The 87,563-nt window shown below is 73.7% G+C and carries 74 protein-coding genes, 1 pseudogene and 1 riboswitch (1 of these 76 only partly in view); of the genes and pseudogenes, 35 read left to right on the top strand and 40 right to left on the bottom strand.

The genetic code is table 11. The features are described 5' to 3' along the window. From ACLQ22_RS17115 to ACLQ22_RS17100, 4 genes are all read right to left on the bottom strand, one after another. Nucleotides 1-1,888, bottom strand: a 1,888-nt coding sequence (locus ACLQ22_RS17115; protein WP_425693166.1) for a non-ribosomal peptide synthetase, incomplete at its 3' end; no start/stop codon positions are given. Nucleotides 1,889-2,056: 168 nt separating this feature from the next. Further along, entirely contained in the window at nucleotides 2,057-2,659 is a 603-nt protein-coding gene (locus ACLQ22_RS17110; protein WP_425693165.1) for a cysteine hydrolase, read from the bottom strand. Nucleotides 2,660-2,670: 11 nt separating this feature from the next. After that, the gene (locus ACLQ22_RS17105; RefSeq protein WP_425693164.1) at nucleotides 2,671-4,752 is read right to left on the bottom strand and encodes a glycogen debranching N-terminal domain-containing protein; all 2,082 of its coding nucleotides are present in this window, start codon (nucleotides 4,750-4,752) and stop codon (nucleotides 2,671-2,673) included. Next, complete coding sequence (locus tag ACLQ22_RS17100; protein WP_425693163.1) at nucleotides 4,745-5,116, bottom strand: SCP2 sterol-binding domain-containing protein; 372 nt, start codon at nucleotides 5,114-5,116, stop codon at nucleotides 4,745-4,747. Before ACLQ22_RS17100 ends, ACLQ22_RS17105 begins: the two co-directional genes overlap by 8 nt. A 202-nt stretch (nucleotides 5,117-5,318) precedes the next feature. Between ACLQ22_RS17100 and ACLQ22_RS17095 the strand changes: the two genes are divergently transcribed. Continuing rightward, complete coding sequence (locus tag ACLQ22_RS17095; RefSeq protein WP_425693162.1) at nucleotides 5,319-6,080, top strand: sulfite exporter TauE/SafE family protein; 762 nt, start codon at nucleotides 5,319-5,321, stop codon at nucleotides 6,078-6,080. 94 nt (nucleotides 6,081-6,174) lie between these two features. On the opposite strand, the gene ACLQ22_RS17090 is transcribed toward ACLQ22_RS17095, so the two are convergent. Further along, complete coding sequence (locus ACLQ22_RS17090; protein WP_425693161.1) at nucleotides 6,175-8,871, bottom strand: PIG-L family deacetylase; 2,697 nt, start codon at nucleotides 8,869-8,871, stop codon at nucleotides 6,175-6,177. Between the two features lie 414 nt (nucleotides 8,872-9,285). Here ACLQ22_RS17090 and ACLQ22_RS17085 point away from each other — a divergent pair, with 414 nt between their 5' ends. From ACLQ22_RS17085 to ACLQ22_RS17030, 12 genes are all read left to right on the top strand, one after another. Further along, entirely contained in the window at nucleotides 9,286-10,449 is a 1,164-nt protein-coding gene (locus ACLQ22_RS17085) for an ROK family protein (protein WP_358091915.1), read from the top strand. Nucleotides 10,450-10,499: 50 nt separating this feature from the next. Next, complete coding sequence (locus tag ACLQ22_RS17080) at nucleotides 10,500-11,555, top strand: extracellular solute-binding protein (protein ID WP_425693160.1); 1,056 nt, start codon at nucleotides 10,500-10,502, stop codon at nucleotides 11,553-11,555. 92 nt (nucleotides 11,556-11,647) lie between these two features. After that, nucleotides 11,648-12,721, top strand: coding sequence for an ABC transporter ATP-binding protein (locus ACLQ22_RS17075; RefSeq protein WP_425693159.1), 1,074 nt, complete (start codon nucleotides 11,648-11,650; stop codon nucleotides 12,719-12,721). Then, the gene (locus ACLQ22_RS17070; protein WP_233599916.1) at nucleotides 12,718-14,511 is read left to right on the top strand and encodes an ABC transporter permease; all 1,794 of its coding nucleotides are present in this window, start codon (nucleotides 12,718-12,720) and stop codon (nucleotides 14,509-14,511) included. The genes ACLQ22_RS17075 and ACLQ22_RS17070 overlap by 4 nt, the downstream gene beginning before the upstream one ends. After that, nucleotides 14,499-15,431 carry a creatininase family protein gene (locus tag ACLQ22_RS17065; protein WP_425693158.1) on the top strand — a complete coding sequence of 311 codons (933 nt, stop codon included), beginning with the start codon at nucleotides 14,499-14,501 and terminating at the stop codon, nucleotides 15,429-15,431. The genes ACLQ22_RS17070 and ACLQ22_RS17065 overlap by 13 nt, the downstream gene beginning before the upstream one ends. Next, nucleotides 15,428-16,381, top strand: a complete 954-nt coding sequence (locus ACLQ22_RS17060) for an amidohydrolase family protein (protein ID WP_425693157.1) — start codon at nucleotides 15,428-15,430, stop codon at nucleotides 16,379-16,381. Before ACLQ22_RS17065 ends, ACLQ22_RS17060 begins: the two co-directional genes overlap by 4 nt. A 63-nt stretch (nucleotides 16,382-16,444) precedes the next feature. After that, complete coding sequence (locus tag ACLQ22_RS17055) at nucleotides 16,445-17,902, top strand: argininosuccinate lyase (protein WP_425693156.1); 1,458 nt, start codon at nucleotides 16,445-16,447, stop codon at nucleotides 17,900-17,902. Nucleotides 17,903-17,942: 40 nt separating this feature from the next. After that, complete coding sequence (locus ACLQ22_RS17050) at nucleotides 17,943-18,872, top strand: ROK family protein (protein WP_425693155.1); 930 nt, start codon at nucleotides 17,943-17,945, stop codon at nucleotides 18,870-18,872. 272 nt (nucleotides 18,873-19,144) lie between these two features. Then, a complete protein-coding gene (locus ACLQ22_RS17045) occupies nucleotides 19,145-21,565 on the top strand; it encodes a carbohydrate-binding module family 20 domain-containing protein (RefSeq protein WP_425693154.1) in 2,421 nt (806 codons plus the stop codon). An 82-nt stretch (nucleotides 21,566-21,647) separates the two neighbouring features. Further along, the gene (locus ACLQ22_RS17040) at nucleotides 21,648-22,301 is read left to right on the top strand and encodes a hypothetical protein (RefSeq protein WP_425693153.1); all 654 of its coding nucleotides are present in this window, start codon (nucleotides 21,648-21,650) and stop codon (nucleotides 22,299-22,301) included. Nucleotides 22,302-22,410: 109 nt separating this feature from the next. Beyond that, on the top strand, nucleotides 22,411-23,055 hold the full coding sequence (locus ACLQ22_RS17035; protein ID WP_425693152.1) for a dihydrofolate reductase family protein: 645 nt from the start codon (nucleotides 22,411-22,413) through the stop codon (nucleotides 23,053-23,055). 139 nt (nucleotides 23,056-23,194) lie between these two features. Continuing rightward, nucleotides 23,195-24,082, top strand: coding sequence for an SDR family oxidoreductase (locus ACLQ22_RS17030; RefSeq protein ID WP_425693151.1), 888 nt, complete (start codon nucleotides 23,195-23,197; stop codon nucleotides 24,080-24,082). A gap of 101 nt (nucleotides 24,083-24,183) precedes the next feature. Here the strand turns inward: ACLQ22_RS17030 and ACLQ22_RS17025 are convergent, their stop codons facing one another. After that, nucleotides 24,184-24,516, bottom strand: a complete 333-nt coding sequence (locus tag ACLQ22_RS17025) for a hypothetical protein (protein ID WP_425693150.1) — start codon at nucleotides 24,514-24,516, stop codon at nucleotides 24,184-24,186. 149 nt (nucleotides 24,517-24,665) lie between these two features. Then, a complete protein-coding gene (locus ACLQ22_RS17020) occupies nucleotides 24,666-25,145 on the bottom strand; it encodes a hypothetical protein (RefSeq protein ID WP_425693149.1) in 480 nt (159 codons plus the stop codon). Between the two features lie 380 nt (nucleotides 25,146-25,525). Between ACLQ22_RS17020 and ACLQ22_RS17015 the strand changes: the two genes are divergently transcribed. Beyond that, nucleotides 25,526-27,130: a Na+/H+ antiporter gene (locus tag ACLQ22_RS17015; protein ID WP_425693148.1), complete on the top strand. Its 1,605-nt coding sequence runs from the start codon at nucleotides 25,526-25,528 to the stop codon at nucleotides 27,128-27,130. 84 nt (nucleotides 27,131-27,214) lie between these two features. Here ACLQ22_RS17015 and dinB read toward each other — a convergent pair whose 3' ends face one another. The 4 genes from dinB to ACLQ22_RS16995 form a co-directional block, all read right to left on the bottom strand. Further along, on the bottom strand, nucleotides 27,215-28,402 hold the full coding sequence (gene dinB, locus ACLQ22_RS17010; RefSeq protein WP_425693147.1) for a DNA polymerase IV: 1,188 nt from the start codon (nucleotides 28,400-28,402) through the stop codon (nucleotides 27,215-27,217). Nucleotides 28,403-28,542: 140 nt separating this feature from the next. After that, nucleotides 28,543-29,067 (bottom strand): GNAT family N-acetyltransferase, encoded by a 525-nt coding sequence (locus ACLQ22_RS17005; protein ID WP_425693146.1) that lies wholly within the window; start codon nucleotides 29,065-29,067, stop codon nucleotides 28,543-28,545. A gap of 192 nt (nucleotides 29,068-29,259) precedes the next feature. Beyond that, complete coding sequence (locus tag ACLQ22_RS17000; protein WP_425693145.1) at nucleotides 29,260-30,177, bottom strand: hypothetical protein; 918 nt, start codon at nucleotides 30,175-30,177, stop codon at nucleotides 29,260-29,262. 10 nt (nucleotides 30,178-30,187) lie between these two features. Next, complete coding sequence (locus ACLQ22_RS16995; RefSeq protein WP_425693144.1) at nucleotides 30,188-30,580, bottom strand: peptidase inhibitor family I36 protein; 393 nt, start codon at nucleotides 30,578-30,580, stop codon at nucleotides 30,188-30,190. A gap of 207 nt (nucleotides 30,581-30,787) precedes the next feature. On the opposite strand from ACLQ22_RS16995, the gene ACLQ22_RS16990 reads away from it, so the two are divergent. Then, complete coding sequence (locus ACLQ22_RS16990; protein WP_425693143.1) at nucleotides 30,788-33,649, top strand: AfsR/SARP family transcriptional regulator; 2,862 nt, start codon at nucleotides 30,788-30,790, stop codon at nucleotides 33,647-33,649. A gap of 118 nt (nucleotides 33,650-33,767) precedes the next feature. Here ACLQ22_RS16990 and ACLQ22_RS16985 read toward each other — a convergent pair whose 3' ends face one another. From ACLQ22_RS16985 to ACLQ22_RS16965, 5 genes are all read right to left on the bottom strand, one after another. Further along, nucleotides 33,768-35,342 (bottom strand): FMN-binding glutamate synthase family protein, encoded by a 1,575-nt coding sequence (locus ACLQ22_RS16985; protein WP_425693142.1) that lies wholly within the window; start codon nucleotides 35,340-35,342, stop codon nucleotides 33,768-33,770. A gap of 120 nt (nucleotides 35,343-35,462) precedes the next feature. Further along, complete coding sequence (locus ACLQ22_RS16980; protein ID WP_425693141.1) at nucleotides 35,463-36,683, bottom strand: PP2C family protein-serine/threonine phosphatase; 1,221 nt, start codon at nucleotides 36,681-36,683, stop codon at nucleotides 35,463-35,465. Nucleotides 36,684-36,749: 66 nt separating this feature from the next. Next, nucleotides 36,750-38,897 (bottom strand): glycogen debranching N-terminal domain-containing protein, encoded by a 2,148-nt coding sequence (locus tag ACLQ22_RS16975; RefSeq protein WP_425693140.1) that lies wholly within the window; start codon nucleotides 38,895-38,897, stop codon nucleotides 36,750-36,752. 187 nt (nucleotides 38,898-39,084) lie between these two features. Beyond that, nucleotides 39,085-39,498 carry a VOC family protein gene (locus ACLQ22_RS16970; protein WP_425693139.1) on the bottom strand — a complete coding sequence of 138 codons (414 nt, stop codon included), beginning with the start codon at nucleotides 39,496-39,498 and terminating at the stop codon, nucleotides 39,085-39,087. A 119-nt stretch (nucleotides 39,499-39,617) separates the two neighbouring features. Beyond that, on the bottom strand, nucleotides 39,618-40,727 hold the full coding sequence (locus tag ACLQ22_RS16965) for a peptidoglycan recognition protein family protein (protein WP_425693138.1): 1,110 nt from the start codon (nucleotides 40,725-40,727) through the stop codon (nucleotides 39,618-39,620). A gap of 154 nt (nucleotides 40,728-40,881) precedes the next feature. Between ACLQ22_RS16965 and ACLQ22_RS16960 the strand changes: the two genes are divergently transcribed. Beyond that, entirely contained in the window at nucleotides 40,882-41,583 is a 702-nt protein-coding gene (locus ACLQ22_RS16960) for a phosphotransferase family protein (protein WP_425693137.1), read from the top strand. Between the two features lie 47 nt (nucleotides 41,584-41,630). Here the strand turns inward: ACLQ22_RS16960 and ACLQ22_RS16955 are convergent, their stop codons facing one another. From ACLQ22_RS16955 to ACLQ22_RS16940, 4 genes are all read right to left on the bottom strand, one after another. Then, on the bottom strand, nucleotides 41,631-42,368 hold the full coding sequence (locus ACLQ22_RS16955; RefSeq protein WP_425693312.1) for an amino acid ABC transporter ATP-binding protein: 738 nt from the start codon (nucleotides 42,366-42,368) through the stop codon (nucleotides 41,631-41,633). Nucleotides 42,369-42,370: 2 nt separating this feature from the next. Then, complete coding sequence (locus ACLQ22_RS16950) at nucleotides 42,371-43,150, bottom strand: amino acid ABC transporter permease (protein ID WP_121398474.1); 780 nt, start codon at nucleotides 43,148-43,150, stop codon at nucleotides 42,371-42,373. A 40-nt stretch (nucleotides 43,151-43,190) separates the two neighbouring features. Next, nucleotides 43,191-44,045, bottom strand: a complete 855-nt coding sequence (locus tag ACLQ22_RS16945) for an ABC transporter substrate-binding protein (RefSeq protein WP_425693136.1) — start codon at nucleotides 44,043-44,045, stop codon at nucleotides 43,191-43,193. 272 nt (nucleotides 44,046-44,317) lie between these two features. Beyond that, nucleotides 44,318-44,429: riboswitch (SAM riboswitch) on the bottom strand. 81 nt (nucleotides 44,430-44,510) lie between these two features. After that, nucleotides 44,511-45,203, bottom strand: a complete 693-nt coding sequence (locus ACLQ22_RS16940; protein ID WP_425693135.1) for an RraA family protein — start codon at nucleotides 45,201-45,203, stop codon at nucleotides 44,511-44,513. 288 nt (nucleotides 45,204-45,491) lie between these two features. Between ACLQ22_RS16940 and ACLQ22_RS16935 the strand changes: the two genes are divergently transcribed. Together ACLQ22_RS16935 and ACLQ22_RS16930 are read left to right on the top strand one after the other, a co-directional pair. Further along, entirely contained in the window at nucleotides 45,492-46,727 is a 1,236-nt protein-coding gene (locus tag ACLQ22_RS16935; RefSeq protein ID WP_425693134.1) for an MFS transporter, read from the top strand. 93 nt (nucleotides 46,728-46,820) lie between these two features. Then, nucleotides 46,821-47,675, top strand: a complete 855-nt coding sequence (locus tag ACLQ22_RS16930) for an SPFH domain-containing protein (RefSeq protein WP_425693133.1) — start codon at nucleotides 46,821-46,823, stop codon at nucleotides 47,673-47,675. 22 nt (nucleotides 47,676-47,697) lie between these two features. Here ACLQ22_RS16930 and ACLQ22_RS16925 read toward each other — a convergent pair whose 3' ends face one another. After that, complete coding sequence (locus ACLQ22_RS16925) at nucleotides 47,698-49,257, bottom strand: sensor histidine kinase (protein WP_425693132.1); 1,560 nt, start codon at nucleotides 49,255-49,257, stop codon at nucleotides 47,698-47,700. Between the two features lie 271 nt (nucleotides 49,258-49,528). Here ACLQ22_RS16925 and ACLQ22_RS16920 point away from each other — a divergent pair, with 271 nt between their 5' ends. From ACLQ22_RS16920 to ACLQ22_RS16905, 4 genes and pseudogenes are all read left to right on the top strand, one after another. Continuing rightward, nucleotides 49,529-51,160 carry a serine/threonine-protein kinase gene (locus ACLQ22_RS16920; protein ID WP_425693131.1) on the top strand — a complete coding sequence of 544 codons (1,632 nt, stop codon included), beginning with the start codon at nucleotides 49,529-49,531 and terminating at the stop codon, nucleotides 51,158-51,160. A 46-nt stretch (nucleotides 51,161-51,206) separates the two neighbouring features. Beyond that, on the top strand, nucleotides 51,207-52,244 hold the full coding sequence (locus tag ACLQ22_RS16915; RefSeq protein WP_425693130.1) for a hypothetical protein: 1,038 nt from the start codon (nucleotides 51,207-51,209) through the stop codon (nucleotides 52,242-52,244). Between the two features lie 52 nt (nucleotides 52,245-52,296). After that, nucleotides 52,297-53,343 carry a mechanosensitive ion channel family protein gene (locus ACLQ22_RS16910; RefSeq protein ID WP_425693129.1) on the top strand — a complete coding sequence of 349 codons (1,047 nt, stop codon included), beginning with the start codon at nucleotides 52,297-52,299 and terminating at the stop codon, nucleotides 53,341-53,343. Nucleotides 53,344-53,569: 226 nt separating this feature from the next. Continuing rightward, nucleotides 53,570-54,961, top strand: a pseudogene (locus ACLQ22_RS16905) (MFS transporter); the annotation flags it as partial. A gap of 158 nt (nucleotides 54,962-55,119) precedes the next feature. Here ACLQ22_RS16905 and ACLQ22_RS16900 read toward each other — a convergent pair. Beyond that, the gene (locus ACLQ22_RS16900; RefSeq protein ID WP_311413518.1) at nucleotides 55,120-55,881 is read right to left on the bottom strand and encodes a FadR/GntR family transcriptional regulator; all 762 of its coding nucleotides are present in this window, start codon (nucleotides 55,879-55,881) and stop codon (nucleotides 55,120-55,122) included. A 139-nt stretch (nucleotides 55,882-56,020) separates the two neighbouring features. On the opposite strand from ACLQ22_RS16900, the gene ACLQ22_RS16895 reads away from it, so the two are divergent. The 8 genes from ACLQ22_RS16895 (at nucleotide 56,021) to ACLQ22_RS16860 (ending at nucleotide 63,702) form a co-directional block, all read left to right on the top strand. Further along, on the top strand, nucleotides 56,021-57,316 hold the full coding sequence (locus ACLQ22_RS16895; RefSeq protein WP_425693128.1) for an ABC transporter substrate-binding protein: 1,296 nt from the start codon (nucleotides 56,021-56,023) through the stop codon (nucleotides 57,314-57,316). A gap of 77 nt (nucleotides 57,317-57,393) precedes the next feature. After that, a complete protein-coding gene (locus ACLQ22_RS16890; protein ID WP_416609474.1) occupies nucleotides 57,394-58,344 on the top strand; it encodes a carbohydrate ABC transporter permease in 951 nt (316 codons plus the stop codon). Further along, nucleotides 58,341-59,156 carry a carbohydrate ABC transporter permease gene (locus ACLQ22_RS16885; protein WP_121398463.1) on the top strand — a complete coding sequence of 272 codons (816 nt, stop codon included), beginning with the start codon at nucleotides 58,341-58,343 and terminating at the stop codon, nucleotides 59,154-59,156. The genes ACLQ22_RS16890 and ACLQ22_RS16885 overlap by 4 nt, the downstream gene beginning before the upstream one ends. Before the next feature lie 7 nt (nucleotides 59,157-59,163). After that, on the top strand, nucleotides 59,164-60,312 hold the full coding sequence (gene dgoD / locus ACLQ22_RS16880) for a galactonate dehydratase (RefSeq protein WP_425693127.1): 1,149 nt from the start codon (nucleotides 59,164-59,166) through the stop codon (nucleotides 60,310-60,312). A gap of 4 nt (nucleotides 60,313-60,316) precedes the next feature. Further along, on the top strand, nucleotides 60,317-60,955 hold the full coding sequence (locus ACLQ22_RS16875) for a bifunctional 4-hydroxy-2-oxoglutarate aldolase/2-dehydro-3-deoxy-phosphogluconate aldolase (RefSeq protein ID WP_425693126.1): 639 nt from the start codon (nucleotides 60,317-60,319) through the stop codon (nucleotides 60,953-60,955). Further along, nucleotides 60,952-61,905, top strand: coding sequence for a sugar kinase (locus tag ACLQ22_RS16870; protein ID WP_425693125.1), 954 nt, complete (start codon nucleotides 60,952-60,954; stop codon nucleotides 61,903-61,905). Before ACLQ22_RS16875 ends, ACLQ22_RS16870 begins: the two co-directional genes overlap by 4 nt. Next, a complete protein-coding gene (gene manD, locus ACLQ22_RS16865) occupies nucleotides 61,833-63,167 on the top strand; it encodes a D-mannonate dehydratase ManD (RefSeq protein ID WP_425693311.1) in 1,335 nt (444 codons plus the stop codon). The genes ACLQ22_RS16870 and manD overlap by 73 nt, the downstream gene beginning before the upstream one ends. Then, the gene (locus ACLQ22_RS16860; protein ID WP_425693124.1) at nucleotides 63,157-63,702 is read left to right on the top strand and encodes a gluconokinase; all 546 of its coding nucleotides are present in this window, start codon (nucleotides 63,157-63,159) and stop codon (nucleotides 63,700-63,702) included. The genes manD and ACLQ22_RS16860 overlap by 11 nt, the downstream gene beginning before the upstream one ends. Nucleotides 63,703-63,742: 40 nt before the next feature. On the opposite strand, the gene ACLQ22_RS16855 is transcribed toward ACLQ22_RS16860, so the two are convergent. The 18 genes from ACLQ22_RS16855 to ACLQ22_RS16770 all read right to left on the bottom strand — a co-directional run bounded on the left by ACLQ22_RS16855 (nucleotide 63,743) and on the right by ACLQ22_RS16770 (nucleotide 84,227). Then, on the bottom strand, nucleotides 63,743-64,159 hold the full coding sequence (locus ACLQ22_RS16855) for a YchJ family protein (RefSeq protein WP_366644129.1): 417 nt from the start codon (nucleotides 64,157-64,159) through the stop codon (nucleotides 63,743-63,745). Nucleotides 64,160-64,320: 161 nt separating this feature from the next. Then, on the bottom strand, nucleotides 64,321-64,692 hold the full coding sequence (locus ACLQ22_RS16850; RefSeq protein WP_425693123.1) for a hypothetical protein: 372 nt from the start codon (nucleotides 64,690-64,692) through the stop codon (nucleotides 64,321-64,323). Nucleotides 64,693-64,801: 109 nt separating this feature from the next. After that, nucleotides 64,802-65,833 (bottom strand): methyltransferase, encoded by a 1,032-nt coding sequence (locus ACLQ22_RS16845; protein WP_425693122.1) that lies wholly within the window; start codon nucleotides 65,831-65,833, stop codon nucleotides 64,802-64,804. Beyond that, nucleotides 65,830-67,008, bottom strand: coding sequence for an aminotransferase class V-fold PLP-dependent enzyme (locus ACLQ22_RS16840; protein ID WP_425693121.1), 1,179 nt, complete (start codon nucleotides 67,006-67,008; stop codon nucleotides 65,830-65,832). The genes ACLQ22_RS16845 and ACLQ22_RS16840 overlap by 4 nt, the downstream gene beginning before the upstream one ends. After that, on the bottom strand, nucleotides 67,005-68,309 hold the full coding sequence (locus tag ACLQ22_RS16835) for a tryptophan 2,3-dioxygenase family protein (RefSeq protein WP_425693120.1): 1,305 nt from the start codon (nucleotides 68,307-68,309) through the stop codon (nucleotides 67,005-67,007). The genes ACLQ22_RS16840 and ACLQ22_RS16835 overlap by 4 nt, the downstream gene beginning before the upstream one ends. Nucleotides 68,310-68,408: 99 nt before the next feature. Beyond that, entirely contained in the window at nucleotides 68,409-69,083 is a 675-nt protein-coding gene (locus ACLQ22_RS16830; RefSeq protein ID WP_425693119.1) for a tryptophan 2,3-dioxygenase family protein, read from the bottom strand. Nucleotides 69,084-69,357: 274 nt separating this feature from the next. Then, a complete protein-coding gene (locus ACLQ22_RS16825) occupies nucleotides 69,358-71,403 on the bottom strand; it encodes a glycosyl hydrolase family 28-related protein (RefSeq protein WP_425693118.1) in 2,046 nt (681 codons plus the stop codon). Between the two features lie 57 nt (nucleotides 71,404-71,460). Then, nucleotides 71,461-73,845, bottom strand: a complete 2,385-nt coding sequence (locus ACLQ22_RS16820) for a discoidin domain-containing protein (RefSeq protein WP_425693117.1) — start codon at nucleotides 73,843-73,845, stop codon at nucleotides 71,461-71,463. A gap of 173 nt (nucleotides 73,846-74,018) precedes the next feature. Continuing rightward, nucleotides 74,019-75,017, bottom strand: coding sequence for an LLM class flavin-dependent oxidoreductase (locus ACLQ22_RS16815; RefSeq protein ID WP_199729348.1), 999 nt, complete (start codon nucleotides 75,015-75,017; stop codon nucleotides 74,019-74,021). Beyond that, nucleotides 75,014-75,340, bottom strand: a complete 327-nt coding sequence (locus tag ACLQ22_RS16810) for a TIGR04076 family protein (protein ID WP_121398449.1) — start codon at nucleotides 75,338-75,340, stop codon at nucleotides 75,014-75,016. The genes ACLQ22_RS16815 and ACLQ22_RS16810 overlap by 4 nt, the downstream gene beginning before the upstream one ends. Continuing rightward, complete coding sequence (locus ACLQ22_RS16805) at nucleotides 75,337-75,714, bottom strand: nuclear transport factor 2 family protein (RefSeq protein ID WP_425693116.1); 378 nt, start codon at nucleotides 75,712-75,714, stop codon at nucleotides 75,337-75,339. Before ACLQ22_RS16805 ends, ACLQ22_RS16810 begins: the two co-directional genes overlap by 4 nt. 42 nt (nucleotides 75,715-75,756) lie before the next feature. Beyond that, on the bottom strand, nucleotides 75,757-77,403 hold the full coding sequence (locus ACLQ22_RS16800) for a DUF885 domain-containing protein (protein WP_425693115.1): 1,647 nt from the start codon (nucleotides 77,401-77,403) through the stop codon (nucleotides 75,757-75,759). Then, on the bottom strand, nucleotides 77,400-78,638 hold the full coding sequence (locus tag ACLQ22_RS16795) for an amidohydrolase family protein (protein ID WP_425693114.1): 1,239 nt from the start codon (nucleotides 78,636-78,638) through the stop codon (nucleotides 77,400-77,402). The genes ACLQ22_RS16800 and ACLQ22_RS16795 overlap by 4 nt, the downstream gene beginning before the upstream one ends. Nucleotides 78,639-78,648: 10 nt before the next feature. Further along, entirely contained in the window at nucleotides 78,649-79,632 is a 984-nt protein-coding gene (locus ACLQ22_RS16790; RefSeq protein ID WP_425693113.1) for an ABC transporter ATP-binding protein, read from the bottom strand. Beyond that, the gene (locus ACLQ22_RS16785) at nucleotides 79,629-80,606 is read right to left on the bottom strand and encodes an ABC transporter ATP-binding protein (protein WP_425693112.1); all 978 of its coding nucleotides are present in this window, start codon (nucleotides 80,604-80,606) and stop codon (nucleotides 79,629-79,631) included. Before ACLQ22_RS16785 ends, ACLQ22_RS16790 begins: the two co-directional genes overlap by 4 nt. Nucleotides 80,607-80,609: 3 nt before the next feature. Beyond that, entirely contained in the window at nucleotides 80,610-81,527 is a 918-nt protein-coding gene (locus tag ACLQ22_RS16780) for an ABC transporter permease (RefSeq protein ID WP_425693111.1), read from the bottom strand. Then, a complete protein-coding gene (locus ACLQ22_RS16775) occupies nucleotides 81,524-82,612 on the bottom strand; it encodes an ABC transporter permease (RefSeq protein WP_425693110.1) in 1,089 nt (362 codons plus the stop codon). The genes ACLQ22_RS16780 and ACLQ22_RS16775 overlap by 4 nt, the downstream gene beginning before the upstream one ends. 7 nt (nucleotides 82,613-82,619) lie before the next feature. Next, nucleotides 82,620-84,227 (bottom strand): ABC transporter substrate-binding protein, encoded by a 1,608-nt coding sequence (locus tag ACLQ22_RS16770; protein WP_366644113.1) that lies wholly within the window; start codon nucleotides 84,225-84,227, stop codon nucleotides 82,620-82,622. 300 nt (nucleotides 84,228-84,527) lie between these two features. Here ACLQ22_RS16770 and ACLQ22_RS16765 point away from each other — a divergent pair, with 300 nt between their 5' ends. The 5 genes from ACLQ22_RS16765 to ACLQ22_RS16745 form a co-directional block, all read left to right on the top strand. Further along, complete coding sequence (locus ACLQ22_RS16765; RefSeq protein ID WP_089000224.1) at nucleotides 84,528-85,064, top strand: helix-turn-helix domain-containing protein; 537 nt, start codon at nucleotides 84,528-84,530, stop codon at nucleotides 85,062-85,064. A gap of 72 nt (nucleotides 85,065-85,136) precedes the next feature. Then, on the top strand, nucleotides 85,137-86,057 hold the full coding sequence (locus ACLQ22_RS16760) for a dihydrodipicolinate synthase family protein (RefSeq protein ID WP_425693109.1): 921 nt from the start codon (nucleotides 85,137-85,139) through the stop codon (nucleotides 86,055-86,057). After that, a complete protein-coding gene (locus ACLQ22_RS16755; protein ID WP_425693108.1) occupies nucleotides 86,054-87,241 on the top strand; it encodes an NAD(P)/FAD-dependent oxidoreductase in 1,188 nt (395 codons plus the stop codon). Before ACLQ22_RS16760 ends, ACLQ22_RS16755 begins: the two co-directional genes overlap by 4 nt. Before the next feature lie 43 nt (nucleotides 87,242-87,284). Continuing rightward, on the top strand, nucleotides 87,285-87,545 hold the full coding sequence (locus ACLQ22_RS16750; protein ID WP_121398439.1) for a (2Fe-2S)-binding protein: 261 nt from the start codon (nucleotides 87,285-87,287) through the stop codon (nucleotides 87,543-87,545). Then, nucleotides 87,542-87,563: the start of an NAD(P)/FAD-dependent oxidoreductase gene (locus tag ACLQ22_RS16745; protein ID WP_425693107.1), read on the top strand. It continues 1,445 nt past the right edge of the window; 22 of the gene's 1,467 nt are visible here — the first part of the coding sequence; it begins with the start codon at nucleotides 87,542-87,544; the stop codon falls past the right edge of the window. Before ACLQ22_RS16750 ends, ACLQ22_RS16745 begins: the two co-directional genes overlap by 4 nt.

Here is an 87,563-nt window from a genome sequence, read left to right as displayed (position 1 = left end):
GGCGTTGTTGGGCGAACGACAACACCCGACCCGACGACGCCACACCGGCCGGTAGGGCCGGGACCGGATCCGGCTCGGCCCGGACGCGCTCCTGCCCGGCCGCCATCTCGGCCCGGAGCCGGTCGGCCATCGCGGCCACGGTCTGCGCCTCGAACACGATCGCGGCGGAGAGCGGCAGCCCGAAGCGGTCGCGCAACCGCACGGCGACCATCGTGGCCCGCAGCGAGTGCCCGCCCAGGGAGAAGAAGTTGTCGTCCCGGCCCGGCGACTGGCCGAGCACCTCCGCCCACACCTGCGCCACCTGCCGCTCCAGGTCGTCGCGGGGCGGCTCGCTGACCCGCTCCGCCGGTGCGGGCAGCGCGGCCCGGTCCAGCTTGCCGTGCGGGGTGAGCGGTAGGCCGGCGAGACGGACCCACGCGGCGGGAACCATGGTCGCGGGCAGGTACCGCGCCGCGTGCTCGGCCAGCGTCGCGTCGTCCGGACCGATCTCGGGCACGACGTACCCGACGAGCCGGGGACCGGCCGTGCCCTCGTGCAGACGGACCGCGGCGGCCCGCACGCCCGGATGACGCAGCAGCACGCTCTCGATCTCGCCCAGCTCGATCCGGTGGCCGTGCAGCTTCACCTGGTCGTCGACCCGGCCGGCGAAGTGGTAGGTGCCGTCGGGTAGCTGGCGCGCCAAGTCGCCGGTGCGGTAGAGGCGGCTGCCGGGCGGCCCGTACGGGTCGGGCGGGAAGCGCTCGGCGGTCAGGGCGGGACGGTCGTGGTACCCCCGGGCCACGCCCGGCCCGCCGATGAACACCTCGCCGAGGCTGCCGGCGGGCACCGGGCGCAGGTCGTCGGTGAGCAGCCGGATGGCGGCGCCCGCGGCCGGATGCCCGAGCGACGGCGGGCCGTCGCCCTCGACCGCCACCTCCCCGCTCATGGCCAGCACGGTGGCCTCCGTGGGCCCGTACAGGTTGACGGTGGTGAACGTGTGCTCGGGGCGGGGTCGGGCCAGCAGCTGCTGACCCCCCGCGCCGAGGATGCGCAGTGCCCCGGCGGGCGGCGTCGGCCGGGTCAGCACGGCCTCGGCGAGCGGGGTGGGCAGCGTCGCCGAGGTGATCGCGTGCGCGGCGAGCCAGTCCACCAGCCGGTCGGGGTCGACCCGGGTCTCGTCGTCGGGCATCCAGAGGCTGGCGCCGGCCACCAGCGGCGCCCAGATGTCCCACACGGACGCGTCGAAGCCGGGGGAGAACAGGTGCAGGCAGCGGTCGTCGGGACCGAGACGCTCCGCGTCGGCGCGCCACCGGGCCAGCCCGCGCAGCGAGCCGTGCTCGACCATGACCCCCTTCGGGAGGCCGGTGGACCCGGAGGTGTAGATCACGTAGGCGAGGTCGCCCGGGCCGATCGGCACGGCCGGCGGGCGGTCGGGGTACGCGGCGATCGCGGCCCGGTCGTCGTCGAGCAGGACGACCGGGGTGCCGGGCGGCACCAGGTCGGCCCGGACCAGCGACCGTACGGTGACGAGCACCCGCGCCCGGGAGTCGGTGAGCATGTGCCGGACCCGCTGCGGAGGGTAACCGGCGTCGATGGGCAGGTACGCGGCGCCGGCGGTGAGCGCCGCCAGCACGCTGACGATCCCGTCGACACCGCGCGGCAGCAGGACGGCGACGAGGTTACCTCGGCGTACCCCGGTGGCCCGCAGGTGCCGGGCCAGCCGGTTGCTGCGTGCGCGCAGCTCCCCGTAGGTGACGAGGGCGTCGTCCGTACCCAACGCCAACGCGTCGGCGGGATGCCGGACGACCGCCTCATGGACGAGGTCCGCGTGGTGTGGTTCGCCCCCGGCGGGCTCGCCGGGCGACCGGGCGGGGACGGGGTGCGCTGACCAACCGCTTTCCTTGATCATGATGCGCCGGATGCTGCCAGCGCGGCACGCCCGTCGTCAATGGAAACGGGCCGGGCTAGGGGCTCTCCGGGCCGGTTGTCGGGGCTGGCCGGCCGCCCGCCGGGCCGGCGCCCGGAGCGGCCCGGTCGCGGGGCGACGGTCGGGCGGCGGTTCGCCCGGCCCGGTGGCTCACCTCGACAGGCGGTCGACGGCCTCGGCGGTGGTGACGACCTCGCCGAGCTGCCCCAGCGTCTCCAGGCTCGCCCGGTGCGCCTCGTCGGTCGCGGCGGTGCACGCGTCGGATACCACCACCGGCCGGTAGCCGTGGTTGACCGCCTCGAACGCGGTGCCGGTGACGGAGAGGTTGGTGGCGACGCCGGTGAACAGGACGGTGTCCACGCCCCGGCGACGCAGCACCGTGTCGAGTTCGGTGCCGAAGAAGCCGGTGAGCCGGACGTGGGTGATGACGACGTCGCCGGCCTCCGGCGCGAGCTCGTCGACGATCCGGGCCTTCGGGGCGCCTTCGAGGAAGGCCTGCCGCTCCCGGACCATGGCGAAGCTGGGCGTGTTGGGGATGAGGTCCGGATATCCGGGCCGGTACGCGACCCGCGTGTAGACGACGAGGCCGCCACTGGCGCGCACCGCCGCGGCGACCTGCGCCGCGTACGAGGCGACGCGGTGCCGCAGGACCTGCTCGGCGAAGAACGGACCGAACACCCCGTCGGGACTGACGACCTCGTGCTGCCAGTGGACGCCGACGACGGCGGTCCGCATCGGGTCGAGTTCTCGCATCGTCCCTCCCATCACGGGGCGGAGAGTTGCTGTGGCGCCGGCTGGTAGCCCTGGCCGCCCGCGCTTGCCGGCCCTCTGCCGTACGCGTCGAGGCGCCCCCACCGCCCCGGAATGTCGAGCAGCGCCACGAAGTCGAGACTAGCGGGCAGAGCGGGCCTGATCACGAGGTCTTCGCCGACCGGTTGCAGCCCGAGCATCGTGCGCAACAGCAACAGGGTGGCCCCGGCGGACCACGCCTGCGGGCTGCACGCGGTGGGATAGTTGACCGGATACTTGGTCTCGGCCCGGCTGTAGCCGGCGAACGCCTCGGGCAGCCGGCCGTCGTAGAAGACCGCCGCGTCCAGGATCCCGGCGGCGATCCGGGCCGCCTCGTCGCCGTACCCGTAACGGCGCAGGCCCCAGGCGATGAACGAGTTGTCGAACGGCCAGATCGTCCCGACGTGGTACCCGATCGGGTTGTAGCGGCCCGCGGTCTCGGCCAGCGTGCGCACCCCCCAGCCGCTGAACAGCGGGGGCGACATCAGGTGCCGCGCCAGGGCGGCCGCCTTCGACTCGTCGACGATGCCGCTCCACAGCAGGTGGCCGATGTTGGACGACAGGGCGTCCACCTGGCGGCCGTCACCGTCGAGCGCGAGGGCCATGTACTCGCCGTCGGCGACCCAGAAGTCGCGGTTGAAGCGTTGCTTGAGGTCGGCGGCCTGCCGTTCCAGCCGGTCCGCGTACTCCGGGTCGTTCCAGATCGCGCGGGCGAGCCGGGCGGTGCGCATCTTGGCGTCGTACGCGTACCCCTGCAACTCACAGGTCGCCCGGGGGAAGCCGGGCAGCCGCCCGTTCTGGTACGAGATGCCGTCCCAGGAGTCCTTCCAGCACTGGTTCTCCAGGCCGTTGCGGGTGTTGCGCCGCTCGTAGGAGATGTAGCCGCTGCCCGTCAGGTCGGCGTAGTCGTCGATCCAGTCGATCGCCGCCCGCGCCTCCTGCTCGACCGAGCGGACGAGCGCGGCGTCGCCGGTCCAGCGTTCGTACTCGTCGAGCAGCACCAGGAACAGGGGGGTGGCGTCGGCGCTGCCGAAGTAGGGCGTGTGCGGGGTCTCCTCGAACACGCTCATCTCCCCGTACCGCATCTCGTGCAGGATCCGGCCGGGCTCCTCCTCCCGGAAGTCGTCGACCCGGCTGCCCTGCCGGAAGGCGAGCACCCTGAGGGTGGTGGCGGCGAGATCGGGCGCGAACGGCAGCGCCTGGAGGCTGGTGAGGATGCTGTCCCGGCCGAACAGGCTCATGAACCAGGGCAGGCCGGCGGCCGGCACGCTCCGGTCCTCGGCGAGGAAGGGGCTGAACCGCAGCGCGGCCAGGTCGATGAGGCTGCGCCGGTACGCGCCGCGCAGGGGCTCGAATCCGGATTCCAGCCGGGGCGCCTCCGCCAGCCAGTCCTTGAGCCGACGCTCCTTGTCCCGGCCGCGCGCCCGTCCCGGGATCGTGAGCCGCTCCAGCCCTCGCGGCATCGGGAGGTCCGGCTCGGCGGTCAGCCTGGTCCGCCACGTGCCGTGCGGTTCGAGGTGGACCGTGAACGTCAGCCCGTCCTCGTCCAGTTCCACCGGCGTCGTCGCGGAGACGATCGTCTCCCGCCTGAACCGCTCCCGCTCGTAGCCGAGGACGAGGCGTCCGTCGTCGACGCGCCGGTAGTGCCGGCCCTTCTTGCGCGCCGTCGCGTCTTTGACCTCGAAGACGTCCGCGAAGTCGGCGTCCACCTCGACCCGGACGGTCAGGTCGACCGGCCGGCCGTCGTGGTTGATGATGCTCAGCTCCTCGTGCAGGCCGGCGTCGAGCGTGTGCACCCGCCGCACCGAGAGCGTGCTGTTGACGTAGACGTCCTGGTGGCCGGGGACCAGGTAGAAGCGGTTCTCGAAGTAGTGGATGTCGTCGATGGCGAGGGTGCTCAACCGCTCCCCGCCGATAGTCAGCACCCACTTCGACAGCAGGCGCGTGTCGTGGGCGAACAGGCCGAGCGGGGTGTCGGGCGACGGCAGGATGTCGCCGGCCCGGTCACAGACCATGAAGGTCGTGCCGTCCAGGATGCCCACCTGGTCGTCACCCATGATCGCCTCCCCGGCGTCGTGTCCCCTCGGACGAGGGCGGCGGCGGAAACAGCCTCCGGACCGTCGCGAAAAGCCGGGGGCTGCCCGCCACGGACGCCTCGCCGCGCAGCACGGTGGTCAAGAAGTACGCCTCCCCGCTGGCGATCCGGTCGAACACCGCCCGGTCCGCCTCGACGACCGCGTCCCCGCCGGTCGCCTCCTCGGTGACCCTGATGTCGCCCTTGTCGATGGAGACCAGCCAGTGGTCGGTCCGGCCTTCGCGGCTGATGTCGAAGCGCACGCTGCCCTCGTCGATCGCCCTCAGCCGGCGGTCGTGCCCACGGCGCGCCAGGCCGTGGAAGAAATCCTGGGTGGCATCCGCCATCGCGACCCCTCCTCACCGGCCACCATTCCCCCGAACGGCCGCCGTCGCCTCACCCCGAAGAGGTGAACTTCGCCGACTCCGCCGACCGTCGGGGGCCGTCCCGACCGCCGGGCCGGTCCGGATCGGCCCTCGCCGTGCCGTGCCGGGCGGCCCCGGCGGACACTGACCCGGCCGCCCGGCATCGCCACTAGCCTGGGACTCGATGGATCCCATCCAGGCAACGCTGCTCGTCGCCGCCGGTGTCGCCACGGGCGCCTTCAACGCGGTCGCGGGCGGCGGTTCCCTGATCGCCTTCTCGGCGCTGATCGCCGCCGGCATACCGCCGCTCACCGCCAAGCTGACCAGCACCGTCGCCGTCTTCCCCGGCAACGTGGCGAGCGTCGCGGGAGGATACCGGGACCTGCCGCCCCGCAGGGAGATCCGGCGCATCCTGCCTGCGGCGGTCGTCGGCGGCGTCGTCGGGTCGGTGTTGCTGCTGGTGACGCCCAGCCACGTCTTCGACGCGATCGTGCCGTTCCTGGTGCTCGCCGCGTCGGCCGTCCTCGGTCTGCGGGGCCGGCTGGACGGCCTGGCCCGGCGCTCCGTCCTGCGGCACGGGCGGGAACACCCGGCGGCCCTTCAGGTGTCCGTCGCCCTGAGCGGCGTCTACGGCGGCTACATCGGCGCGGGGTTCGGCATCGTCCTGATCGCCGGCCTGGCGCTCCTGCAGCGCGAACCGCTCACCCGGACGGTCGCCTTCAAGAACCTGCTGTCGGCCGTCATCTCGTTGACGGCGGTGGTGCTCTTCGTCCTCTTCGGCACCGTCAACTGGGCGGGGGTGGCGATCCTCGCCCCGGCCACCGTCGTCGGCGGCTACGTCGGTGCCCGGCTGCTCCGCAGACTCCCCGGCGGCCCGCTCAGGGCGGTGGTCGTCGCGTTCGGGGTGGCCTTCGGGCTGTTCCTGCTGTGGCGCAACGTCCTGTAGGCCGCGCCGCCGCGCGCCCGACCGACACTCGGCCCCGACGACGGGACGGGCCCCCGCCATCCGCGCGGATGACAGGGGCCCGTCTCCGCACCGGTCAGGTCAGCGGGACCTGGCGGGCGAGCGCGGCACCGCCGGCCTCGAAGGCGGCCAGGACCGAGGTGGGCGTGCCACCGGTCGCCGGCACCAGGACGGTCACCGGGCGGCCGGAGCGCACCTGCACCGAACGCTCACCGAGCGACCGGTCGCCGTCGGCGGTGTACAGGTACACCGTGCCGGCGCGGTCGGCCCGGACGGTCACCTGCACGCCGCCGGCCACCTGCCGCTGGCCGGTCAGCCGCAGCGCCCGCTCGGGCAGGCGGGCGACGGCGGCCGGAGCCACGCCGTCCACCGCCGACTGCGCGATGGTCTGCGGGCTGTGCACGCTGCGGGCGGCGGTGTCCGGGAAGACCGGGGCGCTGGGCTGCCGCTGGGCCGGGGTCAGGCCGGGCAGGGTGACCAGGCCGTACCGGTACGGGTCGGCCCGGACGCCGGTGAAGGTGGACCAGCCCAGCCGCGACTGGGAGCTGAGGTCCTGGGTGTCCGAGTCGTACACCAGCACGTTGAAGCCCATCCGCGCCGGGTCGATCGCGTCGGGCAGCACCGCGAACGGGATGCGCGCCTCGATGGTGTAGCCGGCGTACGGCGCGGTGACCTTGCTGACGACGGTCATCCCCGGGGCGGTCGTGGCGCCCGGTCCCTGCCGGTTGTCGGCGTCGCGCTGCCAGCACGGCGGGTCGCCGTTGGCGGGGTCGTCGGTGACCGGGAAGATGCCCGCCTTGAACACGGTGGAGGTGTCCGTCGAGTTCCCCTTCGGGTCGACGATGATCTCCACGCTGTCGGTGCGCCGCTGCCGCTTGCAGTCCTGCGGCACCACCTTCTTGCCGAGCACGTCGTCGGTGACCCGCACGAACACGACGAGCGCGTCCTCGGTGAAGGCGATCCGGCCGGTGGCCGAGGCGTCCTGCCCGGTGGTGGCCTGCCCCTCCCAGATGCGGGACAGGTCCAGCTCCTCGCCGGGGTACTCGCCGGGGGAGGCCACCCCGTCGACGGCGTGGTCGTGCCCGGCGTGCGGCACCTCGCTGGTCGGCACGATCTCCAGGGCGCCGGTCTCCACGGTGCTGCCGGCGGCGCTGGTGGTGGTGATGGTGATCCCGTAGTCGCCGCCGTCGCCACCTTCGTTGGCGGTCGGCAGGCTGGCGTCGCTGTTGGTGACGGTGAAGGTGACCGCCCCGGTCGCGCCCGGCGCCAGGGCGGCGTAGTTCTTCGTCGCCGCGTCGGCGGTGAAGCCGGTCGGCAGGCCGAGGGCGACCGTGCCGCTCTGGGCGGTCTCGCCGTGGTTGCGCAGGTCGACCCGGACCGTCCGGCTCTTGCCGGAGCCGATGGTCAGCACCGGCTTGATCAGGGTGTCCAGCTGCGGGTAGCCGCTGTCGCCGGCCCAGCTGCGGAACAGCCCCACCTCGGGCAGCGGCTCCAGGGTGCCGCGCACGTCGGCGACCACCCGGACCGCGCGGTCCGTACGGCCGGTGCCCTGCCCGGTGGTCAGGGACGCGCCGATGAGGTGCTGCTCGTTGGTGTCGGCGCCGGCGGGAACGGTCACGGTGAAGGTGACGGTCCGCTCCTTGCCGGCCGGTACGGCGCCGCGCACCGCACCGGAACCGCTGGCGGTCCAGCCCTGCGGCAGCCGCAGGGAGACCCGGGGCGAGGTGAGTGCCCGGTTGCCCGGCGCCCGCACGTGCGCGGTGACCTCGACGCTCTGCCCGGGGGCGAGGTCGAACCGGTCGGCGGTCAGGTAGAGCTCGGTGCCGCCGGGCAGCCCGCCGGCTGCCGGGGGCAGCACCGAGCCGCGCAGGATCGCCTCGGGGGAGGTGTCCGCCGGGTCGTACGGGACGCGGCTGTCGACCAGGGTGTAGAAGTCGCAGCGGATCTTCGCGGGGTCCGTGGGGGCGGCTGCGGTGTTGGCCCAGCCCTGGGTCACGTAGTCCCGGCGGGCGTCGACCTCGACCTCGGCCCAGGTCTTGCCGCCGGCGCTGCGGGCGCCCTCCCAGACGCCGAACACCTGGTCGGTCGGGACGGCCGGCACGAAGCCGGTGGCGCACTGCGGCCCGGTCGACGAGCTGCCGGTGCCGCCGCTACGCAGGAACTTCGCCGCCCGGAACGGCTTGAGCCCCTCCTTGGTGACCTGCTCGGGGAAGGCCTTCGGGTCGGCGGCGGCGTGGAACGCCTCGGCGGCGAAGCGGGCGGCCTGCTGGTGGTTGCCGTGGTTGCCGGGCGTGGGCGACGGGTTCATCGTCATGACGATCTCGGGCCGGGTCTGCCGGATCACCCGGACGATCTGGGCCAGGGTGTCGTCGTGCCCCCAGATCTGCTCCGACAGGGGCGCGGACGCGGTGTACCAGAAGTCGACGCGGTCGAGGTTGTACAGGTTCTCCACCCCGGCGCGGCCGATCGCGGTGCGCTCCTCGCGCTCGCGGATGATGCCCAGCGGCGGGCCCTCCTCCAAGCCGACGGCGTTGCCGCCGCCCTCGCCGCGGGTGATGGTGACGACGCCGGCCTTCGCGCCGTGCTTCTCCTTCCACTGGCCGAGGGTGGCGAGGCTGCCGGCCTCGTCGTCGGGGTGTGCGCTGACGAAGAGGACGTCCAGGTCGACGGCGTCGGTCGGCCGGGCGTCGGAGGGGGCGGCGAGGGCCACGGCCGGTGTCCCGGACAGGGCCAGGGCGAGCGCCGTGGGTAGCAGGAACGCCTTGAGACGCATGCAGATCCTTTCGCGTGACGCGAGGTCCGCGCAGCGGCCGGCGACGTCGGACGCGGGGCGTCGACGTGGGGTCGCGGTCGGACGGTGAGAGGGCGGGGCAGGGGCGCCGGGCAGAGGAAGCGCCGGCGTCACCGGGGTACGCAGCGGCACGGGGATCCGTACACACTGGAAGGCCTTCGCCCGGTGACGCTAGGGACCGGCGGGGTGGCCGTCAATGCTTTGCAAGGTCTTTCTTCATTTGCGAAAGAAACTAACTCCCCGCCAGGCGAGGTGTCGCTGGCGGTGAGCCCGCCCGTCCGGCGGCCTCGGCGAGGCCCGCAGGAAGGGCGTTTCTGCTGCTCACGGAGGAGGCCGCAAGGTAACGAGACGGTTTCGTTACTTGACTCCATAGTTCGTTCGCCGTAGGAAGGAAGTGTGACAGACGTGGTGACGCCACCAACGAGCCCGGTGAGCCGGGAGCGGTCGAAGGAGATCAAGCGGTTGTCCGTGATCTCCACCGCCCGCCAGGTGCGGGTGCTCTCCCGCGCCGAGCTGACCGAGCTCACCGGGCTGAGCCCCGCCACGCTCACCCCGCTCGTGCGCGAGCTGATCGCCGAGGGGTACCTCATCGAGCGCGGCCCCGGGACCTCCCGCACCGGCCGCCCGCGGGCGATGCTGGAGTTCAACCCCCGGGCCGAACTGGTCGCCGCCGTCTCCCTGGAGCCGTCCCGGATCAGCTGCGAGATCGCCGACAGCGACGGCGCCGTCATCGCCCACCGCGCGGTCCGGCTCGCCGGCGACATCGTCGACACCATCTGCCGCTCGGTGCCCGAGCTGGCCGGCGACGGGCTGCCGGCGCTGCGCGGGGTGGCCATCGCCGCGCCCGGCGTCTCCACCGGCGGCGCCGTGCGCCTGGCCCCCTCGGTCGGCCTCGTCGAGGGGCGGCCGGTGGGGGAGTCGGTGCAACGGCGGCTCGGGGTGCCGGTGGTGGTGGACAACGACGTGAACCTGATGGCGGCCGGCGAGCACGCGGTCGGCGCGGGCAGCGACGTCGCCGACCTGCTGCTGCTGCACGTGGCCGACGGCATCGGCGCCGGCCTGGTGCTCGACGGGCAGGTCCGCCGGGGCGCCGGCGGGGCCGCCGGCGAGGTCGGTTTCCTGCCGCTGGACCCGACCGACCGGGGCCACGACGGGATCGGCCCGTTCGAGGCCCGCTGGTCGGAGAACGCCATCGCCGAGCGGATGGTGGCACTGGCTCCCGGGCGGCGGCCGGACTCGCCCGTGGCCGACCTGGTCGCGCTGGCGGCCATCGACGACCGGGCCGCCGCCTACCTGGACGACGTGCTCGCGGCCTGGTCGCGGCTCATCGTCTCGTGCGTCTGCGTCGTCGACCCCGGGCGGGTGCTGCTCAGCGGGGCGGCCGCCCACCTCGACGACGCCGCCGTCGACCGGCTCCAGGCGCTGGTCGCCGCCGCCGCACCGAGCACCACCGAGGTGCGCCGGGCCGTGCTCGGCGACCGGGCGGTGCTGCACGGGGCGGTCAGCTACGCCCTCTCCGCGGCTGCCGCCGGCATGCCCACCCTGCTGCCGACCCCTTGACCACACACCACGCACACCGCAGTTCCCCCCACACCCCTCGGAGGTACCCCATGAGACGTCGACTTCTCCTCGCCGGTGCGCTCGCCACCGTGCTCGCCGCCGGCACCGCCTGTGGCGGCGGCGGCGGTGGTGGCGACGACGCGGCCGGCGGCGCGAGCGCCGAGAAGCTGACCATCTACACGGCCCGCGACAAGAAGGTCTCCACCTACGTCGTGGACCAGTTCACCGCCAAGTACCCCGAGTACAAGGGCAAGGTCGAGATCCTCAACCTGGGCGCCCAGGAGATCCTGGAGCGGGTCCGAGCCGAGAAGGCCAACCCGCAGGCCGACGTCTGGTGGGGTGGCACCCAGCAGGGGCTCTCCGCCGGCGCCGGCGAGGACCTGCTGACCTCCTGGCAGCCGGCGTTCGCCGGCAAGATGGACCCGAAGTACAAGGACGCCGAGGGCCGCTGGTTCGGGGAGATCCTGCTCCCCGAGGTCATCATGTACAACAACAAGGCGCTCACCCCGGAGCAGGCCCCGAAGGACTGGGACGACCTGCTGAAGCCGGAGTGGAAGGACAAGATCATCATCCGGGACGTTGCCGCGTCCGGCACGATGCGGTCGATCTACGCCGCGATGATCATGCGGCAGTCCCCGGACGGCAGCAACCCGCAGCCCGGCTACGACTGGCTCAAGAAGCTCGACGCCAACACCGGCGCGTACGCGGCCAACCCCACCGACCTCTACCTGAAGCTCTCCCGGCAGCAGGGCGTGGTCAGCGCCTGGAACCTCCAGGACGTCCTGCTCCAGGCCAACCAGTCGAACATGCCGTTCGGCTACGTGATGCCCGCCTCCGGCGCCCCGGTGCTGGTCGACGGCATCGCCGCGGTCAAGGGCGGCAACACCACCGGCGCTCAGAAGTTCATGGAGTTCCTCTTCGACGACAAGCTCCGCGCCGACCTGGCCAAGGACTACTACCAGATCCCGGCCGTGGACATCGCCGAGAAGCCGGAGTGGCTGGCCCAGCTCAACCTCAAGCCGTTGGACGTCAACTGGGACGTGATCGGCAAGAACGAGACCGAGTGGATCAACCACTGGAACGGCCAGATCAAGAACAAGGGCTGACCGCCCGGGCGTCTCGGGGGCGGGCCGGTCCCGCCCCCGCGCCCCCACCTGACGACCGTCCAGGTCCGGTACCGCACGAAGGAGAGGACCTCATGATCGATGTCACGCTCGAGTCGGTGAGCAAGCGCTTCGCGCGCGGCGGCGACACCGCGGCCGTGGACGACGTCGACATCACCATCGCCGCCGGGGAGTTCTTCACGCTGCTCGGCCCGAGCGGCTGCGGCAAGACCACCACCCTGCGCATGGTGGCGGGGTTCTACTTCCCCACCTCCGGCCGGATCCGGTTCGGCACCGAGGACGTCACCCGCCGGCCGCCGAACAAGCGCGACACCGGCATGGTGTTCCAGAACTACGCGCTCTTCCCGCACATGAGCGTCGCGCAGAACGTCGCGTACGGACTGAAGATCCGCAAGGTCGGCCGGGTCGAGGCGCGGCGGCGGGTCGAGGAGGCGCTCGGCCAGGTGCACCTCGCCGGCTACGGCGACCGGCGCATCGACGAGCTCTCCGGCGGCCAGCAGCAGCGCGTCGCCCTGGCCCGGGCGCTGGTGATCCGGCCCCGCACCCTGCTGCTCGACGAGCCGCTGTCGAACCTCGACGCCAAGCTGCGCGAGGAGACCCGGGTCGAGATCCGCCGCATCCAGCGCGAGGCCGGCACCACCTCCATCTACGTCACCCACGACCAGGCCGAGGCGATGGCCATGTCGGACCGGATCGCGGTCATGCAGTCCGGCCGGGTGCAGCAGATCGGCGCCCCGCAGGAGATCTACCACCGCCCGGCGACCAGCTTCGTGGCCCGCTTCATCGGCCGCAGCAACGTGCTCAGCCTCCCGGTCGTCGCCGCCGCCGCGCAGACCGTCACCGTGGGGCTGCCCGCCGGCGGCGAGATCACCGCGCCCGCCCCGACGGACCACGGCCTGCGCCAGGGCGACACCGCGCTGGTCTCCGTCCGTCCCGAGCACATCGGGCTGACCTCGGCCACCGAGGCGGGCGCGCTGCCCGGCCGGATCACCGAGGTGGAGTTCACCGGCATGGCCACCAACCTCGTGGTCGACGTGGCCGGCGAGCCGGTGCAGGTCGCCGCGATCGACGTGCCGGCCGGAATCGCCGCCGGCGACCAGGTCGGCCTGCGGCTGAACCGGGAGCGGATGTGGGTGGTGCGCCCGTGAGCACCATCCCCGCCACCCCCAGCCCGGCCACCGTCGCCCCGATCACCGGCGAGCCGACGCCGCCGCGCGGCCCACGCCGCCGCCTCGCCGACCGGTTCGCCGGCGGCACCGGCTCGCGCTGGTTCCCGTACGTCCTGGTCTTCCCGCTCGCCCTGATCCTCTTCGGGTACGTGGTGCAGCCGATGTTCGCCACCTTCGCCGAGAGCGTCGGCGTGGACGGCGTGGAGAACTACGGCAGCTTCGTCACCGGCGGGGGCGTGGCCCGGTCCTCCCTGGTCACCTCGCTGATCATCTCCGCGGCCAGCGTGCTGCTCTGCGGCGTCGTCGGCGTGGCGATGGCCTTCCTGCTCAAGCGCTTCTCGTTTCCCGGCCGCAAGCTGATCGAGGCGATCATCCTGGTGCCGGCGGCGCTGCCGCCGCTGATCGGGGCGATCTCGTTCCAGCTGCTCTACAGCGAGACCGGCATCCTGCCGCGCGGCCTCCAGCAGCTCTTCGGCGCCGAGAACCCCGTGCTGCCGTTCAGCGGCATCGCCGGGGTGCTGGTCGTGCACACCTTCACCATGTACCCGTACTTCTACCTCTCCGCCTCGGCCGCGCTGTCGGGGATGGACCCGTCGGTGGAGGAGGCGGCGTACAACCTGGGCGCCGGCCGGGTCCGCGTGTGGCGCACGGTGCTGCTGCCGATGCTCACCCCGGCGTTGGTCTCCGCCTCGCTGCTGGTGTTCATGACCTCGCTGGCGTCGTACACCGCCCCGCTGCTGTTCGGGGTGGACCAGACGATGACCATGCAGATCTACATCAACCGCACCAACGGCGACCTGCCGATGGCCTCCACGTACGCCTCGGTGCTCGGCGTGGTCTCGGTGCTGTTCCTGCTCGGCATGCGCTGGTACGAGGGGCGGCGCAGCTACCGCTCGCAGTCCAAGGGCGTCGCCGCGCACCGCCGCGAGATCACCAACCCGCTGGGCAAGTGGCTGGCCCTGGCCGCCTCGGTCCTGGCCACCGCGGTCCTGCTCGCGCCGGTGGCGACCATCGCCCTGGTCGCGTTCTCCCAGGACGGCTCCTGGACCACCGAGGTCATCCCGGCGGCGTACACCACGCAGAACTTCGTCACGATCTTCTCGGACCCGGCGGCGTTCCAGCCGATCCTCAACTCGCTGCAGATGAGCCTCATCGCCACCGTCGCCTGCGTCGTCGTCGGCGTGCTCATCGCGTACGCGGTGCGGCGGCTGGACTTCCGCGGCCGGGGCCTGCTGGACGTGGCGGTCATGCTGGCCTGGGCGCTGCCCGGCACGGTGGTGGCGATCAACCTGATCTCGGCGTTCAGCACGGGCAACGCGTTCAGCTTCGGGCAGGTGCTGATCGGGACCTTCTGGATCATGCCGCTGGCGTACTTCGTGCGGTTCCTGCCGCTGGTGTTCCGGTCCAGCTCAGCCACCCTGGCGCAGATCGACCCGTCGCTGGAGGAGGCCGCGCGTAACCTGGGCGCGTCCTGGTGGCGGGCGTTCGGCACGGTCACCCTGCGGCTGATGCTGCCCGGCGTGGTGGCCGGCGCGCTGCTCGCCTTCGTGCACGGCGTCGGCGAGTTCGTCGCCTCGGTGCTGATCTACACCTCCGAGACCGCGCCGATCTCCGTGGAGATCAACAACCGGATGTACTCGTTCGAGGTCGGCACCGCCGCCGCGTACGGCATGCTCCAGGTTGTCCTGATCTTCGTGGTGATGGTGGTCTCCGGCCGGCTGGAAGGCGGCCGGCGCTCCAGTCGGGAGGCGGCCCGGTGGACGGCGTGAGCGCGGCCTGGCCTGCGGGCGGCGGGCTGGTCCCCGCCGCCCGGATCCCCGGCGGGGAACTCGCGGCGGTCGCCGAGGCGGCGGACTTCGCGGTGCTCCCGGTCGGCGCGGTCGAGTGGCACGGCCCGCACCTGCCGCTGGGCACCGACCTGATCCTCGCCGAGGGCTTCGCCGCCGAGAGCGCGATCCCCGGCGACGGCGCGGTGCCGTCCGGCGGCGGCACCCCGGACGGCACCGCGACCACCCCGGCCGGCGATCGCGCGACGGCGGCGGGCCCGCGCGGGGTGCTCTTCCCCGCCGTGCCGTACGCCGCCTGCCCGGGCCAGACCCGGCCGTGGCCCGGCACCGTGGCGATCCGGCCGGAGATCGCGGTCGGCTACCTCGCCGACGTGATCGAGGGGATCGTGGCCGCCGGGTTCCCCCGGCTGCTGATCGTCAACGGACACGACGCGAACATGTCGACGGTCCGGGCCGCCATGGAGTGGGTCTCCGGGCGGCGCACGGCGAGCCTGCTGCTGGTCAACTGGTTCCAGCTGGTCACCCCGGCCGAGACCGCCGAGCTGTACGGGCCGCTGCCGGCGCGCGGGCACGGCGGGGCGTACGAGACCTCCGGCGTGCTCGGCTTCGACCCCGACGCGGTCCGCCTGGACGCGGTCGCCGACCTGCCGCCGAAGCCGAAGCTGCCGGTGACCCACCCGTACGTCCTGGTGGAGTCCCGGCCCGACCCGTGGCAGGGCTGGTCCGGGCACATCTCGCTGGCCGGCGAGGAGGCCGGTCGACGGGTCCGGCAGCTGGCCGGCACCCGGCTGCGCGAGGTCGTCGCCGCCTGGGTGGCCGCCCCGCCGCCCGCCCCGCCCACCGACGCCCCGCTGCCCACCCACGCGACCGCCGGTGGGCCCGAGCCCGAGGAGGCGCCGTGACCGTCGACCGCGGACTGGACGTCGTCGACTTCCACCTGCACTTCCGCATCGGCGCCGACGAGACCATCCGGGCCTGCGAGCACGCCGCCGACATGCACCCCGGCGGCGAGCACGAGCGGGCCGTACGGGCCGCCGGCTCCGCCCCGTACGCGCGGCAGTGGCGGCAGGCGTGGGGCTTCCCCGACCCGGAGCCGCCCGCCGCGCGCTGGCAGGACGAGGCGGACCGCTGGGCCGAGGAACTGCGCGCGGTGAACGTGCGCCGGGCGGTCTTCGTCACCGGCGGCGGCAACGACACCGTCGCCGACGTGGTGGACCGCCACCCCGACCTGCTGCTCGGCTTCGCCCACCACGACCCGTACGGCGCGGACGCCGCCGCCGAGCTGGAACGCGCCGTCACCGAGCGCGGCCTGCGCGGGCTGAAGCTCTTCGCCCCGCTGCTGCGCGGCCCGCTCGACGATGAGGCCCTCGACCCGCTCTGGGGCACCGCCCAGCGCCTCGGCGTGCCGGTGCTGATCCACATCGGTCACTACGGCAGCGCCGGCGGCCTGTCCCACGGCCGGTACGGCGGCCCGGACGAGCTGGCCCGGATGGCCCGCCGCTTTCCCGAGCTGGCCGTGGTGGTGCCGCACTTCGGCGTCCAGCACGTGCAGGACCTGCTCTTCGCCGCGTGGGGCTGCCCGAACATCCACGTCGACACCTCCGGCTCGAACCAGTGGGTGCGCTGGATGCCGTACAAGCTGACGCTGGACGAGCTGTTCCGGCGTTGCTACGAGACCATCGGCCCGCACCGCATCGTGTTCGGCAGCGACTCGTCGTGGTTCCCGCGCGGGTACGTCACCCGCTACCTCGACGACCAGCTGCGGATCTGCCGCGAGCTGGGGCTGCCCGACGACCACCTACGCGCGATCTTCGCCGGGAACGCCGAGCGCCTGCTCGGCCTGGACGACTGACCGGCTGACGCCCGGGCGCGGCGCACGACGCCCCGCCCGGCACGGAAGGAAGTAGAGACCGTCATGAGCACACCCGCGCTGACCACCTATCAGCGGCACCACCTCCGGCCGACCTACGACCACCACGTCGGGTACCTCTTCCCGGCGATGGTGCGGGCGAGTCAGGCCCACGTGGTGATGCTGACCGAGCAGGGGCTCGTCCCCGCCGATCGGGGCGCCCGGCTGCTGCGCGGGCTGGCCGAACTGCGCGCCGACACCGCCGGCGCGCCGGAGTTCGACGGCACGTTCGAGGACACCTACTACCTGATGGAGAAGCGGCTGGCGCAGGCGTGCGGCATCCCCACCTCCGAGCTCGACGTGCAGATGGCCCGCAGCCGCAACGACCTCGACGCCGGGGTGTTCCGGATGCTGCTGCGCGACCAGCTCCTCGGGGTCCTCGACCGGGTGCTCGCCGCCGGCGCGACGGCCCTGGACTCCGCGCACCGCTACGCCGACGTGGTGATCACCGGCTACACCCATCGCCGGCCGGCGCAGCCCACCACCATCGGGCACGCCCTCGCCGGCTACGCCGAGGCCCTCGCCGGTGAGGCCGTCGCCTACGCCGACCTGATCGACCAGCTCAACACCTCGCCGCTGGGCTCCTGCGCCTTCGCGGGCACCGACCTGGACATCGCCCCCGCCCGGGTGGCCGAGCTGCTCGGCTTCGACGGCCTGGTCACCAACTCGTACGAGGCGGTGGCCGGCGCCGACCACCTCGTGCGGGTCGGCACCCTCAACGCCCAGGCCCTCGCGACCGGCGCCCGGCTGGCCCGCACCCTGATGGACTGGCTGAGCTGGCGCTGGGTGACCACGCCCGGCGACTTCACCCAGGGCAGCAGCATCATGCCGCAGAAGCGCAACCCGGTGGTGCTGGAGCACCTCGTCTCGATGGCCGGGGCCACCGCCGCCGACGCCGCCAGCGTGCTCAACAACGTCGGCGCCGCCTGGTGGGAGGACTCCAACAACGCCACCACCGACGTGCAGGTGCGGCTCTGGGAGAGCAACGACCGCACCGACCGGTTCTTCGCCCTGCTCGGCGGCTTCCTCGCCGAGATCGAGCCGCTGGAGCCGCCGTCGGCCGAGGAGATCGTCGCCTCCGGCGCCACCACCACCGCCGCGGCCGACGCGCTGACCCGGCACGGGGTGCCGTTCCGGGCCGCCCACTCGGTGGTCGGCCGGCTGGTCCGGGGCGGGGCCCCGGCCACCTGGACCGCGCAGACCGTCCGGGCGGCGGCGGATCAGATCGCCGACGGGCTCGACGACGCCGCCGTCGCCGACCTGATCGCCGCCGCCGTACGCCCGGAGCTGGTGCTCGACCGCGCCCAGGTCGACGGCCCCGGCGCGGGCGCGGTGCGCGCCCAGGTGGCGGTGCTGCGCGGCACGTTCGACACCGTCGCCGGCCGGCTGGCCGCCGTCCGCGACCGCCTCGCCGCCGCCGACGAGGCGCTGGACGCGGTCGCCGCGCAGGGGGCGGCCCGATGAGCGCGCGGGACGCGGCGGCCAGGGGCGTGGAGGTGGTTCGGTGAGCGTGCGACTGGCCGGCCGGGCCGCCCAGTCCGCGCTGCCGGCCGGCGACGCGGGCGTGCTGCTCGGCATCGACTTCGGCGGGACCAAGATGGCGGTCGGGGTGGCCGACGGCGAGGGCCGGCTGCTGGCCCGCGAGCGGGTGCCGACGTACGCCGAGCGGGGCGCCCCGCAGGCCCTGGACCGGGCGCTGGAGTTGGCTGCGAAGCTGGTGGGGGAGGTCGGCGTGCCGGTCGCGGCGGCCGGCATCGCCTCGCCCGGCGTGGTCCGCTCCGACGGCATCGACCTGGCCCCGAACGTGCCCGGCTGGGACGGGCTGCGCCTGGCCGACGCGGTCCGGGACCGGTTGGCGGTGCCGGCGGTGGCGGTCGACAACGACCTCAACGCCGCCGCCCTGGCCGAGCTGCGGCTCGGCGCGCTGCGCGACGCCGACCCCGGCCTGGTGGTGGGCCTGGGCACCGGCGTGGCGGCGGCGGTCACGGTCCGCGGGTCGGTGCTGGCCGGTCATCACGGGGCGGCCGGCGAGATCGGGTACGCCGTGGCCGGTGGCCCGTGGCCGGGCACGATGCTGGAGCTGGGCTTCTCCGGCCGGGCGCTGGACCGGCTCGCCGAGTCGCTCGGCGTGCCGGGCGGGGCGCGGGGGCTGGCCGCCGCCGCCGAGCGGCCCGGCCCGGCCCGCGACGCGCTGACCGCCCGGGCGGACGAGCTGGCCCGGCACCTGGTCACCTGCTGCCTGCTGCTGGACCCGCAGCGGGTGGTGCTGGTCGGCGGGGTGGCCGGCAACGCGTTGATCCGCGGCCTGCTGGGGGAGCGGATGGCGGCGGTCCTGCCGTACCCGCCGGAGGTGGTGCTGTCGCGCTTCGCCGACGACGCCGCGTTGCTCGGCGCGGTCATCCTCGCCCGCGAGGCGGTGCCGACACCCCGCTGACCGGCCCGGCCGGCGCCGCCGCCGGGCGCGCCGACCCTTGCAAGTATTTGCAGACGCGAAGCCGACGATCCACCATGGATCGTCGGCTTCGCGGCTTATGAGGGTTATGAACGGGCCCTGCCGGGGGGTGTCGACAGTGTTGCCATGAAATTTCGAGAAGTTTGCTGCAAGGTATTGCAGTGCCTGCCGTCTATCGAGCATTGTCTTTGCTACGCGGACGGCCGTCCCCTCTCGTCAGTGCCTCTTCGTCCCCGGAAGAAGGTCCTCCTGTCATGGCACGATCGACACCGCCCCTGCGCGCCCGCATCCCCCGACTGCTCCTCGCCGCCGCCGTCGTCGCGGCCGGCGCCACCCCCGTCGTGGCGACCGCCGCCGCCCCCGCCCGCGCCGCCGTCGCGCTCAACGACAGCGAGGTGACGGCCAACCTGTGGGAGTGGAACTGGAACTCCGTCGCCGCCGCCTGCGCCGACCACCTCGGCCCGGCGGGCTACGGGGCGGTCCAGGTCGCGCCGCCCCAGGAGTCGGTCAGCCTGCCCGCCAGCGCCGACGGGGTGCACCCCTGGTACGAGGTGTACCAGCCGGTGTCCTACAAGCTGGAGAGCCGGTTCGGCAACCGCCAGCAGTTCGCCGCCATGGTCACCGCGTGCCACGCCGCCGGCGTACGCGTCTACGTCGACGCGGTCGTCAACCACATGGCCGGCGTCAACAACCCCGCCGGCACCGTCGGCTACGCCGGCACCACCTTCACCGGCTACGGCTACCCGGCGGTGCCGTACGGCCACGGCGACTTCCACCACCCCGGCGACAACTGCCCGACCTCCGGCGGCATCACCGACTGGAACAACGAGTCGCAGGTGACCAGCTGCGAACTGCTCTCCCTGTCGGACCTGTACACCGAGAAGGAACAGGTCCGCGACAAGATCGCCGCCTACCTCAACGACCTGATCGGGCTGGGCGTGGACGGGTTCCGCGTCGACGCGGTCAAGCACGTCAAGAAGGCCGACTTCGCGGCCATCCTCGGCAGACTCAACAACACGGTCGCGGAGAACAGGCGCCCGTACGTCGCCCAGGAGATCTTCGACGGCGCCTCGAACGACGCGCTCAAGGCCCGCGCCTTCATCGGCAACGGCGACGTGCTCGACTTCGCCTACGCCAAGGGCCTGCGCTCCAGCTTCCAGGGCTCGATCGCGAACCTCGCGAACATCCCGAGCTGGAACCTCGACGCGCCCGGCGCCAACGTCTTCGCCATGGTCACCAACCACGACCTGGAGCGCGACGGGGTGGTGCTGTCCTACAAGAACGGCAGCGACTACACCCTGGCCAACTACTTCGCGCTGGCGTACCCGCACGGCAAGCCCTCGGTCTACGACAGCTTCACCTGGTCGAACCGCAACCAGTCGCCGCCGGCCGCCGGCAGCGGCCACGTGACCGACACCGTCTGCGGCGACAGCTGGACCTGCCTGACCCGGTCCACCGGCATCAAGGGCATGGTCGGCTGGGCCAACACCGCCCGGGCCGTCAAGACCATCTCGGACTTCACGGTCGTCAACAGCAACGTCATCGGCTTCCACCGGGGCGATCGCGGATGGATCGGCATCAACGACTCCGCCGCCGCCAGCACCGCCCAGTTCGTCACCGGCCTCGCCGACGGCGCGTACTGCGACGTCATCTCCGGCGCCGCCACCGCCGCCGGATGCACCGGCGCCACGGTCACCGTGACCGGCGGCCGGGCCACCGTCACCATTCCCGCCAACGGCGCGGTCGCCATCCACGCCAACGCCCGCGGCGGCCCCGCCGCCAAGGTGGCCACCACGTTCACCGCCGCCGCCACGCTGCCCGCCGACCGGACGCTGCACCTCGTGGGCGACACCCCGGCGCTCGGCAACGGCGACCCGGCCGCCTCCGTGCCGCTGACCCGTACCGGCACCGGCGCGTGGACCGCGACGGTGGACCTGCCGGCGGCCACCGCCGTCTCCTACCGGTACGTGGTCAAGAGCGGCACCACGGTGGTCGAGCAGGAGGCCACCAGCCGCACCTTCACCACGCCGGCCGGCGGGACGACGACCCGGACCGACACCTACCTGCCGGGGCCCGTCGGCGACACCGTCGCCACGACCTTCACCGTCACCGCGACCGTGGCCGCCGGCCAGGAGGTCTACGTCGTCGGCAGCGTCCCGGCGCTGGGCAACTGGGCGCCGGCGAACGCGGTACGGCTGCCCGCCGCCGGCGGGGTGTTCCGCGGCGTGGTCGACCTGCCCCGCTCCGCCACCGTGGAGTACAAGTTCATCAAGAAGACCGCGGCCGGGGCCGTGACCTGGGAGTCCGGCGCGAACCGGAGCCTCACCACCCCGGCGGGCGGCAGCCACACCGTCACCGAGACCTTCCGCGGCGACACCGCCGGGCCGGTCGCCACCGCCTTCCACGCCACCGCCACCACCTCCTTCGGCCAGAACGTGTACGTCGTCGGCAACCTCCCCGCCCTCGGCGGCTGGAACCCTGCGAACGCCGTCGCGCTGTCCCCGGCCGACTACCCGGTCTGGCGGGCCACCGTCAGCCTGCCGCCGAACACCGCCGTCGAGTACAAGTACCTGAAGAAGAACCCCGACGGCTCCGTCACCTGGGAGGCCGGCGGCAACCGGAGCTTCACCACCCCGGCGGGCGGCACCCACACCCGCACCGACACCTGGCGTTGACGCAACGGTGGCCGGCCCCCGCCCGGGCCGGCCACCCGGCCGTTGCGTGGCCGTCGCCCCTGCGGTGGCTACCATGCTGCCCGTGGACGAGACCTGGCACGCGCTCCGCGTCACTCCGATCCGTGAAGTGCGCCGGCGCGCCGCGATCGTCAGCGAGCTCACCTTCCACAAGCCGACGGTGGTCGACGCGGCGGAGCGCTTCGCCTGGGACGACAACGGCGGGCAGTCGACCCTCTGGCACTTCCTCGCCGACGGGCGGGCCCTGCTGCTGACGTTCGGTCCCGAGGCGGATCTGAGCGTGGGTTGGGACCAGTACGCCGCGCAGGAGGCGCTCTACGGCGACGTCCCCGAGGACCTGGTCCGCCTGGTGCGCGACCGTCCCGCGAGCAACGCGGCCGGCAACGTCACGGATGTGCCGACCGGCCGGACGATCCACTGGGCCTGCGGCGTGTTCTGGTTCGACGGCGAGCAGTGGCGGGTCGCCGAAGGCCTGCTGGACCACTGCGACCGGACCGGCATCGACCCGATGATCGGGTCCGAGTTCGTCTACTGCCTGGACGTCTACCGTTTCGGCCAGGACTTCGTCACCCCGGAGGCCGTCGTCGCGGACACGGAGCACGGCTGGTACATCGACGCTGACGAGGGCGACGAGTTGACCGCCGTCCAGGAGATCTTCGCGCGCTACGGCGACGCGGGACAGCCACCCGGTCTGGGCGCGTACTGTGATCTATCGTGAGCGGGGAGTGCCGGTGCGGCGCCCCGGCCTGGTGGCGTGAGCAGGGCACCGTGCCGGCGCCCACGGGTCCACCTCCCGACCGAGCCGACCAACTCACCGGGAGCAAGGCATGGGCCTCATCCACATCGAACTGTTCGCGACCCTCGACCTCGTCGGGCAGGCGCCCGGCGGCCCCGACGAGGACCCGGCGGGGTTCCCGTTCGGCGGCTGGCAGGCGCCCCTGCTGGACGAGGTGGCCGGGGCGCAGGTCGGTGCCGCGTACGAGGGCACGGACGCCCTCCTGCTCGGCCGCCGGACGTACGACATCTTCGCCGCCCACTGGCCGCACCAGGAGGGCGGCGAGGACGACGAGATCGCCACGCTCTTCAACAGGGTCCCGAAGTACGTGGCCTCCCGCGGCAGGCCCGACCTCTCGTGGGCCGGGTCCACCCAGCTCGGTCCGGACCTGGCCGGCGCGGTGCGCGAGATCCGTGACCGGCACGAGCACGTGAAGGTCGTCGGGAGCCTGAACCTGGTGCAGACCCTCCTGCGCGAGAAGCTCTTCGACCGGCTCGACCTCTGGGTGCACCCGATCGTGCTCGGCGTCGGCAAGAAGGTGTTCGACGGTGGCGCGGTGCCCACGAACCTCACCCTCCTCGAACCGCCGGTAGCCAATCCGAGGGGCACCGTGTATCTGCGCTACGGGCTTGCCGATGGCACGCCCGAAACGGGGGACATGAGCGCACCCGATCGCGGTGCCGGAATCGACGACTGACGGCGCCCCACACCAGGTGGTCCATGTCACCGGCGGGTGGATCCGCCGGGCACGGCCTCGCCGGGGCTTGCTCTCAAGCCCACTTCAACTTCTACCGTCGACACGTCAGAGCTGATCGAGCGGACAGGACGTGGTCGGTATGAGGGTGCGGCGGACGGTACTGGTGACCGGGGGGACCGGGCGAGTGGGTGGGCAGGTCGTCGCCCGGCTCGTCGGGGCCGGGGACGCGCGCGTGCGCGTGTTGTCCCGCGATCCGGCGAGGGCATCGGTGGTCCTGGGGCCGCAGGTGGAGGTGGTCGGCGGTGATCTCGCCGTGCCCGACGGCCTGAGCGCCGCGCTGGACGGTGTGGATGCGCTGTTCCTCGTCTTCCCGTCGGTCACCGCCGACCGGGCGGCCGGTCGGTTGGTGACGACGCTGGCCGAGCGGGTCGGGCGCATCGTCTATCTGTCCGCCCACGGCGTACCGGACGACCCGGACGGTGCCGCTGAGCCGGACGGGACCATCATGGGCTCCCACGCCCATGTGGAGGCCCTGATCGCAGGGTCGGCCGCCGAGTACGCCTTCCTGCGCTCCAGCGGTTTCGCCGCGAACACCCTGGCGTGGGCGCCACAGATCCGGCAGTCGGACGTACTGCGGTGGTTCGTGCCCCAGGCCAGCCGGGCCCTGGTGCACGAGGCGGACCTCGGGGCGGTGGCAGCGCGGTTGCTGACGGACGGCCGGCCCCACCGTGGGGGCTACCACCTGACCGGCCCCGAGCAGCTGACGCAGGTCGAGCAGCTCGCGGCGATCGGTGCCGCGCTCGGCCGGACGCTGCGTTTCGAGGAGATGGACTCCGCCCAGGCCGCCGCCGAGCTCTTCCCTTCGATGCCGGCGGGCGTGGCCGCCGGCATCATCGCCGGCCACGCGGCGATGGTCGCGCAACCCGAGCCGGTCACCGACACCGTCCGCCATCTGCTGGGCCGGCCCGCCCTGACGTACGCGCAGTGGGCCCGCGACCACGCCGAGGACTTCACCGGTCGACAGTAGGGGCCCGTCCGGTCGCCCACTCCGGCCGGTCGCTGTTCGTGTCGAGGACGGGCGCGCGGCTCCGTCCGCGACCTACGTAGCCCCGATCCACGACCGAAGCACTAGGCCGCCGACGCGGCCCGGGGGTCGCTCGGTCGGGTGCGCTGCGCCAACCCGGCGGCGGACCTGTCCGAGCGGCCCTGGCCGCCAGCCGGCCGCACCGCGTGCGGCGACGACTGCCCGGAGTCGGACCGGGCCATGCGCAGGGCGCGCTGGGCGTTGTTCCAGGCCGGGCAGGGCCAGGCCTGGCCGGCGCAGAGCAGGTTGCGGCACCCGCCGTCCCCGTCCGGTTCGTGGGCGTCGGCCACGTCCAGGGCGAGCTTCCACAGCAACGGGTCGGTCACCTCGGCGGGACGGTCTGCCTGACGGTCGGACCGGTCGGTGGTGTCGGACACGAGTTTGATCCCCCTTGAGCGCAGGTGCGATCTTCACCTTCTCCAGTTTCCACACCGGCGAAACCTCGACGCCCCTTCCATGCTGCGGAGTAGGACCGCGGAGCCCCTCGGCCGGCAGCGGGACGGGCGAGGACAGCGGGGCCCGGTCGTCACCCGGAGGCGTCCGGGCCCCGCCGCGGCCGGCGCATCCGCACCGCAGCGACGGCGGCGACGATCAGCAGGACCGCCAGCGCCGGGCCACCGGCGATGACCATGAGGCCCGCGCCGATGTTGGCGCCGATTCCTCCGGCGGTCAGCACCCGCCAGCCGAGGCCGACGAGGACGCCGGCTCCGACGAGCGGCACCAGCACCCACCACCACCGGGGGTCGAGACGGCGTCGTGCGGTGGCCCGGAGCAACCAGGCGAGCGCGACGACGACGCCGACGCACGCCAGGACGCCGACGATCCGGTCGCCCGCCGGGCCGAGGCTCACCGGCCGGATCGCGTAGTCCAACTCGACGCCCTCTGCGGCGAGTCGTCGGGCCTCGTCGTTGGTCAGGTCGCCGATGAGCCACCAGGAAGCCACCGGTGTGCCGAGCACCAGGGCGAGCGCGGTGATCGGCAACGTCAGTCGGTGCGGCTTGGTCATGTGTGTCGCCTTCTTCCCGCGGGCCGGTCCACGCTGCTCGGGTAAGTATGTGGGCGACCTTCAGGCAGGGCGTGAGCACACCTACTCACCGCCGGCCGCAGTGCGGCTCGCGGGTCCACCGGCGGCGCGGACGGGACATCGACGGAGATCGACATATCACTCGTGCCGCCGAGGCGCTGACGGCCGGGTCGCACACGGGGGTGCGTCGGGGTCCCACCCGGCGCACGCCCGCCGCGTGCCGGTTCCGCCCGGGGTGGCAGGCGCATCCCGCCGCGTGTCGCCCCACCCCGGGCGACGGGAGGCGCACCCCGCCCGCAACCCGCATGATCGGTTACGGTGGTGGCCGGGGGCGGATGCCGACAGCGGGAGGGACCGGCGGGATGGGCGAGCTGGTGGCTCTGGCCCTCGGTGGCCTGGTCGTGGTCGTCCTGGCCAACGCCCTGGCCCGCCGCACCCACCTGCCGGCGTCGGTGCTGCTGGTGCTCGCCGGGATCGGCTACGGCTACCTGCCCGGCCCGAACCTGGAACTCGACCCCGAGGTCGTGCTCTACCTCGTCATCCCCCCGCTGCTCTACGGCGCCGCCCTGCAGTCGAGCCTGACGGCGCTGCGCCGCAACGCCCGGACCGTGATCGGCCTGTCGGTGGCGCTCGTCCTGGTCACGGCGCTCGCCGTGGGTTTCGGGCTCAACGCGGTGGTGGCCGCCGTCCCGCTGAGCTTCGCCATCGCGGTGGGCGCGGCGGTCTCCCCGCCGGACCCGGTGGCGGCGCTGTCGATCGGCCGGCGTGCCGGGATGTCGCCCCGGCTGACCACGCTGGTCGAGGGGGAGGGGCTGCTCAACGACGCGACCGCCCTGACGATCCTCCAGGTGGCCGTGGCGACGGCGATCGGCGGCAGGTTCTCCGTCGGGCACGCCGTGGGCGACTTCCTGTTCGTCGCCGCCGGCGGGCTGGCCGTCGGCATGGCCGTGGCGTGGGTCATCGCGTACCTGCGGAAGATGGCCTCCGATCCACTGACCGACAACGCCCTGTCCCTGGGCACCCCGTTCGCCGCCTACGTGGCGGCCGAGAGCCTGCACGTCTCCGGCGTCCTGGCGGTCGTCGTGGCCGGCCTCTGGTTGGGCCACCGCAGCGCGTCCCTGCAGTCCAGCGGCGCACGGCTGCAGACCCGTTCGGTCTGGCACCTGGTGGAGTACCTCCTCGAGGGCTACGTGTTCCTGCTCATCGGCCAGCAGTTGCCCGCCGTCGTACGCGGGCTGGCCGCCTACGACCTCGGCACCGTCGTCGCGGCGGGGGCCGTCACCGTCGGCATCGTGCTGCTGGTGCGTCCGCTGTGGCTGCTGGCCGCCGCGCACCTGCCCGCCCGGATGCACGCCCGCCTCGGCGGCGACCCCCGTCCCGACAACCCACCGCTGTCGGGTCGGGAGCTGCTCGCGCTGAGCTGGGCGGGAACCCGGGGCGTCATCACCCTCGCGGCGGCGTTCACGCTGCCCGCGAGCACGCCCGCCCGGGACCTGCTGCTGTTCTGCGCGTACCTGGTGGTGCTGGTCACCCTCGTCGGTCAGGGCCTGACCTTCGCCCCGCTGCTGCGCCGGCTGCGGCTGCCGGGCACCGCCGTCAGCCGGGCGTTGACCCGCAACGAGGCCCGCGCCGCGGCGGTGCAGGCCGCCCTCGACCGGCTGACCGCCCTCGCCGAGGCCGACCCGGGCGTACGTGACGTCGCGGCCCCGCTGCGCCGGGCCGCCGAGGGCCGCCACAAGCGCTACACCGAACGGGTGGCACTGCTCTCCCACGTCGAGGACCAGGTGCTGCCGGTGGACGACCGCTACCGCGCGGCCCTGCTGGCCCGCCGGGAGATGATCGCCGCCGAGCGGGACGAGCTGCTCGCCTGGCGGGACGCGGGTCGTCTCGCCGACGCCGACATGCGCATCCTGGAGCGGGAGCTGGACCACGAGGAGAGCGTCCTGCCGTCGCTGCCCCCGTCCTGACCTGTTCCCGCCGCCGTGACGGTCGCTGCTGCGTCGCGCGCCGTCCTGCCGTCGGCGTGGGGCGTCCCGCGCCGGCACGACGGTTCAGTCCGGCAGCAGCGGCATCTCCAGGCCGGGGTCCCGGCCGAGCAGCACCGCCCGGGTGAGCGCCCCGGACCCGAACCGGTCGCGCACCGCGTCCACGGCCGCGTCCAGGTCCGCCCCCGGATCGCGGTCGAACGGCAGCGGCGGCTGGACGGGGGAGTCGTCCAGGTTCCCGACCGACACGCCGAGCAGGGTCACGCCCCGCCGTTCGATCTCGGGCAGCGCGGCCCGCAGCAGCGCCCGCGCTGCGGCGAGCAGCGGGGCCGTGTCGGCGGTCGCCTTGGCCACCGTGCGGGAGCGGGTCGCGCGGGTGTAGTCGCCGAACCGCAGGCGCAGCGTCACCGTCCGGCCGGCCCGCGTCGCCGCCCGCATCCGCCGGGTCACCCGGTCGACCAGGCCGGCGAGGACCGCCTCCAGCTCGGCGGGGGAGTGCGGGACGGGGGCGAGGGCGTGCTGCGCGCCCATCGACCCGCGCCGGCGGCCGACCTGCACCGGCCGGGGGTCGCGGTTGTGCGCCAGGGCGTGCAGGTGCCGACCGGCGCCCGCGCCGAGCAGCGAGACCAGCGTCGCCTCGCCGAGGCGGGCGACCTGCCCGACCGTACGGATGCGTCGCTCGCGCAGCTTCGTCGCGGTCACCGGCCCGACGCCCCACAGCCGCTCCACCGGCAACGGGTGCAGGAACGCCAGCTCCCCGTCCGGCGGGACGACCAGCAGGCCGTCGGGCTTGGCGACGCCGCTGGCCACCTTGGCGAGGAACTTCGTGCGGGCCACGCCCACCGTGATCGGCAGGCCGACGCCCTCGCGTACCGCCCGGCGCAACCGGGCGGCGACGTCGGCGGGCGGGCCGACCAGCCGGCGCAGGCCGCCCACGTCGAGGAACGCCTCGTCGATGGAGAGCCCCTCGACGATCGGGGTGGTCTGCCGGAAGATCTCGAACACCGCGCGGCTCGCCGCCGTGTAGGCCGCCATCCTCGGCGGCACGACGATCGCCTCTGGGCAGAGCCGCCGGGCCTGCCGGCCGCCCATCGCGCTGTGGACGCCCCGGGCCTTCGCCTCGTAGCTGCACGCGAGGACCACGCCCCCGCCGACGATCACCGGCCGGCCGCGCAGGCGCGGATCGTCCCGCTGCTCGACCGACGCGTAGAACGCGTCCAGGTCGGCGTGCAGGATGCTGGCCTCTCGCGACACGAACACATGTTCGCACAGAAACTCGCGACGGCGGCGTTGACCTGCCCGAACACGGCCGGACGGGCATCCCCGGAGGCGCCGGGGCCGCGCGACCGACCGGCGCGGCGGGGGGTGGCAGCGACGGCGAGGGCGGCCAGCGCCTACAGCTCGTCGAACGGGCGGGCGTAGGCGAACGCGCCCCGGATCGACGACCGCCAGGCGCTCAGCGGCCGGGCCATGAAGTGGCGCGGCCCCCACGGCTGAGGCGGGGTGACGCCGAGGTCGACCGCCGGGCGGAACCCGAAGCGCGGGTAGTAGTCGGGATGGCCGAGCAGCACCACCAGGGCTTCCTCGCGCGCGTCGGCGGCGCCGAGCACCGCGTGCATCAGCGCGGAGCCGACCCCGCGCCGCTGCCAGGCCGGCAGCACACCGAGCGGACCCAACCCCAGCGCGACCGGCTCGCCGGCGACCCGGCCCCGGGTGCACACCACGTGCCCGACCACCCGCCCGGCGTCGTCCGCCGCGACGAGGGAGAGGGCCGGCAGCCACCCGTCGTCGGCCCGCAGCGCGTCCACCAACCCCGCCTCGACGGGTACGGCGTCCGGCTTCTGCGGGTCGGCGAAGGCGGCCAGGTGCACCGCCCGGATCGCGTCGACGTCGGCGGGGGTCTCGCGTCTGATCAGCACCGGGCCACGATAGGCGCGGCGGGTTCCCGGTGCGCGCCATTATCGGCTTCGCCGTGGTTGCGCCGTGTCCGTGCGTACTCGTGCGCCGCGTCGGGCACGAGGACCGCCCGTCGTACCGCCGAAGCGACCGCGACGGGCGGGACCGCCGCCCGTCGGGGCCGCCTGCGGCAGGTGCGATCGTGCCTGCCGGTCTCACCGCGAGGTTGCTCCCGGTGACGTCGTGACGCGTCGGAGCACGTCCGCCCGCAGCCACCGGAGTTCACCGAGTTGTCCCTGTCGGGACGCGTCCAGGATCGCGGCCTCCGCGCGCCCCTGGGCCGCGCGGACGACGTCGGCGATGCCGACCTCGTCCTGGCAGCCGGCGTCGGCCGCAGCCGTGGCGAGTTCCTGCCTGACGACCGGCATCAGGTCGGCGCGGTCCTCGGCCGCCTGGTTGAAAGCGGCCTCGATCCGGCCGCGCGCCTCGTCGAACGTCCGGGACGGTTGCCCTGCCCGTGTCATGCATTGCGACCAGGCGGACTGGGCGCCGAGGAACTCCGCATCCTGGTTCACCGCCTCGACCACCCGGTTGGCCAGCACCTGGAACGTGTCGTACAACCGTTGCCAGTCGGCGCCGTAGAGCGCGGCGGTGGCCTGATGGGTGCACCCGTCGCTGTTGTAGAACACCTCGTGGCCCTCCGGCAGTCGGATGGTCACCCGGTGCGATTCGGTGCCGAGCAGCGCCTCATTCCAGGCGGGCGTCGACGTCGACGTCGGGGCCGGCCGGCTCCGGGCCTTCGCCTCCTCCGCCAGGGAACTGGTGATCCGGTATCCGTCCGTGCCGGCCTGTTTCCTGCTGAGCAGCCCGTAGGGATTGATGTCGCGCAGCCGCGCCGCCGGGGAGAGGGGGACGCGCTGGTACGCGAATCCCTTTTCCCTCATGCATCGGGTGACGAGTTGTTCGTGCGCGTCGTGCAGGGCTGAGCTTTCGGCGCTGGTGAAGTACGTCGTACCGTCCAGTGGCCGGGGCAACTCCACCGTGGTGGTGGTGTGGCCGGGTGCGGCAGCGCACCCGACCACCCCCAGCAGGACGGGAAGCAGGACCACCTGCGCCCACCGCTGCGGATTCATCGCACGGCCCTCAGTAGAGGCACCACCTGTTCGAGCCGACGTGGTGGTACAGGTTGCTGCCCAGACGCCGCCACCCGGTTCCCCGGTTCAAGTTGTAGGAGGGCGCCCGGTACCCGGTGTTGTAGTAGACGGTGACGTTGCAGGATGTGCCGTTGTTGTAGAGCGAGGCGGCGTTGGCGAACTTCGAGTACTGCAGCAGGTTGGTGTTGTCGCCGTAGACCGTGCCGGGCGCGCCGCCCCAGTCGTACTGGGTGTACGCGCACAGCGCGCCGCTGGGGCAGGGGTCCGCGCTGGCGGGCGTGGCCGTGAGCGTAGTGCCGAACACGGCGGCGGTCGCGAGCACGGCGAGCGAGGAGCCGACGCGTACGGCTCGTCGTGCCGGTCCTTCGGTCCTTTGTGGCATGGTTCGCTCCCTTTCGGACTTGCACCGAGGCCGCCTTCCGATCGGGCGCGGGTGCGCCCGCGCGGTGCTTCCTGCCCTGGTCGGCGTCGGTGCTGGCTACTGGCCACTCGATGATGTGGCTGGGTCCTGGGCGTCGGGCTTGGTGCGTTCTTGGCGCAGCCTGTGTTGTCATAGAGGCCGGTGGATGCGTTGTCGACGGGGGCGTTGATGGACATTCGGCTGCTCGGGCAGGTGGAGGTCTGGGCCGGCACGCACGGGCTGGACACCGGACCACCGCAGCGACGCGTCACCCTCGCTGCCCTGGCGCTGGACGCGGGCCGTCTGGTGTTGACCGAGACCCTCATCGAGCGCATCTGGGGAGAGCGGCCGCCCGCCCAGCCGCGCGCGGCGATCCACGCCCACATCGCCACGATCCGTCGCCTGCTCGAGGCCGCCCACGCCGCCGATGCGGAACAACCGCCGGTGACCCTGGTGCACCGCGGCAACGGCTACGTATTGCGGGCCGACCTCGAACAGGTGGACCTGCTGCGATTCCGTTCTCTGGTCGGCGCGGCCCGGCGTCGCCCGGACGTCGAGCGGTCGGCGCTGCTCGGGGAGGCCCTGGAGCTGTGGCGGGGCCCTGCCCTGGCGGACCTCGCCGGCGAGTGGCCGGCACGGATGCGGGACGGTTGGGGGCTGGAACGACTGGACGCCGCCGTGGATTGGGCCCGGACCGCCCTCAGACTGGGCGACCACGCTTCGACGATCAGCCGGGTGCGTGCCCTGCTGGACGACTACCCGGTCGCCGAGCCGTTGGCGGCGGTGCTGATGCAGGCACTCGCGCGGGCCGGCCGCCTGTCCGAGGTGTTCGACTGCTACGCGACCCTGCGGCAGCGGCTGGCCGAACAGTTCGGCGTCGACCCCGGCCCCGAACTGCAGCAGCTGTACCAGGCGGCCCTGCGAGGCGACCTCGACGAGGCGATCCCGCACCGCGACCTCGACGAGGCGACTCCGCCCGGCGCCCCCGACCTGGCGGCGCTCGCGGCCGCACCGCGGGAACGAGCGGTGCCCGCCCAACTGCCGGCCGACGTGCGCGGCTTCAGCGGCCGGGACGACGAGATCGACCAGCTCGACCGGATCTTGGACACGGCCGAGCAGCAGGTGACCTCCGTCGTCGTCGCCGTCTCTGGCACCGCGGGGGTCGGCAAGACCGCGCTAGCCGTACGGTGGGCGCACCGCGTCGCCGACCGGTTCCCCGACGGCCAGCTCTTCGTGAACCTGCGGGGATTCGCTTCGGGCGGGCTGTTGGGGCCTGCCGAGGCGGTCCGTGGGTTTCTCGACGCCCTCGGCGTGCTGCCCGACCGGATTCCGCCGGACCTCCACGCCCAGGCCGCTCTCTACCGCACTCTGCTGGCGCAGAAACGGGTCCTGGTCGTGCTGGACAACGCCCGCGACGCCGACCACGTACGGCCCCTGTTGCCCGGCACCGCGACCGCCATGGCCGTGGTCACCAGCCGTAGGCAGCTCACCGGCCTGATCGCCACCGACGGAGCCCACCCACTCACCGTTGACTTGTTGTCCACAAGGGATGCCACCCGGTTGCTGACCCGACGACTCGGGCCGGACCGGATCGCGGCCGAGCCCGCAGCCGCCCAGCGCGTCATCGGCGCCTGCGCGCGGCTGCCGCTCGCCCTGGCCGTCGCCGCCGCCCGCGCTGACGAGACCGGTTTCCCACTCGGGGCCATCGCGGACGAACTCGAGCAGGCCGACCAACGGCTGGACGTCCTCGACACGGGTGACCCGGCGAGCCGTGTCCGAGCCGTCTTCTCCTGGTCGTACAAGGCACTTCCGTCGTCGGCGGCCCGACTCTTCCGGCTGCTCGGGGTGCACCCCGGTCCAGACGTCTCCGCGTCGGCCGCAGCCAGCCTCGCCGCCATCCCCGCACCGCGGGCGCGGATCCTGCTGGCCGACCTGACCCGTGCGCACATGGTCACCGAACACTCCCCGGGCCGGTACGCCCTGCACGACCTGCTGCGCGTCTACGCGTCCGAACAGGCGCACGCTGAGGAGTCGGACACCGAGCGAAGCGCGGCGGAGCACCGGATGCTCGATCACTACCTGTACGCCGCCCATGCCATGGATCAGGCGCTGGATCCGCACCGGGACACCCTGGTCCTCGACCCCTGCCGGCCAGGGGTGACGATCGACGCCCCCGCAGACTCTGCCCGCGCACGTGCCTGGTTCGAGGCGGAGCGACCCGCGATACTCGCCGCCCTCCGGCACGCCGTGGAGGCCGGGGCGCACGCCCGGACCTGGTCGATGGCGTGGGCCCTGGCGACGTTCTTCGACCGCCAAGGCCACTGGCACGACCTGGTCGCGACCCAGCGCGCCGCCCTGCAAGCCGCACGTCGCCTGCCCGACGGGTCTCGGCAGGAGGCGTATGCGCACCGCTACCTGGGCCGGGCGTTCACCCGACTCGGTGACTACGGCCAGGCGGAACGTCACCTCCGAGGCGCCCTCAGCGTGTACGCGGACCTCGGCGACGCGGTGGGCCAGGCCCACACCCACCGCGGGCTGAGCTGGGCGGCCGAGGGAGCGGGACGACTCTCCGACGCGTTGCGCAACTCCGAGCGCGCGCTGGAACTGTTCCGGGACGCCGACCACCGGGCCGGGCAGGCGGACAGCCTCAACGCCGTCGGCTGGTACCGGGGGCTGCTCGGCGACCACCAGGGCACCTTGAGCTGTTGCGGCAAGGCCCTCGCGCTGCTTCGCGAACTTGACGACCGGTACAGCCAGGCGGCGACCCTGGACAGCCTCGGCTACGCCCACCACCATCTCGGGTGCTTCGCCCGGGCCGCGGACTGCTACCAGGCGGCCGTCAACCTGCTGAGGGAGGCCGGCGACCGGCACCACGAGGCCGAGGTGCTCGTCCACCTGGGCGACAGCCGCCTCGCCGGCGGTGCGGCCACCGCCGCTCGTACGGCCTGGCGGGCGGCGCTGAAGATCCTTCTCGACCTCGGGCACCCCGGTGCCGACGACGTGAGCGCCAAGCTGCGGCTCCTGCACGACGGCGCCGAGGCGCGCCGCTAGACGTCCACCGCGACCGGTCGGCGCGCCGCCCGGCACCCACCCGTGCGGCGAAGCCGTCGTCGAGGCGTTCGACGCGGTGGGCGGGGGTGCCGAAGCGTCGCTCGGCGTCGGCCGGAGATCAGGACATCGCGGTCGGCGAGGGTGGGGCGGTGCCGCCCTGGGGGGCCTCCGCCGTCATCAGCCGGATGATCTGCGCCCGGTCGGCGGCGGAGGGCAGCCCCCACTCGGGACGGTAGCCGTACACCTCGTGCAGGGGGTGCGAGGCGGTCCGGCCGTCGAGGACCTCGATCGAGTCGGTGCCGATGAGGCCCGGGTGCTCGACGCCGCAGGCCTCGGCGACCTTGATCAGGTCGCGGCGCAGCGTCCGGACGTAGTTGGCCGCGCGGACGGACTTCGAGCCCGGGTCCACGCCCCGGGCGAGCCACGGGTTCTGGGTGGCGACGCCGGTGGGGCAGGTGTCGGTGTGGCACTTCTGGGCCTGGATGCAGCCGATCGCCAGCATCGCCTCCCGGCCGACGTTGACCATGTCGCAGCCGAGCGCGAACGCCACCACCGCGTTGTCGGGCAGGCCGAGCTTGCCGGCGCCGACGAACACCACCTGCTCGTGCAGGTCGTGCTCGGCGAAGACCTTGTAGACCCGGGCGAAGCCCTGCTGGAACGGCAGCGACACCGAGTCCGTGAAGATCAGCGGCGCGGCGCCGGTGCCGCCCTCGCCACCGTCGACGGTGACGAAGTCGACCCCACGCCCGGTGTCGCGCATCAGGGTGGTCAGCTCCTCCCAGAAGCCGAGGTCGCCCACCGCGGACTTGATGCCGATCGGCAGGCCGGTCTCGGCGGCGAGCAGCTCCACCCAGTCGAGCAGGCTGTCGCAGTCGGAGAACTCGGCGTGCCGCGACGGGCTGACGCAGTCGCGTCCCTGCGGGATGCCCCGGGTCGCCGCGATCTCCGCGGAGACCTTGGCCGCCGGCAGCAGGCCGCCGAGGCTGGGCTTGGCACCCTGGCTGAGCTTGATCTCCAGCGCCCGTACCGGCGCGCCGGCGACCAGGTCCTTGAGCCGGTCGAGGCTGAACCGGCCGCGGTCGTCACGGCAGCCGAAGTATGCGGTGCCGATCTGGAAGACCAGGTCACCGCCCTTGCGGTGGTACGGCGACAGCCCGCCCTCGCCGGTGTTCTGCAGGCAGCCGGCCAGGGCGGCGCCCCGGTTGAGCGCCTCGACGGCGTTGCCGGACAACGAGCCGAAGCTCATCCCGGAGATGTTCACCACCGACTCGGGCCGGAACGCGTGGGCACGTCCCCGCGCGGCGCCGAGCACCTTGGCGCACGGCAGCTGCACGTCGTGTCCGGCGCCGGGCGTCGACGGCGGGACGGCCCGACCGAAGGTGCGGTGCTTGATGATCGGGTATCCGGGCGTGAACTCGATGTCGTTGTCGGTGCCGAAGCCGAAGTAGTTGTTCTGCTGCTTCGCCGACGCGTACACCCAGCGGCGCTGGTCGCGGGTGAACGGCCGCTCCTCGTTGTTGCCCGCGACGATGTACTGGCGCAACTCCGGCCCGATGGACTCCAGCAGGTACCGGGCCCGGCCGAGGACCGGGAAGGTACGCAGCAACGCGTGCTCGCGCTGGATCAGGTCGCGCGCGGCCAGGGCCGCGACGGCGGCGACGGCGGCGGGTACGGCTCGGCTTGCCCACTTCATGCCCGCCACTCTTTCCGCGATCGCCTCCCGCCAAACGGGCCGGCGGTCACGCGGCCGGCGTCGCCGACCCGGACGGCGCTCCCGGGAGCGGCGGACGGCGGCCCCGACGGCCCTGCCGGATCAGCCCGGCGTCAGGAGGCGGTGGACGACCAGCATGGCGATGTCGTCGGTCGGCCGCTCGGCGCCGAGGGCGTCCATGACCGTGGCGCACACCTCCTCGGCCGGAGCCGGGCGGACCACGCCGACGAGCTGCTCGAGACCGACGTCGATGACCTCGTCGCGGCGTTCGACGAGGCCGTCGGTGAAGCAGACGAGCACCGCGCCCGGCGGGAAGCCCACCTCCGCCTGTTGCCGGGGCGGCGGCCGGCGGCCCGTACCGAGCGGGGGGTCGGCGTGGACCGGGACGGGTGCGCCCGGCTGGCCCGGTGCGGCGAGGACGGGGAGCAGGTGCCCGGCGGAGGAGAGCCGGATGCGGGTCCGGTCGGGGGAGACCATGGCGTAGAGGGCCGTGGTGAGGTTCCCGGCCTCGAAGTGGCCGACCTTGCGGTCGAGGAGCGTCAACGCCTCCGCCGGGTCGTCGCAGACCAGCGCGTAGGCGCGCAGCGCGCTGCGGATGCGTCCCATGATCACGGCCGACTGCAGGCCGTGGCCCGACACGTCGCCGATGACCAGGCCCAGCCAGCCCGAGGGCAGGACGAACACGTCGTACCAGTCGCCGCCGATTCCGGCGACGTGCCCGGGCACGTACCGGGCGGCCATGTCCAGGCCCGGCAGGCTGGGCAGCTGGGTGGGCAGCAGGCTGCGTTGCAGGGCGAGGGCGGCGTTGTGGTCGAGGTTGTGGGATCGGGCGAGGCTGGCCAGGCTGGCCCGGTCGGCGACCAGCTCCAGCAGGCGTATGTCGTCGGCGGTGAACCGGCGTCGGCCCAGGGTGCCGACGTGCAGCACGCCGATCAGCTCGCCCCGGGCGAACATCGGCACGCCGAGCAGCGACCGCAGCCCCATCGCCAGCAGGACCGGGTTGACCACGACGTCGGGGGTGACCTCCTCGATGAGCACCGGACGTCGGGTCAGGGCGATCCGGCCGGCGAACCCGCGGCCCACGGAGACGCGGAAGCCCTGCCGGACCTCCTCCTCCAGCCCCTTGGCCGCGGTGGCCACGAGCTGCTGGGAGTGCGTGTCCAGCATGAGGATGGCCGCCGTGTCGACGTCGAGCAGGTCCCGGACGCGGTCGAGGAGCTCGTCGAAGAGGTCGGCCGCGTCGAGGCGGGACAGCGTCGCGTCGGTCACGGCCTCGATGCGGCGCAACCGTTCGTCGTCCTGGATGAGCCCCTGATCGGCCACCACCGGATCCTAGCCCTGACGGCCGCGTCCGCCGCCTTCCGCGCTGCGCCGACCGGGCCCGGGCGGTCAGGACCGGCGGCGGGTCGCCGAGGCCTGGAGCGTGGGCCGGCGGATCACGGCGATCCGGTCGCCCCGGGCGCGCAGCGACGTGCGCCCGCCGCGTCCACGTCGGACGGTCAGGTCGACGGTGCGGCCGCCGACCCGCACGCCCTCCAGCGCGAGGTCCGGCAGCCACTCCGGCAGGTGCGGGTCGACGAAGATCGTCCGCAGCGGCGCGGCCGGGCGCAGCGCCAGCAGCGCCTGGACCAGCGCGACGACCGCGCTGGCGGACCAGGCCTGCGGGGAGCAGGAGTCCGGGTAGACGCCGGGATGCGGGTGGGCGTCGTCGCGGGGCAGTCCGCTGAGCACCTCCGGCAGGCGGTGTTCCGTGAAGAGCGCCGCCGCGGAGAACATCCCCTCCGCGAGCCGGTGCAGGTGCTCCCAGCAGCCGTACCGGGCCAGCCCCAGGCCGATCGTGCCCGCCTCGACGGGCCAGACGCTGCCCCGGTGGTAGCTGAACGGGTCGTACGCCGGGTGCGCCGAGGACAGGGTGCGGACCCCCCAGCCGCTGAACATGTCGGGGGCGAGCAGCCGGTCGGCGACCAGGGACGCGATGCGGGCGGGCACGATCCCGGTGGCCAGCAGGTGGCCGTCGTTGGAGTTGACCGAGCGCACCTGCCGCTTGTCCGGCCCCAGCGCCAACGCGTGGCAGCCCCGGTCCGGCATCCAGTAGGCGCGGTGGAAGCGGCGCCGCAGGGCGGCGGCCCGGCGGACCAGCCCGGCGCCGTACGCGGGATGGCCGGCCGCGGCGAACACCACCCCGGCGTGCCGCAGCGCGGCGTACCAGTACGCCTGCAACTCGCTGGTCGCGATCGGGTTCGGCACCACCTCGCCGTGCTCGTCGACGATGGCGGTGTCCGAGTCCTTCCACCCCTGGTTCTTCAGCCCGGCGGGGGACCGGCGGTGGTATTCGAGGAAGCCGTCGCGGTCGAGGTCGCCGAACCGGTCGATCCAGCCCAGCACCCGCCGCGCGGTCGGCAGCAGGTCCCGCACCGTGTCGAGGTCCCCGGTCCAGGCCAGGTACTGGCCGAGGAAGACCAGGAAGTCCGGCGCGGTCGACCAGTCGCCGTAGTAGCCGGCGAACGGGTCGAGCCCGAGCGCGGACACCGGGCCCCGCCGGGCCTCGTGCAACGGCTTGCCCGGTTCCTCGTCGCGCCAGTCGTCGATGCGCCGCCCGAGATGGTGGGCGTTGAGGCGCAGGCTGTCCGCCAGCATCGTCGGCCCGGCGAGCAGGGACTGCCAGGAGGCGGTCATCGTGTCGCGGCCGAAGATCTCCTGGTAGATCGGCAGGCCGGCCATGGGCGCCGTCGGCCCGTCCGGTTCCCCCAGCGGCAGCACGGACAGGTCGTCGACCGCGCACCGCCAGGCGGCGGTGACGTCGAAGTTGCTGCTGGCGAGTCGCGCGAGTTCGCGGGCCAGGGTGCCGCGGGCGCGCGCGGCCGCGTCGTCCGGCTCGGTGAAGGTCGGCGGGGGCGCGGCGAGGCGCTGCCCGTCGAAGACGGGTTCGACGAGGAGTTCCACCCGGCGGGACCCCCGGGGCGGCACCGCGAGGTCGACCGTCAGGGCGGCGTCGGCGTACCGGACGGGCGTGTCGGCCCGTACGCCGATCGCCACCGCCCGGTCGAGGCCGTCGCACCGGTAGGTCAGGCGAAGCTCCCGGACCCGGTCGTCCCAGCTCGCGTCGACCGTGCCGGACTGCACCCGGCGGCCGGTCTCGGCCTCGCTGGTGTCGGCGAAGTCGGCGGCGAGGTGGATGCGCAGCCGCAGGTCCAGCGGCACGGCCGCGTAGCTGACCACGGTGAGCCGGGTGCGCAGCCCCGCGCCGACGAAGCGCTCCACCAGCAGGTAGGCCGCGCGGGAGGGCAGCGTGTCGCCGCCGCCGAGGGCGGCGTACGAGAGCTGGGCGTGCCCCGCCACGTTGGCCGTGCTGAACGGGACCGGCTCGCGGCCGTCCACGCTGAGGCGCTCGGTGCTGAGCACCCGGGTGTTGCGGGCGAAGAAGCCCTGCGGGTCGGCGCCGGTGATCCGGCCGCGGACGTCGGTCACCAGGGTGCTCCAGCCGCTCGCCACGTAGAGCAGGTCCGGGCGGACGCGCAGGTTCCGGACCCGGGTCATCTCGGCCGGGGCGCGCTCGGGCGGGGGCGGGCGCCCCGGGCGGGCCGGGCGGGGTGCGGCTGCGCAAGCGTCGACAGCATCGGGTGCACCCCTTTGGCCGGCGGCTGCGGGTCGGGGGCACCGGTCAGGTGCCGCCCGGGCCCGTCGGACAGCGGTCCCTACCCGCTCGCGCCGCCGCTACACCTCGTCAGTCCCGCGGCTGGCCGATGTTCACCATCCAGCCGATGCCGAAGCGGTCGACGCACATGCCGAACTCGTCGCCCCACATCTGCTTCTCCAGGGGCACGGTCACCGTGCCGCCCTCGGTGAGCTTCTCCCAGTAGCCGCGCAGGTCGTCGGCGTCGTCACCGCTGAGGCTGACGGAGACGTTGGTGCCGGGGTCGTGCTCCATGCCGGGCGCGGTGTCCGAGCCCATCAGGGTGAAGCCCCGGTCGGTCTCCAGCATCGCGTGCATGATCTTGTCGGCCAGCGCGGGATCCTCGGTGCCCATTGAGCCGAAGGTGTCCATCGACAGCGAACCGCCGAACACGCGGTGGTAGAACTCCATCGCCTCCCGTGCGTTGCCCGGGAAGCTGAAGTACGGGTTGAGTCGAGACGCCACAGCACCCTCCTCCGGTCGTGACGGACTCATCGTCGCAGATCAGGAGCCTGGCGGGGGTGAGGTGGCCGCGTTTCGCCGGCCCGCCGGGGCGGTGCGCCCCCACGGGCCGGCGGCGGTGGTCAGTGGCGGAACGACCGGCGTACGACGCCGCCGACGAGCGCGCACCAGGTGTCGACGTCCAGCTTGCCGTGGGCCGGCAGGCCGTGGCTGCGCTGGACGTCCTTGACGGCCGTCTTGGTCGGGTGGTCGTACTCGCCGGTGACGGTGACCCCCGGGTGGCCCCGGAAGTTCAGCAGGAACTGCACGGCGGTGACCGGGAGGCCGGTGGCGTCCTTGCCCAGCTCCGGCACCAGGGTCTCCCAGGTGGGCGCGGTGAGGGTGGCGTCGACGTCGACCGGGATGCCGTTGCGGTACTGCCAGTCCTGCACCGCGGCGACGGTGGCGGCGTCGAAGACGCTGTTGACCGGCACGGTGTAGCCGCGGTGGGCCAGCAGGTACTGCACCACCCGGACGGAGGGGGAGCCGACGAAGCGCCACAGGTCCGGCCAGCGGCGGGCCGGCACGTCGGCGAGGTCGGTGCCGAGCTCCTCGAAGACCCGGCGGCGCAGGGCGGGGAACTGCCCGTAGAAGGCGGCCCCGGGACACAGCGTGGTGCGGAAGTCCCAGTGGCCGAAGATGTCGTGGGCGTGCAGCCCGTACCGCCGGCAGATGGTCGCGCAGAGCGTGACCAGCGAGTCCAGCAGGGCCTCCGGCGGCGTCTCGGTGACGTACGTGCCCTCGTTCTCGATGCCGATGGCCCGGCCGTTCTCGCCCGGGCAGTGCGCCGAGATCATCTGCCGGTCGCCGGCCCGCAGCCGCTCCAGGCTGCCCCGGCGTCCCTCCATGACGTACCCGCCGCGGCTGATGGTGAAGTGCTGGCCGGTGTCGGACCAGCCGTTGCCGTCCATGTGCAGGTTCTGGCAGTCGCGGGCCAGCTTGACCGCCTGCGCCTCGGAGTAGTCGGTGACGTTCGGGAACGCCATGTGGTGCACGATGATCTTGTTGGTGGGGATGGCGCTGACCGCCAGCGGGTCCGCCGGTGGGCGCGCGCCCCACTCGTCGCAGCTGTAGATCCAGTCCAGATCGGTGCCGGGGTCCGCGTGCGCGGCGGACGGGAGGGCGAGTTGGCTGCCGACGACCGCGACCGTGGCGGCGCCGAGGCCGGCCCGCAGCAGGGTTCGACGGTCCACTGCGGAATTCTCGACGTGCATGGCATCTCCTCTGCGGCCGGAGGTGGGGGCGGGGCGGCCCCATGAAAAGGAACTCCAGGCATCGCGTGTGCAGTGGAGGATATTGCCAAGACTCGGCGGTACGCCAGCCTTCCGCGCCTGGCAGGATGGCGGGATGCGGCAGGGAGCGGTCGGTCACGTCCGGCTGGTGGAGCGCGAGGGGCGCCGCCTGGTCGAGAAGCGGATGACGCAACCCTCCCGCCACGACACGGAGGTGCTCGCCCTGCGGGCGCTCGCCGACACGGGCATGCCGGTTCCCGAGCTCGTCGAGGTCGGGCCGGGCTCGATCCTCATGACGCTCATGCCGGGTGAACGACTGGACAGCGAGAACGCCGACGTGCGACTCGACGGGCTCCGTGCCTCGGCGACACTGCTCCGTCGGCTCCACGGGCTGCCGCCACCTGACGGGCTGCCGGCCGCGCCGGACGATGCGCTGATCGTCCGCCGCTACCGCGACGCCGGCGGCCCCCCGCTTCCGCTCGCCGTTCCACCGGCCGGTCGCCCGGTGTTCTGTCACGGCGACTGGACCGACGGAAACCTCCTCGCCACGAACGGCGACATCACGGCGGTCATCGACTGGGAGGCGGCCCACCTCGGCGACCCGCTGAGAGAACTGTCGCGTGCGGCCTGGGGCGCCGCGCGGAAGGACCCGCGGTCGTTCGACGTCCTCGTCGAGGGCTACGGAGCCGACCCGGCCATGGTCCGGGCCTGGTTGCCGATCCACGCCGCCGAACTCTGGCTGTGGTTCGCCGAGGCCGGGCCGCCCGAGTACCTCGAACAGCTCACCGCGGAACTGCGGAGCCTGCCCACGCCTTGAGGACGAGACCTACGGCGGGTCGGTCCACCGACGTGACCGGCTCGGCGCTAGAGCACCTGGGAGAGGAAGCGGCGCAGCCGGGGGTGCTCGGCCCGCTCGAAGATCGCGGCCGGCTCGCCGGCCTCCAGCACCACCCCGCGATCCATGAACGCCACGGTGTCGGAGACCTCGCGGGCGAAACCCATCTCGTGGGTGACCACCACCATCGTCATGCCGCCGGCGGACAGCTCGGCCATCAGTCCGAGCACGCCCTTGACCAGCTCCGGGTCCAGGGCGGAGGTCGCCTCGTCGAAGAGCATCACCTGCGGGCGCAACGCCAGCGCGCGGGCGATCGCGACCCGCTGCTGCTGCCCGCCGGACAGGTGCGCCGGGCGGGCGTCGGCCTTGGCCGCGAGCCCCACCAGCTCCAGGTGCTCGCGGGCGACGGCCACCGCCTCGTCCTCACCGAGCCTGCGGATCCGGCGCAGCGCGAGGGTGACGTTGCGCAGCACGCTCATGTGCGGGAAGAGGTTGAACTGCTGGAAGACCATGCCGATGCGCTGCCGCAGGGCGTCCGGGTCGTCGCCGAGCACACTGCGTCCGTCGAGCAACACGTCGCCGCGGTCCGGCTCGATGAGCCGGTTGATCGTGCGCAGCAGGGTGGACTTGCCCGACCCGGACGGGCCGATCACGCAGGCCGTCGCCCCGCGTGCCACGTCCAGGTCCACCCCGCGCAGCACCCGGTGCGACCCGAAGGCCAGGTGCACGTCGCGGACGCTCAGGCTCACCGAGGTCGTGGTGTCGATGCTCATCGCTGGTTCCCTCCCGCCGCACCCGGCAGCGCCAGGTCGAGGTCGTCGTCGGCGTCACCCGGCGCGGTGGCCTGCCGGCCGTGCCGCAGCCGCCGGTCGATCCAGTTGACGGCGTGCGTCAGCGGAACCGTCAGGGTCAGGTAGAACAGCCCGGCGAGCAGCAGCGCGGACTGGTTGCCGGTGTTCGCCGCGTAGTCCTGCCCGATCCGGAACAGCTCCCGCTGGCTGGCCAGCAGGCCGAGGAAGTAGACCAGGCTGGAGTCCTTGATGAGCGCGATCAGCTGGTTCACCCAGGCCGGCAGCACCCGCCGGATCCCCTGCGGGACGATCACCAGGCGCATCGCCTCGCCCCAGGACAGGCCCAGCGCCCGGGCCCCCTCCAGCTGCGCGGCCTCCACCGACTGGATGCCGGAGCGGAAGATCTCGCCGATGTAGGCCGCCGCGATCAGCGACAGCGCCAGGATGCCCAGGGGATACGGGTTGGGCCCCCACACCTGCATGCCCAGCGGCGCCAGGCCGACCCCGATGAGCAGGATCGTCGCCGCGGCCGGCAGGCCGCGGAACACGTCGGTGTAGACCCGCGCCGGCCACCGCAACCATCGGGTACGCGAGATGCCCGCGACGGCCAGCGCCATGCCGAGCACCGAGCCGAGCAGGGCGGCGGAGATCGCCAGGATCAGCGTGTTGGGCAGCCCGACCGTCAGCATCTCGGGCAGCGCCTCGCGCATGGAGTCCGCGTCGAAGAAGGTCTCCCACAGGGTGCTCAACGGATCCATCGTCGCTCCCACCGCCCCGCTCGCTCGTCGTCCGTACGTCTCAGGAGGTGGCCGACGCCGACGGCACCGGCACCGTGCCGCTGCCCGGCGTGAAGTCGGCCGGGATCGGGCGGCCCGGGTAGTACTGGGCCTGCAGGCGGCTCCACGTGCCGTCCGCGATCACCTCGTCGAGGCCCTTGTCCAGCGCCTCGCGCAGCTTGTCGTTGCCCTTGGCGAACGCGTACGCCGTGGGGGCCGGGCTGAGCAGCTTGGCCGCCACGGTGATCTTGCCGCCGCTGTCGGCGGCCGACTTGTCGCCGATCTCGGCCGGGGCGATCCAGGCGTCGGCCGTGCCGGCCTTGAGCTGGTTGATCGCGCCGTTGTAGTCGGGCACCCGGACCGGGTCGAGCCCCTCGCCGGTGGCGTAGTCGTCCTGGACGGTGCCCTGCACGACCACGACCCGCTTGCCGGCGAGCTGGTCGAATCCGGTGATCGACGAGCCGGCCGGCACGTCGAGTCCGAAGTGGCCGAAGTCGTAGCCGTTGCCGAAGTCGACGGTCTTCTTCCGCGCCTCGGTGATCGTGATCGAGGAGCTGCCGACGTCGAACTTGCGGTTGTTGACCTGGGAGAGCAGGGCGGAGAAGTCCGTGCCGACGAACTCCACCTTCAGGCCGACCTTCGCGGCGACCGCGGTGAGCAGGTCGTTGTCGAAGCCGGTGAACCTGCCGTCCTTGAGGTAGACGTTCGGCGGGGCGTCGGTGAGCGTGCCGGCGCGCAGCACGCCCGGCTGGAGCAGGCCATACGGGTTGTCGGCCGCGCCGGCCGCGTCGTCGCCGCAGGCGGTCAGGGCGGTGGCGGCGAGGACGGCGGCCACGCCGAGGGCGGCGGCCCGGGTGAGGGAGGAAAGGATTCGCACAGGTGTCTCCGAACGAGATGTTCCGGCGGCGGGCACGGGCGTGCGTCGCCGGCGGTGCGCCCGGTGGGCGTACCGCTGGGATGGGTCCTGGAAAGAAGGGTGGCGCGGCTAGCGCGCGTCGCCGGGGCGACAGGAGGTGGCGCAGACCCGCATCATGTCGATGTGGCGGCGCCGGGTCAGTGCCGGCGACGTCGGGGCCACGGCGGGGACCGCCGGTGGGGCGCAGATGCGGAAGGACATGGCTCTCCTCGGTCGGTGCCGACCTGGGAACCAGGCCGCGCTTGCACCGGAGCCGCTCCGGTGCCTGGTCCTCACCCGGGGCACCCCTGCGCGGACGAGGGTTGCCGGCCAGCGAGCCGGGGCTTGACGCTGGCGCTCATGACCTGCCGACGAGGCTAGCAGCCCGCCCCGGTGGGCCGTCCAGCCGTTATGACCACCCTCACGCGCCCTCCGGCCGGTCCCCGCTCACTCCTCGATCGCCCCGCCGACCTGTCGCAGGTGCTGCCGGAAGGTGTGGGCGGGGTCGGCGGCGCGGCGGGCCAGGTAGTCGGCGAAGGAGGTCTGCTCCCGCAGCGTCTCCCCGGCGCGGATCCGCCGCGCCTGGACCCGCTCGACGGTCCCGATGCGCTCCGCCGCCGCGAACAGCTCGGGGGCGCGCCCGGCGGGCAGGAACAAGACCCCGTCGTCGTCGGCGACGACGAGGTCGTCGGCGGTCACCAGGTGCGGCCCGACCCGGGCGCTGGTGAGCGTCTCCGGCTCCCGCGGGTCGAGGCGGGCCGGGCCCGCCGGGAGGCTGCCGTAGCTGAAGACGGGCAGGCCGATCTCCACCAGCTCCGGCGTGTCCCGGTGCAGGCCCCAGACGACGAGGCCGGCGATCCCGGCCGCGACGCCCTCCAGCACCGCCAGGTCACCGACGCACGCCTCGTCGCTCCGGCCACCGTTGTCGATGACGAGGACGTCACCGGGGGCGGCGTTGCCGTACGCCTCCAGGAACACGTCCACGCTGCCGTGGTGGCGCACCGGCAGCGCCCGGCCCACGAGGCGGTGACCGGGGACGACCGCCCGGATCCCGGCCGGCGCCGCGCGCGGGGGCACGCCGAGGCGTACGCAGGCGTCGGCGATCAGCGGCGTGGACAGGTCGGCGAAGCGCTCCCGCATGACGTCCTCCCGGCGGTGCCCAGGTCGTGGGCCGTCATCGTAGGGAGGCCGGTCGGCACGGTGGCCAGGGCCAATCCGGCGCGGCTGGCCCCCATCGGTGGCGGCGTTCGGGTCTAGACTGTCCATCGTGATCCCGTCGCACGCCGTCGCCGCCGCGCACGGTCTCTGGATCACCCCGGACCTTCCGCTGTACGGCGACGGCCACGACCGCTCCGACTACGTTCCCTGACCGGCCCGGCACTGCGCCGACCCCGGTCCATCTCCGCCACGCCTTGGGAGCGTCCAGTCATGCCCGGACCCGATCACCGTCAACTCGTACCGCCCGCCGATCAGGCGCCCACCGACCCCACCGACACCTCCGCCCTCGCCGTGCTGCGGGCGCCGCAGACCGCCCGGGTCCTGGCGGCCAGCCTGCTCGGCCGGATTCCGCTGGGCGCCGCCCCGCTGGCCCTGCTCGTCTTCGCCCGGGAGACGATGACGCTGACCGTGGCGGGCCTGCTGGTCGGCGCGTTCACCGCCGGCACCGCCGTGGGCCAGCCGATGCTCGCCCGGCTGGCGCAGCGCTGGCGGCAGCCGCCGGTGCTGTGGCTGTCCGTGACGGCGTCGACGATCGGCTTCGCGCTCACCGCCGCACACGTCAACCTGCCGGTGACCGTGTTCGCCGCCGCCCTGGCCGGGGCGGGCGCGCCGCCCTTCGAGTCGTGCCTGCGGGTGCTCTGGCGCGACCTGCTCCCCGCGCACCGGGTGCAGACCGCGTACACCCTGGACATCGCCGTGCAGGAGACGATCTTCATCCTCGGCCCGGTGGTCACGCTCGCCGGCGTGGGCCTGGCCGGCCCGAGCGGCGGTCTGGCCGCCGCCGCGCTCTTCCAGGCCGCCGGCACGGCGTGGTTCGCCACGACCGACGCGGTCCGCCGCTGGCGCGGCGAGCCGGCGGTACGCCACTGGGCCGGGCCGCTGCGCGCCAACCGGCTCCGGCTGGTTCTGGGGGCACTGCTGCTGGTCGGCGCGGCGGTGGGCAGCGTGACCGTCGCCGCGACCGGGTACGCCGAGTCCGCCGGGGCCCGCTCCTGGGCGGGCTGGCTGCTCGCCGCGCAGGCCACCGGGGCGCTGGTCGGCGGCCTGCTCTACGTACGCTTCGGCGGCCTGCGCCGGTACGCCACCCTGCCGCGCGCGGTCGGGGTCTTCGCCGTCGGCTACCTGCCGTTGCTGCTCACCCCGGCCCCGGCCGTGATGCTGGTGCTGATGGCCGTCAGCGGACTCGCGCTTCCGGCACTGCTGACCATCGCCTTCCTCGCGATCGACGACGTGGCGCCCACCGGCACGGTGGCCGAGGCGTTCGCCTGGGCGGCGACGGCGTTCTCGGTCGGCAGCGCGGGCGGCGCGGCGGTGGCCGGCGCCGTGCTGGACGCGACGGGGGAGGTCACCGTCGGCTTCCTCGTCGCCCCGCTGAGCGCCGTCGCGGCGTGCGGGATCGCGCTGGTGGCCGCCCGCAGGATCGACGGCGGCGGGTCGGCGGGCTGATCCGACGGGCCGGCCGGCCACCGGCGGTGCCGGGACTACTTCCCGCCGCAGCGGGAAAGGGGCGGCCGGGGAGCCGTTCGGATCGGGGGTGCTGTGGAAGCGGTCGTGGTCGGCGTGGTGATCGTGGCCGCGCTCCTGGCGCTCGTCGGCGCGCTGAGCGTCCGGCTGGTGCAGCAGTACCAGCGCGGAGTCGTCTTCCGCTTCGGCCGGGTGCTGACGCCGGTCCGGGAGCCCGGCCTGCGGCTGATCGTCCCGGTCGCCGACCGGATGGTCCGGGTCAGCATGCAGACGACCGTCATCGGTGTGCCTCCGCAGGGGGCGATCACCCGGGACAACGTCACCCTCACCGTCGACGCGGTGGTCTACTACCGGGTCGTCGACCCGGTGAAGGCGCTGGTCAACGTCCGCGACTACCCCTCGGCCGTGCTCCAGGTGGCACAGACCGCCCTGCGTTCGGTGATCGGCAAGGCCGACCTGGACACCGTGCTCGGCGACCGGGACCGGGTCAACGCCGAGCTGAAGGCGGTCATCGACGCGCCGACTGAGGGACCGTGGGGGCTGCTGATCGAGCGGGTCGAGGTCAAGGACGTCGCGCTGCCCGAGGGGATGAAACGGTCGATGTCCCGCCAGGCCGAGGCGGAACGCGAACGCCGCGCCCGGGTGATCGCCGCCGACGGCGAGTACCAGGCGTCCCGCCGGCTCGCCGACGCCTCCCGGGCGATGGCGAACACGCCGGGGGCCTACCAGTTGCGGCTGTTGCAGACGGTGGTGGACGTGGCGGCGGAGAAGAACAGCACCCTGGTGATGCCGTTCCCGGTGGAGCTGCTGCGCTTCTTCGACAAGTTCACCCGGGGCGCGGAGCCACCGGCGGCGGAGCGCCCGCCGGTCGGGCGGCCGGAACCCGCCGCGCCGGTGCCCGGTGACGGCCACCGGCGCCCGCAGGCCTGATCCGGGGCGGCGGGCAAGGCTCTCAGACCCCGGCCGCCGACTCCGCGGCCGGCTCGCCAGGCTGCGCGGGTACGACCGCCGTCGACAGCCGCGGCATCGTGAACACGAAGCGGGTCCCGTCGCGGTACCCCTCGTCCAGGCTCAACGTGCCGCCGTGGAACTCGACGACCTTCTTGCACACCGCGAGCCCGATGCCGGTGCCCGGGTACGTGCCCCGGGGGTGCAGGCGTTGGAAGATGACGAAGATCTTCTCGGCGTACCGGGGGTCGATGCCGATGCCGTTGTCCTCGACGGCGAAGGACCAGGCCTCCCCGGTGTCCGTCACCGTCACCCGGATCAGCGGCGCCCGCTCGGGGCTGCGGAACTTGACCGCGTTGCCCAGCAGGTTCTGCCACAGCATGGTCAGCAGGGTCGGGTCGCCCCGCACGGTGGGCAGCGGGTCGCGGGTGATCGTCGCGCCGGACTCGTCCACCGCCCGGGACAGGTTCGCCTCGGCCTGCGCGAACACCTCGGCCAGGTCGACCTCCCGCAGGTCGCCGTAGACCCGGCCGATCCGGGAGAACGTGAGCAGATCGCTGATCAGCTCCTGCATCCGGCTCGCCCCGTCGACGGCGAAGCCGATGTACTGCCGGGCCCGGTCGTCGAGCTGGTCGGCGTAGCGGCGCTCCAGCATCTGGCAGAACGACGCCACCTTGCGCAGCGGCTCCTGCAGGTCGTGCGACGCGACGTACGCGAACTGCTCCAGGTCCTCGTTGGAGCGGCGCAGCTCGGCCGCCTGCTGTTCCAGGGCGTCCCGGTCGTGCTGGCTGCGCTCCCACGCCTCCACCACGGTGCGGCGCATCGTCTCCACGTCGCTGGTCAGCCGGGCGATGTCGGCCGGGCCGTCGGGCCGCAGCCGGTGCCGGAAGTCGCCGCCGGCCACCTGCCGCACCGAGGCGCCCAGCCGGTCCAGCGGCCGCAGCACCCGCGTGCGCACCAGCACGGATCCGACGATCCCGCACAGCAGCAGGGCCGCCAGGATCGCCACGAAGGTCAGGTCCCGCAGCGCCCGGGCGCTGTCGAGGTCGTCCCGGCCGGCGTCGCGGATCCCGTCGAGGCGGCCGACGAGCCCGGTCAGCTCGGCGCGCACCGCCGCGAAGGTCTCCGCGTCCCCGGTCACCAGCGGCACCAGCTCCTCCGGCGTCCCACCGGCCTGCCGGGAGGCGACCAGGCGCTCAGCGAACTCCCTGCGCCAGCGGTCAGCCAGCCGCTGCGCCCGGTCCAGGTCGGCCAGCGCCGCCGGCTCGTCGGCGAGCAGACCGCGCAGCCGGGACATGGTCGCGTGTTCGCTCTCGACGCTCTGCCGGTACGAGTCGAGGAACCGCGGATCGGCCGTGACGACGTGGCCGCGTACGGCCGCCGCCTGGGCGAGCAGGCCGCTGTCGAGCTGGCCGACGGCCGTACGGGCCGGGGCGACCCGGTCGGCGAGGTGGTTGGAGACGGCGGCGGTGTGCCTCAGCGCGGCGGCGCCGGCGCCCCCGCCGAGCAGGACCAGGGCGGTCATCGTCAGCAACAGGACAGTGAGCCACCGACGGGTCGTCATCGGCCGTCGGGTCGCTGCCTCGGGAGTCGCCTCGCTGCCCACGGCCTGCACCTTAGTGCAGTCGGCCGGGCGGGAGGGCGCTGCGCGGCACGCTTGCCGGCGGGTGGTACCAGTGGCGTGTGTCCGTAACCGACCATGCCGCCACCCGCCGGGACGCCCCGGACGTACGGGGGCCGGAAACAGCCGTTGCGCCGATGGCCGCGCCGGCTCACGCGACCACAATGACCACCGGAGGCGGCCCCACCGCCCCCGGGGGCGGGGAGGTGGACGCGTGACCGGCTGGCAGGTCTCCGGCTACCGCCCGGTGCGGCAGCTCGGCGCCGGCGCGTCCGGCCGGGTGGACCTCGCCGTGCACGACGCGACCGGCACACCGGTCGCGATCAAGTACCTCACCGGCGGGATCGGCGACGATCCGGCGTTCCGCACCGCGTTCCGCGCCGAGGCCCGGCTGCTGGCCGCGATCGACGACCCGCACGTCTCCCGCCTCTACGAGTACGTCGAGTCGCCCGGCGGCGCGGCGATCGTCATGGAACTGGTCAACGGCGTGTCGCTGCGGCAGATGCTGCGCGCGCACGGACCGACGACGCCGGAGTCGGCGCTCTGCGTCCTCAAGGGCTCGCTGGCCGGGCTCGGCGCGGCGCACGCCCGGGGCGTCGTGCACCGCGACTACAAGCCGGAGAACGTGCTGGTCACCGCCGAGGGCACCAGCAAGTTGGCCGACTTCGGCATCGCCATGCCGGTGGGCGAGAGCTCCGGGGTCAGCGTCACCGGCACTCCCCGCTACATGGCGCCCGAGCAGTGGACGGGCGCGCCGGCGAGCCCGGCCTGCGACATCTACGCGGCGACCGCCACCTTCTACGAGTGCCTCACCGGCCGGCCGCCCTTCGACGGGCGGGACCTGATCACCCTGCGCCAGCAGCACGCCCGCGCGCCGATCCCCACCGAACCCGCTCCCGTGCCGGTGCACGACCTGTTGCGGCACGGCATGGCCAAGCAACCGGCCGAGCGACCGCAACCCGCCCAGGTCTTCCTCGCCCTGCTGGAGCGGGTGGCGGCCGACGCGTACGGGCAGCGGTGGGAGGAGCGCGGCCTGCGCGAGCTGGCCCGGCGGGCGGCCCTGCTCGCCGCCCTCTTCCCGTTCCCCGACGGCACCGGCGGGGCCACCAGCCTGGCCAGCACCGCGTTCGGCGAGGGGACGGGCCGGTGGACGTGGCGGCGGTCCGGCCGGGCCCGCGCGGCGCTGGTCGGCGGCGGGCTGGCGGCGGCGCTGCTGCTCGGCGGCGCCGGGCTCACCTACGCCGGCCGCGACGAGCCGCTGCCCGCCGCCGGGCCGGCCGCACCCGAGACGCCGACGGAGCCGCCGGAGCCGACGGGCACGCCGTCCGCGTCGGCTGTCGCGCCGCCCACCCCGGCGGCCGGGACGACGCCCACGCCGACCCCTCCCGTCGCACCGGCCGCCACGACGGCGGCACCGGAGCCGGCCGGCACGCCGACCACGTCCGCGCCCGCCTCGCCGAGCGCGCCGCCCAGCACCGGCGCCGCGCCGGCGGACACCGTCGCGCCCTCCGTCGGGCGGGTCGCGGCCGACCCGACCGGACTCGATCCCCGGGGCTGCCCGTACGGGCCCACGTCCAGCACGATCTCCGCGGTCGTCTCCGACGACCGTACGGCGGCCGGGAAGCTGAGGGTGAGCTTCCGGTACACGCTGGACGGCCGCACCACCGAGGTGGCCATGGCGTCCGGTGGGCGCGGGTCGTTCCGGGGCGTCCTCGGCGACCTGCCCCGGCCGGCGACCAGCACCCGGATCCCGGTCCGGGTCGTCGCCGTGGACGAGGCCGGCAACGCCTCGCCCGAGGGCTCGCCGGTCCACGTGACGCTGTACCCGTCCTGCACCCCGGGCTGAGCCCGGACACCCGGATGCCGACCACGACGACGGAGGGCGGGCCGCCGTGACCCAGCCGAACGACCCGACCGAGGCGCTGCCCACCCACCGGCAGCCGGGCGATGACGCGGCGACCGCCCGCCTCGACGTCCGCCGGCCGCAGCGACCGGCCGAGCCGACCGCGCACCTGCCCTCGCGGGACACGACCGTGTACCTGGCCGCCGGGGAGCCGACGTCGCGCCTGGCCCCGGGTGACGCGACCGTGTACCTGGCGGCGGGGCAGCCGACCGTCCACCGCGCGGCCGGGCAGCCCACGGCGCACCCGACCCGCGACGAGGCGACGGTGCACCTGACCCGCGACGAGGCGACCGCGCACCCGGCCCAGGACGAGGCGACCGTGCACCTGGCCTACGGCGAGCCGACGACGCCGCAGCGCGCCCCGGGCGGGTGGGCCGGGCCGTGGCCGGCGGCGCAGCCCGCTGCGGGGCAGCGGAGCACGGGGGCGACGGCCGTGGGAGCCGGGCACGGGACCGCGACCGGGCGTACCACCGGGTCCGGCCCGGGGACGCTCTTCGGCGGACCCACCGGGGCCGCCGGCACCGCGCCCGGCGGGGAGGTGCGGTTCGGGCCGGGCGTGCCGGCCACCCCGCCTCCGGCCCCCGCGTGGCCGGCGCCCGCGCCGCCGCGGCGGCGCCCGGTGTGGCGGACGGTGACCTCGGTGCTGTCGACCCTGCTGACCGTCGCGCTGCTCGCCGCCGTCGGCCTCTACCTCTGGCAGCGGATCAGCCCGCTGGAGGTGACGGGTGTGACGGTGGCGGTGCCCCAGCCGGCGGGCGACCGGTGCGACGTCACCGTCGACGTGGTCGCCACCGTGTCGACCAACGGCCGGGCGGGGGAGATCCGCTACCAGTGGCTGCGTACCGGCAGCGCGGCCGGCACCCTGCTGACCGAGCGGGTCGGGCGCGGCCAGCGCACCGTCGAGCTGACGCTGCGCTGGGCCTTCAGCGGCGTGGGCACCACGACCGAGACGGCCACGGTCAACATCACCTCACCGGCTCCGGCGCAGGCCGAGACCCCGGTGTCCTACGACTGCCGGCGCCGCTGACGGGGCGTTTCCCCGGTCGCCGCCGGGGGTAGGTCGGGCCGGACGAACCCGGATGCCGTGTGGAGGAATTCCGATGAGAGAGAACTTCGGCGACGCGGTGGGGGACGCCCTCCGGTCGGTGATGCTGTTCCTGCCCAAGGCCGTCGCCTTCGTGGCGATCCTGGTGGCCGGCTGGCTGATCGCCAAGGCCGTGCTGAAGATCGTGGACAAGGTGCTGGAGCGGGTGGGCTTCGACCGGGCCGTGGAACGCGGCGGGATCCGGCGGGCCCTGGCCCGCTCCCGGTACGACGCCAGTGACATCGTCGCCAAGCTCGCCTACTACGGGGTGCTGCTGGTGACCCTCCAGCTGGCCTTCGGCATCTGGGGCCCGAACCCGATCTCCGACCTGATCGCGGGCGTGATCGCCTGGCTGCCCCGCGCCTTCGTCGCGATCGTCATCGTCGTGGTCGCCGCGGCCATCGCCAACGCGGTGAAGGACATCATCAGCGGCGCCCTGGGTGGGCTGTCGTACGGCCGGATCCTGGCCACCGTGGCCTCCGTGTTCATCCTCGGCCTGGGCGTCATCGCTGCGCTCAACCAGATCGGCGTGGCCACCGCGGTCACCGCTCCGGTGCTGATCGCGGTGCTGGCCACCGTCGGTGGCATCCTCGTCGTCGGGGTGGGCGGCGGGCTGGTCCGTCCCATGCAGAGCCGCTGGGAGTCGTGGCTGAGCCGGGCCGAGCGGGAGTCGCAGCTGATCGCCGAGCACGCGCGCGCCTACCAGGCCGGACGCCGCGACAGCGAGGCCCACCTCGCCGCGGCGGCCAAGGACGGCGACCCGGATGCCACGCAGGTGGTTGCCGGTCCGCGCCTCGGCACCGACCCGGAGGCCACCCAGGTGGTTTCCGGCCCGCGCGTCGTGGCGGACCCGGACGCCACGCAGGTGGTCTCCGGTCCCCGCGCTGACACCGACCCGACCGTGCCCGTGCCGCGGCAGGGCAAACCGGCCGCCACCCAGGTCACCTCGGGCGACGCGACCGTCCCGTCCCGCCCGGCGGGCGAGGACAGCGAGGCCACCATGGTGATCCCGCCACTGGACGGCGAGCAGCGCCGCCACTGACCGCGTACCGCCGCCGGGGCGGGATCCACATCGGATCCCGCCCCGGCGTGTGTCCGGCGAAGGGCGTGACGACCCGGGCCGGCGCCGCTACCATCGCGGGCATGACGTGGCGATGTTGATGCACTGCTAGGGGCCACTGCCGTGGGCCGCCGCGGTCGCCGTACGTCCGGCGTCCGCTTCGTCCCCACGGGAAGGTCCCATGACTGTCCACCCTCCGCGCGTGTCCGACGCGCGCGTCCGCCGGCTGGCGGCCACCCTCTACGGGTACGCGTTTCTCAGCGAACTCGTCCTGCTCTATCCGCTGTACGCGCTGCTGTTCAGCGACACCGGCCTGTCGGTGTGGCAGATCTCGTCGCTGTTCGTGATCTGGTCGGCCGCCAGCATCCTGCTGGAGGTGCCCTCCGGCGCCTTCGCCGACGCGGTCTCCCGGCGGCTGCTGCTCAGCCTCGCGCCGGTGGTCACCGCCGCCGGCTTCGCCCTCTGGGTGCTCGTGCCCTCGTACCCGGCCTTCGCCGTCGGCTTCGTGCTCTGGGGCGCCGGCGGGGCGCTCGCCTCGGGCGCGCTGGAGGCGCTGGTCTTCACCGAACTCGACCGCCTGGGCGCCGCCGGCCGCTACGCCCGTGTCATCGGCCGGGCGAAGACGGCCGGGACGATCGGCGTGCTCGCCTCGATCCTGCTGGCCGGCCCCGTGTTCGCCGTCGGCGGCTACCCGGCCGTCGGTGTGGCGAGCGTGCTCGCCTGCCTGCTCGCCGCCGCCGTCGCCACCCGCCTCCCGGAACACCGCCCGCCCGCGACCGCCGCCGTCGACGCCGCACCCGGCAACGCCGACGCCTCGGCCGCCAATGTCGACCCGCCCGGCAGTGCCGACGCCCCGACCGCCGCCGTCGGCTCCGCGCCCGCCAGGACCGGCGCCCCGGCCGCCGTCGTCGCGGCCGACGGGGGACCGGACCGGACCGGGCGCGACGGCGGGGCGGACGCGGACGACGACGAGGACCTCGGCTGGTGGGCGAGCCTGCGCGCGGGGCTCGCCGAGGTCCGCGCCGACCGGACGGTGCGCGTGGCGGTGCTGCTGGTCGCGGTCGTCGCGGCGGTCTGGGGCGCCCTCGACGAGTACACCCCGCTGCTGGCCCGGGACACCGGCGTCGGCGAGGCGACCGTGCCGTTGCTGCTCCTGCTCACCTGGCTCGGGGTGGCCGTGGGCGGCCTGCTGGCCCCGGCGGGGGAGCGGCTGACCGCCCGGGGGTACGCCGGTCTGCTGGCGCTGTCGGCCCTGGCCCTGGTCGCGGGGGCGCTGTCCGCCCGGCCGGCCGGTTTCGCGCTGGTCGCGGCGGCGTTCTGCGGCTTCCAGCTCGCCACCGTGCTCGCCGACGCCCGGTTGCAGGCCCGAATCAGCGGGGGCAGCCGCGCCACCGTGACCTCGCTGGCCGGGATGGCCACCGACGTGACGGTCATCGCGGTCTACGGCGGCTACGGCCTGCTGGCCACGGGGGCCGGCAACGGGGTCGCGTTCGCGGTGGCCGCGGTGCCGTACCTGATCGTGGCGCTGCTGCTGGTGACCCGCGTGGGCCGCTCGGCCCGCCGCGGTCCGGCGCGGACGACCGCCGGGCACGCCGGCTGACCACGGCCCGGCGGCGGTCCGTGCGACCGCCGTCGGGCCCGCCGCCCGTCAGCCGGAACGACCACCGGTGGCCGTCGAGGTCCCGGAGTCCGCGCACGCGCAGGCTCGTCGGCGGCGAGCCGCCCGCGCCGGTACGCCGTCAGCCCGGCGGGTCGCGGTCAGGCGCCGGCGGTCTCGCCGGTCTGCTCCCAGATCGAGCTCATCTCGTCGAAGGCCTGCTCCATGAGCTGCACCATGGCCCGCCGGGCGCGCTCGCCGTCGCGCCGCTGGATCGCCTGGGCCACCTCGGCGTGCAGCTGGAGGGCCTGCTCGTGCGGGTGGTGCGGCATCAGGTGGTGCTGGTGCCGGCCGGTGAGCACCTCCGCGATCAGGTCCTGCAACCGGACGAACATCTCGTTGCCGGAGGCGACCAGGATCCGGCGGTGGAATTCTATGTCGAGCTGGAGGAAGCGCTCCTCGTCGCCGGCCTTGCCGGCGGCCCACATCTTCGCCGCGAGCCCGACCAGGTCGCTCGCCTCGTCGTGGCCGACCCGGCTGGCGGCCAGCCAGGCGGCGTGCGGCTCGATGGCGGTCCGCAGCTCGGTGATCGAGCGAAGCTGGACGATGCGGCCGGCCGAGGCGAGCCGCCAGCGGATCACCTGCGGATCGAAGACGTTCCAGTCCTCCGACGGGCGGATCATGACCCCGACGCGGCGACGGGTCTCGATGAACCCGATCGAGGCGAGCACCCGCAGCACCTCGCGGACGACCGAGCGGGACACGGCGTAGCGGTCGACGAGGTCGTCGATGTTGAGCACCGACCCGGGAGCCAGCTCGCCGTCACAGATGGCCGTGCCGAGGCGATCGAGGACGCGTGCGTGCAGGCCAGCCTCGACAGGGGCGAGCTGGGCGGCCACAGCCCCCGAGGAGGACGATTTCACGTCACGGAGCATATCAGTTGGGTCTACCCCTTGTATAAATCTGTTTTTTCGGCCTAGCATCCGGTTGTTAAGCGGATGTAAACCGCGAGGTGGCGGCCCACCCGTCAGGGCGGCGGCCACGGCCACGGCATAAGGAGAGATGGACGTGAGACGTCGATCAGTTATTGGGACTTCCCTGGCGATGGTCGTCGCCCTCGGCCTGTCCGCCTGCGGTGGCGGCGGGGACGACGCCGGCGGCTCGAACACCGTTCGCGTGACGCTGGTCAACCACGTCTGGACGGAGAACATCAAGAAGGCCCTGCCGGAGTTCGAGAAGCAGTCGGGCCTGAAGGTGGAGGTCACCCAGCTCGGTGAGGACCAGCTCTCCGACCAGTACAACGTCAAGCTGAACGCCGGGTCCACCGACCTGGACGTGATGATGTACCGGCCGCTGCAGGAGGGGAAGCTGTTCGCCAAGAACAAGTACCTCGCCGACCTGACCGAGAAGAGCAAGTCGGACAGCGCGTTCGAGATCGCCGACTTCCAGTCCGGCCCGGTGCAGGCCACCACGTACGAGGACAAGGTGGTCGGCGTGCCGATCATCACCGAGCAGGAGGTCCTCTACTACCGCAAGGACCTGCTGGAGAAGTCCGGCTTCACCGCCCCGCCGAAGTCCCTCGACGAGCTCAAGGCGCAGGCGGCGAAGGTCGAGGCGGACAACCCGGGCGTGGCGGGCTTCGTGTCCCGTACCGGCAAGGCCGCCGCCGTCACCCAGTTCTCCAGCTTCCTCTACAGCTTCGGCGGCGACTTCGTCGACGCCAACGGCAAGGCCTCGATCAACAGCGAGCAGGCCAAGCAGGCGTACGCCTACTACGGCGGGCTGCTGCGTGAGCACGGCCCGGAGAACATCAGCACCGACATGAGCTGGTCCGAGGCGATGGCGATCTTCACCCAGGGCAAGGCGGCCTTCTACACCGAGGCCAACTCGCTCTACAAGAACGCCACCGACCCGGCCAAGTCGAAGGTCTCCGAGACCGTCGGGTTCGCGGCCTTCCCGGCCGGCCCGGCCGGCTCGAAGCCGTACAACATCCCGTCCTGGGCGCTCGGCGTCAACGAGGCCTCGAAGAACCAGGACAACGCCTGGAAGTTCATCCAGTGGGCGGCCGGCAAGGAGCAGGCGCTGGCGCAGCAGAAGGCCGGCGTGCCCAGCGCCCGTACCTCCGTCTGGGAGAACCCGGAGGGCGCGGCGACCTACCCGAAGGACCTCGCCGAGGCCACCACGGTCAGCACCGCCAACGGCGTGGGCCACGACCGGCCGCTGGTCGAGAAGGTCGCCCAGGCCCGGGAGATCGTCGGCCAGCCGATCGTCGACGCGATCACCGGCAAGGACGCGGCCGCCTCGGCGGACGCGGCGAACGAGGCGTTCCAGAAGTTCCTCGACGACGAGGCGAAGTAGCCCGAAGCGCAGGTGGCGGAGCCGACCGGCTCCGCCACCCCGCGTCGGGCCGCTGCCCTGACCCACCCGGAGACCTGATGTCAGCCGTCACCACACCAGTCAAAAGATCGCCCGAGGCGCGTCCGGCGTCCCCGGAGACCTCGGCCTGGTCGCGCTGGGCCAACGAGCACCGCAAGTGGCTCTTCGCGGCACCCGCCATGTTGTTCGTCGCCGTGCTGATCGTCTTTCCGGTGGCGTGGACCGGGTACCTCAGCCTGACCGACGCCGAGGGCTCGGTCCGCGCCGAGAGCGAGTTCATCGGCATCCAGAACTACCTCGACGTGCTCGGCGACACCGACCGGTTCTGGCCGGCCGTGTGGCGCACCGCGCTCTTCACCGGCGTCGTGCTCTTCTTCGAGGTCGTCCTCGGCATGGCGATCGCCCTGCTGCTGTGGCGCCCGTTCCGCGGTGAGAAGTGGGTCCGGGTCGCGATCCTCCTGCCGCTGGTGGCCACCCCGGTCGCGGTCGGCATGATGTGGCGGCTGATCTTCGATCCCAACATCGGCATGGCGAACCAGGTGCTCGGCTGGGTCGGCATCGGCCCCCAGCCCTGGCTCTCCGGGCAGAGCTCGGCCCTGCCGACGACGATGTTCATCGACATCTGGCAGTGGACGCCGATGGTCGTGCTGATCCTGCTCGCCGGCCTGACGTCGCTGTCCGACGAGCCGCAGGAGGCGGCGCTGATCGACGGCGCCAGCACCTGGCAGCGGTTCCGGCACGTCACCCTGCCGCTGCTGATGCCCACCGTGATCGTCGCGATCCTGCTGCGCGGCATCGACGCCCTGAAGACCTTCGACATCCTGTACGCCACCAAGGGGCGCGGCGGCGGGTCGTTCCACGAGGTGGAGACCCTGAACGTGTACGCCTACGGGCTCAGCTTCGACTACAACGACTACGGCGTCTCATCGACCGTCCTCATCATCTTCTTCCTGATCATCATCGGGGTGATGTGGGCCCTGACCTACCGCAAGAAGGGCATGGACCGATGAAGCTGCGCAGGCCTTACAAGATCTTCCGGACGGTCGCCCTCGTCCTCGTGGTGCTGGCGCTGATCGCGCCGCTGGTCTGGATGGTCGCCGCGTCGTTGAAGACGAACGTCGACATCTACGACACCGACAAGGCGTTCGTCTTCTCCCCGACGCTGGACAACTACTCCAACGTGCTCCAGCAGGCCAACTACGTCCAGTTCATCGGCAACAGCCTCTGGGTGGCGCTCGCGGCCACCGTGCTGTCGCTGCTGCTCGGCGTGCCCGCCGCGTACTCGATGAGCCGCTTCAACATGAAGAAGTCCGCGCTCGTCGTGCTCATGGCGCGGGTCATCCCCGGCGTGTCGCTGCTGGTGCCCTGGTACTACGTCTTCTCGAACCTGCAGATGGTCGGCGGGTTCACCGTGCTGATCCTCAGCCACATGTTCGTGTCGCTGCCGTTGATCGTCTACATCATGATGGGCTACTTCGACGGCCTGCCGGCCGAACTCGAGGAGGCGGCGCTCGTCGACGGGCTGACCCACATCGGCGCGTTCCGGCGGATCACCCTGCCGCTGTCGGTGCCCGGCATCGCCACCGCCGGCATCCTGTCGTTCATCTTCTCCTGGAACAACTTCATGTTCGCCCTCGTGCTCTCCGGGGCCGACACCAAGACGCTCCCGGTGGCGATCTTCGACTTCGTCGGCTACGCCAGCATCGACTGGGGCGGCCTGATGGCGGCGGCCACGGTGGTCACCCTGCCGATCATGCTGATCGCCCTGTTCGTGCAGAAGTACGTCGTCTCCGGCCTCACCGCCGGCGCCACGAAGGGCTGAGGACACCGTGACCACGATCGAACGGGTGGAGACCTTCCTCGTCGCGCCGCGCTGGCTGTTCGTCCGGATCGAGACGTCCTCCGGGATCGTCGGCTGGGGCGAGGCGACCTGCGAGGGCCGGTCCGAGACCGTCCGCACCGCCGTCGAGCAGCTCAGCGAGCTGCTCGTCGGCCGGGACGCGCTGCGGATCGAGGACCACTGGCAGGTCATGACCAAGGGCTCGTTCTACCGGGGCGGGCCGATCCTGGCCAGCGCCGTCGCCGGGCTCGACCAGGCGCTGTGGGACATCGCCGGCAAGCACTTCGGCGCGCCGGTGCACCAGCTGCTCGGCGGCCCGGTCCGGGACCGGATCCGGGTCTACGGCTGGGTCGGCGGCGACGAGCCGAGCGAGGTACGCGACCAGATCGCCGCCGCCGTCGCCACCGGCCTGACCGCGGTGAAGATGAACGCCTCCGGCCGGATGAGCGCCGTCGCGTCCGTCGCCGAGATCGACGGCGTGGTGCAGCGGGTGGCCGCCGCCCGCGAGGTGCTCGGCGACGAGCGGGACGTGGCGGTCGACTTCCACGGCCGGTTCACCCTCGCCACCGCCCGCCGGGTCGCCCCGCTGCTCGAGCCGTACCGGCCGTTCTTCCTGGAGGAGCCGGTGGTGCCGGAGAACTCGCACCTCATCGGCGAGTTCGTCCGCTCCACCACCACGCCGGTGTCGACGGGGGAGCGGCTCTACAACCGGCAGGAGTTCCTGCCGGTGCTCCAGGCCGGCATCGCGGTGGCCCAGCCGGACCTCTCGCACGCCGGTGGCATCACCGAGGTCCGCAAGATCGCCGCGCTGGCCGAGGTGTACGACGTCCAGCTCGCCCCGCACTGCCCGCTCGGGCCGATCGCGCTCGCCGCCTGCCTCCAGGTCGGCTTCGCCACGCCGAACTACCTGATCCAGGAACAGAGCATCGGCATCCACTACAACCTCGGCGCCGAGGTGCTCGACTACTGCCTCGACAAGACCCCGCTGACGTTCGTCGACGGGTACGTCGAGCGGCTCACGGCACCCGGCCTCGGCATCGAGATCGACGAGGACGCCGTACGGGCGGCGGACAAGCGCGGACACGCGTGGCGCAGCCCCACGTGGCGGCACCGCGACGGCTCCTACGCGGAATGGTGATCACATGACCGTCAACCTCACCGCCGAACTGACCGCGGCGCGCATCCTCGCGATCATCCGCGGCACCGACACCGCCGCCGCGATCGCCGCCGGCACCGCGCTGCTCCAGGAGGGCGTACGCGTCGTCGAGGTGGCCCTCACCACGCCGGACGCCCCGGGCGCGATCAAGGCGCTGCGCGCGGCGGCCCCCGCCGGGTCGCTGGTCGGGGCCGGCACGGTGCTCACCACCGCCGACGTCGCCGACGTGGCCGCCGCGGGCGCGCAGTTCGTGGTGACGCCGGCCGTGGTCGAGTCGATCGCCGAGGCGGCGCGCCGGGGCCTCCCGGTCGCCGCCGGGGCGCTCACCCCGACCGAGGCGTACACCGCGGTGCGGATGGGGGCGTCGGCCGTCAAGCTGTTCCCGGCGTCGGTCGGCGGCCCGGCGTACCTCAGGGCGGTGCGCGACCCCTTCCCGGACATCCCGTTCGTCGCCGTCGGCGGGGTCGGCCTGGACGACGTGCCCGGCTACTTCCGGGCCGGCGCGATCGCCGTCGGCCTCGGCGGCCCGCTGGTCGGCGACGCCGCCTCCGGCGGCGACCTGGACGCGCTGCGGGCGCGGGCGCGCACCTACCTCGCCGCCGTGCGGGAGCCGGCCGCGTCATGACCGCACCGGACCTGCTCACCGTCGGCGAGGCCCTGGTGTCGCTGCGCTCGCCCGGGCCGCTCGCCGCCGGGGGACCGCTGACGATGCACCTGGCCGGCGCCGAGTCCAACGTGGCCGTCGCGGTGGCCCGGCTGGGCCACCGCGCCGCCTGGGTCGGCCGCCTCGGCGCCGACGAGTTCGGCGAGTACGTGCTGCGGCAACTGCGCGCCGAGGGCGTCGCCGTCGACGGCGTGACCCGCGACCCGCACCGGCCGACCGGACTGATGTTCCTGGAGCGGCGCACCGCCGACCTGACCCGGGTGCAGTACCACCGGGCCGGGTCGGCCGGCTCCGCCCTCGGCGTCGACGACCTGCGGGCGCCGCTGGCGGCCGGCGCGCGGATGCTGCACCTGAGCGGCATCACCCCGGCGCTGTCCGACACCGCCCGGGCGGCCACCCGGTGGGCGGCCGAGGCCGCCGTCGCCGCCGGCATCCCGGTCTGCCTCGACCTCAACCACCGCGAGCGCCTCTGGTCCCGCGACACCGCCCGCGACGTGCTCACCCCGCTGGCCGGGTACGCCTCGACCGTCGTCGCCTCCGCCGACGAGCTGGACCTCGTCGGCGACCCCGGCGCCGACGAGCCCACCGTCGTGGCGGACCTGCTGCGCCGCGGCGTGGACACGGTCCTGGTCAAGCTGGGCGCCGACGGCGCCCGCGCGCACACCCGCGACGGGGTGCGGCACGCCGAGGCACTGACCGTGACCGCCGTCGACGCCGTCGGCGCCGGGGACGCGTTCACCGCCGGCTACCTGTCCGGCTGGTTCGACGGGCTCGACCTGGCCGGCCGGCTGCGCCGCGCGGCCACCCTCGGCGCCTTCGCGGTCTCCAGCCCCGGCGACTGGGAAGGGCTGCCACGCCGCGCCGAACTGTCCCTCCTCGACGGCCACGAGGCCGGAGACGTCCTCCGCTAGCCGCCGAGCACCCCGAAGAAGAAAGGCACCCCGTGAAGATCGTCGCCGCTGACGTCATCGTCTCCAGCCCCGACCGCAACTTCGTCACCCTGAAGATCACCACGGAGGACGGCGTCACCGGCCTGGGCGACGGCACCCTCAACGGACGGGAACTCTCGGTCGCCTCGTACCTGCGCGACCACGTCGTCCCGCTGCTGATCGGCCGGGACGCGCACCGCATCGAGGACGCCTGGCAGTTCCTCTACCGCTCGGCGTACTGGCGTCGCGGGCCGGTCACCATGGCCGCCATCGCGGCGGTCGACGTGGCCCTGTGGGACATCAAGGCCAAGGCCGCCGGCATGCCGCTTTACCAGCTGCTGGGCGGGGCGTCGCGCACCGGCATCATGGCGTACGGCCACGCCTCCGGCCGGGACCTGCCGGAGCTGTTCGACTCGATCCGCCGGCACCTCGACCTCGGCTTCCGCTCGATCCGGGTGCAGACCTCGGTGCCGGGCATCAACGCCGTGTACGGCGTCGCCGCGCAGCCCAGCGCCGACGGCAAGCGGTACGACTACGAACCGGCGCAGCGCACCCCGCTGCCGGCCGAGGAGGACTGGGACACCCGCTCCTACCTGCGTCACCTGCCCGGCGTGTTCGAGGCGGTCCGCAACGAGTTCGGCCCGGAGCTGCCGCTGCTGCACGACGGCCACCACCGGATGACCCCGATCCAGGCGGCGAAGCTCGGCAAGGCGCTGGAGCCGTACGACCTGTTCTGGCTGGAGGACTGCACCCCGGCGGAGAACCAGGAGGCGCTGCGGCTGGTGCGCCAGCACACCACCACGCCGCTGGCGATCGGCGAGGTCTTCAACACCGTCTGGGACTACCAGACGCTCATCCGCGAGCAGCTCATCGACTACGTCCGGTCCGCCGTCACGCACACCGGCGGCATCACGGCCATGCGCAAGCTGCTCGACTTCGCCGCGCAGTACCAGATCAAGTCCGGCATCCACGGGCCGACCGACATCTCGCCCGTCGGCATGGCCGCCGCCCTGCACCTGGACCTGGCCATCCACAACTTCGGCATCCAGGAGTACATGCAGCACGGGGCGCTCACCAACGAGGTGTTCCGGCAGTCGTTCACGTTCACCGACGGCTACCTGCACCCCGGGGAGCAGCCCGGGCTCGGCGTCGAGCTGGACGAGGAGGCCGCCGCGAAGTTCCCGTACGTGCCGGCCTACCTGCCGTTCAACCGGCTCCAGGACGGCACCGTCCATGACTGGTGAGGGCGTGTCCCCGACGCGGCACGTCGTCGTGATGGGGGTGTCCGGGGCCGGCAAGACCACCGTGGCCCTGGGCATCGCCGCCGCGACCGGGTTGACCTTCGCCGAGGCGGACGAGTTCCACACGCCGCAGCATGTGGCGCAGATGCGTGCCGGCGTACCGCTGGACGACGCCGCCCGCCTGCCCTGGCTGCGCGAGCTGGCCGGCTGGATGGCCGCCCGCGCCGCCGAGGGCGTGTCGACGGTGCTGGCCTGCTCGGCGCTGCGGCGCTCCTACCGCGACGTGCTGCGCCAGGGGCCGCCGAGCGTCGAGTTCGTCCACCTGGACGGGGCGGCCGAGGTGATCCGGGAGCGGATGGCCGGGCGCGCCGGGCACTACATGCCGGCGAGCCTGCTGGAGTCGCAGCTGGCCACCCTGGAACGGCCCCACCCGGACGAGTCGGTGCTGGTGCTCGACGTGTCGCTGACGCCGGACGCGCTCGTCTCGGCGGCGGTGCGGCGGCTCGGCCTGTCGAAGGGCGTCACCGCGAACGGTTGACCGCGTCCCGGTCGCGGTGCCCCGGCGCCGCGACCGGGGGTCAGTCGGGCAGCGCGTCGAGGTAGACCCAGCGGCCGTCCTCGCGGACGAACCGGCTGCGCTCGGTCTGCGTACCCGGCTGGCCGCCGGCGCGGTGGTGGGCCCGGAACTCGACGGTGCCGGTGGCGTCGAACAGCCCGCCCCGGTCGGTGTCGACGATCTCCAGGCCCGTCCAGCGCTGGCCGGGGTCGAGGTCGAGCCGGCCCGGCCGGGTCGAGGAGTGCCAGCTGCGCAGCAGGTACGCGGTGTCGCCGACGGCGAAGGCGCTGTACCGCGAGCGCATCAGCGCCTCGGCGGTCGCCGCGTCCGCCTCGCCCCGGTGCAGCCGCCCGCAGCATCCGGCGTACGGCTGGCCGGAGCCGCAGGGGCAGGGCCGGTCAGGATCGTCGGCCGCCCGCCGGCGGGGTCGCTTCGCCACCGGCCCATTCTGGCCGACGGCCCGGCGCGGCCGGCGTCCGGACCCCGGCCGGGCGGCCACGCGGGGTCGGGTCCGACGCCGGTGACGGGCGCGCCGCGACTGAGGCGTCTGCCGCTGCCGACGCCGGGCCCGCCGCTCCCGGCGTGCTGCGGCCTTCCGCGTCAGCCGGCGCTCGTCCGGGGCGCCCGTCGGGTGCCGAACGACTCCATGGTCGTCGCCTTGCGGGCCGAGGTCTTCGAGGCCGCGCCGGCGCGGGTCGCCGCGGCCTTCACCGCCTTCTTCGCGGGCGCCTTCTTCGCCGGCGCGGCCGTGGCGGGCGCCTTGCGGGCGCGGGCCGGGGTCGCCGTGGCCGAGGTGTCCTTCTTCCGGGCCACGCGGGCGGTCGTCGGGGTCGGCTTCTCACCCGGAGACTTGGCCGCGGTCGCCCCGGTGGCCCGCTTCGTGGCCGTCGCCACCTTCTTCGCCGCCGCCGCCCGCTTCATCGGGGCCTTGCGCGCCCCGGTGGCCTTCCTGGCCCGTCCTGCGTCCGCCATCGTCGCTCCTCGGGAATCGGCCCTGGGCGCACGGTCTTCCCCCGGCCCCGGCGGTCAAACGCCGGGGCCGCCGCGGCGCGGGAGCCGGCTCGGCCCCCGCGCGGGTGCGTCACCCCCCGGTCCCCGGCTTGTACGCGCAGACCAGCTCCCAGCCGCCGGGCAGCACCGCCACCCGTTCGAAGCCGACCTCCTTGAGTAGGCCGGTGTAGAAGTCGACCTCCCGCAGCCGGCTCACGCAGCTGTCGACCCCGATGAGGAAGTAGCTCCAGAAGAACTGCATCGCCAGCCGGTCCGGGGTGCGGAACTCCTCGCAGATCAGCAGCATCCCGCCCGGCTCCAGGGCCGCGTACGCCTTCTCGACCAGCCGGCGGGCGACCTCGTTCGGCCAGTCGTGCAGCACCCGGACGAACGCCAGCGCGTCGTAGCCCGACGGCAGCGGCTCGGCGAGGAAGTCGCCGCCGACGAACCCCAGCCGGTCCGCGTGCCCCCTGCGGGCCCGGGTGGCCTCCACCAGCGGCGCCACCGCCGGCAGGTTGTACACGTCGACCCGCAGCCCCGGGGCGTCGTCGAGGACGTGCGCGGCGAGCGTGCCGTCCCCGCCGCCGACGTCCAGCAGGCGTCTGCGCCCCGGCCACAGCCGGTCTGCGTTGCGGTGCACCGCCTCGATCACCGGGCCGAGCCCGACGGCCATGCTGCGCTCGAAGTCGGCGGTCTGCTCGTCGGTCTTCGGCGGCCAGGCGAAGTCGTCGTCGCCCATGCTGACCTCGCCGCGCAGGCTCTCGCCCAGCCGGCCGTGCAGCCGCCGCCAGGGATAGCGGTCCCGGTCCCGCTCGATGGCGTCCGGTCCGACCACCGCCGCGACGGCGTCGCGCAGGCCGGGCGCCGCCCGGTACGTGGCCGAGGCGATGTCGTCGCCCGGCTCGCTGCGCGCGACGAAGCCGAGGCTCTCCAGGCAGTCGAGGAACTTGTAGAGCCGCAGGGGCCGTACGCCGAACCGCTCGGCGAGCTCGCCGAGGCGGGCCGGGCCCGGCTCCAGGGCGTCGAGCAGCCCCATGCCGAGCGCGGTCTCCAGCACGTCCATGGCCTTGGGCCCGTTGGCGAGCAGGCTCATCAGTGCCCGCGGTGACAGGGTGACGTTCACCGGCCCAGCTCCTCTTCCAGTGCGTCCATGAACGCGTCGATCTCCTCGATGGTGTTGTAGACGTGCGGTCCGACCCGCAGGTGGCCACGCCAGCTGCAGACCATGTCCCGCGCGGCCAGTCGCCGCTTGACCGCCTCGCCGTCGGCGACGTCGAGGCACACCACGCCGCCACGCCGGTGCGGCTCGGTCGGGCTGACCACGTCGATGCCGGCCGCCGTCGCCCGCTGGATGACCCGGGACGTGCAGGCGAGCGAGTGCCGCCGGATCGCGGCGGCGCCCACCCCGGCCAGCAGGTCCAGGCCGACCTGGGAGACCAGCGAGGTGAGGGGGTACGGCGTCCCGCCGGCGAACCGCCGGGCGCCGGGCGCCCAGCCCGTCGACGGCTGGAAGGTCAGTGCCCGGTCGCCGGCCTGCCAGCCGGTGGCCGCCGGTTCCAGCCGGGTCGCCAGGTCGGGGCGGACGTACAGGAAGGCGGTGGCGACGCCGCACAGCCACTTGTGCGCGCCGCCGAGGACGACGTCGACGCCGAGCGCCGTCACGTCCAGCGGCATGACCCCGACGGTCTGGAAGGCGTCGACGACCACCAGGGCACCGACGTCGTGGGCCCGGCGCACCAGTCGGGGCAGGTCGACGGTGGCGCCGGAGGAGAAGCTGGCGTGCGGGACGCACACCAGCAGCGTCCGCTCGTCGATGCGCGCTTCGAGGGCGTCCTCGTCGAAGCGGGGACCGCCCGACCCGACGACGTCCGGGCGCGCGCCGTAGCGGCGGAACGCGTTGAAGATGAACGGGACGGTCGGGTACTCCAGGTCCGTCATGACGACCCGGTCGCGCGGCGCGCGGTAGTCGAAACAGGACGCGACCCTGGCGAGCAGCGTGCTCAGGTTCGCGTCGGTGACGACGCTGCCCGGGGGCGCGCCGATGAGGGCGGCGACCGAGTCGGCGTACCGGTCGAGGCCGACGTGCCAGTTCTGCCAGACGTCGTCGCGCCAGCCGCGCAGCGTCTCCCAGTAGCCGGTGAGCACGTGCTCCGCGCCCCTCGGCACGGCGCCGGTGGAGTTGTTGTTCAGGTAGACGCACGTGTCGAGCAGCGGAAACTCGGCGCGCAGGGCGGCCTGGGCGGTGGCGTCGAGGCACTCCGGCGTGTCGGGGCCGGGTGCCGGGGCGGGCGGGTTCACTCGGGGGTGCCTCCGGTCGGGTCGGTCCGCGCCGAGGGACCCGGCTCGTGGGCGACGGAGGTGAAGACCGGGATGGACCGGACGGCGGCCAGGTAGGGCGTGCCCTCCGTGTAGCCGGTGCCCGGGCGGGGGCCGAGCATCCGGGTGGCCAGCCGGTGGTGCGTGCGCCGCCACTGGAGCACGGCGTCGGCGAACGCGCGCATCGCCCGCGCCACCAGATCGCCGTCCGCCCCGGTGAGCAGGCCCTCGCGTACGGCCGCGCGGAACGCCTCGTCGACCGACGGCTGCCCGGCGTGCACCCGGTCGCGCACCTCCGGCACCTGCTGGTAGGCGGGCGACTCCAGCCGCGTGCCCTCCGGGGGGCGGCACAGCGACTCCATCAGCTTGTAGGAGCGGGACTGGATGGCGCTGGCCCCCTCGGTGTACTGCCGGAACGTCCGGAACGCCGTCGGCTGCATGGTGGCCAGCAGCGAGAACAGCGGCCCGGCGGCGGTGAGCTGCTCGCCGGCGTACGCCAGCCGGTCGGCCGCCGGCCGGGCGTGACCGGCGCGCAGGGCGGCGATCGTGGCGCGCAGCTCCTCGACGAGGCCCGCGAAGAGGCACTCGTACGCCTGGAGCACCCGGATGAACAGGTACTCGTCGTGCGACACGTAGACCGGCAGCATGCTCAGCCGCAGGGCCGGCTCCCCGGCGGGGTCGTGCTCGGCGGCGAGGGCCCGCAGCACGGCCGCCGGCTCCCGGTCGTGGGCCGCCCCGGCGAGGCCCAGTCGGGCGAGGGCGGGGGACGCGGCACGGACGCCGAGCCGGTGGCGCTTGGCCACCACCTCCGGGCTCGGGCGGTCCTCGGGCAGCAGGTCGGTGGCGCCGGAGGCGGCGGCCAGCTCGAACGCCAGCGCGTCGGCGACGAGGCGCACGAGGAGCTGGTCGCGGTCGCGGCGCGCGCCGTCCGGCTGGGCGACCGACCCGTCGGCGTACCCGTCGTCCTCGCCGTCCGGCCGGTCGTCCACCCCGCAGGGCAGCCGGAGCACGCGCAAGGCCAGGTAGCTGCGGTAGTCGTACCGGCCGTCCCACTTGTCGAGCGCGACGTCGAGGAAGTCGCGCAGCAGCCCGACAGCCGGCGCCGGTCGGCCGGCCGTCGGGGCGCTCACCTGGGCCCGGATCTTGTCGAGCAGAGCGAGGAGCTCCTTTTCGACGAAGTGTTTGCCGACCCGATGGAACTCCGCCAGTACGGGGGAGTAGGGAAAACTGTCGGCGTCGGCGGCACCCGACAGCCAACTCGTCAGTTCACGCACGAACCGCACCTCGATATTCGGCCCGTGTCAAGCGGGGACGGGGAGACAATTGACGAATTAAGGGGTGGGTGGGGATTGTCGGACCGTTCGGCACGGGAACGGTCGCTCTCATGCGGGGACGGACTTCACGCGGGCCTGCCACAGTTCGGGGAAGAACCGGTGCCCGATGAGCTTGGCGAGCATCGTGGCCTCGGCGCCGTCGGGGGCGTGGCCCCCGACGCGCAGGGCGGCCTGGTAGTGCCGCACCCGCCACAGCGACACCCGCTCGTCCCACTCCATCATCGCCTCGGCGAGCAGGTGGGCGGGGTCCGTCGGGTCCGCCCGGCGCAGCTCCGACAGGGCGGTCCCGCGCGCGGCGAGGTGGTCGGCGAACGCCAGGCCGAGCTGTCGGCTCGCGGCCTGGACCCGCCGCCAACCGGGCGACTCGGCGCCGGAGCCCTTGCCCAGGGCCGGTTGCATGGCCTCGAAGTCGGCCGGGGACAGGTGCCGGAACATCTCCAGCTGGTCGGTGATGAGCCGCACCCCGAGCGTCGCCCGGGCCAGCAGCGGCTCGGCCGCCGCCGGCTCGCCGGCGCGGAGGCGGGCGACCGCCTCGGTCAGCTCGGCCCCCGCGAGCTTCAGCCACAGCTCGGTGGACTGGTGCACCACCTGGAAGAGCAACTCGTCTCGGTGGATCATGTCCGCCGGACTCCGTTGCAGGTCGAGCAGCGCGTCCGTGCGCATGTAGCGCGCGTAGTCCGTGGCGCCGTCGCCAGGAAGAACAGGTGAGTGGTCCCGCTTCACGGAATTGTCCCCTTCGGTCAGCGTCGCTGCGTCGGGAACCGTCGGCCCGACAGCGCGTGCGGCGGCCATTATGCAACGACGAAAGGCAATGTGTCACGCCTTCGTTGCGGGCCGTGTCCGACTCCGGAAAGGGGAGGTTTCCGCCATTTTCAGCGATGTGTAAAGGCGGCGGAATAACACATAGATCAACACGGGTCAATAGCGGTGGACGGCTGACATGTCACACGGCCGCCGGCGGCGCGCCCCGATGGGGCACGCCGCCGGCGGCCCGGCCTCACCAGCGCGACGGTGGCGGCGACGGCACGACCGGCGGGCGGTCGTCGCAGGTGATGGTGTTCGGCAGCTGCCACGGGGCCAGCCAGCCGCCGTCGTTGCCGCCGAGATCGGTGAGGGCGAACTCCGAGCCGGTCGCCGGGAAGTTGAACGACCCGCAGTTGTTGACGCCGACGGCGCCGACGTTGCGGGCGTCGACGTTGCGCAACGAGGCCGAGCCCGCCGCGCGGGCGCTCAGCACGGAGGTGCCCGTGCCGTCGACCCGGATGTCCTGGAACCGGACGCCGGTGATCGAGTGGAGGTCCTTCACCGGCCAGTCGCTGACCAGCATGATGGCGTTGTACGTGTTGTCGAGGTAGCTGTCCCCGATCACGTCGACGGTCGCGTCGATGTCGCGGTCGAGCGCGTAGAACCAGATGGCCCCCAGCCCGATCTTCCAGTTCAGCTCGTACGTGCCGGCGCGGGCGGTGGTGTTGCCGGTGATCAGCAGCCGCCCGGTGAAGGGCTCCGCGCCGAAGCGGGACCCGACCTGGATCGCGCTGCCCTCGCGCACCGGATCGGCGACCAGGTTGTGCGACACGGTGAGGTCGGCGCCGCCGTAGAGGGCGATGCCGTTGGCCAGCACCGGCGACTGCACGGTGTTGTGGTCGAACCGGTTGCGGGCGTTGCCGACCTTCTCCGACCACATGGCGAGCCCGTCGTCGCCGGTGTTGCGGACGAAGGTGTGGGCGACCAACGAGTCGGTGACGCCGGTGTGGAAGTTGAGCCCGTCCGCGATCTGGTCCACGATGATCGTGTTGGTGACCCGCACGTTGGTCATCGGCCCGTCGAACCAGATGCCCACCTTCGTGTGGCGCAGGTGCAGCCCGTCGATGGTGGAGTCGCTCATCGCGCCGCCGATCGCGTTGACCTGGTCGGTGTCGATGCGCTCGCGCACGTCGCCCTCGATGGCGAAGCCGGAGAGGTGCACGTTGCGGCTGCCGCCGTCGACGGCGCTCCTGCCGTAGAAGCCGACGCCGGTGTGCACCGAGCCGTCCGGCGCGGGCGTGGGCAGCGCGACCTCGCGCCCCTTGATGATCGTGTACCAGTTGCCGGCGCCCTCGATCGTCACGTCGTCGACGATGATGTGCCGGTTGACCTGGTACGTGCCGGGCGGCAGGTAGACCGGCACGTCCGCCCGCCGGGCGAAGGCGATGGCCCGGTCCAGGGCGGCGGCGGAGTCGCGGCGGCCGGTCGGATCGGCGCCGAAGGCCAGGACGTTCGCGGCGCGCAGCCGGACGCGCGGGGGACCGACGAGTTCGGAGTCGAGCAGGTCGATCACCGTCCACGCCGCGTTGCTGCCCGCCGGGGCGGTGAGCCGGATCCGGTCGCCCGCCCGGTACGTCCGGCCGAGCAGCAGCCGCTGCTCGTCGTAGAAGTGGCTGGGGCGGAACGGGGTGGCGATGCTCGGGTACGGCGTGGTGGCCGCCGGCACGCACGAGCACTCGGTGATCCACCAGTCCGGGTGCAGCAGCCCGGCGGTCGGGTCGTTGGAGAACGGGTACTGGTTGTAGAGCCAGGCGTACTGCGAGGTGAGGGTCATCGTCCGGACCCGCCGGTCGTTGACCGCCACGTCCAGCGGGGCGGTGATGCCGCCGCCCCGCGGGGCGTCGGGGATGCTGTAGCGCACGGTGATCGCGTTGGCGGCGCGGGGTAGGACAAACTCGACGTACCGGCCGGGGGTCAGCCGGACCGCGCTGCGGCCGGAGGCCTCGGCCGGCAGCGTGTAGGCGGTGCGGTCGGGGCCGATGACCTCGCCGTTCGTGGTGGCGTTCTCCGCCTCCTGCTCGACGAAGTCGACGTCGGCGCCGCGTCCCGCGACCAGGTGCGGGTCGAGGCCGGCCCTGGTCACGACCGGCCCGGTACCGGCGGGTGGGGCGGCGGTGGCCGGCCCGGGCGCGCCGGCCAGGACGCCGAGGGCGGTGGCGAGCGCGACGGTGGCGGCGAGCGCCGCCCGGGGCCGTCGCCGCGACGACGGTCCGGGCAGCGAGTATCTGCTCAGGGGCATGAGGGGACTCTTCTCGTGGTGGGACGGGTCCGGCCGCGCGGCCGGCAGTGACCGCCGCTATGCGGCGTACACCTCAAGCTGGGACAGCTGCGCCGCAGGCCAGCCGGTGTTGCCGGTGACGCGGATCCGCACGTACCGGCCGGGCGTCGCCGGGACGGCGAGCGTCATCCGGTTGCCGGTGGCCGGATCGAAGACCCGGCCGGCCGGCGCGACGGGCGTGCTCCAGGCGGTGCCGTCCGGGCTCACCTCGACCGCGATCGTCTGGGTGCGTCGCTGCCAGGCGGCGGCGGGCGGGAGCCGGAGCACGACCTGTCCGACGGAAACGACCGTGCCGAGGTCGACCCGCACCCACTGCGGGAAGGCGTTGCCGGCGCTCTCCCAGTAGCTGTCGGCGTCACCGTCGACGGTGTTGGCGCAGCCGTAGGTCTGGACGTGGCTGCTCTCCGTCACCGGCCGGCCCCGGGCGAGGTCGGTCCCGGGCGCCGGGTCGGTGGTCACCGACACCGCGCTGGACGGCGCCGACAGGGTGCCGCCCCCGTCCACGGCGACGACGGTGAAGGTGTACGCGGTGCGGGGCGTCAGCCCGCCCACGGTGGCGGAGGTGCCCGGGACGGACGCCACGGTCTGCCCGTCGCGGCGCACCTGGTAGCCGGTCACGCCGTTGGGGCCGGTCGACGCCGTCCAGGCCAGCGACACGCTGGTCGACGTCCGGCCGGTCACCGTGAGGCCGCCCGGCGGCGTGGGCGGGGTGGGCGTCCCGGTCGCCGCGTACACCCCGACGCGGGCGAGCTGGGCCGCCGGCCAGGCGGTGTTGGCGGTGACGGTCACCCGCACGTGCCGGGCGGTGGCCGACGGCACGGTGAGGGTCGCGGTGTTGCCGGTGGCCGGGTCGAACCGGACCCCGGCCGGCCCGGCGAGCGTGCGGAAGGTCGCGCCGTCGGTGCTGCCCTGCACCGTCAGCGTCTGGGTGCGCGCCTCCCAGCCGGCCGGCACGGCCAGCACGATCCGGGTCACCGCGTGCGCCGCGCCGAGGTCGACCTGCCACCACTGGGGGAAGGCGCCGTTGGTGGACTCCCAGTAGCTGTTCGGATCGGCGTCGACGGCGTTGCCGGCGGCGAACGAGCCGTTCTGGCTGCTCGCCGACGTCGGCCGGCCGGCGGCGAGGTCGCCCCCGGGCACCGGGCCGCCGCCGACGACGGGCGGCGTCGGCCGTACGGGGGTCAGGGCGAGCTGGCCCTTGAACATCCGGCCGCCGTCGGCGGTGATCCGCAGGTAGTAGTCGGCGGAGCAGGCGACGCCGTCCTCGTCCAACGCGCGGATGCCCGCCCCCGCCGGGGTGGTCGCCTGCGTCTCGCTGGTCTTGGCGATCTGGTTGCCCTCGTTGTACTCGTCGAACATCGACACGTAGAGGCCCTGGGCGCCCAGCCTGGTCATGTTGTATAGGTGCCGCCAGTAGAAGTCGCCGTGGCGGCGGTGCCCGGCCGACAGGTCGCCCGGCATCACGCAGGGCTGGTAGTCGATGCCGTGCGCGGCGCAGTCGGCCAGGTCGGGGACGTTGACGTTGGTGTAAAACCCGTCGAGCCCGTCGAGGGTGCCGGTGCGCCCGACCATCCACGGCGAGAGCATGTGGAACGCGTGGTAGACCTCGGAGAAGCCTGGCCGGGAGTCGTTGACGCCCTGCCGCCAGTACGTCGGCACGCCGCCGATGACGTAGCAGCCCTGGGCCTTGAACCAGTTGACGACGTCGAGGCAGGCGGCGGGGGCGAAGGGGCGGCCGTCGTCGTTGAAGCCGAAGCCCCAGACGCAGACCACCGGCCGCCCGTTCTGTCGGGCGTACGCCGGGGAGGCGGTGTGCGCGGACATCCGGTTCAGCCAGTCCTCCTTGATCTGGGACTGCATCGCCGTCCAGCCGGTGACGTCGTACATGATGTAGAACTTGCGGCCGTGGCGTTCGGCCGCGCCCCGGACCTTGACCGTCATGGCGTCGCGCGTCGGCCCCTCGTCGCCGAACGGGTTGAACCGTTGCAGGGCGGCGGTGTCGCAGCCGTGCTCGCGCATCCAGCGGAAGTGGGTGTCGACGGTCTGCTCGTCGTAGGAGGAGAAGAGCTGCGCCGGCTGGCCGTTGCCGAGCGGCGGGTAGGCGGTGGTGTAGCCGCGGGCGTACTCCCGCATGTCGGGCCAGGAGACGATCGTGGTGTTGGCCGGGGAGGGCGACTGGAACCGGTCGCGGCTCCAGTGCCACCAACCGCCGATGGGCGCGCCGTCACCGGGGCAGCTGAACCAGCCCTGGTAGCCGACCGAGACCTTGCCGACGACGTCGCCCGGCGGGCTGGCCGCGTACGCGGTGCCGCGCAGGGCCGCCACCAGGTCGGTCGGCGCGACGGCGGCGAGGGCCGAGCCCGCGGCGAGTGATCCGATCAGTCTCCGGCGTGACACCGCCATGGTCCTGCTCCCTCCGATACGGAAAGGTATCGATGGGCATGGTGTCAGTACTGGACTTGTCGGCGCAAGAGTTGGATCTCGTGACGAAAGAATTCGACTGCCCATGCAAGCGGGGCGGGGCGGCGGGGCCCGTGGCGGGGGCGGGCCGGTGCACGCCCGCCCCCGCCACGGCGTCATTGCCGCAGCAGCGGCAGCACCCGGCGGCCGAGCAGGTCGACGCCGCCGGCCGGGGTCAACCCGTGCGGGGTGCCGAACTCCACCCGGGTCGCCCCGGCGTCGAACACCGCCGCGGCCTGCGCCGCGACGTGTTCGGGAGTGCCGGAGAAGGCGAACAGGTCGAGCAGGTCCCCGCCGATCAGCGCGCCGGCGAGGTCGTGTTCCTGGCGGGCGACGTGCTGCTGGATGCGCGCCAGCAGCTCCGGATCGATGTCGACGTTCGGGTCGAGGGCGGCGACCACGGCGAGGTACATGGCCACCTCCGTACGGGCCACCCGACGGGCCAGGGCGCCGTCCTCGTCCACCACGGTCACGGCGCCGAGCACCACGCCGACCCGGGCCTCGGGCGCGGCGTCGTCCAGCCAGGCGCGCATCGTCTTGGCCATCGCCGGGTTGGCCGACCCGCCGACCTTGATCTCCGAGGCGAACGCGGCGGCCGTCCGGGCGGTCTGCTGACCCCACGTACCCACCAGGACGGGCACGTCGGCGCGGACCGGGGCGTAGCGCAGCGCCGTGCCGGGCGCCACGGTGAACTCCCGGCCCTGGAAGCCCCGGTCGTCACGGGACAGCAGCAGCCGGACCACGTCGACGGTCTCGGCGATCCGCCGCAGCGGCCGGGCCTGGGGCACCCCGACCTGGTCCAGCCAGGTGCCCCGGGCCAGCCCGAGGTAGGCCCGCCCGTTCGACGCCAGGTCCAGGGCCGCGACCTGTCCGGCGATCTCCACCGGATGCATGGTGAACGGGTTCAGGCAGGCCGAACCGAGGCGGATCCGCCGGGTGTGCCGCGCCGCCACCAGCAGCGGGAAGAACGGCGGCTGGTACATCAGGTCGCCGAAGACCGACAGCACGTCGAAGCCGTGCCCTTCGGCGAGCTCGGCCAGCGCGGCGTACTCGTCGGCACTCTTGTCGGACTGCAGTCCGATGCCGACCAGTCGGCGTCCGTCGTCGGTGCTCACGTCAGTTCTCCAGTCGGGATCTGGCGCCGGCCGGTCCGCTCGATGCGCAGGATGACCCGCTCGTCGGGATCGGGGCAGGCCACGTGGCAGTCCCGGGCCAGCCAGTCCCCCGGCGGCAACGGGCGCTGCTTGGCCGGCAGCAGCGGCAGGCACGCGGCGAGGGCGTAGAGGCAGAAGTGCTTGCCCGTCGGGATGCGGAGCCGGTTCGACTCGGTCAGGTCGATGTGGTCCCCCGGCTGGAGACCGCAGACGGAGCGGCCCTCGATCCGTTCCACCACGACCCGCAGGTCGTACAGGTCGGTGACCGGTTCCTCGGCGCTCATCGCAGGGCCTCCGCGTGGTGGTGCACGATCCGCCAGCCCCGCTCGTCGCGGCGCAGCACGTCCGTCACCCGGAAGCAGTCGTCCGGCTGCCCGGCCGCGTACCGGGCCCGCAGGACGTAGCGGACCAGGCCGGTGTCGTCCCACGACTCGACCCGGAACTGCTCGGGGGCGACCGAGGTCGGCGGCGCGGCCGGTCCCCGGGCCGCCGCCCGGCGGTCCCGCAGGTCGTCGAGGGCGGCCAGACCGTCCAGCAGGTCGGGCGCGTCGGACTCCCAGATCGTCAGTTCGGGGTGCAGCCGGGCGTCGAACGCCGCCCGGTCGCCCAACGACCGGTACATGTCGGTGATGGCGGCGGTGAGATCGTCAACGGTCATCGGGGCTCGCTTCCGGTCGGGGCGGACGGGGGTGTCGATGGGTCAGGAGAGTTCGGCGAGGCGGGCGCGCAGCGGGTCGAGCCCCATCGGGCCGAGCCGCAGGGCGCGGTGGTGGAACCGCTTGCGGTCGAACCCGGCGCCCTCGCGCCGTTCGACCTCCCGGCGGGCCTGCTGCCAGAGCCGCGCCCCGGCCTTGAAGGCCAGCGCCTGCGCCGGCCAGCCCAGGTAGCGGTCGACCTCGAAGCGCGCGGTCGCCGGATCCAGCCCGGCGACGCGGACCAGGAAGTCCACGGCCAGCTCGGGGGTCCACCGGCGCGCGTCGGTGAAACCGGTCCCGGCCGGGATCGGCACGTCCAGGTGCAGGCCGAGGTCGATGACCACCCGGGCAGCCCGCCACATCTGCCCGTCGAGCATCCCGAGCCGCTCGGCGGGACCGGCGTAGAGGCCCAGCTCGTCGGCGAGACGCTCGGCGTAGTGCGCCCAGCCCTCGGCGTACCCGTGCACCTGGCACAGCGAGCGCTGCCACGGGTGCAGCTCGGCGGTGGTGAGGGTGATCGCGTGCTGGAGGTGGTGCCCGGGCAGCCCCTCGTGGCAGAGCGTCCCGACGTGCCGCCACACCGGCACCGTCGACTCGCCGGGGGGCGTCGACCACCAGATCCCACCCGGCCGCGTCAGCCCGGCGTCGGGCGGGGTGTAGTACATGACGCCGGAGGCGGCGGGACTGATCCGGCACACCACGCGGCGGGTGGCGGCCGGGATGTCGAAGTGCGGGCCGTCCAGGGCGTCGGTGAGCCGCTCGGTGCGCTCGCGCAGCCACCGCTCCAGGTCGGGCCCGACCGGCACCCGGCCGGCGGGGTCGGCGTCCAGCGCGGCCCGCGCCCGCGCCACGTCCGGGTGGCCCAGCTCGGCGGCGACCGCGCGCTGCTCGGCGGCGGTGCGGGCCAGCTCCGCCCAGCCGTACGCGTACAGCTCGTCCAGGTCGACGCTCGCGCCCAGGAAGCTGCGGGCGGTGACGGCGTACAGGTCGCGGCCGACGCCGTCGACGTCGGTGGCCCGCGGCGCCAGCTCGGTGCGCAGGAACGCGGCGAAGTCCGCCGTCGCGGCGGCGGCCGACCGCGCCCCGGCGGCCAGCTCCCCGGCCAGCGGCCCGCCCGGGTGGGTGGCGACCAGCCGGCCGTAGAAGTCGTCGGCGGTGACCCAGGCGGTGCACTGGTCGGCGACCGCCAGCACCTGCCGGCGGGCGACCAGGTGTCCCCGCTGTGCCGACCAGCGCAGCGTGTCGGCGTACTGGCCGAGCGCCGCGGGCACCCGGCGGAGGTGCGCGGCGACGACCGCCCAGTCCTCCCCGCTGCGGCGGGGCAGGTTGTCGAAGACCTGCCGGACCAGGTGCACCGGCGTCGCCAGCGGGGCGAGCAGCCGGGTGGTGAAGCCCGCGTCGTACAGGTCGACCTCGCTGGCCAGCCGGTCGGTCAGCGCGCCGGCGAGGGCCCGCTGCGCGGTGCCGTCGGCGTCGGCGCCGGCCGCCGCCGTGGCGGTGCGGCGGGCCAGCTCCGCGCGGGCGGCGAAGCCGTCGGGGGAGAGGTCCGCGAAGTGCGATCCGGGGGTACGACCCGCCGCCTCGGCGGCCTCCGGGTCCAGCTCGGCGAGCGCGTCGAGGTACCCGTCGGCGACCTCGGTGATCGTCGTCATCGGGCGACGCCGAGGCGGCCGTGGTCGTCGCGGTAGGCGACGCCACCCTTGAGCACCGCGTGCAGGGTGCGCAGCGCGGACACCGAGCGGGTGGGATCGTCGCGCAGGACCAGCAGGTCGGCGTGCTTGCCCACCTCGACGCTGCCGAGCGTGTCGGCCTGACCCAGCCACTGCGCGGGGCGGATGGTGGCGGACCTCAGCGCGTCGGCGACGGGCATCCCGGCGTCCACCATGAACTCCAGCTCCCGCACGGTCGCGGTCGTCTCGTCGTAGCCGGCGTGCGGCGGCATGTCGCTGCCCAACGCGATCGGCACCCCGTTGCGGATGGCGTGCTGGAGGCTCTCCCAGTGCCGGGGCCCGGCGCCGAGGGCGCGGTCCATCAGCCAGCCCGGCACGCCGGAGTCGCGGAAGAACTGCTCGCAGCGGCTGACCACGATGGTCGGGACGTACCAGACACCCCGGTCGGCCATCAGCCGGGTCACCTCGTCGGTCAGCTCGTAGCCGTGCTCGACGCAGTCCAGCCCGAGTTCCACGGCGCGGCGCACCGAGTCGGCCGGGCCGGCGTGCGCGGTGACCTTGCGTCCCCAGTCGTGCGCCACCCGGATCACCGCCGCCAGCTCGTCGTCGAGCAGCTGGGGGGTGTCGATCGACTCGAACTCGCCGGCGATGCCGCCGGAGATGCACACCTTGATCAGGTCGGCGCCGGCCCGGATCTGCTGCCGGGTGAGCCGGCGGAACCCGTCCGCCCCGTCGGCCTCCAGGGCGTCGGCCTCCCAGCCGTGCCCCCCGGTGCAGCAGAGGGCGTGCCCGGCGGTGAAGATCCGCGGGCCGTCCACCGCGCCGCGCTCGATCCCCTTGCGCAGGGCGAAGTCGGCGTAGCGGCTCTCGCCGACGAGCCGGGCGGTGGTGACCCCGGAGTGCAGGGTCCGCCGCGCCGAGTCGGCCATCAGCAGCACCAGCTCGGCCAGGTTCGACCGGTGCACCTCGTCGCCGAAGTGGCCGGGCAGCCCGAGCGAGAGGTGCACGTGCATGTTGGTCAGGCCGGGCATGACGTGGTCGCCGTGCAGGTCGACCACCCGGGCGCCGCCGGCCTCGGCGAGGACGTCGTCGACCGGCCCGACCGCGCGGATCGTGCCGTCGGCGCCGATCCAGACGCCGCTGTCGCGCTGGACGTCGTCCCGCACGCCGTCGTAGAGGGCGAGGTTGACCAGGACCTGTTCGGTGGGGATGTGCATGCGGAGTCCTCTACGCGGCGGGCACGGTGGTCGGCGCCACCGTGGGGTCGTTGAGCCAGCAGGCGGCGCTGCGGCCGCCGAGGTCGAGCGTGGGCGGCTGCTGCCCGCATGGCGCGAAGGCGTGCGGGCAGCGCGGCCGGAACCGGCACCCGGTCGGCGCGTGCGCCGGGTCGGGCACCTCGCCGGCGAGCGTTCTGGGCAGCTGCGGGTGCGGGCCGATCTGCGGCACCGCGTCGATCAACGCCCGGCTGTACGGGTGCCGGGGCGAGCGCCACAGCTGACGGGTGGGTGCGGTCTCCACGATCCGGCCCAGGTACATCACCGCCGTGACGTCGGCGATCTCGTGCACCAGGGACAGGTCGTGCGAGATGAACAGCATGCCCATGTCCAGATCCCGGACCAGCCCGACGAGCAGGTTGACCACCTGCGCCTGCGACGAGGCGTCCAGCGCGGTGACCGGCTCGTCCGCGATGATCATCCGGGGCTCCGGCGCGAGCGCCCGCGCGATGGCGAGCCGCTGCCGCTGGCCGCCGGAGAACTGGTGCGGGTACCGCTCCGCGGCCCCGGCCGGCATGCCGACCCGGTCCAGCAGGTCGGCGACCCGCGCCCGGCGGGCGGCGCCGGTGACCGTGTCCGGCACCCCGTCGAGGAGCTGGGCGCCGATGGTGCGCCGGGGGTTCAGCGACGCGTACGGGTTCTGGAAGACCATCTGGAGCCCGACCTGCGGCACGGGCCGGCGGCGCCAGCCGAGCGGGGTGACCGGGCGGCCGGCGAACCGGATCGCCCCGGCGCTCGGCGCGGCCAGCCCGACCGCCACCCGGGCCAGCGACGACTTGCCGCAGCCCGACTCGCCGACCAGGCCGACGATCTGGCCGGGCGCCACCTCGAGGCTCACCCCGGCCACGGCCCGGACCGGCCCCCGGCCGCGCGCCTTGTACTCCACCTCGACGTCGCTGATCTCGAGCAGGTTGCCCGAGCCGACCGGCTCGTTCATGCCGCCACCTCCAGGTGCGGACGGACCACGCAGGCCACCGACCGGTCGGCGCCGGCGGGGGAGAGCGGGGGCGGCGCGGTGCCGCAGGACGGCTCGGCGAACCCGCACCGGGGCTGGAACGGACATCCGGGCGGCGCCTGCCCCGGCGCCGGCGGCCCGCCCGGGATGGGGCGCAGCGTGCCGACGGCCTGGGTGCCGTGCGGGCGGGCGCCGAGCAGCGCCGCCGTGTACGGGTGGCGCGGCGCGGTGAGCAGCGCCCCGGTGGGCCCGGTCTCCACCACCCGCCCGGCGTAGAAGACGTACCCGCGGGTGGTGAGCGCGCTGAGCACCCCGAGGTCGTGGGTGATGAAGGCGACGGCCAGCCCGGTCTCGGCGCGCAGCTGGTCCAGCAGCGCCAGGATGCCGGCCTGCACCGTCACGTCCAGCGCGGTGGTCGGCTCGTCGGCGATCAGCAGCCGGGGGCGGGCGGCGAGGGCGATCGCGATGGCCGCCCGCTGCCGCATGCCGCCGGAGAACTGGTGCGGGTAGGCCCGCACCGCCCGCTGCGGGTCGGGGATGCGGACCTGCTCGAGCAGCTCCACGGCCCGCCGGTCGGCCGCCCGCCGGTCCAGGCCCAGGTGGACCTGCATGTGTTCGGTGAGCTGCCGGCCGATCGTGAGCATCGGGTGCAGCGCGGCGGTGGGGTCCTGGAAGACCATCGCGATGCCGGCGCCGCGCACCTTCTGCCAGCGCCTGGTGTCCAGGCCGAGCAGTTCGGTGCCGGCGAAGCGGGCCGACCCGGTGACCTTGGCGCCGGCGGGCAGCAGCCCGAGCAGGGTCTGCGCGGTGAGGCTCTTGCCGCACCCGCTCTCCCCGGCGATGCCGACCATTTCGCCCTCGTCGACGGTGAACGACACGTCGTGCAGGATCGGCAGCGGCCCCGTGGGGCCGGGCAGGGTGACGGCCAGGGAGTCGACCTCGAGCAGGGGTGCCATTTCTCAACGTCCCTTCGCGTAGCGGGGGTCGATCCGGTCGCGCAGCGCGTCGCCGAGCACGTTGAAGGCCATCACCACGGTGAGGATGGCCAGACCGGGGAAGACGCTGACCCACCACATGGAGAGGTCCTGCGAGCCGAGCGCGACCATCGAGCCCCACTCGGCGGCCGGCGGGCGGGGGCCGAGGCCGAGGAAGGACAGCGCGGAGAGCAGCAGCACGGCGTTGCCCAGCTCCAGGGTGGCCAGCACGATCGCCGGACCCACGCTGTTGGGCAGGACGTCGCGGCGCAGCGCGCGCATCGGCCCGATGCCGAGCAGCCGGGCGGCGCTGAGGTAGTCCTCGCCCCGCATGGTCAGCACGGCGCTGCGGATGACCCGGGCGTAGACCGGCCAGGAGACGATGACCAGCGCGAGGACGGCGTTGCGGGTGCTGGGCCCGAACGCGGCCGTGACCGCCATCGCCAGGATGATCTGCGGGAACGCGAAGACCAGGTCCGTCAGGCGCATCAGCGCCTCGTCGACGAACCGGCCCACGTAGCCGGCGACCAGGCCGAGCAGGCCGCCGATCAGCAGGGCGAGCGAGACGATGGCGAGCGCGAGCGGGATCGACAGGCGGGCGCCGTGGATGACCCGGCTGAACACGTCCCGGCCGAGGGAGTCGGTGCCGAACCAGTGCGTGCCGGACGGCGGCGCGTAGGCGTCGGGGCTCTGCGCCAGCGGGTCGTACGGCGCGACGAGCGGGGCGAACAGCGCCGCCAGCAGCCACCCGCCGAGGATGACCAGGGCTGCCACGGCGATCGGCTGCCGCCAGACGGGCCGCCCGGTCGAGCGACCGCGCAGCCGACCCGGCCACCGGCGCCGGGCCAGCGCGCCGGTCGCCTTCGGGTCGGGCGCCACGGGATCGGGTGCGAGTGTGGTCATGACAGGCGGATCCTCGGGTCGATGAGTCCGTACAGCAGGTCGACGGTGAGGTTGACGAGCGTGTAGACCAGCGCCACGAAGAGGCTGACGCCGAGGATCGCGGGCAGGTCCAGCGCCGTCGCGCTGCGGTACGCGTACTGGCCGAGGCCCGGCCAGCCGAAGATGTTCTCCACCAGCACCGTGCCGGAGAGCAGCGAGGCGAAGGCCAGCCCGGAGACGGTGATGACCGGGACCAGGCCGGCGCGCAGCAGGTGCCGGCGGAACACCACCCGGGCGGGCAGGCCCTTGGCGTACGCGGCCCGGATGTAGTCCTGCTGGAGCACCTCGAGCATGGACGAGCGGACGAACCGGACCAGCATCGCGACCGTCAGGCTGGTCAGCACGAGCACCGGCAGGACCAGGTGCTGGGCGGCGTCCCAGGCGACGTCCCACTGGCCGGCGAGGGCGGCGTCGACCGTGTACATGCCGGTCTTCGTCGGCGGCGGGCTGAAGTCGGTCGAGAGCCGGCCGCCGCTGGGCGCCAGGCCGAGCTGGTAGAAGAAGACGTAGAGCACGACGAGCGACAGCCAGAACGGCGGCGTGGACAGACCGAGCAGCGCGCCGACGCGGATCAGCTGGTCGGTGACCCGACCGTTGCGGACGGCGGCGAGCATGCCGATCCCGGTGCCGATGAGCAGCGCCAGCACCATGGTGGGGATGGCCAGTTCCATGGTCGCCGGCACGTACTGCAACAGGTCGTCGGCCACCGTCCGGCCGGTCTGCTGGGAGATGCCGAGGTCGAACTGGAACAGGTTGCCCAGGTACTGCAGGTACTGCACGTACAGCGGCTGGTCCAGGCCCCACTTCTCGCGGAACGCGGCCACCGTCGCGGGGTCGTTGAGCGCCTGGTCGGAGAGGTTGGCCGTGACCGGGTCGCCGGGCACCACGGTGACCAGGCCGAACGTCACGATCGTGACGCCCAGCAGCAGCCCGGCCGTGATGGCCACCCGCTTGAGCAGGAAGAACAGCAGTGCCCGGTGCGGCCGGGGCCGGGACACGGTCGTGGTGACCGCGCCCGGCTCGGCGTCGTCGACTGTCGTCGTCATGGAGTTACTACCCCCGGCCCACCGCGGCGAGGTCGACCTGCCAACCGGCGGCGGTGTAGTCCGTGCCGGTCAGGTCGCCGCTCGCCACCACGGTGGAGGAGTTGCTGGCCAGGACGACGTACGGCGAGGCGGCGTTCATCGCCCGCTGCCACTGCTGCATGGCGGCGGCCCGGGCGGCCAGGTCGAGGGTCTCGGTGACCTTCTTGCCGGCGGCCACGACGGCCGGGTCGGCCCGCTCCACGGTCCAGCCCGAGCGCAGCGCGGTGGCCTGGCCGGGGGACATGTTGTTGATCAGCGAGTCGGCGACCGGGTAGTTCAGGCTCTGCGGGGTGAAGCCGAGGGCCATCTTGCCCGTACGCATCTCGTCGAGGAAGGTGGTCAGCGGCTGCGGGGTCAGCTCCAGCTTGATGCCGGCCTCGGCGGCGTCGCCCTGCACCTTCGTCGCGACCGTGCCCAGGTCGACCCCCTTGTAGGTGATGGCCGGGTAGTTGAACTTGACCGTGGGGTTGGTCAGCCCCGCCTCGGTGAGCAACGCCTTGGCCTTCGCCACGTCACGCTTCGACTGCTCCTCGGTGGGCAGCGCGCCCGGGAAGGCGGGGGCCACCAGCCCGGCGCCGGGGGCGGCGCCCTTGCCGTACAGCGCGGCGAGGCCCTCGTAGTCCAGGGAGGCGCGCAGCGCCTGGTTGAACTTCGCGTTCGAGGTCACCGGAGAGACGGCCGGGTCGGCGTTGAGGAAGAGGAAGTAGACGGTGTCCTGCACGCCTGAGGTCTTCAGGCTGCCCGGCAGCCCCTCCAGCAGCTTGCCGGAGATGTCCAGCGCGATCTCGGAGCCGCCGGAGCGCTGCATGGTCAGCTTCTGGGTCTGCACGTCCATGTTGCGCAGCACGACGCGGCTGAACTCGGGCTTGGTGCCCCAGTAGTTGGGGTTGGCCTCCAGCACCACCTGCGCCGACGGGTCGTACGACTTGAGCACGTACGGGCCGCTGCCGACGGAGTTCGTGTCGAGGTACTGCTGCGCGGTGTCGCTCTTGGCGGCGTCGGCGGCGTCCGTCGCGCCGTGCTCCTTGGCGACCTTGGAGTTCACGACGCCCGTGGAGGGCATCGCGAGCACCACGGGGATGTTCGGGTCGGCGGTCGCCGAGGTGACCACCACGGTCCGCTCGTCGGTCTTGGCGAACGTGAGGCCGCTGACCATGACGGCCGGGCTGGCCTTGACGTTCTTCAGCCGGTTGAGGGAGAAGACCACGTCGTCGGCGGTCAGCGCGGTGCCGTCGGAGAACTTCACGCCCTCGCGCAGCTTGAAGGTGAAGGTCTTGGCGTCGGGCGACGCCTCGTACGACTCGGCCAGCGCCGGGACCGGCTTGCTCACGTCCGAGCCCTCGAAGGTCAGCAGGGTGTCGTAGAGCGAGTGCACGGCGGTGAGGCCGGTCGCCTCGTAGATCCGGCCGGGGTCGAGGGTCTTGAGGACGAACGAGGTGTTGACGGTGAGGGTCTTGGCCGAACCGCCGTCACCACTTCCTCCGCTGCCGCCCGCGCTGCACGCGGTGCTGGAGGCTATGGCCAGCGCCGCCAGAGCGATCGCTCCGACGCGGAGCCGGCGAGGGGACACCGACATGCTGTTCCTACCTTCGTGTGGGCCGGCCCGCGCGGGACGGGCTCTGGGGCTGTCACACCCGGCGACGTCGGTGACGCCGCGGCCGGGCCGTTGGTGCCAACCGTGGCGGCTTCGCGGGTCTGCGCCGTTGTGCCGTCATGGGGTTGGATGTACCCGGACAGAACTCGTGTCCGGTTCGTGCCTCGACGCCGCTTGTCTAGTAGCGCCAAACACGTTCACCTTGTGTTTGACCACCCTAGACAGTGGCGTATAGTCACGTCAAACATTTCTAGCCACACTGTTTGGAACGAGGAAAGACGCATGCTCGGTGACCAGCTCCGCGACCTGCGCCAGCAGCACTCCCTCACGCTGCGCCAGCTCGCGGCCGCGGCCGACGTGTCGCCCGCCCTGCTCAGCCAGATCGAGAACGGCGCCACGGACCCCAGCCTGGCCACCCTGCGTAAGCTCGCCAAGGTCTTCGACACCTCCATAGCGGCGCTGTTCTCCGAGCCGGACGCCCCGCTGGTGCACATCAGCCGGCCCGGCTCGCGGTCCCGGCTCGCCGCGCCTCCCGGGCAGATCGCCTACGACCGGCTCACGCCGGGGCGGGGCGACCTGGAGGTGCTCGAAGCCGAGCTGGCGCCCGGCGACGCCAGCTCCACCGAGCCGTGGGCGCACCCCTCCACCGAGTGCGCGATCGCCGTCACCGGTGAGGTCGTCGCCGAGATCGGCGGCGAGAAGTACGTGCTGAAGACCGGCGAGGCCATCACCTTCGACTCCCGGCTGCCCCACCTCTACCGCAACGCCAGCGACCAGCGGGCCCGGCTCATCATCGCGGTCACCCCGCCGACCCCCTGACCCACCCGGCACGTCACCCGGCCCGCGTCGCGCACGTGGGCGGTACGACGCCGCCCGTCGAAAGGACCCGCAGTGGACCGTGACAGCGTCGACTGGTTCGGCTATATCCCGGCCGTCACCACCCCGTTCACCGTCACGGGCGAGCTGGACCTCGCCGCCTGGCGCGGGCAACTGGACTGGCTCGCCGCCGAGCGGCTGCACGGGATGATCGTCGGCGGGACCACGGGCGAGTGGTTCAGTCTCAGCGAACACGAACGGGCCGAGCTGTTCCGGACGGCCGCCGAGCGGGTCGGCGACCGGCTCACCGTGCTCGGCGGCTGCAACGCGTACACGCCGGGGGAGGCGATCCGGCACGCCGAGGCCGCCCGGGACGCCGGCCTGCACGGCATCCTGCTCACCCCGCCGCCGTACGTGGTGCCCACCCGGGCCGAGGTCGTGGCCTTCTACCGGGCCGTCTCCGAGGCGGTGGACGTGCCGCTCTGCGTCTACAACTGGCCGCGCGGCACGGGCGTCGACCTGGACGCCGACCTGCTGCTGGAGCTGAGCGCGCTGGACACCGTGGTGGCGGTCAAGAACTCCACCCCGGACTTCGGCGGCTTCGTCCGGAGCCTGGTGGCCCTGCGGCACCGGGTGCGCTACTTCGGCATCCCCACCAACGAGGTGGGCATCGAGCTGATGACCACGATCGGCGGCGACGGGCTGATGGGCGCCGGCGCCGTGCTCGGCGCCGACCACCCCGACTTCTTCCGCGCCCTGCGCGCCGGGGACCTCGACCGCGCCCGGATGCTCGGCGCCCGCGACCGGGTGATCATGGAGGACTGGTTCGGGCCCGACTACGGCGCCCGGTTCGGCAACGCGCAGGCGATCATGAAGTACGCGCTCACGCTGCGCGGCGTGCCGGCCGGCCACGTGCGCGCGCCGCTGCTCCCGCTGACGCCCGCCGAACAGGACCGCGTCCGGGCCACCATGACCCAGCTCGACCTGCTGCCGTGACCGCGTACGACACGGCGGTCGTCGGCGGCGGCCTGCTCGGCTGCGCGACCGCCTGGCACCTGGCCCGCGCCGGCAACCGGGTCCTGCTCGTCGAGAAGGACCAGGTCAACCGGCACGCCTCCGGGCAGAACGCGGGCAGCCTGCACTTCCAGCTGGAGTTCCGGATGGTCGAGCACGGCGACGACGCGGCCCGGGCGGCGGCCCGCGCGCTGCCGCTGCACCTGGACGCCGTGCGGGCCTGGGCGATGATCGAGGACGAGCTCGGCGAGCGTTGCGGGGTGTCCCGCACCGGCGGGCTGATGCTCGCCGAGACCCCGGCGGAGATCGCCGTGCTGGACCGCAAGGCGGCCCTGGAACGCGAGTACGGCCTCGACGTCGCCGTGCTCTCCGGCCCGGAGCTGCGCCGGTTCGCGCCGTACCTGGCGGACACCGTGCTCGCCGCCGGTCACGCGCCCGGCGAGGGCAAGGCCAACCCCCGGCTGGTCACCCCGGCGCTGGCCCGGGCCGCCGGCCGCCACGGTGCCGTGCTGCGCACCGGCTGCCGGGTCACCGGGCTGCACCGGCGCGGCCGGCACTGGGAACTGCGCACCGGGGCGGGCCCGGGGGACACCGCCGGCGAGACCCACCTGGCCGACACGGTTGTGCTCGCCGGCGGCGTCTGGACCGCCGAGCTGGCCGCGATGGCCGACGTCCGGCTGCCGGTCTTCCCCGTCGGACTGACGATGAGCGCCACCGCCCGCACCCGGCCGTTCCTGCCGCACCTGATCCAGCACGTCGGCCGGCGGCTGTCGATGAAGCAGACCGAGGACGGCAACGTGCTGATCGGTGGCGGATGGCCGGCCAAGCTGGTCAGCCGCGCCGGACGGGTCGACCTGGAGACCAACCCGGAGCTGCGGTACGAGTCGCTGGTCGGCAACGCCGACGCCGCCCGGGTGGTGCCGGCGGTGTTCGACCTGCCGGTGATCCGGACGTGGACGGGCATGACCACGCTCACCCCGGACCATCTGCCGCTGCTCGGCGCGGTGCCGCGCCGGCCGGGACTGTACGTCGCCACCGGCGGCTCGGCCTTCACCCTCGGCCTCACCTACGCCCGGCTGCTCGCCGCCATGGTCGTCACCGGCGAGCCCGACCGGTCGATCGAGGACTACTCACCCTCCCGCTTCGGAGCGCTGAACTTTGTCTGAACACCGCCCGCCGGAGCCCGCGCAGGCGCCGAGGCGCACCGTGATGCACCGGCCCGCGCCGGTCACCATCGAGGTGGACGGGCGGCCGGTGTCCGCCCACCCGGGCGAGTCGCTGGCCACCGCGCTGCTCGCCGCCGGGCAGCGGGCCGTCGGCACCACGCGCGGCGGCGCCCGCCGGGGGCCCTACTGCAACATGGGCGTCTGCTTCGAGTGCGTCGTCACCGTGGACGACGTGCCCTGCCAGCGTTCCTGCCTGATCCGGGTGCGGGCCGACATGCGGGTCCGCACGGCGGTGCCCCGGTGAGCGCGCCCGACGTGGTGC

This window comes from Micromonospora sp. DT178, from assembly GCF_049841695.1.
Taxonomy (GTDB): Bacteria; Actinomycetota; Actinomycetes; order Mycobacteriales; family Micromonosporaceae; genus Micromonospora.
Note: the sequence above shows the minus strand (reverse complement) of the source record. Positions and strands in the feature narration are given on the sequence as shown.

Coding starts and splice junctions, on each gene's coding strand:
- ACLQ22_RS16795 (WP_425693114.1), bottom strand. CDS start 78,638: ATGCACATCCCCACCGAACAGGTCCTGGTCAACCTCGCCCTCTACGAC.
- ACLQ22_RS16785 (WP_425693112.1), bottom strand. CDS start 80,606: ATGGCACCCCTGCTCGAGGTCGACTCCCTGGCCGTCACCCTGCCCGGC.
- ACLQ22_RS16885 (WP_121398463.1), top strand. CDS start 58,341: ATGAAGCTGCGCAGGCCTTACAAGATCTTCCGGACGGTCGCCCTCGTC.
- ACLQ22_RS17015 (WP_425693148.1), top strand. CDS start 25,526: ATGGGCGAGCTGGTGGCTCTGGCCCTCGGTGGCCTGGTCGTGGTCGTC.
- ACLQ22_RS17020 (WP_425693149.1), bottom strand. CDS start 25,145: ATGACCAAGCCGCACCGACTGACGTTGCCGATCACCGCGCTCGCCCTG.
- ACLQ22_RS17090 (WP_425693161.1), bottom strand. CDS start 8,871: ATGCGTCTCAAGGCGTTCCTGCTACCCACGGCGCTCGCCCTGGCCCTG.
- ACLQ22_RS16895 (WP_425693128.1), top strand. CDS start 56,021: ATGGACGTGAGACGTCGATCAGTTATTGGGACTTCCCTGGCGATGGTC.
- ACLQ22_RS16960 (WP_425693137.1), top strand. CDS start 40,882: ATGCGGCAGGGAGCGGTCGGTCACGTCCGGCTGGTGGAGCGCGAGGGG.
- ACLQ22_RS17110 (WP_425693165.1), bottom strand. CDS start 2,659: ATGCGAGAACTCGACCCGATGCGGACCGCCGTCGTCGGCGTCCACTGG.
- ACLQ22_RS16810 (WP_121398449.1), bottom strand. CDS start 75,340: ATGAGCGCCGAGGAACCGGTCACCGACCTGTACGACCTGCGGGTCGTG.
- ACLQ22_RS16775 (WP_425693110.1), bottom strand. CDS start 82,612: ATGACGACGACAGTCGACGACGCCGAGCCGGGCGCGGTCACCACGACC.
- ACLQ22_RS16750 (WP_121398439.1), top strand. CDS start 87,285: ATGCACCGGCCCGCGCCGGTCACCATCGAGGTGGACGGGCGGCCGGTG.
- ACLQ22_RS17080 (WP_425693160.1), top strand. CDS start 10,500: ATGAGACGTCGACTTCTCCTCGCCGGTGCGCTCGCCACCGTGCTCGCC.
- ACLQ22_RS16975 (WP_425693140.1), bottom strand. CDS start 38,897: ATGACCCGGGTCCGGAACCTGCGCGTCCGCCCGGACCTGCTCTACGTG.
- ACLQ22_RS16875 (WP_425693126.1), top strand. CDS start 60,317: ATGACCGTCAACCTCACCGCCGAACTGACCGCGGCGCGCATCCTCGCG.
- ACLQ22_RS17030 (WP_425693151.1), top strand. CDS start 23,195: ATGAGGGTGCGGCGGACGGTACTGGTGACCGGGGGGACCGGGCGAGTG.
- ACLQ22_RS17075 (WP_425693159.1), top strand. CDS start 11,648: ATGATCGATGTCACGCTCGAGTCGGTGAGCAAGCGCTTCGCGCGCGGC.
- ACLQ22_RS17095 (WP_425693162.1), top strand. CDS start 5,319: ATGGATCCCATCCAGGCAACGCTGCTCGTCGCCGCCGGTGTCGCCACG.
- ACLQ22_RS17055 (WP_425693156.1), top strand. CDS start 16,445: ATGAGCACACCCGCGCTGACCACCTATCAGCGGCACCACCTCCGGCCG.
- ACLQ22_RS16805 (WP_425693116.1), bottom strand. CDS start 75,714: ATGACCGTTGACGATCTCACCGCCGCCATCACCGACATGTACCGGTCG.
- ACLQ22_RS17045 (WP_425693154.1), top strand. CDS start 19,145: ATGGCACGATCGACACCGCCCCTGCGCGCCCGCATCCCCCGACTGCTC.
- ACLQ22_RS16995 (WP_425693144.1), bottom strand. CDS start 30,580: ATGCCACAAAGGACCGAAGGACCGGCACGACGAGCCGTACGCGTCGGC.
- ACLQ22_RS16770 (WP_366644113.1), bottom strand. CDS start 84,227: ATGTCGGTGTCCCCTCGCCGGCTCCGCGTCGGAGCGATCGCTCTGGCG.
- ACLQ22_RS16935 (WP_425693134.1), top strand. CDS start 45,492: ATGCCCGGACCCGATCACCGTCAACTCGTACCGCCCGCCGATCAGGCG.
- ACLQ22_RS16825 (WP_425693118.1), bottom strand. CDS start 71,403: ATGCCCCTGAGCAGATACTCGCTGCCCGGACCGTCGTCGCGGCGACGG.
- ACLQ22_RS17000 (WP_425693145.1), bottom strand. CDS start 30,177: ATGAATCCGCAGCGGTGGGCGCAGGTGGTCCTGCTTCCCGTCCTGCTG.
- ACLQ22_RS16990 (WP_425693143.1), top strand. CDS start 30,788: ATGGACATTCGGCTGCTCGGGCAGGTGGAGGTCTGGGCCGGCACGCAC.
- ACLQ22_RS16780 (WP_425693111.1), bottom strand. CDS start 81,527: ATGACCACACTCGCACCCGATCCCGTGGCGCCCGACCCGAAGGCGACC.
- ACLQ22_RS16820 (WP_425693117.1), bottom strand. CDS start 73,845: ATGGCGGTGTCACGCCGGAGACTGATCGGATCACTCGCCGCGGGCTCG.
- ACLQ22_RS16790 (WP_425693113.1), bottom strand. CDS start 79,632: ATGAACGAGCCGGTCGGCTCGGGCAACCTGCTCGAGATCAGCGACGTC.
- ACLQ22_RS16910 (WP_425693129.1), top strand. CDS start 52,297: ATGCCGTGTGGAGGAATTCCGATGAGAGAGAACTTCGGCGACGCGGTG.
- ACLQ22_RS16800 (WP_425693115.1), bottom strand. CDS start 77,403: ATGACGACGATCACCGAGGTCGCCGACGGGTACCTCGACGCGCTCGCC.
- ACLQ22_RS16950 (WP_121398474.1), bottom strand. CDS start 43,150: ATGGATCCGTTGAGCACCCTGTGGGAGACCTTCTTCGACGCGGACTCC.
- ACLQ22_RS16985 (WP_425693142.1), bottom strand. CDS start 35,342: ATGAAGTGGGCAAGCCGAGCCGTACCCGCCGCCGTCGCCGCCGTCGCG.
- ACLQ22_RS17105 (WP_425693164.1), bottom strand. CDS start 4,752: ATGGGTGACGACCAGGTGGGCATCCTGGACGGCACGACCTTCATGGTC.
- ACLQ22_RS16765 (WP_089000224.1), top strand. CDS start 84,528: ATGCTCGGTGACCAGCTCCGCGACCTGCGCCAGCAGCACTCCCTCACG.
- ACLQ22_RS16940 (WP_425693135.1), bottom strand. CDS start 45,203: ATGCGGGAGCGCTTCGCCGACCTGTCCACGCCGCTGATCGCCGACGCC.
- ACLQ22_RS17035 (WP_425693152.1), top strand. CDS start 22,411: ATGGGCCTCATCCACATCGAACTGTTCGCGACCCTCGACCTCGTCGGG.
- ACLQ22_RS16890 (WP_416609474.1), top strand. CDS start 57,394: ATGTCAGCCGTCACCACACCAGTCAAAAGATCGCCCGAGGCGCGTCCG.
- ACLQ22_RS16870 (WP_425693125.1), top strand. CDS start 60,952: ATGACCGCACCGGACCTGCTCACCGTCGGCGAGGCCCTGGTGTCGCTG.
- ACLQ22_RS16925 (WP_425693132.1), bottom strand. CDS start 49,257: ATGACGACCCGTCGGTGGCTCACTGTCCTGTTGCTGACGATGACCGCC.
- ACLQ22_RS16860 (WP_425693124.1), top strand. CDS start 63,157: ATGACTGGTGAGGGCGTGTCCCCGACGCGGCACGTCGTCGTGATGGGG.
- ACLQ22_RS17100 (WP_425693163.1), bottom strand. CDS start 5,116: ATGGCGGATGCCACCCAGGATTTCTTCCACGGCCTGGCGCGCCGTGGG.
- ACLQ22_RS16850 (WP_425693123.1), bottom strand. CDS start 64,692: ATGGCGGACGCAGGACGGGCCAGGAAGGCCACCGGGGCGCGCAAGGCC.